The 115,343-nt window shown below is 59.8% G+C and carries 77 protein-coding genes (2 of these 77 cut by a window edge); 36 read left to right on the top strand and 41 right to left on the bottom strand.

Features of this window, described 5'->3' with window-relative positions:
• The 3 genes from ACYU7Z_RS11435 to ACYU7Z_RS11425 all read left to right on the top strand — a co-directional run.
• A protein-coding gene (locus ACYU7Z_RS11435) for a DsbA family protein (protein ID WP_460570536.1) crosses the window boundary here: on the top strand, window positions 1-575 show its 3' portion. The gene continues 67 nt to the left of window position 1, outside the view; the window shows 575 of its 642 coding nt (coding positions 68-642); its start codon lies off the left edge, out of view; the stop codon is at window positions 573-575.
• 93 nt (window positions 576-668) lie between these two features.
• Window positions 669-1,010, top strand: coding sequence for a phage holin family protein (locus ACYU7Z_RS11430; RefSeq protein WP_460570534.1), 342 nt, complete (start codon window positions 669-671; stop codon window positions 1,008-1,010).
• A 28-nt stretch (window positions 1,011-1,038) separates the two neighbouring features.
• Window positions 1,039-3,054, top strand: coding sequence for an alpha-ketoacid dehydrogenase subunit alpha/beta (locus ACYU7Z_RS11425; protein ID WP_460570532.1), 2,016 nt, complete (start codon window positions 1,039-1,041; stop codon window positions 3,052-3,054).
• A gap of 110 nt (window positions 3,055-3,164) precedes the next feature.
• On the opposite strand, the gene ACYU7Z_RS11420 is transcribed toward ACYU7Z_RS11425, so the two are convergent.
• The 3 genes from ACYU7Z_RS11420 to ACYU7Z_RS11410 all read right to left on the bottom strand — a co-directional run bounded on the left by ACYU7Z_RS11420 (window position 3,165) and on the right by ACYU7Z_RS11410 (window position 5,463).
• Window positions 3,165-3,713 (bottom strand): hypothetical protein, encoded by a 549-nt coding sequence (locus tag ACYU7Z_RS11420; protein ID WP_460570530.1) that lies wholly within the window; start codon window positions 3,711-3,713, stop codon window positions 3,165-3,167.
• A gap of 22 nt (window positions 3,714-3,735) precedes the next feature.
• A complete protein-coding gene (locus ACYU7Z_RS11415; RefSeq protein WP_460570528.1) occupies window positions 3,736-4,404 on the bottom strand; it encodes a TMEM175 family protein in 669 nt (222 codons plus the stop codon).
• Between the two features lie 303 nt (window positions 4,405-4,707).
• Window positions 4,708-5,463, bottom strand: a complete 756-nt coding sequence (locus ACYU7Z_RS11410) for a hypothetical protein (protein WP_460570526.1) — start codon at window positions 5,461-5,463, stop codon at window positions 4,708-4,710.
• Window positions 5,464-5,738: 275 nt separating this feature from the next.
• Between ACYU7Z_RS11410 and ACYU7Z_RS11405 the strand changes: the two genes are divergently transcribed.
• Window positions 5,739-6,521 (top strand): inositol monophosphatase family protein, encoded by a 783-nt coding sequence (locus ACYU7Z_RS11405; protein WP_460570524.1) that lies wholly within the window; start codon window positions 5,739-5,741, stop codon window positions 6,519-6,521.
• Window positions 6,522-6,535: 14 nt separating this feature from the next.
• On the opposite strand, the gene ACYU7Z_RS11400 is transcribed toward ACYU7Z_RS11405, so the two are convergent.
• The 3 genes from ACYU7Z_RS11400 to ACYU7Z_RS11390 are packed head-to-tail and all read right to left on the bottom strand — an operon-like array spanning window position 6,536 to window position 7,851.
• Window positions 6,536-7,087 (bottom strand): STM3941 family protein, encoded by a 552-nt coding sequence (locus ACYU7Z_RS11400; RefSeq protein ID WP_460570522.1) that lies wholly within the window; start codon window positions 7,085-7,087, stop codon window positions 6,536-6,538.
• Window positions 7,084-7,452 carry a VOC family protein gene (locus ACYU7Z_RS11395; protein ID WP_460570520.1) on the bottom strand — a complete coding sequence of 123 codons (369 nt, stop codon included), beginning with the start codon at window positions 7,450-7,452 and terminating at the stop codon, window positions 7,084-7,086. The genes ACYU7Z_RS11400 and ACYU7Z_RS11395 overlap by 4 nt, the downstream gene beginning before the upstream one ends.
• A 36-nt stretch (window positions 7,453-7,488) precedes the next feature.
• Complete coding sequence (locus ACYU7Z_RS11390; protein WP_460570518.1) at window positions 7,489-7,851, bottom strand: VOC family protein; 363 nt, start codon at window positions 7,849-7,851, stop codon at window positions 7,489-7,491.
• Window positions 7,852-8,008: 157 nt separating this feature from the next.
• Here ACYU7Z_RS11390 and thiL point away from each other — a divergent pair, with 157 nt between their 5' ends.
• The gene (gene thiL, locus ACYU7Z_RS11385) at window positions 8,009-9,043 is read left to right on the top strand and encodes a thiamine-phosphate kinase (RefSeq protein WP_460570516.1); all 1,035 of its coding nucleotides are present in this window, start codon (window positions 8,009-8,011) and stop codon (window positions 9,041-9,043) included.
• A gap of 65 nt (window positions 9,044-9,108) precedes the next feature.
• Window positions 9,109-10,590 (top strand): S41 family peptidase, encoded by a 1,482-nt coding sequence (locus tag ACYU7Z_RS11380; RefSeq protein WP_460570515.1) that lies wholly within the window; start codon window positions 9,109-9,111, stop codon window positions 10,588-10,590.
• 57 nt (window positions 10,591-10,647) lie between these two features.
• On the opposite strand, the gene ACYU7Z_RS11375 is transcribed toward ACYU7Z_RS11380, so the two are convergent.
• From ACYU7Z_RS11375 to ACYU7Z_RS11345, 7 genes are all read right to left on the bottom strand, one after another.
• Complete coding sequence (locus ACYU7Z_RS11375; RefSeq protein ID WP_460570513.1) at window positions 10,648-11,454, bottom strand: nitrilase family protein; 807 nt, start codon at window positions 11,452-11,454, stop codon at window positions 10,648-10,650.
• 51 nt (window positions 11,455-11,505) lie between these two features.
• Window positions 11,506-11,949 (bottom strand): SRPBCC family protein, encoded by a 444-nt coding sequence (locus ACYU7Z_RS11370; RefSeq protein ID WP_460570511.1) that lies wholly within the window; start codon window positions 11,947-11,949, stop codon window positions 11,506-11,508.
• 31 nt (window positions 11,950-11,980) lie between these two features.
• Window positions 11,981-12,451, bottom strand: coding sequence for a regulatory protein RecX (locus tag ACYU7Z_RS11365; protein WP_460570509.1), 471 nt, complete (start codon window positions 12,449-12,451; stop codon window positions 11,981-11,983).
• Between the two features lie 89 nt (window positions 12,452-12,540).
• Window positions 12,541-13,530, bottom strand: a complete 990-nt coding sequence (locus ACYU7Z_RS11360) for a PorP/SprF family type IX secretion system membrane protein (protein WP_460570507.1) — start codon at window positions 13,528-13,530, stop codon at window positions 12,541-12,543.
• On the bottom strand, window positions 13,530-16,235 hold the full coding sequence (locus ACYU7Z_RS11355) for a gliding motility-associated C-terminal domain-containing protein (protein WP_460570505.1): 2,706 nt from the start codon (window positions 16,233-16,235) through the stop codon (window positions 13,530-13,532). Before ACYU7Z_RS11355 ends, ACYU7Z_RS11360 begins: the two co-directional genes overlap by 1 nt.
• A 152-nt stretch (window positions 16,236-16,387) precedes the next feature.
• Window positions 16,388-17,491 carry a trypsin-like peptidase domain-containing protein gene (locus tag ACYU7Z_RS11350; RefSeq protein ID WP_460570503.1) on the bottom strand — a complete coding sequence of 368 codons (1,104 nt, stop codon included), beginning with the start codon at window positions 17,489-17,491 and terminating at the stop codon, window positions 16,388-16,390.
• A gap of 149 nt (window positions 17,492-17,640) precedes the next feature.
• The gene (locus ACYU7Z_RS11345) at window positions 17,641-18,984 is read right to left on the bottom strand and encodes a type III secretion system chaperone family protein (RefSeq protein ID WP_460570501.1); all 1,344 of its coding nucleotides are present in this window, start codon (window positions 18,982-18,984) and stop codon (window positions 17,641-17,643) included.
• A gap of 323 nt (window positions 18,985-19,307) precedes the next feature.
• Here ACYU7Z_RS11345 and dnaN point away from each other — a divergent pair, with 323 nt between their 5' ends.
• The 3 genes from dnaN to ACYU7Z_RS11330 all read left to right on the top strand — a co-directional run bounded on the left by dnaN (window position 19,308) and on the right by ACYU7Z_RS11330 (window position 21,799).
• Window positions 19,308-20,423: a DNA polymerase III subunit beta gene (gene dnaN / locus ACYU7Z_RS11340; protein WP_460570499.1), complete on the top strand. Its 1,116-nt coding sequence runs from the start codon at window positions 19,308-19,310 to the stop codon at window positions 20,421-20,423.
• Window positions 20,424-20,735: 312 nt separating this feature from the next.
• A complete protein-coding gene (locus ACYU7Z_RS11335; protein ID WP_460570497.1) occupies window positions 20,736-20,960 on the top strand; it encodes a putative signal transducing protein in 225 nt (74 codons plus the stop codon).
• Window positions 20,961-21,034: 74 nt separating this feature from the next.
• Complete coding sequence (locus ACYU7Z_RS11330; protein WP_460570495.1) at window positions 21,035-21,799, top strand: S1/P1 nuclease; 765 nt, start codon at window positions 21,035-21,037, stop codon at window positions 21,797-21,799.
• On the opposite strand, the gene ACYU7Z_RS11325 is transcribed toward ACYU7Z_RS11330, so the two are convergent.
• The 6 genes from ACYU7Z_RS11325 to mqnC form a co-directional block, all read right to left on the bottom strand.
• Complete coding sequence (locus ACYU7Z_RS11325; protein ID WP_460570493.1) at window positions 21,796-22,548, bottom strand: phosphatase PAP2 family protein; 753 nt, start codon at window positions 22,546-22,548, stop codon at window positions 21,796-21,798. The genes ACYU7Z_RS11330 and ACYU7Z_RS11325 overlap by 4 nt on opposite strands.
• 370 nt (window positions 22,549-22,918) lie before the next feature.
• Window positions 22,919-23,629, bottom strand: a complete 711-nt coding sequence (locus ACYU7Z_RS11320) for a response regulator (RefSeq protein ID WP_460570491.1) — start codon at window positions 23,627-23,629, stop codon at window positions 22,919-22,921.
• A 10-nt stretch (window positions 23,630-23,639) separates the two neighbouring features.
• The gene (locus ACYU7Z_RS11315) at window positions 23,640-24,392 is read right to left on the bottom strand and encodes a sensor histidine kinase (RefSeq protein ID WP_460570489.1); all 753 of its coding nucleotides are present in this window, start codon (window positions 24,390-24,392) and stop codon (window positions 23,640-23,642) included.
• Window positions 24,353-25,006, bottom strand: coding sequence for a hypothetical protein (locus tag ACYU7Z_RS11310; RefSeq protein WP_460570487.1), 654 nt, complete (start codon window positions 25,004-25,006; stop codon window positions 24,353-24,355). Before ACYU7Z_RS11310 ends, ACYU7Z_RS11315 begins: the two co-directional genes overlap by 40 nt.
• 2 nt (window positions 25,007-25,008) lie before the next feature.
• Window positions 25,009-25,341: a Hint domain-containing protein gene (locus tag ACYU7Z_RS11305; protein WP_460570485.1), complete on the bottom strand. Its 333-nt coding sequence runs from the start codon at window positions 25,339-25,341 to the stop codon at window positions 25,009-25,011.
• A 204-nt stretch (window positions 25,342-25,545) separates the two neighbouring features.
• Complete coding sequence (gene mqnC / locus ACYU7Z_RS11300) at window positions 25,546-26,670, bottom strand: cyclic dehypoxanthinyl futalosine synthase (protein WP_460570483.1); 1,125 nt, start codon at window positions 26,668-26,670, stop codon at window positions 25,546-25,548.
• Between the two features lie 576 nt (window positions 26,671-27,246).
• On the opposite strand from mqnC, the gene ACYU7Z_RS11295 reads away from it, so the two are divergent.
• The 4 genes from ACYU7Z_RS11295 to ACYU7Z_RS11280 all read left to right on the top strand — a co-directional run bounded on the left by ACYU7Z_RS11295 (window position 27,247) and on the right by ACYU7Z_RS11280 (window position 34,423).
• Complete coding sequence (locus ACYU7Z_RS11295; protein ID WP_460570481.1) at window positions 27,247-28,431, top strand: aspartyl protease family protein; 1,185 nt, start codon at window positions 27,247-27,249, stop codon at window positions 28,429-28,431.
• A 115-nt stretch (window positions 28,432-28,546) separates the two neighbouring features.
• Window positions 28,547-29,785: a M16 family metallopeptidase gene (locus ACYU7Z_RS11290; RefSeq protein WP_460570479.1), complete on the top strand. Its 1,239-nt coding sequence runs from the start codon at window positions 28,547-28,549 to the stop codon at window positions 29,783-29,785.
• 151 nt (window positions 29,786-29,936) lie between these two features.
• Window positions 29,937-31,211: a M16 family metallopeptidase gene (locus ACYU7Z_RS11285; RefSeq protein WP_460570477.1), complete on the top strand. Its 1,275-nt coding sequence runs from the start codon at window positions 29,937-29,939 to the stop codon at window positions 31,209-31,211.
• A gap of 338 nt (window positions 31,212-31,549) precedes the next feature.
• Complete coding sequence (locus ACYU7Z_RS11280; protein ID WP_460570475.1) at window positions 31,550-34,423, top strand: caspase family protein; 2,874 nt, start codon at window positions 31,550-31,552, stop codon at window positions 34,421-34,423.
• An 820-nt stretch (window positions 34,424-35,243) separates the two neighbouring features.
• Here the strand turns inward: ACYU7Z_RS11280 and ACYU7Z_RS11275 are convergent.
• Window positions 35,244-35,912, bottom strand: coding sequence for a hypothetical protein (locus ACYU7Z_RS11275; protein WP_460570473.1), 669 nt, complete (start codon window positions 35,910-35,912; stop codon window positions 35,244-35,246).
• Between the two features lie 1,536 nt (window positions 35,913-37,448).
• Here ACYU7Z_RS11275 and ACYU7Z_RS11270 point away from each other — a divergent pair.
• Window positions 37,449-43,361: a T9SS type A sorting domain-containing protein gene (locus tag ACYU7Z_RS11270; protein ID WP_460570471.1), complete on the top strand. Its 5,913-nt coding sequence runs from the start codon at window positions 37,449-37,451 to the stop codon at window positions 43,359-43,361.
• Between the two features lie 1,101 nt (window positions 43,362-44,462).
• The gene (locus ACYU7Z_RS11265; RefSeq protein WP_460570469.1) at window positions 44,463-47,654 is read left to right on the top strand and encodes a T9SS type A sorting domain-containing protein; all 3,192 of its coding nucleotides are present in this window, start codon (window positions 44,463-44,465) and stop codon (window positions 47,652-47,654) included.
• Window positions 47,655-48,954: 1,300 nt separating this feature from the next.
• Here ACYU7Z_RS11265 and ACYU7Z_RS11260 read toward each other — a convergent pair.
• A complete protein-coding gene (locus ACYU7Z_RS11260; RefSeq protein WP_460570467.1) occupies window positions 48,955-51,897 on the bottom strand; it encodes a peptidase associated domain and porin domain-containing protein in 2,943 nt (980 codons plus the stop codon).
• 220 nt (window positions 51,898-52,117) lie between these two features.
• On the opposite strand from ACYU7Z_RS11260, the gene ACYU7Z_RS11255 reads away from it, so the two are divergent.
• From ACYU7Z_RS11255 to ACYU7Z_RS11240, 4 genes are all read left to right on the top strand, one after another.
• Window positions 52,118-52,732 carry a DUF5606 family protein gene (locus ACYU7Z_RS11255; RefSeq protein WP_460570465.1) on the top strand — a complete coding sequence of 205 codons (615 nt, stop codon included), beginning with the start codon at window positions 52,118-52,120 and terminating at the stop codon, window positions 52,730-52,732.
• A gap of 432 nt (window positions 52,733-53,164) precedes the next feature.
• Window positions 53,165-54,919: a M3 family oligoendopeptidase gene (locus tag ACYU7Z_RS11250; RefSeq protein ID WP_460570463.1), complete on the top strand. Its 1,755-nt coding sequence runs from the start codon at window positions 53,165-53,167 to the stop codon at window positions 54,917-54,919.
• Between the two features lie 151 nt (window positions 54,920-55,070).
• Window positions 55,071-57,509, top strand: a complete 2,439-nt coding sequence (locus ACYU7Z_RS11245; protein WP_460570461.1) for an alpha/beta hydrolase family protein — start codon at window positions 55,071-55,073, stop codon at window positions 57,507-57,509.
• 425 nt (window positions 57,510-57,934) lie between these two features.
• The gene (locus ACYU7Z_RS11240) at window positions 57,935-58,501 is read left to right on the top strand and encodes a hypothetical protein (protein WP_460570459.1); all 567 of its coding nucleotides are present in this window, start codon (window positions 57,935-57,937) and stop codon (window positions 58,499-58,501) included.
• Between the two features lie 77 nt (window positions 58,502-58,578).
• Here the strand turns inward: ACYU7Z_RS11240 and ACYU7Z_RS11235 are convergent, their stop codons facing one another.
• Both ACYU7Z_RS11235 and ACYU7Z_RS11230 read right to left on the bottom strand, forming a co-directional pair.
• Window positions 58,579-59,019 carry a Fur family transcriptional regulator gene (locus ACYU7Z_RS11235; RefSeq protein ID WP_460570457.1) on the bottom strand — a complete coding sequence of 147 codons (441 nt, stop codon included), beginning with the start codon at window positions 59,017-59,019 and terminating at the stop codon, window positions 58,579-58,581.
• An 11-nt stretch (window positions 59,020-59,030) separates the two neighbouring features.
• Entirely contained in the window at window positions 59,031-59,639 is a 609-nt protein-coding gene (locus ACYU7Z_RS11230; RefSeq protein ID WP_460570455.1) for an SCO family protein, read from the bottom strand.
• Window positions 59,640-59,796: 157 nt separating this feature from the next.
• Between ACYU7Z_RS11230 and ACYU7Z_RS11225 the strand changes: the two genes are divergently transcribed.
• Together ACYU7Z_RS11225 and ACYU7Z_RS11220 are read left to right on the top strand one after the other, a co-directional pair.
• The gene (locus tag ACYU7Z_RS11225) at window positions 59,797-60,423 is read left to right on the top strand and encodes a hypothetical protein (RefSeq protein ID WP_460570453.1); all 627 of its coding nucleotides are present in this window, start codon (window positions 59,797-59,799) and stop codon (window positions 60,421-60,423) included.
• A 307-nt stretch (window positions 60,424-60,730) separates the two neighbouring features.
• Window positions 60,731-61,153, top strand: coding sequence for a YybH family protein (locus ACYU7Z_RS11220; protein ID WP_460570451.1), 423 nt, complete (start codon window positions 60,731-60,733; stop codon window positions 61,151-61,153).
• Between the two features lie 130 nt (window positions 61,154-61,283).
• Here ACYU7Z_RS11220 and ACYU7Z_RS11215 read toward each other — a convergent pair whose 3' ends face one another.
• On the bottom strand, window positions 61,284-61,517 hold the full coding sequence (locus tag ACYU7Z_RS11215; RefSeq protein ID WP_460570449.1) for a hypothetical protein: 234 nt from the start codon (window positions 61,515-61,517) through the stop codon (window positions 61,284-61,286).
• Window positions 61,518-61,520: 3 nt separating this feature from the next.
• A complete protein-coding gene (locus tag ACYU7Z_RS11210; protein WP_460570447.1) occupies window positions 61,521-62,303 on the bottom strand; it encodes a glycoside hydrolase family 25 protein in 783 nt (260 codons plus the stop codon).
• A gap of 131 nt (window positions 62,304-62,434) precedes the next feature.
• Here ACYU7Z_RS11210 and ACYU7Z_RS11205 point away from each other — a divergent pair, with 131 nt between their 5' ends.
• The 8 genes from ACYU7Z_RS11205 to ACYU7Z_RS11170 all read left to right on the top strand — a co-directional run bounded on the left by ACYU7Z_RS11205 (window position 62,435) and on the right by ACYU7Z_RS11170 (window position 72,562).
• Entirely contained in the window at window positions 62,435-63,115 is a 681-nt protein-coding gene (locus tag ACYU7Z_RS11205; protein ID WP_460570445.1) for a hypothetical protein, read from the top strand.
• A 168-nt stretch (window positions 63,116-63,283) separates the two neighbouring features.
• The gene (locus ACYU7Z_RS11200; protein ID WP_460570443.1) at window positions 63,284-64,312 is read left to right on the top strand and encodes a radical SAM/SPASM domain-containing protein; all 1,029 of its coding nucleotides are present in this window, start codon (window positions 63,284-63,286) and stop codon (window positions 64,310-64,312) included.
• 211 nt (window positions 64,313-64,523) lie between these two features.
• Window positions 64,524-64,973, top strand: coding sequence for a MarR family winged helix-turn-helix transcriptional regulator (locus ACYU7Z_RS11195; RefSeq protein ID WP_460570441.1), 450 nt, complete (start codon window positions 64,524-64,526; stop codon window positions 64,971-64,973).
• 154 nt (window positions 64,974-65,127) lie between these two features.
• The gene (locus ACYU7Z_RS11190; RefSeq protein ID WP_460570439.1) at window positions 65,128-66,420 is read left to right on the top strand and encodes a glycoside hydrolase family 10 protein; all 1,293 of its coding nucleotides are present in this window, start codon (window positions 65,128-65,130) and stop codon (window positions 66,418-66,420) included.
• Between the two features lie 445 nt (window positions 66,421-66,865).
• The gene (gene rpoN / locus ACYU7Z_RS11185; protein WP_460570437.1) at window positions 66,866-68,350 is read left to right on the top strand and encodes an RNA polymerase factor sigma-54; all 1,485 of its coding nucleotides are present in this window, start codon (window positions 66,866-66,868) and stop codon (window positions 68,348-68,350) included.
• A gap of 132 nt (window positions 68,351-68,482) precedes the next feature.
• A complete protein-coding gene (locus ACYU7Z_RS11180) occupies window positions 68,483-69,133 on the top strand; it encodes a hypothetical protein (protein WP_460570435.1) in 651 nt (216 codons plus the stop codon).
• 166 nt (window positions 69,134-69,299) lie between these two features.
• Entirely contained in the window at window positions 69,300-70,901 is a 1,602-nt protein-coding gene (lnt, locus tag ACYU7Z_RS11175) for an apolipoprotein N-acyltransferase (RefSeq protein ID WP_460570433.1), read from the top strand.
• Window positions 70,898-72,562, top strand: a complete 1,665-nt coding sequence (locus ACYU7Z_RS11170) for a hypothetical protein (RefSeq protein WP_460570431.1) — start codon at window positions 70,898-70,900, stop codon at window positions 72,560-72,562. The genes lnt and ACYU7Z_RS11170 overlap by 4 nt, the downstream gene beginning before the upstream one ends.
• Before the next feature lie 193 nt (window positions 72,563-72,755).
• On the opposite strand, the gene ACYU7Z_RS11165 is transcribed toward ACYU7Z_RS11170, so the two are convergent.
• From ACYU7Z_RS11165 to ACYU7Z_RS11155, 3 genes are all read right to left on the bottom strand, one after another.
• Window positions 72,756-73,496: a DNA-formamidopyrimidine glycosylase family protein gene (locus ACYU7Z_RS11165; RefSeq protein ID WP_460570429.1), complete on the bottom strand. Its 741-nt coding sequence runs from the start codon at window positions 73,494-73,496 to the stop codon at window positions 72,756-72,758.
• Between the two features lie 146 nt (window positions 73,497-73,642).
• Window positions 73,643-73,897 (bottom strand): KTSC domain-containing protein, encoded by a 255-nt coding sequence (locus tag ACYU7Z_RS11160; RefSeq protein WP_460570427.1) that lies wholly within the window; start codon window positions 73,895-73,897, stop codon window positions 73,643-73,645.
• Between the two features lie 98 nt (window positions 73,898-73,995).
• Window positions 73,996-74,889, bottom strand: a complete 894-nt coding sequence (locus tag ACYU7Z_RS11155) for an SDR family NAD(P)-dependent oxidoreductase (protein WP_460570425.1) — start codon at window positions 74,887-74,889, stop codon at window positions 73,996-73,998.
• 129 nt (window positions 74,890-75,018) lie between these two features.
• On the opposite strand from ACYU7Z_RS11155, the gene agmC reads away from it, so the two are divergent.
• Window positions 75,019-83,664, top strand: coding sequence for an adventurous gliding motility protein AgmC (gene agmC, locus ACYU7Z_RS11150; protein ID WP_460570423.1), 8,646 nt, complete (start codon window positions 75,019-75,021; stop codon window positions 83,662-83,664).
• Window positions 83,665-83,748: 84 nt separating this feature from the next.
• On the opposite strand, the gene ACYU7Z_RS11145 is transcribed toward agmC, so the two are convergent.
• The 9 genes from ACYU7Z_RS11145 to ACYU7Z_RS11105 all read right to left on the bottom strand — a co-directional run bounded on the left by ACYU7Z_RS11145 (window position 83,749) and on the right by ACYU7Z_RS11105 (window position 99,342).
• Entirely contained in the window at window positions 83,749-84,435 is a 687-nt protein-coding gene (locus ACYU7Z_RS11145; RefSeq protein ID WP_460570421.1) for a response regulator transcription factor, read from the bottom strand.
• An 827-nt stretch (window positions 84,436-85,262) separates the two neighbouring features.
• Window positions 85,263-85,889 (bottom strand): response regulator transcription factor, encoded by a 627-nt coding sequence (locus ACYU7Z_RS11140; RefSeq protein ID WP_460570419.1) that lies wholly within the window; start codon window positions 85,887-85,889, stop codon window positions 85,263-85,265.
• Window positions 85,886-88,702, bottom strand: coding sequence for a sensor histidine kinase (locus ACYU7Z_RS11135; RefSeq protein ID WP_460570417.1), 2,817 nt, complete (start codon window positions 88,700-88,702; stop codon window positions 85,886-85,888). The genes ACYU7Z_RS11140 and ACYU7Z_RS11135 overlap by 4 nt, the downstream gene beginning before the upstream one ends.
• An 11-nt stretch (window positions 88,703-88,713) precedes the next feature.
• Entirely contained in the window at window positions 88,714-91,542 is a 2,829-nt protein-coding gene (locus ACYU7Z_RS11130) for a sensor histidine kinase (RefSeq protein ID WP_460570415.1), read from the bottom strand.
• Window positions 91,543-92,086: 544 nt separating this feature from the next.
• Window positions 92,087-94,273 carry a sensor histidine kinase gene (locus tag ACYU7Z_RS11125; protein ID WP_460570413.1) on the bottom strand — a complete coding sequence of 729 codons (2,187 nt, stop codon included), beginning with the start codon at window positions 94,271-94,273 and terminating at the stop codon, window positions 92,087-92,089.
• A gap of 146 nt (window positions 94,274-94,419) precedes the next feature.
• On the bottom strand, window positions 94,420-96,489 hold the full coding sequence (locus tag ACYU7Z_RS11120) for a M16 family metallopeptidase (protein ID WP_460570411.1): 2,070 nt from the start codon (window positions 96,487-96,489) through the stop codon (window positions 94,420-94,422).
• Between the two features lie 117 nt (window positions 96,490-96,606).
• Window positions 96,607-97,953 carry a M16 family metallopeptidase gene (locus ACYU7Z_RS11115; protein ID WP_460570409.1) on the bottom strand — a complete coding sequence of 449 codons (1,347 nt, stop codon included), beginning with the start codon at window positions 97,951-97,953 and terminating at the stop codon, window positions 96,607-96,609.
• 125 nt (window positions 97,954-98,078) lie between these two features.
• A complete protein-coding gene (locus tag ACYU7Z_RS11110) occupies window positions 98,079-98,456 on the bottom strand; it encodes a four helix bundle protein (RefSeq protein WP_460570407.1) in 378 nt (125 codons plus the stop codon).
• Between the two features lie 304 nt (window positions 98,457-98,760).
• Window positions 98,761-99,342: an RNA polymerase sigma factor gene (locus ACYU7Z_RS11105; RefSeq protein WP_460570405.1), complete on the bottom strand. Its 582-nt coding sequence runs from the start codon at window positions 99,340-99,342 to the stop codon at window positions 98,761-98,763.
• 226 nt (window positions 99,343-99,568) lie between these two features.
• Here ACYU7Z_RS11105 and uvrA point away from each other — a divergent pair, with 226 nt between their 5' ends.
• Together uvrA and ACYU7Z_RS11095 are read left to right on the top strand one after the other, a co-directional pair.
• Window positions 99,569-102,448 carry an excinuclease ABC subunit UvrA gene (uvrA, locus tag ACYU7Z_RS11100; protein WP_460570403.1) on the top strand — a complete coding sequence of 960 codons (2,880 nt, stop codon included), beginning with the start codon at window positions 99,569-99,571 and terminating at the stop codon, window positions 102,446-102,448.
• A gap of 595 nt (window positions 102,449-103,043) precedes the next feature.
• Window positions 103,044-105,770 carry a T9SS type A sorting domain-containing protein gene (locus ACYU7Z_RS11095; protein WP_460570401.1) on the top strand — a complete coding sequence of 909 codons (2,727 nt, stop codon included), beginning with the start codon at window positions 103,044-103,046 and terminating at the stop codon, window positions 105,768-105,770.
• Window positions 105,771-106,585: 815 nt separating this feature from the next.
• Here the strand turns inward: ACYU7Z_RS11095 and ACYU7Z_RS11090 are convergent.
• Window positions 106,586-106,864, bottom strand: a complete 279-nt coding sequence (locus tag ACYU7Z_RS11090) for a hypothetical protein (protein WP_460570399.1) — start codon at window positions 106,862-106,864, stop codon at window positions 106,586-106,588.
• A 233-nt stretch (window positions 106,865-107,097) separates the two neighbouring features.
• Between ACYU7Z_RS11090 and ACYU7Z_RS11085 the strand changes: the two genes are divergently transcribed.
• The 3 genes from ACYU7Z_RS11085 (at window position 107,098) to ACYU7Z_RS11075 (ending at window position 112,111) form a co-directional block, all read left to right on the top strand.
• A complete protein-coding gene (locus ACYU7Z_RS11085; protein ID WP_460570397.1) occupies window positions 107,098-109,425 on the top strand; it encodes an ATP-dependent helicase in 2,328 nt (775 codons plus the stop codon).
• Window positions 109,426-109,882: 457 nt separating this feature from the next.
• A complete protein-coding gene (locus ACYU7Z_RS11080; protein ID WP_460570395.1) occupies window positions 109,883-110,995 on the top strand; it encodes a leucine-rich repeat domain-containing protein in 1,113 nt (370 codons plus the stop codon).
• Window positions 110,996-111,427: 432 nt separating this feature from the next.
• The gene (locus ACYU7Z_RS11075) at window positions 111,428-112,111 is read left to right on the top strand and encodes a hypothetical protein (RefSeq protein WP_460570394.1); all 684 of its coding nucleotides are present in this window, start codon (window positions 111,428-111,430) and stop codon (window positions 112,109-112,111) included.
• Between the two features lie 312 nt (window positions 112,112-112,423).
• Here the strand turns inward: ACYU7Z_RS11075 and ACYU7Z_RS11070 are convergent, their stop codons facing one another.
• Entirely contained in the window at window positions 112,424-112,972 is a 549-nt protein-coding gene (locus ACYU7Z_RS11070; protein ID WP_460570392.1) for a DUF1415 domain-containing protein, read from the bottom strand.
• A gap of 69 nt (window positions 112,973-113,041) precedes the next feature.
• The gene (tnpA, locus tag ACYU7Z_RS11065; RefSeq protein ID WP_460570391.1) at window positions 113,042-113,503 is read right to left on the bottom strand and encodes an IS200/IS605 family transposase; all 462 of its coding nucleotides are present in this window, start codon (window positions 113,501-113,503) and stop codon (window positions 113,042-113,044) included.
• Window positions 113,504-113,823: 320 nt separating this feature from the next.
• On the opposite strand from tnpA, the gene ACYU7Z_RS11060 reads away from it, so the two are divergent.
• Window positions 113,824-114,300 carry a hypothetical protein gene (locus ACYU7Z_RS11060; RefSeq protein WP_460570389.1) on the top strand — a complete coding sequence of 159 codons (477 nt, stop codon included), beginning with the start codon at window positions 113,824-113,826 and terminating at the stop codon, window positions 114,298-114,300.
• A 39-nt stretch (window positions 114,301-114,339) separates the two neighbouring features.
• Here the strand turns inward: ACYU7Z_RS11060 and ACYU7Z_RS11055 are convergent, their stop codons facing one another.
• On the bottom strand, window positions 114,340-115,343 hold the 3' portion of the coding sequence (locus ACYU7Z_RS11055) for a S41 family peptidase (protein ID WP_460570387.1). 433 nt of this gene lie beyond the right edge of the window; only the last 1,004 of its 1,437 coding nucleotides appear in the window; its start codon lies beyond the right edge, outside the window — the gene reads right to left on this strand; its stop codon occupies window positions 114,340-114,342.

Here is a 115,343-nt window from a genome sequence, read left to right as displayed (position 1 = left end):
GTATCGCAGAAGAATACAAGGGGAAGCTTGGGTTCGAGGTGCTTTCGGGCGGGATGATCCGGCCGGAGACGCCGCAGCCCTTCGGGCCCATTGCCCGCTACGTGCAGACGGCGTACAAGCGCGTGGAGGAACTCACCGGTATCAGGTTCGGCGAGGACTTTCTCTGGCATGTGTTTCACCCCGACGAAACCGACTGGTTCCCCGACTCGACGCTGCCGGCCATCGCGCTGTGCATTTTGAAGGAAGTGGCGCCCGACCGGCAGGTGGCCATCGCCGCCGATTTGCAGTACGCGCTCAACTTCGAAGGCCGCGACCTGACCGACCCCGAGGCGTACCGGCACCTGCTGCCGAAGTACGGGATCTCCGAAGAAGAGTTTTACCGGAAGCTGGCCTCCGAACAGTACAAGGACGAGGCGATCCACGAATTCGCGCTCGTACAGCAGCTGCAGGTGCGCGGCTTCCCCGCCGTATTACTACAGGTTGACGATCTGCGCTTTCACCTGCTTGCCAGCGGCTACACGAGCTACGACGATCTGAAGGCGCGGCTGGACAAGGCTTTGGCGAATAACGAATAACGAATATCGAATATCGAGGGAGTTGCCTTCGCCCACCGTTCCTTGTTCTCCATTCCTTGTTCCTTGTTCGATATTCTTTACCTTCCGCCCTCCATGAACTTCCTGCTTCGTTTCCTGCTTTGTTCGGCCCTTGGCTATTTCCTGTTCTGGTACCTCCCCGGCAGCGATCTGCGCGACCAGCCGGGTACGCTGCTTGCGGCCGTGGTGGTTGCGCTCATGGACAGCTTCATCAAGCCCGCGCGTGTCACGAAGCAATTTCCCGTAACCATCTACACCCTGGCCCTTGTGCTGACCCTGGCCAATATCGTGCTGATCAAGGTATGCGACCGCTACATTCCCGGCTTCGAGACCTCGGGCTGGGCCCTGATCATCGGCGTTGGGTTCGCCATGGCGGCGGTTTCGCTGCTCATCGACCGGATTGTGAAGTGGGAATGATACTTTTGGGCCCTTAAATTTTCGCTATATGGAGTTTCTCCGCCGCGGGCTCGATGCCGCGCAGCTGACCGATATCTACAAGAAGCTGCTCTGGCCGCGCCTCATCGAAGAAAAGATGCTGGTGCTCCTGCGCCAGGGCCGCATTTCGAAGTGGTTTAGCGGCATCGGCCAGGAGGCTATCGCCGTCGGCGCCACGATGGCCCTGGAGCCCGATGAGTGGGTGATGCCCCTGCACCGCAACCTCGGGGTGTTCACCAGCCGCGATATGCCGCTGCACCGACTTTTCAAGCAGTGGCAGGGCGCGCAGGACGGATACTCCCTCGGCCGCGAGCGCTCCTTTCACTTCGGCACCCGCGACCACCATATCTGCGGCATGATCTCCCACCTCGGCCCGCAGCTCGCCATCGCCGACGGCGTGGCACTTGCCCACAAGCTGCGCAAAGAGCAGAAGGTATCGCTGGCCTTCACCGGCGATGGCGGCACCTCCGAAGGCGACTTCCACGAGGCCCTCAACACGGCCGCCGTGTGGGAGCTTCCTGTCATCTTTATCATCGAAAACAACGGCTACGGCCTCAGCACGCCGAGCAACGAGCAGTTCCGCTGCGCCCAGCTTGCCGACCGCGCCCGCGGCTACGGCATGGAAAGCGTGGTGATCGACGGCAACAATATCCTTACCGTATACGATACGATCAAGGGCGTTCGCGACTATTGCATCCGCGAGCAAAAGCCTTTCCTGGTAGAGTGTATGACCTTCCGGATGCGCGGCCACGAAGAAGCGAGCGGCACCAAGTACGTGCCGAAGGAGCTCTTTGAGCAATGGGCGCAGAAAGATCCCATTAGCAATTACGAGCGCTGGCTGCACGAAGAGGGCGTTCTCCAATACAGCGAGATCGAAAACATCCGCAGCGAATTCAAACACAAGATCGAAAGCGAGCTGGCCATCGGCTTTGACTCGGCACCGATCGTGGTGGATACGAAGAAGGAAGTGCAGGATGTTTATGCTCCCCTCCCCCCGCAGACCTCACCCCCTACCCCTCTCCGTGGCGGAGAGGGGAGCTTTGTTTCCGCGCCCGGGGTGGGACGTGAGCTTCGTTTTATTGATGCGTTGAAAGAAGGCCTTCGCCAATCCATGGAGCAACACGCGAACCTGGTGCTGATGGGACAGGACATCGCCGAGTACGGCGGCGCCTTCAAGATCACCGAAGGATTTGTGGAGCAGTTTGGCAAGGAGCGCGTGCGCAACACACCGCTCTGCGAGAGCGCCATCGTGGGTGCGGCGCTCGGGCTTTCGCTCGAAGGCTTCAAGTCGATGATGGAAATGCAGTTTGCCGACTTTGCAACGGTGGGCTTCAACCAGATCGTGAACAACCTCGCCAAGATCCACTACCGCTGGGGGCAGAACGCCGATGTGCTGATCCGCATGCCCACGGGCGCCGGCGTCGGCGCGGGACCTTTCCATAGCCAGAGCAACGAAGCCTGGTTTGTGAAAACGCCGGGACTTAAGGTTGTGTATCCCTCATCGCCCGAAGATGCGAAGGGCCTGCTCATCGCGGCCATCAACGATCCCAACCCGGTATTGTATTTCGAGCACAAGGCGCTTTACCGCAGCGTAAGCGGCCCGGTGCCCGAAGGCTACTACGAAACGCCGATCGGTAAGGCCCGCACCGTGCGCACCGGCGACGATATCAGCATCATCACCTACGGCGCCGGCGTGCACTGGGCCGAAGATTACGCGGCCGCCCATCCCGAATACAGCATCGAGATCCTCGACCTCCGCTCGCTCCTCCCGCTCGACTATGAAGCTGTTCGCGCGGCTGTACGTAAAACGGGCAAGGTGCTCCTGCTTCACGAAGACACCCTGGTCGGCGGCATCGGTGGCGAGCTCGCGGCCTGGATCGCCGAGAACTGCTTTGAAAACCTCGATGGCCCGGTGCTGCGCTGCGCCTCGCTCGACACGCCCGTGCCCTTCAACATGGAGCTGGAGAAGAATTTCCTGGCGAAGGCAAGGCTGGGAGAATACGTGGAGCGGCTGCTGGCGTATTGAGGGAAGATTACATGAATAATTGAGTACATGATTACATGAGTTAGGAAATGGGGCCTTCCCCTCTTACCTCATGTACTCATGTATTCATGTAATCATTTGCTCTGCCTTCTTTATTCTTTCCCTTTCTCTCCCACAAACCAGTCGTCCCTTTCGCGGAACAGCACGTTGAACGTGGTGAGCGATCCGTAGATGCGCGTGATGTATTGCTGCAGGTTTACCTTGTCTTCGTCGGTCAGCACTTTGTGTGCGTTGATCTGTTGCTCGAGCACGCGCAGGCGGTCGCGGAGCATCACGATCTTATGAAAGAAATCCTCAACGGGAACTTCCTTCGGCTTTAGCGATTTATCGGCGGGTTGCAGCAGCATGGTGCCTTTCTGCCAGCGTTCGCCGAGGGGCACGGGCTCGGTGATGCCGCCCCAGAGGCGGAGGATCTTCAGCAGCGAGCGCTCCACGTCGCTGTGCGTCTGGATCTCGGCCGATACATTGTCGGCGATGATCTCGTCGAGCGAGGGATCGTTCTTGTCGATCTCCTTGGTGCCGTGGTAAATAAACGTAATGAGGTAGGTCGCGAAGCGTACAGCGGTGATGACGCCGGGGCCATACTGCGTGTGCTGCAGCCGCGTGCCGATTCCGAGGGTCAGTTGGTCGATCTGTTCCATGGGCGAAAAGTACGTTATTGAATTAATTCGCCTGGGCCACTTCGGCTTTCCGCCCTTTGCCAAAAAAGGGTCGCGCGATACGCAGCACGATCGGTATCGACATAGGTATCCAGAAAGCAGCGCGCGGCGCATTGGCATAAACGATGGCCATCACTACAAACATGAAGGGCGGCGTAAGCGCGCGGAAAATAAAGTATTTGCTTTCGACGGGATCGATGCCCTGCGCCAGGCCGCGCTTCGGGTTTTTGACGTACAGCCAGATGGCGAGGTTCATGCCGCCGAGGAGGAGGATATTGGCGCAATACACGATCACCGGCGTACGCACGCCGCTCAGGATATACTGGCTGTAAAAGCCCGAGCTGAACGGCATTAGCACCACGCCCAGGAGGAAGTACAGGTTCATCCAGAGCAGCCTGCGGTTGTAGTTGACCACGAACCCGAAAATGCGGTGGTGCACATTCCAGTAAACCCCGATGATGATGAACGAAACGAGGAAGCCGATGAACTCCGGGATCATTTCTCCGAGCTGCTGCAGCAGCTGCGCGTCGGTGACGGAGTGCCGGTCGAACTTCGGCACCTTGATCTCGATAGCCAGCAGCGTGATGGCAATGGCAAACACGGCGTCGCTGAACAGGATCATCCGCTCAAGCTGAAATTCCTTTTTGAGTTCTTGCTGAAGATGGTCGCTCATAAGGACCTAAGATAAAATTAATGTGGTAATGTGGGGATGTGGTAATGTGGTATTGGAGTAATGGAAAGAAAAAAGCACATAAGGTACCGGAAGACCATTCGTCGGTAAGGCCGCATCCCGCAGGGATGCGCGTTTATCAAGATGGACAATCGTTAGTACGTCCTCATCCCGCAGGGATGCTCGCTTGGTAGCAAGAGGGATAATCGTCGGTACGTCCGCATCCCGCAGGGATGCTCGTTTGGTAAAACGATAGGAACAAACGGGGTTTATGCATCCCGGAGGGATGCCGCCTGGTTCTTCAGCCTATTGGCCAAAATCATCGGGCACGGGCGATTTGCCCATCCAGGCATCGTAGCACAACTTGATGTAGCGCTGGAATTCATAGTCGGAAGCGCTCTGCGTGAATTCAACCGAGGGTCGGAAGCGCTCCTGGAAGGCGCCGAGGTCGTCGCCATCGAGACCGGTGAGGCGGTGGATCAGGGGCTTGCTGAACCGGTTGTCGATAAAGCGCTGCTCCTCTTCGGCCATCAGGCGCGCCTGGAAGTGCGCGGCGCTTCGGTTGCGGCGAAACTGGAACACGCGGATCAGCTCGTTGATGTCGATACCCGCGCCACCGGCGCCTACGGAGGTCATCGACTCGAGGTTCGGGCGGTGAAAATCGAAGGCGCGTGCGTATTCGGCGCGGTTGCGCGCCGAGTCGAGGCGGTAGTTGCGGCCGTACACCACTACTTCCTTCAGCACCTTGTAGCGGCTGCCGGTGGCAGGCACGCGGAGCGAGATGTCGAAGTGGTCGAGGTCGCGGATCGTTTTGACGGGATACTTGAGCGTCGACTTGCCCAGAAAGGTAAAGTACACAGAGTCGGCGTCGGAAACGGCAATGCTGTAGGTGCCTTCGTTGCCCGTGACCACACTGTGGCCCGAGGTCGTGGCAACGATAACGGAAGAAATGGCGTAGTTGCGCGAGGAGTCGTACACCGTGCCCTGCAGGGTATACTGGGCCGAGGCGCCGAGGGCGCCCAGCAGCGGGCAGCAAAGAAGAAGCAGTAGCCGGTAGTTCACAGGAAGGCAAGTTAGGCCCGGAAAACTAAAGGGAATGTTATTGGTGAGCGGGTGAGCGGTGAGCAAATGAGCGGGTGAGCGGTGAGCAAGTGAGCGGTGAGCGCCCACATAGAGCAGGCCGGTGCTGCGTCCGCTATCCTCCCTCGCAGTGAAGGATCGAAGCCCCCTTGAAAACCTTCCTCAAAAGCTTTCAGAACCTGTCAAAACCTTCAGAACTCCCAGAACCTCCAGAACCTTGCAAAACCTTCCTCCAAAACCGCCCGTATCTTCGCGCCATGTCCATGACCACACTCCGCGCGGCGATCGACGCAGGCGCCGCGGCTATCCGCAGTTTTTCCGACAAGGCCTTTGAAGTCAGCAATAAGGAAGGCATCAACAACCTCGTCACCGAGGTCGACCATGCTTCCGAGAAGGCCATTATGGATGTGATCCGTGCGGCCCACCCCGACCACGCCATCCTCAGCGAGGAGTCGGGCGCCAACGACCAGCGGTCGGAATGGAAATGGATCATCGATCCCATCGACGGCACCGTCAACTTCGCGCACCATATTCCCATCTGCGCCATCTCCATCGGCCTCGAGCACAACGGCAAGATGGTGCTCGGCGGTGTATACAACCCGTTCATGAACGAGCTCTACCTCGCCGAGCGCGGCCAGGGCGCCACGCTCAACGGCAAGCCGATCCACGTATCGAAAAAAGACCAGGTAATCAACGCCTGCATGGTGACTGGCTTCCCCTACACCTACCTCGACGAGCCCAATGGCCCGCTGCAGGTGTTCGAGCGCTTTATCCGCCGCGGTATTCCCGTGCGTCGCCTCGGGTCCGCCGCCATCGACCTGTGCTGGGTCGCGGCGGGCCGCTTCGACGGCTTTTACGAGCATAAGCTGCAGGCCTGGGACAGCGCCGCAGGCTGGATCATCGTGGAAGAAGCCGGCGGAAAAGTCAGCAACCTCCAGGGCGATCCTTACGATTGCTACAAGCCCGGGCTCATCGCCACCAACGGCATCATCCAGGATGAACTGGTGCAGTGGGTCAACGGCAACGTACCGGCTCTGTAAGCCGGGATCGGAAATCAAAAATCAGAAGCGGGTTGTGCGTGGGAGGCCGCCAGGTGCTCACGCAGTAATTTTTCCAGCTCGGCAAGGCTGCAGGTCAGCGTATTGGCCGAAACGGCAAAGGGCGACCCGTATTGTTTCAGGTTGAACGACATGCTCATTCTCTGGACGCGGCCAGTCGCCTGTTCCAGGTATCTCTCCGGGTCAAATACATGGATGATCAGGAATTCCTGGTTGTACACCGATGCCCGCGAAAAGCCGCTGATATCGGTCCAGGGCAACTGGCCGAAGGCCACGCCGCTCGTATTGTCCTGCACGCCCGCGGCATCGATCACGAAGCCGGGGCGCTTGTCGGATAGCTTGCGTACGAAAAAGAAGGCCGACCAGCCGAAGAACAGGATCGCCGCCACGGCGACGCTGTTTTTCACGACCGGGTTGCTGAGCAGGAAATTGCTCGTCTCGCCGCTGTACGCCAGCATCCAGGCGCCGCCGGCCACGAAGACGATCGCGAGGAGCAGGAGCCTCGCCATCTTTTTTTTGCTGAGGGGTATTTCGATTCGCTGTTTCATTTGTTGTGAAATTTTCCGATGTGCCACAGGATTCCCGACGGGTCGTGAATAAAGCATTCGGTGCCCCAGGGCTCCCGCCGGGGCGGGGATATGCGGGCTCCGGGAAAGCGCTCCGGCAGATTCAGTTGCGTAATGCGTTCCCAAAATGCCTGCACGTCGGCCACTTCGAGGAACACCTGGCTGTTGGCGATCCAGTCGGGCACGTCGGCGTCCTGCAGGTAAAAGGCGCAGCCCTCCATCTGGAACAGCGAAAAACCGGGTTCAAGTGGCGTTTCGGTGAACCCCAGCGCGGAGTAGAATGCGCGTGAGTGCTGGAAATCTTTTGCACCCAAAAACGGACGTACCGAAAGGACCTGGTTGCTCATGCTATAAACGTACAAACAATGCCGGATTGAAGCCTATTATTTGAAAGCGCCCACATGCCATAAGATCCCCGACGGGTCGATCAGCGCAAACGCATCGCCCCAGTCCTCGTGGCGGATGGCCTCGAGACGGGCGCCGGGAAAATGTTCCGGAAGGTTGAGTGCCGCCAGCCGCTCCCGCGTTGCCACGACGTCGTCGACCTCCAAAAACAGCATCGTATTGCCCACCCAGTCGGCCTGGTAGTAGCGCTGCAGGTAAAAGGCAAGGGCGCCGAGCGTGAATACCGACATATCGGGCAGCACCGGGTTCTCTTCGAATCCGATCGCCGTATAGAAGCGGCGGGCCGTATCGAAGTCTTTGGCGCCGATAAACGGGCGCAGGGATCGTGCGGAAGAAAGCATAGGCGAAATAAGGTTTTTCACCGCGAAAAAAGAGAAAAAGGTATACGCGGAGAATCGCACGTTTCAGGCTACGCACTGCCAGGCCCCTATTTCTTCGCGAAACAACTTATTTTCTTCTTTCTTGGCGGTTCCGAACCTTCTTTACCTTTGAAAACTTATGTCTGAACGCACTGAAGTAAGCTCCCTGGGCGAATTTGGCCTTATCGAGCACCTCACGAAGAACATCGAATTCCACAACGCCTCCACCCTGCTGGGCGTGGGCGACGACGCCGCCGTCATCGACCAGTTTGGCAAGCAGACCGTACTCAGCACCGACCTGCTCCTCGAAGGCGTCCACTTCGACCTTGGCTATACGCCCCTGCGGCACCTTGGCTACAAAAGCGTGGCCGTCAATGTGAGCGACATCTACGCGATGAACGCCACGCCAACGCAGATCCTCCTGAGCATCGGCTTCTCCAACCGCTTTTCGGTGGAGGCGCTCGACGAGTTTTACGAAGGCGTGTACGCCGCCTGTGACCGCTACAACGTCGACCTCGTTGGCGGCGACACAACCTCCTCGCAGAAAGGCTTTATCATCTCCTGCACCGCCATCGGCGAGGTAGCCCCCGACCAGTACGTGAAGCGTACGGGCGCGCAAAAGGGCGACCTCGTCTGCGTGTCGGGCGACCTCGGCGCGGCCTACCTTGGCCTGCTGCTGCTGGAGCGCGAGAAGCGCATCTGGATGGAAAACCCGCAGATCCAGCCCGACCTCGAGGGCGAGAAATACATCGTGGGCCGCCTGCTGAAGCCCGAGGCCCGCAAAGACATCATCGAGTTCTTCGCCGGCGCGGAAATCAAGCCGACGAGCATGATCGATATTTCGGACGGTCTATCCTCCGAGCTGCTCCACCTCTGCAAGGGCAGCGGCGTGGGTGCGATGATCTACGAAGACAAGCTGCCCATTCACGACGATACCCGCCAGGCGGCCTTCAAGTTCAACTCGGAGGCAACGGCCTGCGCCCTCAGCGGCGGCGAAGACTACGAGCTGCTCTTTACCATCCGCCAGGACGACTACGAGAAGCTGGGCAACATGAACGACATCTCCGTCATCGGCTACATCACCGACGCCGAGGCGGGTGTGCACATCCACAGCAAGGGCGGCAACAAATACCCCGTTACCGCGCAGGGATGGAATCATATGAATAACGGGTAAAGAATATCGAATATCAAATATCAAATATCAAATATCGAATATCGGATAACGAATATCGAAGGGATATGAGGAAGTGGCTGACGGGGATGTTATTCGTAGCGGTGCTGGCGGGATGCCGCTCGTCGAAAGAGTTTGTGGCGACGAAGAAGTACGCGCCCGAAGTGCTACGCGAAGACTACCGGCTGTTCCGCAACATCCTCGAAGACAGTCACCCGGGGCTATACTGGTACACGCCGAAAGACAGCATGGACCTGTATTTCGAGCGGGGAGCGGCGCTTATCCAGGACTCGATGACCGAGACGCGCTTCCGCGCCGTGCTGGGTTACGTGCTGGCGCAGCTGCACTGCGGACACACCTATCCGCGTCCGTCGAAAGCCTTTGTGCGCGCCGCCGGCGACGGCTTCTCCTACCCCGTGGCGCTCAAGCTCTGGCCCGATACCGCCATCGTCACGGCCAACTTCGACCGCCGCGACTCACAGCTCGCGCGCGGCTCGGTGATCACCTCCATCGACGGCCGGTCGATCCGTACAATTACGGATACGCTGTTTCACTACCTCTCCGGTGATGGCTACAACCGCACGCACCTGTTTCAAACACTGAGCAACCGCGGCGGCTTCGGCAATGCCTACCTGCCTGTGTATGGCTATAAGCCCAAGTACCGCGTTACCTGGATCGACACGCTGGGCGCGCCGCACAACGCGCTGGTGAACCTGTTCCTGCCCTCGCGCGACAGCAGCCGCCGGAGCGCACGCGCCAGCCGTCCCTCGCGCGCGGAGCGGAAGCGAATGATGCGCACGGCGCTCCGCGAGTTCCATATTGACAGCTCGGGGCAAACGGCGTTCATCAACCTGGCCACCTTCACCAAGGGCTACCAGCTTCGCGGATTTTTCCGCCGCTCCTTCCGCACACTCCGCGAGCTGGGCACGCCCAACCTCGTCATCGACCTGCGGGGCAACGGCGGTGGCTCCGTCACCAACTCAAACCTCCTCACGAAATACATTGCCGACAAGCCCTTCAAGATCGCCGACACGCTGTATGCCGTGCGCCGCAACAGCCCCTACCGCAGGTACCAGTCGGACGGCTTCTGGAACAACCTCTTCCTGCTCTTCATGACGCGCCGCGAAGCCGACGGAAACTACCACTTCCACTATTTCGAAGGACGTCATTTCAACCCCAAGAAGAAGAATCGCTACACCGGGCAGGTGTATGTGCTCACGGGCGGCAACACGTTTTCGGCGTCCACGCTTTTCGCCGGCGCCGTGCGCGGCCAGTCCAACGTGACGCTGCTGGGCGAGGAAACGGGCGGCGGCGCTTATGGCAATAATGCCTGGCTCATCCCCGATGTGACGCTGCCGCATACCGGTGTGCGCTTTCGCCTCCCGCTCTTCCGCCTCGTGATCGATAAGGATGCCGAGAAAGGCCGCGGCGTGCAGCCCGAAATATTCGTGGGGCCCAGCGTAGAGGCCATCCGCGCCAACCGGGATTACAAGATGGATAGCGTGATTCAGCTGATCCGAGCGCGCGAGAAAGAACGCGGATCGTTATGATTTTTAGGATGAGCGCGGATTTATTTCCGCGTCAAATGAAATCATAAACAATCCTGATCATCTGCGTTCTTTCTCTATGGGAAGCACGAACGCATCCGCATCCCTCCAGAACGGCAGCTTTTCGCGTACGGCCTCCAGGTGTTTTTTGTCGAGCGTGATCGAGAACACATCTTCGGCGTGCGGCTTCTGGTAAAGGATTTCGCCGAGCGGGTCTATCACGCTGCTGTCGCCGCTGTGGTAGATGCCGTTGCCGTCTTCGCCCACGCGGTTGACGCCCACGACATAGCATTGGTTTTCGATGGCGCGGGCCTGCAGCAACGTCTTCCAGGCGATGGCGCGGCGCTCGGGCCAGTTGGCTACATAGAGCAGCACGTCGTACTCGGCGCCGGCTTCGCTGTACTGCTGCCGGCTCCACACCGGGAAGCGGAGATCGTAACACACGAGGCAGTTGATGCGCCAGCCATTGACCGAGGCGATAAAGCGCTGCGTACCCGGCGTGTAGTGCTGGTCTTCGCCGGCATAGGCAAACAGGTGCCGCTTGTCGTAGTACCCGAGCTGGCCATTCGGCAGCACCCAGAGAAAGCGGTTGGTAAATCGGTCGCCGTCGCGCATCATCAGCGAGCCGCATAAGACGATCCGCTCCTCGCGGGCCAGGCGCTGCATCCAGCGCACAGCCTCGCCATCCATCGTTTCGGCCAGCGTTTCGGGCTTCATGCTGAAGCCGGTGCTGAACATCTCGGGCAGCACCACTACCTGCGAAGCGTCCTTTCGCCCGCGGATCTTTTCCTCAAGCATGGCGAGGTTGGCGGCGCGGTCTTCCCAATGGAGAGAGGTTTGAATGAGCGTGAATGTGAGTGAGGACATGGCGGATTGAATAACGAATATCGAATAACGGATATCGAATATCGAACTGGGTTAGGCGTTGGCGCTTTTTGCCAGGTATTCGGGAAGCGACTTCGTCACGATCTGCGTCCAGCCCTGCACGAAGTTTTCGCGGGCAAAGGCGGGGTGATGCGGCGAAAGCGTTTCGAGGCCTTCGTGGGTGAGCACGAGCCGGGTGCGGTTGTCGCCTTCGGGGTCGAGGCGGAAGGTAACGAGCGAGTCGCCGGGGTAACCCTCGTAGCGCCAGGTGTGGGCCAGCAGGTGCGGCGGAAGTCCTTCGGTGACGCGGCACACGTGCTCAAACTGCGGGCCTTCCTCGGGGCCACCGCTGAAGCGGAACTCGTAGCCCGGCTCGGCGCGGAAACCGGGGATGTCAAAATACCACTGCTTCATTTCATAAGGCTGCGTGAGCGCGGCCCATACACGGGCGGGCGCGGCGTCGAGAAGCTGTTCGATGTGTATCGGGTTGGCGGCCATGGTTTTTCTTTTAAAAGTACTGGAAAGCCGCTCAGCCTTCGCGAAGGCCCCGAACGATGGCGGTGACGAGCTCGTATTCGTAGCCCTTCTGAATAAGGTAGTCCTGTGTTTTCTTTTGCCGCACGAGGTATTGCTCTCCTTTGAGGCTTTCCCATTTCTTTTCGGCCACCTTGCGCAGGGTGTTCTGGTAGTCGTCTTCGGGTATCTCCTTCATCGCCTGGCGGATGCAGTAGTCGGAAACGCGCTTTTGCTTCAGCTCGTACAGGATCTTCTTGCGGCCCCAGTCTTTCATGCGAAACTTCCCGCCGGCAAAGGCCTTCGCAAAGCGCTCCTCGTTGAGGTAGTCTTCCTCGATGAGCGTGGAGAGCACTTCGTTGTGGTCGGCGCGGCGCACACCGAGGTCCCACAGCTTTTGCTGCACTTCGCTGTGGCTCCGCTCCTGGTACGCGCAGTATTGCCGGAGTTTCTGCAGGGCCTCCTCCTTGGATAGGATCTTCTTCATGAATATCGAGTAACGAATATCGAATAACGAATATCGAAGTTGGGGCCAGAACCTTCGCTATTCAGAATTCCTTGTTCCTTGTTCGTTATTCAAAACCTGGGGCAGGGGATCTCGTAGCCTTCGCTGTTGCGCAGGATCCAGGTAAGCGAGATCTCAAACGCGTTGGTATTGCCCGCGAGCTTGCTGAGGCCCGAGATGGTATGGTCGTAGCTCGCACCGAGCGTGACGGCGCCGTAGCGGAAGCCGGCGTAGGGGGCCACGGCGTCGCCGAAGCGGTAGCTGCTGCCCACGATCAGCTCCGCGTCTTCGCTGACGTCGAGGATGAGGCCCGCGCCGGCAACGCGCTCCTCGGATGTGCCCTGGCGCAGGTACAGCAGCTGCACCTGCAGCCGCGCGGCGTCGCCGAGCATATACCGGAAGCCGCCGTGTACCGCATAGCGCAGGGGCAGGTGGTAGTGCAGGCCTTTGTAAAAAGGGTCTTCCGGGCGCGTGAGGTGACCCACCGATACGCCGGCAAAGGGCTGCAGCGCGGCATCGCTGCGCGTGTCCATCCACGTGATACCGGCACCCACGTCGAAGGCGCCGCTGCTGCTCTCGTCGACAGGGTCGCCGGAAGGAAGGGCCGCGTTGTAGCCGCTGCCGGGCGCCCACTGGCTGCCGTAGCGGAGGCCGCTGGCGTCGAAGCTGCGCCCGAGGTAGCCGGCCTGCAGCCCGATAAAGACCTGCTGCGCCGCATCGGCACCGAAGCGAACGCCCGAGTAGCTCAGCGACAGGCCGGCGTTGCTGTAGCGATAGCCCGCGTCGCCCGCGGCCTGCTGCAGGAAGCTGACGCCGATGTTGAGGTTGCGGTCGGTGCGGAGGTCGGCCGAAACGCCGGTGCTGGTATACGGGCTCACATTGGCCCATTGGCTCCGGTAAATAGCGGTAGCGCGGAACTTTCCTTCGAAAGCACCGGTGAGCGCCGGGTTGAGCCAGAGCGGGTGCGCATAGAACTGCGAAAAATGCGGGTCCACCTGCGCGGCCGCATTGCGGTGCAGCGACAGGAGAAGCAGTAGAGTGGCGAGCAGCTTGTTTTTCATCAGCGCAGGAGGTTTACGGATCCTTTTTTCGAAACGATGGTTCCATCCACGAGCACCGCGCGGAGGGCATACACGTATACGCCCACCGGCGCGCGCTGCCCGCGGTAGGTTCCGTTCCAGCCTTTGTCCTTATCAGTGCTGTGGAACAGCTCGTTGCCCCACTGGTCGAATATGCGGAAGTCCATGGTTGCGATGGCCGTGCCGTACACGAGAAGATCGTCGTTACGCCCGTCGCCGTTGGGCGTGAAAACGTTCGGAACAAATACGTCGTTGCTGCTGATGATGGCCGTTGCCGCCCCGGCCGCGCTGTTGGCGCAGGGGTCGCCCGCGAGCACGCGCACCTGGAGCGTTGCGGCAACGCCGGGCAACAGGCCGCTGAGCACATGCGTGGTGCCGGTGGGGCCGGAGCTCGGCGCCGTCCAGGTGGCGCCGCCGTTGCCGGACACTTCATAGCCCACTGCGCCCGGAACGGCACTCCAGGTAAAGGTGGCGCTGCTGCCCGAAGCCACTGCGCTCACTACCGGTGCCGGGAGCTGCGGCAAAAAGTTGACGGTCACCGGCGGGCGTCCCATGATGCAGGTGCCGATCCGCGCTTCGAGGTAATAGGTTGTAACGACGCTCAGCACCGGCGTGGTAAATACGGGACCGGTAAAAAGCAATGTGCCGGCGTTGGGAGCGGTGTACCATTCGTACGTAACGGAGGACTGCGGGTTCTGGACACTGAGCACCGCCGGCGTGTTGATGCAGATCGTAGCATCTGCGGCTGCGGGCATTGCCGGGCCCGGGGTTACGGTCACCGGAACCGCCGTGCGTGCTGCCGATGCGCAATTGCCGCCGGTAACGGCTTCCACGTAGTAGGTCGTGTTGCTGGCCAGGGCCGGCGTGGTATAATTGCTGCTGCCCGAAAGTGGCGTGCCGCCGCTGGCAACCGCATACCAGCTGTATTGCAGCGATGGGTCGGGCGACAGTACCGCGAGCGTCGCGGCGTTGCCGGTGCAGACCGACGCCGGCGAAACGATCGGCGCCGCAGGACGCGGCGTGATGGTCACGGTGACAGTGCTGCGCGAGGAGCTCACACAGGAGCCGCTGGCGGCGTCGACATAATAGGTGGCAGTGCCATTGAGCACCGGCGTGCTGTAGCTGCTGCCGGTCGAGAGGAGCGTGCCGCCCGAAGCCGCATCGTACCAGTTGTAGGTCGTGCCCGGAACGGGGCCCGACACCTGGAGCGTGGCGCTTGTGCCCGCGCAAACCGACGTGCCATTGACTGCAGGCGCGGCGGGAACGGGCGTGACCGTTACCGGCACCGCCGTTCGGGTGGAGGAGGCGCAGGGCAGAACGGCCTCGACGTAATAAGTACTGCCGCTGCCCAGTGGGGGCGTCGTGTAGCTGAGACCGCTGGCGAGCGCGCTGCCGCCGCTTGCCGCGCTGTACCAGTTGTAGGTGTACAGAATATTCGGGTTTTGCACGGTAAGCGTTGCCGGCTGGCCCGCGCAGATCGTGGCGCCCGCAGCCTGTGGTGCCGGCGGCGGTAGATTGGGTGTCACGCTGAGGGTGACGCTTGCGCTGTAGGCGCAGCCGTTGCCGTCGGTACCGCTTACGGTATAGGGTGTAGTGGCATTCGGCGACACCGTTACCGCGGCACCGCTTAACGCGCCGGGATTCCAGGTGGCTGTAGCAATGCTTCCGCCGGTAGCCGTTGCCGTAAGCTGGCTGCTACTGCCGGCGCAGATGGCAGGGGGCGTCGCGCCGGCCGTAACTACAGCCGCGGGGATGCTGCCTACCCAGATGCTATAGTTCCTTTGGCAGCCAAAGCCGTCGGTTACCACAACGGTATAGTTGCCCGTTGCGAGTCCGCTAACGGCTGTGCCCGTTTGAGCCGGCGTCATACCCACCCAATTGTAGCTGTAAGGACCGGAATTTCCCGTAACGTCGATCGTGGCGCTGCCATTGGCCTGGCCGCAACGGGCGGCTTGGCTGCCGGTGACCGACGTCGGGCCGGTAATGCCCGAAACTGCCAGGATGGCCGTATTGGGAAATGGGTTGGCGCCCGTGGTCGACGCATTGCTTATCGTGATCCCGCTGAGCGATTTGCGGGCGTCGGTGCAATTGAGAACAAAATCGATATAGTAGAAACGCGGGTTCGAGGGCAGGCCATCAACCGTATACGGCGGCGCCGCAAGGCGCGCAATGCGGCCGAAGCCGGAAACCACCACGTTACTGCTGGCGAAGAACCAGTCGGAAAGGGAATAGTTGCTCAGGTAATTCGTACTGCTGCCATCGCTGAACTGCAGGCTGAGATTGATGCTGCTGGCTCCTTCGGCCGAAAAGGCCAGCACGCTCAGCTTCGAGTAGCTTGTTGATCCGCTTACCGTAAGCGTGCGGGTAACGTTGCGCATGAGGGTGAGCGCGTTGGGGCCGCTGTACGGGTTCAGCTGGTAGATATGCGTATTGCTGGCGTCCGCGATGATGCCATTATCCGGAAGGCCCGCGCTCAGCCCGTTGGCGGCGGCAAAAGCCTGGGTGTACATGATGTGGTTGGTGGCGTCGAGCACCGTGTCGGTCACAACGGTGGCGTCGCTACCGCTTTCCGCGAAAAGGTCGTGGTTAAAGCCGCCGACGGCGACTGGCGTGTAGGTTTGTGCATGCAGGCTGCCGGACGACGCGGCGACCAGTGCCGCTGCCAGCAACAGGAATAATTTTCTCATCGGGCGTAGGTTTGGTAGGGCGGGGAAACAGCAAGCAGCAACGGAAGTTACAGATTATTGACTATCGGATATCGAATAGCCAATATCGAACTCCAACCCCCCGTTCGTCCTTCCTTGTTCCTTGTTCTGCTGTTCTGTTGTTCTGCTGTTCCCTACGCTTCTTCCAGCAGCTCGCGGCAGGCAAATTCCTTTTCCAGCAGCTGGTCGTAGTAGTCGGCCTTTTGAAACAGGTCGCGGAACATCGCCACGCCGGCTTCCTTGGTCATGTCGAGGTCGTACATGATGCAGCTGAGCACGATGCTTTGCTTTACGGCGCTGAGCACGAGGCCGTCGAGCTGGTGGTTCTCTTCGAGGAGGAACTGGTACAGCGGCCGTATCGAGGTCGTTTGCGTGGGCAGCAGGCACAGGTAGGCGTCGCCGGCCACGAAGAAATTCTCGGGGTTGTAGTTGATCTTGATCTTGGCATTGCCGGTTTTGACCGTCCAGTTATTGTGGCCATCGCGGGCGAGCTTCACGTCCTTGCCCAGCTCTTTGAGAATGGCTTCGACGGTGGAGGCTACGCCCACGGGCTTCGCTTCCTTTTCGGGCAGCTGCGGCAGCTTCACCTCGGTGCCGCAGAAGGGGCAGTACTTGGTGGAGTCGATGTTGGAGGCGCTCACGAGCGTATCGCAGCTATGGCAGCGCGTGGAGGGCTCGCCGCGGTGCGGTGCATAGAGCTCTAGGGCTTCGCGGAGATAGCTTACGGGAAGGGCGAAGCCCAGGTTGTCGCCGCCGCGGATGATGAAAGAATTGACGCCGATGACCTCGCCGCTCTTGGCTACCAGCGGTCCTCCCGAGTTGCCGGGGTTGATGGCCGCGTCGATCTGGATGTACTTGATGCCGTCGCGCACGCGGTCGGCCTTGGAGATCACACCCTGCGTGGCGGTATAGTTGAGACCAAAGGGATGCCCGATGGCCACCACCACGGCACCATCGTGCACGTCTTCGTAGCGCCCCAGGCGGATCTCGGGTATCTGTATTTCCGAAGGCGGCTGCAGGAAGGCGAGGTCGTGCTTCTTATCGGTATACCACACCCGCGAGAGGCGCCGCTCGAAGTTGCGGCCGGCGATGGTCACCTCGGCATTCCGCCCCACCACGTGCTCGTTGGTTACGATAAGATCGAACTCCTGTACGTAGAAGCCCGTGCCCGTGCTCGTTTGCGTGGCGATCTGTATGATCGCCGGCCGGTACAACTCGATAATCTGTTGTGTATTCATGCACTCTGCTTTGCATTCGTCATTGCGAGAAGGCGAGCGGAGCGAGACGACGAAGCAATCGGCTTGTTACTTGGTGAAAGCCCGATCGGCACTTTCCCTTGCCCGAGGCCGATTGCTTCGCTGCGCTCGCAATGACGCCAGTAATGGTCTTATTTCGTATCCATATTTAAAAATTCAATCTCGCCCGTAAAGCTCTGGTTGAACGACAGCAGGCTATCGTACTTGATCTTGTCGGGGCGCATTTTCATATCGGGATATTTCATCTTCCAGGTGGCTTCGATGGCTTCCACGGCGCGCTGGATCTCCTCGCCGTTCAGCACCGTTCCCGATTCGTCGGTGAAGGGGATCGTGAAGCCCAGCTCGCGGAAGTAGTTGGGGTAATTCACCATCATGAACAGCTGGAAATACTCCGTCAGCGGGCGCGGAAGGCTGTAGGAATACTGGCAGTAGGCGAAGCCGTACTCCGAGATCTTGGCGGCGATGGCCGTGTGCTTGTTGTCGCGGTACCAGCCGATGTTCTGGTTGGCGTTGTAGATCGCGTCCGAGATCGTTTTGTGCGCCTGCGGAAGCACGATCGAGAAGGTGTATTTGCTGCGAAACAGGTAGGGGAATACGTCTTCCCGCGTGCGTGCCTGCAGCTTCTGGAATTCGTCGGCCATGTCCTGGTTCTTCTCGGTCACGGGCCGGTCGTCTTTTTTGAAGTAGATGTCCACGATCTTCTCCAGCGCCAGCAGCAGCTTGCCTTCGGGCACGATGCAGAAGTCGATGCGGTACGCGAGCGCCAGCAGCAGGTAGGCGATGCCGCCCGAATACTTGTCGGCGTCCACGGTTTCGATCAGGTCGAGCGTTTCCTTGATCCAGTGCAGCATCCAGCGGTACTTCACCTCTTTTTCGGTGTCGGGAATGACCTGGATATGCTCCGTGTCGACGGGCAGCAGCGAGGTGAAATCCTGCACCAGGAGGTCGTCCTGCTTGTCGGCTTTCGTGGCGAGTTCCTTGAGGCCGTAATAAAGTTTGCTGGGGTTGGTGGTGCCGATGTTGGAGTTGAAGAGCATTTCCAGCCGCCCGTCGTGGAAGGCGTAGCGGGTGTAATACAGGTTGAAGTTCATTTCCAGCAGGCGCCGCATCACGGGCACGCTGGGCTGGGGCATCGCGGCGAGGGGCACCACGGCGGAGAACCCGTTTTCGTTGTACGAGCCGCGGATGATCTTGGAGCCCTGGTAAAAATGGAAGGTTCCGGCCGTACCCCCGGCGCTGGCCTCGTGTACCACGTTGCCGGTGGCATCGTCGCGGAGGTAGTCGAAGAAGGCGGCGATGCTCTGGTGGATCTTCTGCTCCTTGAAAAGGGTCTCGGCCTCATTCCAGCGGTCCACCTTGGCGGGGGGCTTGTTGTTGTCGGAGTAGCGGCCAAAAGGAATGTTCGGTGCCGCCGGAACGGTACCGCTCTCTCCCTCTTCCTTCTTTTTCGACCAGCCAAAAATTTTCTCCAACATATAGCCATTCCTTTACACCGCCGGACACCGGTTACCGGGCCCGGTACCCTCTTCAAAATACGGGCCGCAGCCTCCCCGAAAGTACGGGTATGCCGGTGATTTTCAACGGAAGAGCAGAAGACCCGGAAGAGCCCTAAGTATTTTTACCACGAAGCAACGAAGAGAAAAAGGTGTTCGCGAAGAGCGCAGCCGATAGCACAAGCCGTGCAGCCCTTTTTCTTTGCGAATCCTTCTTTTCTTGTTTTCTTAGCGGTTCAAAACCCTTCTTTTCCTTTACCTGCCTTTTCCTTAGCTTCGCCCATCCCGATTAATCTGTAAGATCCATGAAGTTTATCGTTTCCTCCTCGCAGCTCCTGAAACAACTCCAGCAAATCTCCGGCGTCATCAACGCCAACACGGTACTCCCCATCCTGGAAGACTTTCTTTTCGAGGTGGAGAACGGCAAGCTTACGGTCGTGGCCACCGACCTGGAAACCGTGATGCGCATACAGCTCGACGTGGAAGCCCGCGAAACCGGCAAGGTGTGCATCCCGGCCAAGATCCTCATCGACTCGCTCAAGAATATCCCCGACCAGCCGCTGACCTTCACCATCGACAAGAACTTCGGTGTGGAGATCACTTCCGACAACGGCAAGTACAAGGTGATGGGCGAGAACCCCGACAACTTCCCCAAGGAGCCGGCCGCCGACGACACCACCTCCTTCACGCTGCCCGCCGAGGCCCTCGTGACGGCCATCAACAAGACCCTGTTTGCCGTGAGCAACGACGACCTGCGCCCCGCCATGACGGGTGTGTACTTCGAGCTCAGCAAAGACTATATCCAGTTCGTGGCCACCGACGCCCACCGCCTGGTTCGCTACAAGCGCACCGACGTAAGCTGCCCCAAGACCGACTCCTTTATCGTACCGCGCAAGCCGCTCAACCTGCTCAAGAGCGCCCTCCCCGACAACGAGGACGAGCTGACGGTTTCGTACAACAGCAACCACCTCTTTGTAAAGCACGGCACCACCCAAATGAGCTGCCGCCTCATCGACGCCCGCTTCCCCGACTATAAAGTGGTGATCCCTTCCGACAACCCCTACAAGATGGTCGTAAGCAAGCCGCTGTTCCAGAGCGCGCTCCGCCGTGTAAGCGTGTTCTCCAACAAGAGCACCAACCAGGTGGCCCTCGCCATCACCGGCTCCGAGCTGAGCCTCTCGGCCCAGGACATCGACTTCTCCTTCGAGGGCAACGAGCGCATGAAGTGCCAGTACGACGGTGAGGACCTCACCATCGCCTTCAACGCCCGCTTCCTCATCGAGATGCTCAATGCCTCCGAGGGCGACGAGGTGCGCGTGGAGCTGTCGACACCCACCAAGGCCGGCATCCTGCGCCCCACCGACTCCGACGAGCACGAAGACCTCCTGATGCTGGTGATGCCGCTGATGCTGAACCAGTAGGCCCCCTGTCCCCCGAAGGGGGCACTTAGGTCGAAGGCTCATTAATTCCTGAAACGATCCCAAAGTTGTTTGATACAAAAGCCCCGCTATCAGCGGGGCTTTTTCCGTCAAAATATTCAATATTCAATACTCAATATTCAATTTTCAATGCTCAAGGAATGAGATCGTGAAGCGGTACTCCGCTGTCCTTGAATATTGAACATTGCGTATTGAAAATTGAGCATTATCGGCCTAAAGACAGGCCAAAGTAAAAAAACACAGTCCCGATTTAAGTGCCCCCGTCGGGGGACAGGGGGCTGTATCTTTGCCCCCATGAACTTCAAGCTGCTCGCGACCTACGACAATTATATGGATGCGCACATCGTGCAGGGCCGGCTGGAGGAAGAAGGCATCCGCTGCTGGCTGAAAGACGAGCATACGCTTACGATCAATCCGCTCTGGAACAGCGCCATGGGGTATATGAAGCTGATGGTGCCCGAAGACCAGCTGGAGCGGGCGCGCGCCATCCTTTCGACGCCGGGCGGCGACCTGGAATAGCCATTGGCCGAAAGAGGAACCGCTTCCCGCCGGGCTTTCGTAACTTACCGCCCCACTCTTCAAAACAAACCGCGATGAAAAAATGGTTCCTCCTGCCGCTCCTCCTCCTGTCGATGTCTGCCCGAAGCTGGGCCTGGGGCAAGCAGGGCCACGAAATGGTGGCCGAGATCGCCTTTCACTTCCTGGCCCCCGACGTACAGCAAAAGGTGCTCAAGGCCCTCGGTGGCCTCAGCATCGAGGAAGCCGCGACCTGGATGGACGATGTGCGCGCCAACAACTCCTTCGACGCGATGAAGCCCTGGCATTATATCGACATCGAAAAGGGGAAGAACTATGAGCCTACGGCCGATAAGAACGCACTGACCATACTCAACGGGGTGATATCGCGGATGTCGCAGCATGCCAGCTTCACCGGCAACCAGCAGCGCGACCTGCTCCTCCTGTTTCACCTCGTGGGCGATATCCACCAGCCGCTGCACACCGGCTACCCCTCCGACAAGGGCGGCAACAGCGTCAACCTCGACTACGACGGTGGACAGGTGAACCTGCACAGCCTCTGGGATACACGCATGATCGTTGATGAGAAGATCACGGTAGCCGATTGCCTCAACCAATACGCAACGTGGACGCCCGAGAAGGCCGACTCGGTGCGCAACGCGGGGCTTATGAGCTGGATGAACGAATCGCGCACGCTCCTGCCGCAGGTATATGCCTTCAACGGCGAGCGGATCGACAAAACCTATTGCGAGCAGAACAAGGCGATCGTGGAGCAGCAGCTGCTCACTGCCGGACTGCGTCTTGCACGCGTGCTGGAGCGCGCCTTCGGGCCCTCTGCCTAAGCCCGTTGCCCGGGCCCGAGGTCGGCCTCCGGCGCGGCTGTTTCGAGTACGGGGTTGAGCTTTTTCTTGCTTTGCTTTTCAATGTAGCGGAGGCTTTTCAGCGCCAGCACGATCCAGAGCCAGCCCATAGCGAAGCCGGCCAGCACGTCGCTCGTGTAGTGCACGCGCAGGTAGATGCGGCTGAAGCCAATGGCCAGGATCCACAAGAACAGGAATACAATTACCGACCACTTGAGGCGCGGATCTTTGATGCTGTGCCAGCTGATATAGATCAGCATGCCGTAAAAGGTCATGCTCATGAGGGCGTGCCCGCTCGGGAACGAAAGCCCCGCGGCCGGCTCCAGCAGCGGGATAAGCGGCCGCTCCCGGCCGAAGAGGTGCTTGAGCCCGAACATCAGCACGAGGCTGCTCAGCGCAATGGCGGGTACCTTGATCGAGTACCAGCGATGGGGGCGGATAAAGAGGAAGTAGGCGATCAGCGCCAGGTTGGCCGGGATGAGAAACCGGTGCGTGCCGAAGAACGTGATAAACTGCATCACCCTGTTGTTCGTAGGCGTCACAAACTGGTCGAGGTAGTCGAAGGCCTGCTGGTCGAAGGCGTTGTTGCCCACCACGAATACGCGGCGCACGATCCAGGCAAAGCCGATAAGCGCCACGAAGAATACCGCCATCACAAACAGCATTTCCACCGACAGCAGCGCAATGCTCGCCCAGAAGCGGCGAACCCGTAAGGAGAGTTTCCGGAACATACCCGGAAGGCTGCAAACGCCGTGCAAATATGCCCCCTCCCGCCGGGCTCCGTATTTCTACGCTGAAAAATGCCGTATTTCCTCTCTTGTGCAAGAGGTTCAGACACCGGTACTTTGCAGCAGTAACTATCACAGTCTCTACTGCGTAGGTTTTTGTTTGGCTATCTGATCCGTATCACGCCCGGCTTTTTTAAGCTCGGGCTTTTTATTTGGCGCATCCGCCAAATAAAAAGCCCGAACAGCAGAACAACAGACCAAAGAACAACAGACCAAAGAACAACAGAGCAAGGAACGTTGAATAAAAAAGGAGCCTTTGGGGCTCCTGAAATTCTGTTGTTCATGTAATCCTTGTTCCTTGTTCTGCTGTTCCCTAGGGCTTGTAGATTCCATGCTTGATCGCATACACCACGAGCCCGGCGACGTTGCGGGCGCCGATCTTGGCCAGCACGCGGTCGCGGTAGCTTTCCACGGTGCGTACGCTGTTGTGAAGCTGCAGGGCGATCTCCTTGCTCGAAAACTCCTGGCACACGAGGCGGATGATCTCGAGCTCGCGCTCGTTGAGCTCCGTGGAGGGGCGGCGGCGGAAGGGGTTGTAGCTGCTTTTGGCGATGAGCTCGGCCAGGCGCGGCGATGTGGAGCTGCAGAAGTAGACCTCGCCGCGGTACACGGATTCAACAGCGGTAAAGATCTCTTCCTTCGAGGCGTTCTTGAGCAGGTAGCCACGGGCGCCGGCCTCGAGCATGTCAACGATAACCTGCTCTTCGTCATAGGTCGAAAGGCCGATGACGGGAAGGTCAGGGTGCTCGCGCTGCAGGGCGCGGGTGACGGCGATGCCGTCGAGGCCCGGCATCCGGATATCGGTGATCACCACGTCGGGGAGCAGGAGGCCGGCCATGCCGAGGAGGCTTTCGCCGTCGGCGGCTTCGCCCACGAGCTCGATCGCGGGGTTCTTGCGGATAAGCACCCGGAAGCCGTCGCGGAAGATCTCGTGATCATCGGCGATGAGCAGCCGGATCGGTTTGACGTTGACGGGAAGGGGAACGCTGGCGGCGTCCTCGCTCCATTCTTCTGCGAAGTTCATAGAGAGTCTGTTATATGGGTATTCTAAAGATATAAGATGTGCCTTTCCCTTTGCGGCTTTCGCAGAAGAAGGCACCGTTCATGATCTCCACGCGGCTGCGGAGGCTGCGGAGCCCGATGCCGCCGCTGCGCGAGGGGCCAAGCAGCGCTTCGTGGTCGAAGCCCTGGCCGTCGTCGGTGGTGGCCAGCACAAGCTCCTTTTTTTCCTGCTGCAGCGATACCACGAGGCGCCGCGCGCCGGCGTGCTTGATGGTGTTCTGCACCACCTCCTGGAGGATGCGGTACAGGTTGACGGCCCTGGCATCGTCGAGGGTGGCGCTGGTCGTGCACTCGAAGCGGATGTCGAGGCCGCCGCTGCGGCGCACGTAATCGAGAAACTCGCGGGCGGCGCTGGCAAAGCCATTGCGCTCCAGCGAGGAGGGCATCAGGTCGAAGGTGATCTCGCGGATCCGCTTCATCAGGTTGTCGATATGTTCGGAGGTTCGGTCGAGCTCGGCGACGTCGTCGGCATCGGTGAGCGCAAAGGAGTTGATGCGCATCTTGACGGCTGCCAGCACGGGCGCGAGCTCGTCGTGCAGGTCGCGGGCCATGCGCGCGCGCTCCTTCTCGAGCGTGGTGATCTCGGCCAGCATGTTCTGCCGGTGCAGCACCAGGTTGCGGCGTTGCTGGCGGATGATGGAGATGATGAAAAAGACGATGATCAGGCCCACCACGCCGCAGGCGATCAGGATAGCGTAATAAAGGCGGGTTTCCTGGGGATCCATAAAACGACAAGCGCGTAAGTAAGGTTGACGATCAGGTTGACGACAGGGACGATCACATATACCTTGGAGACAAAGTACGTGTTGTTTTCAAATCCGAAGAACCAGAAGATTTCCACGATGGCCGTAGCCGTGTAGAAAAGCACAAGGCAGATGCAGATGAGGAAATCCGGGTTCTTCAGCGTCAGGCGCTGCTCGGTAACAATAAGGTGGTTGATGTACTGCACGCTCATGAGCACGGTGATCAGGGCATAGAAAACGCTGAAGCGCGAATTGAAGCGGAACAGGCTGCCCCATATGAACGTATCGGCTATCCAGGCCAGCACAAAGGCGATACCCAGCAGGTAGAAATACCATCTTTTCGGAAACAGGCGCCATTCGTAAAACATCCACAGGATCAGCATCGAATCGAACAGCAAATAGATGTCCGTATTGGGCGCGTTGGTTCGCCAGATACGTCCCGTGATCTCACTTGCGATCTCGTTGGCGAGGCCAACCGCGAGGAAGCAAAAGAACGGTAAGTAACGCCGTGCCGCTACGCGCAGACGGAGCAGGCATAGCAGCACAGCGAAGACTATTGAAAAAGACGAAATGAAGCCGAAAAGATATCCGCTCATTATTATTGATTAAGCGCCGAGGCAGGTGGGCAGTTGAGGGGGCAGCGCATGCCATTGTCCATGATCTTTCCATCGAGCGGCTGGCCGGGGAACATGTCGTTACCCTTGTCGTCAACGCCAACGAAAATGGCATGTATGCTGTTGTCGCTGTTCATGCCATAATAAACGCGGATCTGGGTGGGGTTCTGGTCCAGCAGTGTCTGGAAAGCCGATACGTCGAAGGTTTCACTGAAGGGCATGGCGCCGCTGAAGTCGGCGGCCATCATCTTGTCGCGGTTCTGGCGGTACAGCGTCGTCATGTTCACCGCTGTCTGGAGGTCGATTTCGTGGTTCATACGAAGTGGCTAATTGTTTGAACCGCCAAAATCCGGACAATTTCCGATACTAACAACCGTATTTCTACCATGATTTTCGGGAAAAGGTTCAGGAGGGCCGCAAAAGTTCAGGGGTTTAGGAGGTCGGATTGGCCGGCTGAACGGCTTCGTGAACCTGCTAAACCCCTGAACTGGCTAAACCTTTCTAAACTTATCTGAACCTTCTCAGTAGTCGATTACCTGTTCCTCGACCTCGGCGGGCAGCTCGCGCCACTCGTATTGCTGGTTGCGGAGCTGCGGCTCGAAGCCGGCCTCGCGGATCGCCTCCTGGATGGAGCGGCTCGTGAATCGGTGCGGGGCACCGGCGGCGCTCACCACGTTTTCTTCGATCATGATGGAGCCGAAGTCGTTGGCGCCGGCATGCAGGCACAATTGCGCCGTTTGCTTGCCCACGGTCAGCCAGGAAGCCTGGATGTTCTTGACGTTGGGGAGCATGATGCGGCTCATGGCGATCATCCGGAGGTATTCTTCGGGCGTGGTGAGGTTGTGTACGCCGCGGATGCGCGTCAGCAGCGTGTCCACGTCCTGGAAGGTCCAAGGGATAAAGGCCAGGAAGCCCTTGGCCTCGGCCGGCTTCAGCGCCTGCACGTCGCGGATGCGCACGAGGTGCTCGAAGCGCTCGCGCACCGTTTCCACGTGGCCGAACATCATCGTGGCCGACGTGGTGATATTGAGTTTATGGGCCTCGTGCATGATGGCCAGCCATTCGTCGGCGCCGCACTTGCCCTTGGAGATCAGGCGGCGTACACGGTCCACGAGGATCTCTGCGCCGGCGCCGGGGAGCGAGTCCATACCGGCCTCCTTGAGCGCGAGGAGCACATCGCGGTGGCTCATTCCCTCGAGCTTGCAGATATGCGCCACCTCGGGCGGCCCGAGGGTGTGGAGGCGGATATCGGGAAATTCGGCCTTGATGGCGCGGAAGGTGTCCACGTAAAACTGAAGGCCGAGCCCGGGGTGGTGACCGCCCTGGAGCAGCAGCTGGTCGCCGCCGTATTTGATGGTCTCCCGGATCTTGCGCCGGTAGGTGTCCATGTCGGTGATATAGGCCTCGGGGTGGCCGGGTATGCGGTAGAAGTTGCAGAACTTGCAGTTAGCCACGCACACGTTGGTGGTGTTCACGTTGCGGTCGATCTGCCAGGTAACCTTGCCGTGCGGCACCTGCTGGCGGCGAAGCGTGTCGGCAATGTTCATGAGGTCGGTCAGCGGGGCCTCTTCAAACAGCTGTACGCCTTCTTCCACCGTGAGAAAGCCAAAGCCAAGGGCCTTGTCGTAAAGGGGGGATAGGTTCATCGCCCGCAAAGGTCTATGAATATCGAATAGCGAACAAGGAATATCGAATATCGAAGGGGCGGGCCGGAATTCGATCCTTCCCCCGCGTCGTCATTGCGCCGAGGCGACCCGTCCCGTGCGGCCGTCATTGCGCCGAGGCGACCCGTCCCACGCGCCGCCATTGCGCCGAGGCGACCCGTCCCGTGGGCGTCGTCATTGCGAGGAGGCGACCCGTCCCACGCGCGTCGTCATTGCGAGGAGGCGACCCGTCCCGTGGGCGTCGTCATTACGGGGAGGCGACCCGTCCCACGCGCGTCGTCATTGCGAGGAGGCGACCGGAGGGAGACGACGAAGCAATCTGCCGGATCGAGCCCGCTGCGGTAACCTGCTTCTGTGTTTGCTCCAACAGATTGCTTCGCTGCGCTCGCAATGACGCCTGGTCCGGGTCAATGACGCCTGGTCCGGGTCAATAACGCCTGTTCAGGGTCAATGACGTCTTGTTAGGGTCAATGACGCGCGATTGAGGCCTCCGCCCCCCCTTTACCGCCTGTAAAATCCCGCTTCCTACTTCCGACTTAAGAACTTAATTTACCGCTTATGCTCCGATTGCTGATCGTCCTGCTGTTTTGCTGCCCGATGCTCCCCGCAGCGGCGCAGGAGGAATTCATTGAGCCATCGCACTTTATCACGCGGGTGCGCTTCCACCAGTTCACCGGCGGTCTCATCGTATTCAATGCGCTTTTTTCCAACGCTCCCGACACGCTCAATTTCATCCTCGACAGCGGCTCCGGCGGCATCTCCCTCGACTCGAACCTCGCCGAGCGCCTCCAGCTGAAGCCGCAGCTCTCCAACCGCATCATCCGCGGCATCGGCGGCATCAAGAAGGTGTCGTTCGTGCACGGCCAGACGCTCCGCCTGCCCGGACTCAACATCGACAGCCTCAACTTCCACATCAACGACTACAGCCTGCTCACGAGCATCTATGGCGAGCGGATCGACGGCATCGTAGGCTACGCCGTGCTGAGCCGCTATATCATCAAGGTGAATTACGACTCCTCCTGGATCGAGTTCTGGTCGAAAGGCAACATCCGCTACCCCCGGGGCGGCTTTATGCTGCACCCGCAGATCAACACGCTCCCGGTGCAGACCCTGCGTGTGCGCGACGAGCGCCCCGTGCGCGGGCGCTTCCTGTACGATATGGGCGCCGGCCTCAACATGATGTTCTCCACCGACTTCCTCCGCGACAGCGGCCTGCTCAAGAAGAAGCGACGCCTTTATGCCAAGGAGGCCGAGGGCATGGGCGGCAAGGTCGACATGAGCATGACCGTCATCCGCGAGGTGCGCCTCGGGCCCTATAAGTTCCGCAACGTGCCGGTGTACGTGTTCGAAGACAGCTTCAACGTAACCTCTTACCCCACGCTGGGCGGGCTTGTCGGCTCCGACCTGCTGCGGCGCTTCAACGCCATCATCAACTACGACCGCAGCGAGTTTTACCTCGTGCCCAACAGCCATTTCCAGGACCCCTTTGAGTACGGCTACTGCGGCCTCGAGCTCTACCTCGTCAACGACGTTATTATCATCGGTGATGTGGCCAGGGGCTCGCCCGCCGAGCGCGCCGGCCTCCGCGAGGGCGACGTGGTGCTGAGCATCAACAAGAACTTCTCGCAGAACCTCAGCGCCTACAAAGCCCTGCTGGTGCAAACCAACGAGCCCGTGCACCTCGTGTTCCGACGCGGCACGGAGCTGCGGGAGGTAACGTTTATGGTGAAAAGCATACTCTGAAAATGTTTAATGCCTAATGAATAATGTATCATGATTAAGTGTACGGCGGTACATTTACCGGCTCATCATACATTAGTGATTCGTCATTAATCATTATTCATTTAATTGATTTCCCGTGGTTCGGTTTGAACGCTTTCAGTTAGCCAATGGCCTGCGTGTGCTGGTGCTGCCCGATACGGCTACCCCGATGGCGGTGGTCAACGTGCTGTACGACGTAGGTGCCCGCGATGAGGACGAGTCGCGCACCGGCTTCGCCCACCTCTTCGAGCACCTCATGTTCGGCGGCTCGGTCAATGTGCCCGAGTACGACGACCCGCTGCAGATGGCCGGCGGCGAGAACAACGCCTATACGACCAACGACCTCACCAACTACTATATACAGCTGCCCACCGAGAACCTCGAGACGGCCTTCTGGCTCGAGAGCGACCGCATGCTCTCGCTCGCCTTTTCCGAGAAAAGCCTCGACGTGCAGCGCAAGGTGGTGATGGAGGAATTCAAGGAGCACTACCTCAACAAGCCCTACGGCGATGTATGGCTCCGCCTCCGCGACCTCTCCTACAAAGTGCACCCCTACCGCTGGATGACCATCGGCAAGGAGCTCAGTCATATCGAGCATGCCTCGCTGCAGGATGTGAAGGATTTCTTCTTCAAGCACTACCGCCCCATCAATGCGATCCTCGTGGTGGCGGGCAACGTAACCACGCAGCGCGTGCGCGACCTGGCGGAGAAATGGTTCGGCCCCATCGAGCCCGGCACCCGCTACGAGCGCAACATCCCCGCCGAGCCGAAGCAAACGGCGCCGCGCCGCGCCGAGGTGCACGCCGACGTGCCGCTCGACGCCTTCTACAAATGCTGGCATATCTACAGCCGCCTCGACCCGCGCTACTACTCGGCCGACCTCATTACCGAGGTGCTCGGCGGCGGCGGCTCCTCGCGTCTCTACCAGGCGCTCGTGAAGGAGCAGAAGCTGTTCTCCAACATTGAGTGCTACCACTTCGGCACCGTGGAGCCGGGCCTGCTGTGCATCGAGGGCAAGCTGGTGAAAGGCGTGCGCCCCGAAGACGCCGAGGCCGCCGTGGAAGAACAACTTACGAAGCTCAAAGCCGACGGCATCACCGAGCAGGAGCTGCAGAAGGTGAAGAACAAGACCGAAAGCGTCATCGCCTTCGAAGACATGAGCCTGATGAACCGCGCCAACTCGCTGGCCTTCTACGAGCTCCTCGGCGACGCCGACCTGATGAACACCGAGCTCGAACGCTACAACCGCGTTACCGCCGCCGACATCAAGGCCGAAGCCAATATCATTTTTGACGAGAACAATAGTAACACGCTTTACTATAAAGCGAAGGTGTAACCAACACGCACCGTCATTGCGAGGAGGCCTGTCCCGAAGGGCAGGCGGACGAAGCAATCTTTTCCGGGTTTAGTCTGCAGTTCTGTCCGACCTCAGAGTTAGCCCGGGAGATTGCTTCGCTTCGCTCGCAATGACGTTTAAAAACGAACATATGCTTGACCGCAAAACCCCGCCCGCCATCGTCGACGCCGTGCACCTGAACCTGCAGCTGCGGCCCTACGAGAAATATACGCTCCGCAACGGCGCCGATGTATACGCCATCAACGCCGGCGTGGAAGAAGTGCTGCAGCTCGAGCTCGTGTACTGGGCCGGCAACTGGTTCGAAGGCCGCAACCTCATCGCGGCCTCCGTCAACTTCCTGCTCAAGAACGGCACGAAGAGCAAGACGGCTTTCCAGCTCAACGACCACTTCGAATACTACGGCGCCTACCTCAACCGGAGCTGCTACAACGAAACGGCCACCGTGTCGATCCATACGCTGAGCAAGCACCTGCCGGCGCTGCTGCCCGTGCTCAAGGAGATCCTCACCGAGTCGGAGTTCCCGGAGCAGGAGCTGGAGACCTACAAGCAGAACATGAAGCAGCGTCTCAACGTGAACCTGATGAAGAGCGACTTCGTGGCGGGACGCCTCATAGATACGTATTTATACGGGGAGGAGCACCCCTACGGCCGCTACAGCCGCTTCGAGGATTTCGACGCACTCACCCGCGACGAGCTGCTCGCCTTCTACGACCGCTGGTACCGCAAAGGCAAGTTTGCCGTGTTCGTGTCTGGCAAGCTGCCGGCCGATATCTTCCAACAGCTCGACGACGCCCTCGGTGACCTGCCCTGCAGCGCCGTCAGCCTGCAGCCGCAGCCCATACTACCCGCCGAAGACAGGAAATACCGCGTCGTCAACGACCCCTCGGGCGTACAGGGCGCCATCCGCATGGGCACGCCCTTCCCGAACCGGCATCACCCCGACTTCCTCAAGGCGCAGGTGCTCAACAACCTCTTCGGCGGCTTCTTCGGCTCGCGGCTCATGACCAACATCCGCGAAGACAAGGGTTATACCTACGGCATCTACAGCTACCTCGAAAACCACATGCAGCAAAGCGCCTGGGTGATCTCCACCGAGGCGGGCCGCGATGTGTGCGAGGCCGCGGTAACGGAGATCTACAAAGAGATGGAAGACCTCCGCAACGAGCCCGTCGACGACGAGGAGCTGTCGCTGGTGCGCAACTACATGATGGGCTCCATCCTCGGCGACCTCGACGGCCCCTTCCACATCATGAGCCGCTGGAAGAACATCATCCTCAACGGCCTCCCCGCCACCTGGTTCGAAGACCAGATGCGCACCATCCGCACCGTGTCGGCAGACGAACTGCAGGCGCTGGCCAACAAGTACCTGGTGGATGAGAATTTTTACGAGCTGGTCGTTGTGTAAAACAGTTTTGAAAGGTTTTGGGAGGTTTTGAAAAGGTTCTGGGGGTTCTTAAGGTTCTGGGAGGTTCTTAAGGTTCTGAGGGTTTTTAAGGTTCAAAATGTTTCTTAAGAGCCCCCGGAATATAAAAATGCCTCCTGCTCCGTTGGCAGCGCATCGCTCCGTCGGGAGCGGTAGGATGTCTGTAGCCACAAGCCCGCGGCATAAAATGGCCGGTAACAAATGCGCGAGGTTTGTAGACACCGAGCGACCCGGGTACTTGCCAGAGAAGCTACACGCTTAAGGGTATTGCATTACTGCGGATTTTAGCCGATATTTAAGCAACCGCTAAACTGCTCTTTATGCGAATCCTCCTGTCCCTGCTTTGCGCGCTGCTGTCGTGCGCGGCCTTTGCCCAGACCGAGCAGCCGATCCTGCGCCTCGAAACCGGCATGCACGCCGCCATGGGCAACCGCATTTCGACCGACGCCGCCGGCAAATACCTGCTTACCACCAGCGACGACAAGACCGCCCGCCTCTGGGACGCCGCCTCCGGCCACCAGCTCCACGTGTACCGCGTGCCGATCGAAGGCACCAACGAGGGCAAGCTCTATTGCGGCGCCCTCAGCCCCGACGGCCGCATCGCCGCCGTGGGCGGACGCACCGGCTACGAGTGGGAAGACGATCACTGCGTGTACCTCATCGAAACGCAAACGGGCCGCATCATGCGCCGCATCCCCAAGGTGCCCGGCGCGCCCCTCGACATCGAGTTCTCCCCCGACGGCCAGTGGCTCGCCATCGGCCTCAACAACAAGCAGGGCGTGGCCATCGTGCGCACCGACAACTGGACGATGCGCGTGCTCGGGAGCCACGACGGCGACGTTTACAACATCGCCTTCGACAGGAAGGGCCGCCTCGTTACCGTGTGCGAAGACGGCAAGATCCGCCTCTACTCCGCCGGCACCTTCAGCCTGCTGGCCACCGAGGGCAACGACCGCGGCGCCGAGCCCTTCAGCGTCGCCTTTAACCCCGCCGGAACGCTCGTGGCCGTGGGCTACAACAACAGCGCCGACGTGGAAGTGCGCAGCGGCAGCGACCTCAAGGTGCTGTACCGCCCCGATGTGGGCGAGGCCAACACCCGCAACACCCGCATCGGCAAGCTTTGCTTCTCGGCCGACGGCAGCCGCCTCTATGCCGGCTCCAACTACGGCTTCAAAGACATTACCGACGGCAAGTGGCGCTACGCCATCCGCTACTGGGCCGACGAGGGCCGCGGCGCCTACCACGACGTGCTGCTCGCCAACAACTCCATCATGGACCTGAAGCCCCTGCCCAACGGCGGCGTGGCCGCCATCAGCTCCCACCCCGACCTCGGCGTCATCACGCCCGCGCATACCGTTGCCTGGTACATCAACAGCAGCACCAACGACTTCGCCGGGACCAAGGACGACGCCTTCCGCGTGGGCCGCAACGGCTCCGAATTCGGCTTCCAGCCCTATATGGAGCCGGCCCTCAGCTTCGAGGTGATCGGGCGCCGCCTCCAGGAAAAGGAAAGCGAGCTCGCCTCGGCCGTCAGCGAGGCGGGGGGCATGAAGGTGGACAAGGGCGACGTGGACCGCCGCGTGCAGGTGAACGGGATCCAGGTGGATTTCATGGGCGCCTACGAGCGCTGCGCCGCCGTGGACGTTTCCTCCGACGGGCGCTACGCCATCATCGGCGGCAGCTGGAACCTCTATTGTGCCGATGCAAAGGCCCAGAAGGTGTGGCGCGTGCCGCTGCCCGCCAACTGCAAGGCCGTCAACATCGCCGGCAACGACAAGGTGGTGCTCGTGCAGCTCGACGACGGCACCATCCGCTGGTACAACATGACCGACGGCAAGGAGCTCCTCGCCTTCTTCCTCCACAACGACAAAACGCGCTGGGTGCTCTTTACGCCCAGCGGCTACTACGACGCCTCGGCCGGCGCCGAAGACCTCCTCGGCTGGCACCTCAATAAGGGCCGCGAGGGAACGCCCGCCTTCTTCCCCGTGTCGCGCTTCCGCGAGGCCTACTACCGCCCCGACATCATCGACGCCCTCCTCGAAACCTACAACGAGGCCGCGGCCGTTACCCTCGCCAACAGCCGCGACAACAACCGCGCGCGCAGCAGCACCGTGGGCACGATGCAGAACAAGCTTCCGCCAACCATCACCATCCTCTCGCCCGCCGGCGGCAGCACCGTACGCTCCGAAACGGTACGCGTAGACTACAGCCTCAGCACCCCCGACGACGCGCCGGTAAAAACCGTGAAAGTGCTCGTGAACGGGCGCCCCGTGGCCCTCGAGCGCGGCATCAAGGTTCAGCCCTCGAGCAAGTACAGCATCACGGTGGCCATCCCCACGGCCGGCGAAAGCACCATCACCCTGATGGCCGAGAACGACAACGGCCTCAGCCCCGAAGCCAACGTGTTTCTCCACTATGCCGCCGCCGAGCGCGCCGACGAATTCGTGCGGAAGCCCAAGCTCTACGTGCTGGCCATCGGCATCAGCCAGTACCAGAACCCCGACTACAAGCTCAATTACGCCGACGGCGACGCCCGGGCCTTCGTGAAGGGTGTGCAGGCCCAGAAGGGCAAGCTTTACAGCGACGTGGTGATCCGGCAGTTCCTCAACGGCGAGGCCACCCGCGAGAATATCCAGGACGGCCTCCAGTGGATCCAGGAGCAGACGGGCCAGGGCGATATGTCGATGATCTTTTACGCCGGCCACGGCATGAACGACAACAACGGCATCTTTTACATGCTCCCCGTGGGGGCCGACGCCGCCCGCCTCCGCAGCACCTGCCTCAACTTCGAGGAGCTGAAGCAGACCGTGAGCTCCATCGCCGGCAAGGTGCTGGTGTTCATCGACGCCTGCCACTCGGGCAACGTGATGGGCTCGTCGCAGCGCCGCGGCGGCGCCGACATCAACGCCATCGTGAACGAGCTGTCGAGCACGCAGAACGGCGCCATCACCTTCACCAGCAGCACCGGCAAGGAGTATTCGCTCGAAGACCCGAGCTGGCAGCACGGCGCCTTTACAATGGCGCTGCTCGAGGGGCTGTCGGGCAAGGCCGTCATCCCGGGCAAGAACAAGATCACGGTGAAGAGCCTCGACGCCTACGTGTCGGAGCGCGTGAAGGAGCTCACGAAGGGCCGCCAGCACCCCACCTCGGTAGTACCGCCGAATGTGCCGGATTTCCCGATTGGAATACAATAAGATCGCAGACCTCAGATGTAGGATCTCGGATCTCGGATCTCAGATCTCGGATGTAGGATCTCGGATCTGGGATGTCTGATGTGGTTGGAATGTGGGGAAAAGGGAGGCGAAACGCAGGCGGGACGCGGGAAATGGGTGCAGGGCGGCGGGATGCGGGTTTGTCGCGATGCCCATAGCATTTGTCGGTACCAGTATAGAATCAGTTCGGAACAGCACCATACGAGGCCCCCTGTCGAGGGGGCTTTTTTTTAACGCACTGGCGCGGAGGCCGGAGGCGGAGGGGGACACAAAGGCGCGGCCATGTTCGTATGTCTTCGTCGCGCCGCTGTGCCGTCGTGTTTTCGCGCTCCCAGCCGCTTGCGGCCACAACAGCCCGGATTGAAACCCGCCGCGATGCGGCGGTATCGGGCGCTCCGTTGCACAACGGCAGGACGACACGGAGACACGGAGACATCAGTATCATTTGTCTTCGTTGCGCCGCCGTGCCGTCGTGTTGTTGCGCCCCTGGCCGCCTGCGGCCGGAAAATTTGGCCGTTCGGCCCCCGAAAACAAAAGCCCCCGTACAAAACGGGGGACTTTTACTGGCTCACCGCCGGGGCGGGAACCCTGTATCCGACAGGCAGGTTATGGGCGAAGCGTTGAGGTGGGCAAGATACGCCGGCCGGCAGCTGCGAGTCAAGAGAGGAAATACGGCAATTTGGCTCCGTATTTCTACGCCGATGAGCTTTGGGCGGATCTGCTCCCGGCGCGCCCGGGTGCCCGGAAGGGCCGCTGAAACGAGCCGTGGACGCGGAAAGTGCGTGCAGCCCGGCTTTCGGACCTACGTCGTTTCCACCGGGGCCGGGCGGGTGGCGCGGCGGTCGGTGATGCGGCGGGCAACGAAGTAGCCTTCCACGAAAGCGGCGTCGTCCACGAGGGCGGGGATATCGTCGTCGAGGGCCTCGAGCTCGGTGCGGGCCGCCTCGATAAGGGCCGGGATGCGGGCGGTGGCGGTGCTCACGTGCACCTTGTCGTCGCCGGCCTTGGTACGGAGGGCGCCGGCGCGGCTGAGGGCATTGCGGAGGGCGTCGCGGTCGGCGGCGGTAACGCGGAAGGGAATGAGCTGCGCCGCGAACTCGTCGGCCCGGTCGAGGATGTCGTTCATGTAGCCGATGCGGCCTTCCTGGGCGCCATAGCGGAAGTCGGACTCGCTGAGGTCGGCGGCCTTGAGCAGCAGGGGATCCTGGGCGTGGCGGGCGAAGGAGCGGATGCGGGTGGCCATGAGGGCGCAGAGGCCGGAGGCGCGGTCGAGCTCCTCGTCTTTGATGCCCGAGATCCCGTTGCTGCGGCGCTGCTGGCCGGCCTGCCGGCTGAGCTCGCTGTCGATCTCGCGGAGGCGCTGCTCGCGGGCTTCGACCGGGGCCCGGCCGGTCCAGGCAACGGGGTGAAGCTCGAAATGGCCCAGTACGCGGCGGATCATTTCCTGGTAGTTGGATTCTTTTTGCTTCATAAGAAGTGTTTTGATGAACAGCCAAGATAGTACCGCGGCCGGGGGGCTGTCAAGAGAGGAAATACGGTATTTTGGCGCCGGTTTTTACGTACGTAGTTCTACTGCGACGGGCGGCATTTGCGGCCGGAAAGCCATACGGGGCGATGAAACCGGCTGCAGGAGAGCCCTCGATCTCGGATGTCGGATCTCGGATGTCGGATCTCTGATTTCGGTTCTTCAATTCCGGGTTTTTGATGGGGGAAGCAGCGTTGTAACGGGCGGGGCGGGGCATAGCGCCGGGATGCTTGCGTCCCGGGCATTGGCGAGGGGAGCTGTGCGGGCGATTGCCCCGGCCGGGTGGATGGGCAGCGACGCCGGGACGGCGGTCAGCGGCGCCGAGACGGCCGGCAGCGGGGCGGAGACGAGCGCCAGCGGCGCTGAGAGCACCGCCAGTGCCGCCGAGACGACCGGCAGCGGCGCCAGGATGATGGTCAGCGGCGCTGAGACGACCGCCAGTTGGACAAAGAGTCAGGTCAGCGGGGCCGGGAGCGCCGGCAGCGGAACAAAGAGTCAGGTCAGCGGCGCTGAGACGACCGCCACTGTCGCAAAGAACCCGGACAGGGCGCCGTGAGACGTGTCAGCGTCGCAAAGAACCCGGTCACCCGTTGTTTGCGACAGGCGAGGGGCGCCGCGGGAGGGCCCGAAAGCCCACCGCCAGAATGCAGCGGTTGGGCCGGCAAAGCCGGATTTTCACCCGTTGGCGATTGTTTTTCACCGAATTGAATGTTTTGCGTAATATCGCATCCCCTTTTTTACTTATTTGTTGCTGTAGATTTGTTGTAAGATCCACATCCTCCGAAAGACCAGCACAGCGTCGGGCCCCTACGGGCGTGACCTCCCTTTAATAGCCAAACTAAAAAACTAGCTGACTCCATGAGAAGCATTGTGATCGCGACCCCGTGCGTGAACGGAAACCGTGTACGTACCCTTACCAACCCCGGCCGTAAAGGCCTTCTCCGCTCCCTCCTGTTAGTGACCCTGCTGGCTTGTGCAGGGATGCAGGGCTGGGGGCAGAGCACGATTTACCTGCACAACTTCAACGATGTTACCAGTACACAGGCTAGCCCGTACACGACTAGCCCAACTGCAACTACAGGTACACCGACCGGAGTGCTAGCCGCCAATTTGAGTAATTCGTCTTGGGCATTGAGCACGGGAAGTTTTAGCAACTTTGCAGGCAATAGCGGCGTTTCTTTATCTGCAGTTTTTGCATCAGCTGCTACCACGCCAACATTAACGCTGACATTTACTGTTGGTGCTGGATATCAACTTTCGGTAACATCGTTCAATTTTTGGGCGCGTAAGACATCCACAGGCCCGAACATCAGCTCCATCAAGATTAATGGTACAACAATTACCAGCGGCACAATTACTCCGTCTGGAACCGGTGCATTTGTCGGTACAACGAACGTAGCCAATACTGTTTCAGGCCTTACTGGTACAATTACAGTGTTAATTAGCATGACAAGTACCACCGGGACAAGTCAAAACTTAAGATTGGATGAATTTACATTGACTGGTTCTGTTACAAGTACTGCAAGCGCTCCGACATTAACTACTCCGACAGCAACATCCATTTCCGCTACCGGTGCTACCCTCGGCGCCAACATCACGAACTACAATGGTTCTAACGCCACCCAATACGGTACGATCTACAGCACGACCGACCCGGGTGTAAGCGGTTTTTCGACTACCACCGGTAACAATCCTTCGACGCTCGGTGCCAATAGCACGACAGGCGCCTTTACCGATGCGCGTACCGGCCTGAGCGCACAAACGCTTTATTATTATGCCGGCTACGCTACCAATGGCACCGGCACCGGTTTCAGTCCCAAAGGATCTTTCTACACATTATCAGCTCCCGCCACTGCGGGCGCCGGCTCCTTCACGGCCACCGGTTCGTCTTCCTCGCAGATCGACCTGTCCTGGACTGCCGCCACCTTCCCCGTATCGGGCGCCTCGCAAACGGGCTACGTGATCCTGCGCGCCGCCGGCGCCACAGCTCCTTCCGCTTCGGTGCTCGTGAACGGTGCCGCACCAACGGGCGTGGCCAATTACCTCAACACCACAACCGGCTCCGCCACCTCGTATCCCAACGGCGGTCTCTCCTCGTCCACGCAATACAGCTATACGCTGGTTCCGTTTACCTGGGACAACGTGAACGCGGCCACCTATAATTATTATACGGCTGGCGCGGTAACGGCTACGGGCTCTTCGCTCGCCAACCTGACCCCCGCTATCAGCAGCAGCCCCACGAGCATCTCCTTTAGCTCTATCGTTACCGGCAGCACGGGCACCGCCACGGCGGTAACGCCCACGGCCAGCAACTTCAGCGGCAGCGGCACCGTTACCGTAACGGCTCCCAACAGCAACTTCCAGGTATCGAACGACAACAGCAGCTGGGGAAGCAGCACTACGCTCGCCTATAGCGCCAACACGCTGACGCCTTCGGGCTTCTGGGTGCGCTTCTCGCCCCAGGGCGCCGGCGCAAAGAGCGGCAACGTGACCGTTACCGCCGACAACGGCGCCACGGTAAACGTAGCGGTGAGCGGTACGGCCTATGCCGCAGCGCCCACGGCCCCCGCCTCCTGGAACCTGGCCGCCACGGCCTCCGCGGCCGGCAGCGTTACGCTCAACTGGAGCGCCGCCACCTTTGCCAATACCGGCGGCTACCTTGTTGTGTACAGCACGGGTACACCCGCCCTCACCGGCGCGCCCAACGGCATCGCCGCCGGCCAGTCGGTAGTGAGCACGGGCACCGCGGCTCCCCTCGTGGGCGCGGGCGCCACGTCGACCGTCATCAGCGGTCTCACGCCCGGCAGCACCTACAACTTCCTGCTGGTTGCCTACAACTGGGACGGCAGCAGCGCAACGACCTATAACTACCTCACGGGCAACACGGCGAGTACCTCGCTCCTGGTGATCGGCACGCCGTCGGTGACCACGACTACTGCCACGGTAACGGGGCCCACTACAGCCACCGCGGGCGGTTCGGGCGTCAACGCCAACTCGGGCAACATCGCGCAAAAGGGTGTCGTGTATGCCAAGGCGACCACGACGACCAATCCCACGCTGGCTCTCAACGACGGCTTTACGACCGAAGGGGCTGGCACTGCCGACTTCCCGGCGAGCAGCCTCAGCGGCCTCAGCGCACAAACGCAATACTATTACACGGCCTATGCTACCAACGAAGTTGCGACCGGCTATGGCTCGGTGGCTAACTTCCGCACGTACTCGGCCGAGCCGACGTCGGCAGCTACAGGCTTCAGCGCCATCGCAGCGGGCGCCACGCAGATCAACCTGACCTGGACGGCGGCCAGCTTCCCCGTATCGGGCGCAAGCAGCAACGGTTACATCATCGTGCGTCGCCTCGATAACGGCGCAGTAACCGGTGTAACGGATGGTACGGCTCCCGGGTCGCTTACGCTTAACAGCGGCAGCACGCTGGCGACGACGGTAACTTCCGGCAGCACGACATCGTACTCCGACGGCAGCGGCCTGAGCGGCAGTACTACTTATTATTATACGATCATCCCGTATACCTACGATGGTACGAACGGTGGCACCTATAATTATTACCTGACCGGCGCGCCTTCGGCGAATGCAACGACGACTGCTGCGACGAATGCGACCGATGCGTTCCGCTCGTTAGGCAGTGGTGCCTGGGGCACGGCCGGCACCTGGGAAAGCTTCACCAACGGCAGCTGGATGACCGCCAGCTCGGCACCGACGTCGTCGGCGGCATCGATCAGCATCCTGGCTGGCCATGCGATCACGTCGACGGGGACGGTCACAGGTAAAAACCTGAGCATCGCAGCTACAGGCTCGCTCAGCGTTTCAAGCGGAACACTGACACTTGCTTCCGCCTCTTCGCTGGCAGTAGATGGCACCCTGACTGTTGGCGGCACCCTGACCCTCAGCAGCGGCGCCAATACCGTTACCATTAACGGCACGGTGAACAACAACGGCACTATTAACCTCAATGGCACCACGACGATTTCCGGTAGCTGGTATAATGGCAACAGCAGTACCGGAGCCAACGGCATCCTGGCCATCGGCACCGGCAGCACGGTGAGCGTTGGCGGCACCTTTACCAGTTATGCCGATAATAACGCCAGCATCACGGTGGGAGGCGTAGCCCTTAGCAGCGCCAACACACCATTCACGTTTAGTGCTACCGGCACGTATAACCATGCTCCGGTAGTCAACAGCACTAACTACGTGCTTTATGCAAACTGGAGCATAGGTAGTATCTGCCAGATTCTTGCACCCGCGTCTACTATTCCCAACACAACCAGCCTGCGCCAAAGCTTCCACCACCTGGTATGGAATAACGATGTGCAAACATTCAGCATGCAGCTGGGTGGCAACCTTACTTCCATCGGCGGTGACCTCCGGGTGCTGAATACCGGCACTGGCAAGCTAAGCATCGCATCGAGTCAATCGCCGACGTTAACGATCGGAGGCAGCCTTACTGTAGGTGGATTGTCGGGTAAGACAGCTACTCTTCAAGGGGCAAGCACCACGGGAGCGGTAATAATGAACATCGCCGGCGCCGTAAATATCCTCACTGGCGGCACGTTCGATCCCTCGTCGTCGGGCAGCAACAGCGGTTACACCCAAATGAATATTTCTGGCGATTTCAACCTGAACGGAGGATCGCTTCTCGCCCAAGGCACAAGTGGCACGGGAGCCAGTGCCACACAGATGGATATTAATATGGTCGGAAGTGGCGCGACCCAACTATTAACCTGGAACGGCGCAGCCAACTCGATCAACAACCGAATGATCTTCCTCACCATTGGCAATGGTAGCAACAGCAGCAAAGTACAGCTTCAGTCCGGTGTGAATATGGCCAGCAGCGTTGGGGACATTGTCGTGAAAAACAAGGCCACGCTCGATGCCCAGGGTTATGTTATCTCCGGGTCCAATGCAACCCTAACGTTCTCGGTTAACAGTGGGGCGGCAATGATGACTGCTCACGACGGGGGGCTTAGCAGTACGGGTTCCACCGGCGCAGTGCAGGTAGTGGGAACACGCACCTACAACAGTGCGGCCAAGTACACGTTCTCTGGCGCCAGCACGGGCGCGCCTACCTTCTCTACCGTTAACAATGTTACGACCCTCGAGATCGCCGGCAACGTGGCCAGCGGCTTCGGCGCGACGCAGACAGTTACCAACCTCGTTCTGACCTCCGGCACGTTCAGCAGCGCGTCGGCCCGCACGTTCAGCATACCCGCTTCGGGCACTGTAACGATGGGTGGCGGCAACGTGGCGGTAAGCGCCTCGGGCATCACCGTTTCCTTCGCCGGCGCCGGCTCCTTCGTGGGCAACGCGGCCGGTACGCTCAACAACGTAACCATCAATGGTGGCGCCGTGAGCCTCACGTCGGGCACCGCGCCCACGATCGGCGGCACGCTGCTGATGGCCAGCAGCGCCGGCTCGCTCGGCTTCGCACCGTACTACGCCAGCGGATCCCTGCTGCAATACAACGCCAGCCTTACCCGCGGCAACGAGTGGAGCAGCAATGCCGCAACAGCGGGCACGCTCGGCAGCACGGCCGGCTATCCCAATAACGTGACCGTGAGCAGCAACAGCACCCTTACGATGCTCAGCGCCGGTGGTACCACCGACCGCGCCATCGCGGGCACGCTTACAGTCAACAGCGGTTCTACGTTCAACAACGGCGGCCGCAGCGGCGCCCTCAGCGTCGGTGCCCTGACCAACGCAGGCACCTTCAGCAACACGGCCAGCAGCGGCAAGATCATCGTGAACGGTAGCGTCAGCAACAGCGGTACGATCACGCTGTCGACCACGGCCGGCAACGACCTGGATGTATATGGCGACTGGACCCGCGTGGGCGCCGCCACATTTACCGACAACAACCGCACTGTGAGCTTCCTGGGCAGCAGCAATGCCGGCATCACGGCGGCTTCGTCGGTGCCTGTCTTCAACAACCTTGTCATTAACAAGACCGGTGGCGCCACGCTGACGCTCAACAACGCCGTCAGCGCGCCGGCCAATGTATACCTCACTGCCGGAACGGTGGCCTCTGCCGGCAACCTGCAGCTTTCGTCGGCCTCCGTCATCACCCGCAATACGGGCTCGCTGGATGCGGCGCCTTCCTTCGGGTCGGGTATCGACGTGGTGTATACCGGCGCGGTAACCACCGGCTTCGAGCTTCCCTCGACGAATATTGTCCGCAACGTGACGGTGAACAGTGCCGGCTCGGTAACGCTCAACAAAGCAGTTACGGTCAACGGTACGCTGACGCTTACCTCTGGTAAGATGGATGTGGATGCGTATGATCTTACGGTAGCAGCCGGCTCCGTTTCGGGCGGCTCGACTACGTCGTATGTAAAAACTTCGGGCGCGGGTGCGCTGCACATCAAGTCGGTGGGCGCCTCGGCGCAGGCCTTCCCCGTGGGCAACAGCACGTACAACCCGCTGGATCTTTCGTCCGGCACCATGCAGGGCTGGAAGGTGCGCGTGGAAGATGCGATCGCCAACGTAGGCGCTACCTATTCAGCCAACCTCGCGAAGGCCGTTTCCCGCCAGTGGGACCTCGTTCCCGATTCGGCCAACCCCGTGCCTTCGCCGGGTGTGACCGCTACCTTCTACTACAATGGCACGACAGACGTGGGTGCTTCCTTCTCGAACAGCACCGACGTACAACTGTGGCACTATGATGCCGTGGGCGGCTGGGCCAAGCGTGGCAGCGCCGTCACGCCGGCTACGGTCAATGGACTGAAGGCTGCGACTGTCAGCGGTCTTACGTACTTCTCGCCCTTTGCCCTTTCCAACATCGATGCACCGCTGCCGGTGTCGCTGCTCGCCTTCACGGGCAAGCGGACCAATAATGTCAACGAGCTGAAATGGATCACGGCCAGCGAGTCCAACAACCGTGGCTTCGCCATCGAACGCTCCGCAGATGGTTCGCGCTTTACCGAGGTTGGCTTTGTTGCCAGCCGCGCCCAGGGTGGCACGAGCACGAGCGATATCACCTATTCGTACACGGACGCTTCGGCAGGCTCAGCGGGACAGGGAGCTTCTTCGAAATGGTACTACCGCTTGAAGCAGCAGGACCTTGACGGGCAGTATAAGTACAGCGCTGTTGTTCTCCTCAAAGGCGACAAGAGCGGCATCCTGACCCTCGACGGCATCTACCCCAACCCCGTGAAGGGCACCGCCTCGATCCGCCTGCAGGCTTCGGCCCTGGGTGGCAGCGTGGTACTGCAGCTCACGGATATGCTGGGTAAGGTGGTGCGCACGCAACCGGTACTCACCGAGGCCGGCTCTTCGACGACGGTCCAGATGAACGTCAGTGGTCTTCCCGCCGGGCAGTATCACCTGAAGGCATTCGCGGCCAATGGCGATGCGAGCGAGACGGTGACGCTGATCAAGCAATAAGAACAAAGACCCATCCCCGCCCTTCCCTAAGGGAAGGGTGACCCATCCCCCAACCCCTTCCCCAGGGGAAGGGGAGCAGGAAGCCTCCCCACACGGGGAGGCTTTCTCTTTTAACGCCAAGGCGCCAAGGCTTCTTGGGACGCAAAGGAGGCGAAGAGAAGAAGAGACTTACGCTGTGGAACTCGTTGCAAGAAGAGTGGAGGAAGTCACGATGTGGCCGGGCGTAGACCAAGAGTTTGCGACGCAAACCGCAAAGGGAGCAGCCCGAATCTGCAGTGTTCTCTTTTGTAACTATTGAGTGGCCGGTTAAGGCTCTCAGGGGAGCACAAAGGCGCCCGGAGGGCGCCTTTGTCATGCCGGGGGGAGCGAGGCATCTGTGGGTACAAGCTGGAGCGCTGTGCGATAACAGTAGGTATAACGGCAAGAAAGGAAGGAAGCGGTTTTTACTGCGGCGCGATGCTTATAGAAGGGGGATTCTTACAGGTACTGCATTTGTCTAAAGCGGCACGCACAGACACTTCGCTTCGCTCAGTGTGACAAAGGCGGCGCGGGGCGCCGCCTTTGTGCTCTGCCCGCAGGGCGTCTCTCGATAACCGCATAGAGAACAGTCACAGCCATGAAAACGCTTCCCGTAGGTTTCGTTGGTAGCAAACCTGTCTCCGTGCGCTCTGCGAAACGCTCCGTGCCCTCTGCGAGAAACCTGCCCCGGGAAGAACCAGGGGGAGCGAGTCATCTGTGGGCTTAGCCGGGAGCGGCGTAGCGGGAAGGCGGAGGGGCCGTATTAGTACTGATAAGCGGGGCTCACTGGGGCGCAATGCTTATTGGTTGGAGATTACTACAGGTACCGCATTTGACTAAAGCGGCGCCCTCAGACACTTCGCTTCGCTCAGTGTGACAAAGGCGCCCCCGGCGGGGCGCCTTTGTGCTCCAGGGGAGCGGGCCGGGGCTTGTCGGCCAATTTGCGGCAACCGCCGAAAAATCGGGAAAAACCGCGTGATATGTGGTTTTCCTTAATATCTTTGGAAACTGTGTCTTTCGTACACAAACCCTCCCCGGTATCCGCCCCCGAAAAGCCGCCAAAACAAAACAACCTACTTGCTTATGAAGCGCTTGCTCCTTCTTGTGGCAATGGCCTATGCATCCATTCACGCCAACGCCCAGCCGACGGTTTTAGGAACCCAATTAGTTAACGGCAGCTATGCTACCTACAACCTTATCGACAAAGGTGCGGTGCGCAGTGTGCGCCTCCAGGCCAGCTCCGGCGCCTCTTCGGGCGCGCGCAACTGGGAGTTTGCCACCGGGACCGCTGCCTCCACCAATTACAGCACCAACTGGCGTCCGTATTCCGGCGGACAAACGCTGTCGGGGTACAACACAATGATCGACCCCGCTTCGGCTGCGGCCTCGGCGCGTTATAATACTTCCTTCGGGGGAAGCTCGGGCCTGCTGCCGGCCGTTACCAGCGGAAATTATTACACCGTCAACGTTGGCAAAAACAGCGGCGTCAACAACTATATGTCGGTGCTCGAAACCAGCTACAGCCCCGTATCGGTCAACAGCGTGAGCCAGTCGCCGGCGGGTAATCCGACCAACCAGCAAAGCGTTACCGTCAGCACTACGCTGAGTGGCTCCCTCAATACGGGCGAATATGTTTTCATCCGCTGGTGGACCGATGCCAGCAACTCCGGTTCGTCGAACGCAACGATCGCCGCCATGACCGGGTCGGGCACATCGTATTCGTACACGATCCCCGCAGTGCCCGCCAACCAGACCGTAAGCTATTACGTGTTCAGCACCAACAACGCGGCCCCGAGCAACAGCAACGCGGACTATTACACGCTCAACCTGAATAACAACAGCAACAGCAACTACACGTACACCGTCAGCGGCGTATCGGCCTACAATACCAAGTTCATCAACGGCACGTATACCGACTGGACCTCGTCCGACCTGATCTCCAACGATGGCTCGCGCAATGCGTACCTCACCTGGGACGACCAGTATTTCTACGTGCGTGTTTCCGGCGGCTTCGGTGATGCCGATAAAATCCAGGTGGGCTTCGATGCCAACCCCGGCAGCAACTTTACCAGCAGCACGAATGCATTCGCCGGTGCAGACTTTACCGGCGACCTGACGCCCGACTACCTGGTTCAAAGCTTTTCCACTACCTCGCTCAACCTCTATACGCGGAGCAGCAACAGCTGGGGCAGCGCTTCCGACATTTACGGCTCGGGTAGCAACCTTTTCCGCAGCGGCTCGGAAGCGGAATTCCGCATCGCGCGTTCGTCTGTCGGACTATCGTCTACGGCGCAGCCCTTCGGCATTTACATCTGGCTCGCCAACTCGTCCGACCAGATGTTCACGGCTTTCGGAACGGGCAACTATCCCGGCTCCTTCTCTACCAGCCTTCGGCGCATGCGCTCCGCATTCATGTTCAGCAGCGCAGCGACCAATATCACGCCGTCGACCGCCGTTGCGCAGGACTACAATGCTTCGGAGATCGGCCACACGATCCAGGGCAGCGGCTACCGCAACCTCTATGTAAGCGCCAACACGGCCAGCACCGCGACGGGCTCCGCCTCCAGCATCAGCGGCAACGTTGTACTGGAAAGCCTGGGAACGCTTTCACTCGGTAACAGCCTCACGGTTGCCGGCAACGTTACGTTGACGGGCTCGGGTGTGCTTGCGCTCAATGGCAAGGATCTCACGGCAGGCGGAACATTCTCGGGGAGCGGCCTCATCGCCGGCTCCGCTGCTTCTTCGCTGACGATTACCGGGACCGGCAACGGCGGAACGATCCAGTTTCAAACCGGCAGCCAGCAGCTTTCGGCGCTCACGCTGAACCGCACTTCGTCCGGCACGCTTGCCCTTGCGAGCAATCTTAGCGTGACCACGCTGAGCCTCACTGCGGGCACCTTGTCGAATACAAGTGGCGTACTTACCCTTGCCCCGGGCGGCTCGATCGTTCGCGGTACCGGTACGCTGGCCGCCGCCCCGACCTTCGCGGGCAGCAGCGTCGACGTTACCTACAATGGCGCGGGCAACATCACTGCCGGCTACGAGATCCCTTCGACCAACATCCTCCGCAACCTTACGCTCAACGGCAGCGCCACGGTTACACTCAACAAAGCCGTTACGGTCAACGGTACGCTCACGCTTACCTCGGGCAAGCTCGATGTGGATGCCTATGATCTTACGGTAGCAGCCGGCTCGGTTTCGGGCGGCTCGACCACGTCGTATGTAAAAACTTCGGGCGCGGGTGCGCTGCACATCAAGTCGGTAGGCCCTTCGGCGCAGGCCTTCCCGGTGGGCAACAGCACGTACAACCCGCTGGATCTTTCGTCCGGCACCATGCAGGGCTGGAAGGTGCGCGTGGAAGACGCGATCGCCAACGTGTCGGCCGGTTATACCGCCAACCTTGCCAAGGCAGTTTCCCGCCAGTGGGACCTCGTTCCCGATTCGGCCAACCCCGTGCCTTCGCCGGGTGTGACCGCTACCTTCTACTACAATGGCACGACAGACGTAGGTGCTTCTTTCTCTAACGCTACCGACGTGCAGCTGTGGCACTATGATGCCACCGGCGGCTGGGCCAAGCGGGGCAGCGCCGTTACGCCGGCTACGGCCAATGGACTGAAGGCAGCAACTGTCAGCGGTCTTACGTACTTCTCGCCCTTTGCACTTTCCAACATCGATGCACCGCTGCCGGTGTCGCTGCTGGCCTTTACGGGCAAGCGGACCAATAATGTCAACGAGCTGAAGTGGATCACCGCTACCGAATCCAACAACCGTGGCTTTGCCATCGAGCGCTCCGCAGACGGCGCGCGCTTCACGGAAGTTGGCTTTGTGGCAAGCCGCGCCCAGGGTGGCACGAGCACGAGCGATATCACCTATTCGTACACGGACGCTTCGGCAGGCTCAGCGGGACAGGGAACTTCTTCGAAGTGGTACTACCGCTTGAAGCAGCAGGACCTCGACGGGCAGTATAAGTACAGCGCGGTGGTTCTGCTCAAAGGCGACAAGAGCGGCATCCTGACCCTCGACGGCATCTACCCCAACCCGGTGAAAGGCACGGCCTCGATCCGCCTGCAGGCTTCGGCCCAGGGCGGCAGCGTGGTACTGCAGCTCACGGATATGCTGGGTAAGGTCGTGCGCACACAATCGGTGCTCACCGAGGCCGGCTCTTCGACGACGGTCCAGATGAATGTGGCTGGTCTTCCCGCCGGGCAGTATCACCTGAAGGCATTCACGGCCAATGGCGATGCGAGCGAGACGGTGACGCTGATCAAGCAATAATGATTCAGGGGCCAACCCCCAGCCCCTTCCCTAGGGGAAGGGGAGCAGAAAGCCTTCCCACACGGGGAGGCTTTCTCTTTTAACGCCAAGGCACGAAGACTTCTTTGGACGCGAAGGAGGCGAAGAAAAGAAGGGACTTACGGTGTGGAACTCGTTGCAAGAAGAGTGGAGGAAGTCACGATGTGGCCGGGCGTAGGCCAAGAGTTTGCGACGCAAACCGCAAAGGGTATTGCCCGAATCCGAAGTGTTCCAGTTCAAACCAGTGTGTTGCCCGCTACTGCCCGTAGGACCCATCCCTCAACCCCTTCCCAGTTGGAAGGGGAGCAGAAAGCCTCCCCACACGGGGAGGCTTTCTCTTTTTAACGCCAAGGCGCGAAGGCTTCTTGGGACGCAAAGGAGGCGAAGAAAAGAAGGGACTTACGGTGTGGGACTCGTTGCAAGAAGACTGGAGGAGTCACGATGTTGCAGGGCGTAGGCCAAGAGTTTGCGACGCAAACCGCAAAGGGAGTAGCCCGTATCTGCAGTGTTCCAGTTGAAACCAGTGTGTTGCCCGCTACTGCCCGTAGGACCCATCCCTCAACCCCTTCCCAGTTGGAAGGGGAGCAGAAAGCCTCCCCACACGGGGAGGCTTTCTCTTTTAACTCCAAGGCGCGAAGGCTTCTTGGGACGCAAAGGAGGCGAAGAAAAGAAGGGGCTCACGCTGTGGAACTCGTTGCAAGAAGAATGGAGGAAGTCACGATGTGGCCGGGCGTAGGCCAAGAGTTTGCGACGCAAACCGCAAAGGGAGTTGCCCGAATCCGAAGTGTTCTCTTTTGTAACTATTGAGTGGCCCGTTACGGCCCGCAGGACCCATCCCCCGACCCCTTCCCTAAGGGAAGGGGAGCCGGAAGCCCCGGACAGAGGGGAGCACAAAGGCGCCGTCCGGGCTCCTTTGTCATGCCGGTCGGAGTGAGGCATCTGTGGATCCAAGCAGGAGCGCTGTGCGATAACAGCTAGGTATATCGGATCAGTGCTTACAGAAGGGAGATTCCTACAGGTAGTGTATTTGCCTAAAGCGGCCCGCACAGACACTTCGCTTCGCTCAGTGTGACAAAGGCGCCCCGAGGGGGCGCCTTTGTGCTCTGCCCGCAGGGCGTCTCTCGTTAACCGCATAGAGAACAGTCACAGCCATGAAAACGCCTCCCGTAGGTTTCGTTGGTAGCAAACCTGTCTCCGTGCGCTCTGCGAAACGCTCCGTGCCCTCTGCGAGAGATCTCTCCGGGGGAAGACTCCAGTGTCGCCTGAAACAGCCGCTGCTTAATTACCGATCACCCGCAGCGCGACCCGATGCGCGGTTGGCCGCCCGGGTAGCTGCCGTGCCGAACGTGCGGAGGTTGTACGTAAACGTGAGCATGTAGTAGCGCTGCAGCACCTGCGTGGTCTGCGTTTCGAGGTAGGTCTCCGTTACGTTGCGCGCGATGCTCTGGTTCTGGCCCAGAAGGTCGAATACCGACAGGCGGATGTCGGCCTTGCGGGCCTTCCCGAGCTTCTTGCCGACCGCTACATTCCAGAGCGTGTAGTTCTGTGCCGGCGTACCCGAATAGCCTGTGAAGTATTGGTTCGTGGCGTCGGTCTGCAGCAGCCAGCCGTTCTTCGACAGCAGGTTCAGCTGCACCGAGGCCACGTGCTGGAAGTAGTTGAAGCCCGAAGAGGAATCTTTCGCCTGCGCCCTGCTCGTAACATCATTGAAGTTGGCCGTGTACGAAACGGTGAAGTCCACGTACTGGCTGATGTTGCTGGCGAACACGGTGCCGAGGCTGTACACCGTATTGTCCGTCTGCGTCAGCTCGTTGTTGACGATGCCCGGCAGTCGGTTCCATTGCACGCCGCTATTGAGATTAAGGTTGGTCTTGATGGCTTTGATCGGGAACGCGTAGTTGACGAGCCCGCGGAGGCTGCGGTAGCCATCGAGGTTCACGGGCTTGTTGATCTGCGACAGCTTCGGAATGATAAAGCCGGCCACGAGCGAGTCGGCCGTGCGCGGCTGGAAGGAAGCCGTGGAGATGTAGTTGTTGGCAGCCTGCCCGAAGATGTTGAACACAAGCAGCTGTCCCTTCGCCGTGTTGGTGAAGGTATACTGGCCGCTGAGCGTGTGCGTGTACTGCGGGTCGAGGTCGGGGTTGCCCACGGTATAGATCGGCGCGTTGGTGAAGTCCACCACGCCTTGCAGCTGCGTCACCGACGGCGTGTTGACGGCCGCGCGGTAGTTGAACCGCAGCGAGCTGCGGGTACTGAGCTTCCAGCGAAGCATCGCGTTGGGCAGCAGGTTGTCGAAGGTGTTGTCTACGTTGAGCAGCCGCGGGAAGGTCTGGTCGGAGCGGAGCCGCGTGTGCTGGTAGTTGGCGCCGAACGACAGCATCCGGTCGCGGTCGCCGAAGCGGTAGGAGAGGCCCGCGTTCTGTGCGTCGGTCTTGTTGTTGAAGCGGTTCGACAGCGAGTCGAGGAAGGTGCTGTACTTGCTTTCCGACGCGTTGTATCCATACGCAAGCTGGTTGGCGTTGGAGCGGGAAACAACGGGGTTGTAGTTAGCCTGCAGCTGTCCTTTCTTACCAAGCGGCTCGGTGTAAATGAAGTTTGTCGAAAGCTGCCAGCCGTCGCTTTCCTGGTCGGTGTAGCGCTGCGAGCTCGTGTCGGTGCCGGGCACCGTTCCGAAGAACTGCCGGTCGGAGGTGGTCACGTACACATCGCCGTTGCGGCGGTTCGACGACGAGTTGAGGTTGACGGAAAACGTGCGCCCGCGCTTCGCAAAGGAGTGGCGGAACAGCAGGGATCCATTGAGGTTATTTCCGGTGCGGCTGCTGTTGCTGCGGTTGGAGGTAAAGCGATCCGTAAGCCCGCTGGGGTTGCTGCTGTAGCCGAAGAAGCGGTTGGTAAGACGGTCGGTTTCGTTGATCTGGAACGACAGGTTGGGCGCGAAAATGAGCTGGTTGCTCGAATCGATGCGCCACTCGACGCGCCCGTTGATGCGGTGGTTGGTATTGTTGCCCGTGGAGGTCGTGGTATCGGTGGTGCGGTTGAACGCGTTCTTGCCCGAGCTGAAGTAATCGGTGACGGCCTCCTCATACGTATTATTACGGCCGTTGTTGAAGAAGTACGAGCCGGTGACCGTTACGTTTTTCTTTTTCCCCCACAGGTCGCTGTAGTTGACGCCGAGAGCCGTAGTGCGGTTGATGCCCTGCTGCTGCCCTACGAGGAAGTTGGCGTTGGAGCCGAAGCCGCCGCTGTTGCCACCGGTGCGGCCGCCGCTGCTGTTGGGTCGTGCGCCGCCGCCACCTTGCCTGCCACCGCCTCCATTGCCGCGGGTAGACGTGGACGTAACGCCGAGGAGATCCTGCTGCGCAAAATTTTGCTGGTTGATGTTGTTGAAGTTGCCCACCAGCGATATGCGTCGGTTATTCTTCAGGATAGTCGTGTTGCCGCCGGCGCTGTAGCGGAGCGCGGAGGCATTGTCGTCGGTACCGGCGCCCGCGTAGATGCGCCCGAACTGGCCGTTGCGCATATTGGCCTTTGTTACGATGTTGATGCCGCGCTGCGTGTTGCCGTCGTCGAAGCCGGTGAGCTGCGCCTGGTCGGAAAGGCGGTCGAACACCTGGATCTTGTCGATGACCTCGGCGGGGAGATTGCGGAGGGCGGCGGTGGCATCATCGCCGAAAAGCTCGCGGCCGTCGATGGTGACCTTTTGTACGGCCTCGCCGTTCGATTTCACCTGGCCGTTCTCGATGGTGATGCCGGGAAGCTTCCGTACGAGGTCTTCGGACGTCGCGTCGGGATTCACTTTATAGGAAGACGCGTTGAACTGCACGGTGTCGTTCTTCTGCACCGCGGGTGGCGTTGTGCCCTGGATCACGACGCCGGTGAGCTCCCTGGTAGCGCGGGGCAGCAGGATGTCGTCGAGGTCCACGCTGGCGCCGCTATCGAGGCGGAAGGTCTGCTCGAGCTGCGCATAGCCCACGTAAGAGAAGCGGACGCGGAAGGAGTCGGCGCGGAGGCCGCCGATGCGGAAGCGCCCGAGGGAGTCGGTATTGGCCGTAACGAAGTAGGAGGAGTCGCGGATGGAGCGCACGCCGACGGTGGCGCCCCGCAGGTTGATCAACGTCTCTGGATCGCGTACCCGCCCGCTCACGGTGCCGGATCCGTCCTGTGCGTTGGCGATACAAACAGACAGCAATGCCAAAGAAGTCAGAAAGCCTTTCCACAGGTTCATGTACGGGGAGATTTGGGTCAAAATTGAGCCAAAACCATTCCGGAGGAGGGAAGGGGAGGTTAATTAAGGTGAAAGATGGCAGGAAGGTTCTGGAGGTTCTGGAGGTTCTGAGAGTTCTCCAGGTTGTTGTCGATGGTGGACCAGGAGCCGCCACAACCTTAAAAACCCGGAGAACCTTAAGAACCTTTGGTTATATTGCAGCCCCTAAAATTCCTAATTCATGGAGTACAACAGAATTGTTGCCGTGACCGGCTTACCCGGACTGTACGAGATCCTGAGCAGCAAGAACGATGGAGCGCTGGTACGTTCGGTAGACGATCAAACCACGAAGTTCATTTCGTCCCGCATACACAACCTTTCGCACCTCGAGAGCATCGAGATCTACACCACCGGTGAGAACGTCAACCTGGCCGAAGTTTTCGTGGCCATGAAAGACAGCGCCGACAAGCTGCCCGACGCCAAAGACGCCAAGGCGGTGAAGGCGTACTTCGGAAAGGTGTTCCCGAGCATGGACTTCGAGCGCGTGTACAACAGCGATATGAAGAAGATGGTGAAGTGGTTCGAGGCCCTCAACGCCCACGGCATCGACTTCAAGGCGCCCGCTTCGGCCGATGGCGAAGAAGCAGAAGTAGAAACAGCTGATACCGGCGCCGAAGAGAAGCCCAAAAAGGCTTCGAAGGCTGCCGCCGCCGCAACGGCCGACAGCACGGAAGAAAAGCCGAAGAAGAAGGCAGCGCCCAAGGCCGCAGCCGCTTCTGACGCCGCCGCCGACAGCGAGGAGAAGCCCAAGAAAAAGGCAGCTCCGAAGAAGAAGAAAGACGATACGGCCGAATAAGCCGGTACCGAAGAATAGCGTGAAGCCTGCCCCTGTGGCGGGCTTCGTCGTTGCGGTTGTGTCGTAAGGGCCCAATGAAGCAGCGCCCCCCTGAAACGTCATTGCGAGCGCAGCGAAGCAATCCCATGGGGCTGACACCGCGGTCGCATCGGGCTTCAGCGTAACCCCCAAGGGCTTGCTTCGGGTACCGCGCCCTTCGGTGCGCGTCCCCTCGCAATGACGGTGTTGAAGGGTGGGCCTCCGGTGCGCGTCCCCTCGCAATGACGGTGTTGAAGGGTGGGCCTCCGGTGCGCGTCCCCTCGCAATGACAGGCTTTGCCTGTCGAACCCTGCTATCGGGCCCGATTTTTTATCCGTCCCTTTCCTACATTCACCATTCACAAAGACCCCTGCCGCCCACGCTTTGGCGGACAGGCATTCAACTACAACGATTATGAACTACAGCGCGGATATCCAGAAGCTCCTCCGGCACTTTCTTCCCGAAGATTTCAAAGTGACCGACTGGGCGGGCCTGCAGCCCTTTTTCGACGATCTTGTTTCCCGTAATATCGACAGCCGCGAAGCCCTCGAGCAGTGGCTCCGCGACCTCTCCGAGCTCGAAGCCGTCGTAGGCGAGGATGCCGCCTGGCGCCAGATCCGCATGACCTGCGACACCGAGAACAAAGCGCTCGAAGACGCCTTTACCTACTTCGTAACGCAGATCCAGCCGCCGATGCAGCCCTATGCCGACCGGCTCAACCGCAAGCTGGTGGAGTCGCCGCTGAGCAAGGACCTCGACCCGGCGCAATACGCCACCTACCTCCGCTCCGTGCGCAAAAGCATCGAGCTGTTCCGCGAGGCCAACATCCCCCTGCAATCCGAAACGGCGGTGCTCGCGCAGCAGTATGCAGTTATCACGGGCAAGATGTCCGTCGAGATCGACGGCAAAGAATACACGCTGCAGCAGGCCGCCAAGTTCCTGGAAAACCCCGACCGCGACCTCCGCGAGCGCGTGTACTTCAAGATCCAGGAGCGGCGGATGCAGGACAAGGACCAGCTCAACGAGCTCTACACGAAGCTCGTGGAGAAGCGAACCCAGATCGCGAAGAACGCCGGCTTCGAAAACTACCGCGACTATAAGTTCGAGGACCTCGGCCGCTTCGATTATACCAAGGAAGACTGCTTCCAGTTTCACGAGGCCGTGAAGACGCATGTGCTCCCGCTTGTGGATTTCATCTACGACCGCAAGCGCCAGAAGCTTGGCCTGCCGAACCTGCGCCCCTGGGATACCGAGGCCGAGCCCGCGGGCATCAAGCCGCTGACGCCCTTCCAGACCGGCGACGAGCTCGTGGACAAGACCGTCAGCTGCTTCCGCAAGCTCGATCCCTTCTTCGCCGACTGCCTCGTGAAGATGCGGGAGATGAACCGCTTCGACCTCGACTCGCGCAAGGGCAAGGCGCCGGGCGGCTACAACTGCCCGCTCGAGGAAACGGGCGCGCCCTTCATCTTCATGAACGCCGCCGGCCAGATGAGCGACGTCACCACGATGGTGCACGAAGGCGGCCATGCCATCCATTCCTTCCTGTCGCACAAGCTCCCGCTGACGGCCTTCAAGCAATACCCGATGGAGATCGCCGAAGTGGCCTCGATGGCGATGGAGCTGATGAGCATGGAGTACTGGGACGAGTTTTTCGACAACGCCGACGACCTGCGCCGCGCCAAGGAGCACCAGCTCGAGCGCGTCATCACCATCTTCCCCTGGATCGCCACCATCGACAAATTCCAGCACTGGGTGTACGAAAACCCCAATCACACGCTCGAGGAGCGGGCCGAGAACTGGCGCCGCATCATGAACGACTATACGTCCATCTCGATCGATGTGAGCGGGCTTGAGGAATACCGCAAGTATTCGTGGCAGCGCCAGCTGCACCTGTACGAGGTGCCTTTCTATTATATCGAGTACGGCATCGCGCAGCTCGGCGCCATCGGGCTCTGGAAGCAGTTCCGCGAAAACAAGGAAGCCGCCATCCGTAATTATACGGCCGCGCTTTCGCTCGGCGGCACCAAAACGCTCCCCGAGCTTTACGAAGCCGCTGGCCTCAAGTTCTCCCTGAGCCCGGATCATATCGCCGACCTCATGCTGTTCGTGAACGAGGAGCTGAAGAACGTGACACACCCGGTTCAGTCTGCGGGGCAGTCTGCTAATTAGATAGTCTGCTGGTCTGCTAATAGGCGAACGCCGCTCCGGGGGAGCGGCGTTCGTGTTTTCCGGTTCGCTGCATCAGCAGATTGCCCCATTAGCAGACCAACAGACTGCCCCATCGGCAGATTTATTATATTGCTCTTCACAACCCTTGCACATGAAGAAACTGCTCCTGCTCCTGTTTCTGGGTGGCGCCCTGTTGGTGCGTGCCCAGGATGGCCTCAGCTACCAGCTGCCGCCCAAAGCCATTGCCGACCTGCTCCTCGCGAAGCCGACACCCGGCGTTTCGGTGGATGATAAAGCGCAGTGGATGCTTCTTTCGGAGCGCAACTCCTACCCTTCGGTGGAGGAGCTCGGGCAGCCCGAGCTGCGGATCGCCGGCCTCCGCCTCAACCCCAACAACTTCTCGCCCACACGGCAGACCTATACCAACGGCTTCCGGCTCAAGCATATTCCTTCGGGTAAGGAGTACGCCGTGAGCGGCCTCCCCGCAGGGCTCAGCGCCGGCCCCGCGCAGTGGAACCCCTCGCAGAGCAAGCTGGCCTTCCTGGCCATCGGCGCCTCCCGCGTGGACCTCTATATCATCGATGTGGCCACGCAAAAGGCTGTGAAGATCAACAGGCAGCCTGTCAACAACACGCTCGGCACGGCCTTCACCTGGGCCGACGACAACACGATCCTGTACAAGGCCGCCGTTGCACCCGTATCGGCCGCACCGAAGAAGAACATCACGCCCCGCGGCCCGGCCGTGCAGCAAAACCTCGGCAAAGCCGCGCCCAGCGCCACCTTCCAGGACCTGATCAAAACGCCGTACGACGAGGACGCCTTCCAGTTTTACAGCACGGCGCAGCTGGTGCAGTGGAAGGGCGGTGTTGAAACGAAGGTCGGCGCACCCGCGATGTACCTCGGCTTCAGCCTCTCGCCCGACAGGCAATACCTGATGATGCGCACGATCCGCAAGCCCTTTTCGTACCTCGTAACGGCGGGCGGCTTTCCCTCGACTGTATCCATAACCGACCGCAGCGGCAAGCTGCTGAAGGTGCTCGCGGAGCTGCCTTCGAGCGAGGGTACGCCGAGCGGCTACGACAACACGCAGAACGTGCCTCGCGCCTTCGACTGGCGCGACGACGAGCCGGCGACCATCACCTGGGCGATGCCGCTCGACAGCGGCCTTATCCGCAAGGCGGTGCCGCATCATGATGTTGTATACGCGCTTGCGGCGCCCTTTACCGGAACGCCCAAAGAGCTGTTCAAAACGGAGATGCGCTACCGCAGCGCCACCTGGGGCAACAACACAGTAGCCCTTGTGGAAGAAGGACTCCGCTCGAAGCAGCTGAGCCGCATCGACGTATATGATGGCAGCCAGGGCTCGCTCAGCAAGCTCTACGACCTGAGCCAGACCGACGCATACAACAACCCCGGCGCCGCCGTAACGCACCGCAACCAGTGGGGCCGCCCCGTGCTGCTGCTCACCGCCAACAACTCAAAGCTCCTCTTCAACAACCCCGTCGGCTCCTCGCCCGCCGGCGACCTTCCCTTTCTTGCCACACTCGACCTGAAGAGCGGCAAGCGCGAAACGATCTGGCGCTGCCCCGAAGGCCAGTATGAATACGTGGCCGATGTGATCGATGCCGACAAAGGCCTCGTGCTGACGCGCCGCGAAAGCCAGCAGCTTCCGCCCAACTACTACCTCCGCGACCTCCGCGCCAACAGCGAGAAGGCGCTCACGGCCTTCGCCAACCCCTACCCGGGTCTGCAGGGCGTTACGAAAACGAAGATCAAGTACCAGCGCGCCGACAGCGTGGACCTTACCGGCGACCTGTACCTGCCCGCGGGCTACAACAAAGACAAGGACGGACCGCTGCCCGTGATCCTGTGGGCTTACCCGCGCGAGTACCAGTCGGCCGCCGACGCGGCGCAGGTGCGCGGCTCGCAGTACCGCTTTACCACGATCTCCTGGGCCTCGCCCATCTTCTGGGTGACGCAGGGCTACGCCGTGCTCGACAATGCCGAGATGCCCATCGTGGCGAAGCAGGGCGCACGTCCCAACGACAACTTCCGCCAGCAGCTTGTCTGGAATGCCGAGGCGGCCATCAACAAGCTCGCCGAGCTCGGCGTCGGCGACCGCACCCGCGTGGCCGTTGGCGGCCATAGCTACGGTGCCTTCATGACGGCCAACCTGCTCGCGCATACCAACCTCTTCCGCGCCGGCATCGCCCGTAGCGGTGCCTACAACCGCACGCTGACACCCTTCGGGTTCCAGAACGAAGAGCGCACCTACTGGCAGGCCCGCGAGCTGTATACCGAAATGAGCCCCTTCACGTATGCCGACAAGATCAAGACGCCGCTGCTGCTCATCCACGGCGATACGGATGATAACCCCGGCACCTTCCCCATCAACTCCGAGCGCCTGTACAACGCCATCAAGGGCCACGGCGGAACGGTACGCTACGTGTCGCTGCCCTACGAGGCGCACAGCTACCGCGGCCGCGAGAACCTGCTGCATATGCTCTGGGAGCAGAACCAGTGGCTGGAGCGGTATGTGAAAAGCCCCCTGTCCCCCGAAGGGGGCACTAAGGGCAAACAGACTTTCTAGGTTGAGGCAACCGTTAGTTCGCCACTTTTCCAAGGGCTGGATCGATAGTCCTATAATGTCCCATTTTCACAGCTCAATTGCAATACCCGACGAGCGCATGAAGGCTGGAGCATTGAAATTTTTCTGACGTAGAAAGCCACGCCAGCAGCGGGGCTTTCGCATGAGCCAACATCCAGCGTGTTTCAATAAGCCGGGACTTTTCGACCGTCGTGCCCCCTTCGGGGGACAGTGGGCTTTTAACGAACAATTAGCCCCGCTGCGTCGGGGCTTTTTTCGATCTTTGCAGTCTTCCGATCTCCCTCCAATTTCCCTCCATGAAACCTGTGCGCCGCCTGCTTTCCCGACCTGTTCTGCTACCCGGAATTGCCGGGATCTTTCTTGCCTCCTGCAATGGGGAGCCAAAGGCCCCGTTGGGTCAATGGCCCATGAAAGCTCCGCGTGCCGTGCAGCAGGCCGCCTATGTATCGGGAACGCTGCGTACGGGCCGCCTGCGCGTGGCGCTCAACGGTGATGCCTGGGAAGGCTCGCTGCGCTACAAGGGCGCGGAGCTGGATACGATGCGCACGGTTCGCTGCAACAACCCGTCGCTGGGCCGCGTGCTCGAAAGCGAGGCGGGCGATTGCTTCGCGCTGCCGCTGTTTGCGGAGTCCGACACCGCTATCGATCTTACGGAGCGCTGGGTAAGTCCCGACTTCGAGGAAGGCGGCCGCGTCATTACCGAAGACGTCAACTTCGACGGGCATGCCGACCTGGTGCTCCTCAACGCGGTGGAAAGCAGCCTCAGCCAGCGCAGCTACCATATCTGGCTCTACGACGCCGGCCGCAAGGATTATTATTACTGGGATCTACCGGCCCGCACGGGTGGCGAGCTCCTCGCCCGCGACCGACAACACCGCGAGCTCCTCGTGGGCACTGCCGACAGCGAAACAAAATCATTCAAAGTAACGGGCGACACCACGCTGCAGCGCGTAGCCAGCAGCCGGGAACTGTAAGGCTTATCCAGGCGGTGCCTAAAAGAAGATCCGCCTGCACGCTGTCAGCCCGAGCGCCGTCGAAGGCGATTTCGTTATTACGTATTGCACTCGCGGCAGACGCCGTTGATCAGCACCTGCACCGTTTCGGCCTGGTAGCCGTCGGGGAGCCCGATCTGCGGCGACACAACGTCGTCGAGGCAGTAGGTTTTGTGGCAGACGCGGCAGATGAAATGCACGTGGTCGTCGTGGTGATGGCCTTCCCCGCAATCCTTGCACAGCGCGTAGAGCACCGAATTGTCGGAGGTGGGAATGGTGTGGAGGATGCCCTTGTCGACGAAGGTCTGGAGGGTGCGGTATACAGTGACGCGGTCGAACTTTTCACCGGCCTTCTTTTCGATATCGCCATGGGCAAGCGCGTCGGGGTGTGCCAGGAAGATGGAGAGGATCTTCTTCCGGCTGTCGGTGATGCTGAGGCTTTTGCGCCGCAGGATTTCGGCTATGCGGACTTCAGTCGTTTTGTGCGTGTGTGCACCCATGGGCAGCTGCGTTATTTCTTCAGCAATTTACGGATCTCTGTCTCCATTTCCGCCAGCTCGCCGGGCTTCAGCCCGTCGTAAATTTTCACCACGTTTCCTTCCTTGTTTACGAGCGCCACAAACTGCGTGTGCAGGAAGTCGTCGTCGATATTGGCGACGCTGTTGTTGGGGTCGTCGATCTTGTAGCTGAGGCGGGCGGCGCGGTACAGGCTGTCTTTGCGGCCGGTGAGGAAGATCCATTGCTTCGTGTTCACGCCCAGCGAATCGGCATAGTGCTTCAGTACGGCGGCGGAGTCGCGCTCGGGGTCGGAGGTATGCGAGAGGAGGAGAAAATCCTTTTCGCCGCGGAAGGCTTCGTATACCGGCTTCAGGTTGTTGTTCATCTTCGGGCAAACGCTCTTGCAGGTGGTGAAGAAGAAGTTGACCGCGACCACTTTTCCCTCGATGTTCTTCTCGGTAAAGGGCCGGCCGTCCTGGTCGGTGAAGGTAAACGGCTGCACTACCGAGATGGGCGGAATGCGGTTGTGGAAAAATTCGGGAACTGCCACGGCGAGGGCGCCCACGAAACCTAAAAACAGCAGGGTAAAAAAGACCAGGTAATACAGGCGTTTGCGCGACATGCCGCAAAGGTACGCCCGTGGGAAAAAAACCATTTTTTTCTGTGTTTTTTCCCATGGAAACGCCCTGCCGGAGGGGGTACCTTGGTTGCTCCAATGGCCATGGAGCGGAGGAACCCGAAAATCCGGATTCAAAGAGTAGGGGCCTAAATAAACACCGATGAAAAAGACCTTATTTATGCTGATCGCGCTGGCCGGCACGCTGCTGGGCCGGGCGCAGGAAACCCTTTCGGAAGAAGAAAGCCAGAAGATCGTACAGTCTGCGGAATATGGGAACGCCCTTCAGGCAAGAATGGCCCTGGTGGAAACAGTATATGCGGCGATCGAGCGTGGACACAGCGCAGACGAATTACAGCAAGCTTTCAATGCCGGCGTTGACAAGAGCGATTATGGCCTTTTTTACGCCCTGCTCTTCGGCGGTCCGGAAGAGGGCAACAGCTTTGTACGCCGATTCAGCGACGCGCAGGCTGCATTTTTCAAGGCGTTTCCGGTGCTGCAGAAGTACCAGGACGCGGCTACTTGCAAGAGTTGCCCAATCGACCCGAAAGAACAGTTTGCATACCTGTTGAAGAACATCAAGGCTTTCCACGAATTGCAGAATCTCTCGAACGCACAGGCAAGGAACATCGCGGGCGGGCCAACATGTGGATCCTATTGGAAGCAGTTGCTGGTGCTTGGCTGTGGCGCCGCTTGTAGCGTCACAGGGCCTGCCGCCTTGTTTTGCGGCTATAAGTGCTGGTGTGAATTCTGTCACGACAATTCTGTTCTGGCCAACCTTATCTGCTAATTAAATCCACACATATGGAAGTAGTTCTCATCGTTGTCTTCGGCGCCATTCTCATAGGCGTGAGTATTTGGGCAAGCAGGCTGAAGCGCCCGGCACGTTCCTATTACCGGATCACGTGCGGCGTCCTCCTTTTTCTTTTGGGATGGTTTGCCACCGGGCACGATGCACGGGGGAGTATTTCGCTGATGCTGCTCGGGGCGGGAGCTGTCCTGTGGGAAGTGGCGTCCCTATTCAGGGAGAGGCGGGGTGAGGCATAAGCAGATAGCCCGGGCGTCTTTACGCCCGGGCCTTTTGCTATCTTCCGTTCATGAAACGACTGTTGCTTGCCTGTATGTTGCTGGCCGCGCTTTCGGGTGCCGCCCAATCACGTGATGAGGCCGCCGTGCGCGCCGTGCTGGACCGCCAGGTGGCGGCCTGGAACCGGGGCGACATTCCCGGCTTCATGGAAGGCTACTGGAAAAGCGACTCGCTGATGTTCATCGGCAAAAGCGGCATCCAGTGGGGCTGGCAGAAAACGCTCGCCAACTACCAGAAAGGCTACCCAGATACCGCAACGATGGGGCAGCTATCCTTCGAGTTGCTGCAGCTGCGGCGGCTTTCGAAGGAATATTATTTCGTGGTGGGCAAGTGGCACCTCGCCCGCAGCAAGGGCGACGTAGGCGGGCATTACGACCTGCTCTTCCGCAAGGTGAAGGGGCGCTGGGTGATCGTGTCGGATCATACTTCGTGAGGAGGGAAAGAACGCAGATCTTTTATGATTGTTAAGATTGACGCGGATTTTCTTTGGCGTGCGCCAGCAAATCATAACCAATCTTAATAGACCTGCGTATCCGCCAGCTGGCGGATCAGCGTTCTTGCTCTCATCTCCAGGTGCGCCAGAAAAACCGGATAAGTGCCGCCAGCGATAGCGCGAACAGGCAATAGAAGGCGATGTTGAAGCCGTCGACGCGGCCGCCGAAAGGAATGCCCCAGCCGAGGTACAATCCGAAGAGCACCACGAACAGCAGCCAGAAGATCCCGACGAAGATCGTGTTCAATACCTTCTTGAGGTAGCGCCGTGCCTCTGGGTCAAAGTCCCGGTCGTATTCATCCATGCTTCAAGGTACTAAGAGCGCGCGAAAGGAGAGCGAGTCGCCGCTGAACACGTCGAAGTCGACGCGGGAGCGGATGCCGTCCACATGCCCCTGCTCCGAGTGCTGCCAGAAGGCCCAGGGCCGCTCGATCCGCGGCCCCTCGGGCTGGAGGTAGTGCGCCACCCACAGCGGGTAGTCGTCGAAATAGCCCTGCAGGTAATGCTCATAAAAATTCAGGTAGGTGTAGATCACCGGCCGTACACCGTAGTGCTGCTCGGTGCTGTCGAGCCAGATCTTCAGCTCCTTGCGGATCGCTTCCGGCTTTGCGCGGCCCGCGCTCTCGATGTCAACCACCGGCGGCAGGTCTCCGGGCTCGAGCGGCACGGTGCGGATAAACTGCTCCGCCTGCGCCCGCCCGCTCTTTCCCGCAAGGAAAAAATGGTAGGCCCCGCGGGTGATACCCGCTTTCCGGGCGCCCGTCCAGTTGCGGCGGAATTTCGGGTCGACGCTCGACAGGCCTTCGGTAGCCTTGATAAAGACAAAGCCGATACGGATGCCTTCAATGTCCATCTCCTGCACCGCGTCCCAGCTGATGTTCTCCTGGTAGCGGCTTACATCGATGCCGTGGATGCTGTAGCGGGTGGGGATAGGGATGCCGAACTCGGGGTAGCGGATCATCGCCGGCCGGCGCTCGTCCCACCAGATCCACGTCATCCAGGCCAGGCAGGCGACCACCAGCAGCAGCGCGACCAGCACGAAGCGGAGCACGTATTTGCGGGTTTGCTTGTAGCGGCGGGAACGGGCCATGGGGCGAAGCTAGGGAACAACAGAACAACAGAACAGCAGAACAGGAGAACAGCAGAACAAGGAACAGCAGAACAAGGAATGAAGAAGGGAAGAAAATTGTATTTTCGAAAGACACCTATAAACCCGCTGCCATGTACCGATCGATCCATGCCTTTTTTATTTCGCTGGCGCTTTTTACGGCCGGCAATGCCAGTGCCCAGGGAGAAACCGTGTCCGGCGGCACCAGAATGACGATGGAGCAGATCCAGGCCCGTGCCGACTCCCTACGTGCCCGCAATTACCCGCCGGCTACGGCCGAAGGCCTCCCGGCCGCCGAATTTGCCGAATACGAGGCGATCATCGAGCGGCATAAGCCCACACCCGATGCGCCCTTCGCCAGCTATGCCGGCCTGATCACCGCTGCCGAGCAGGAGCGCCTGCTGGCCCTGTTCCGGCGTATGAGCCGCGCGCAGCAGCTGGCGCAAAAGGTCGTGTTCATCCGCCCCGACGAGCCCAGGCCGCAGCGCGCCCTTTCCGAAAACGAATTCGAATCGTTTAAAGATTCCACGCAGTACCGCGTGTTCATTGACTTCAAGCCGGTTGACGGGGCGACGCTGGCGACGTATACCGCGCTGGATATCTGGTGGTACCAGGTCAACGCATCGATGGTCAAACAGGCCGGTTCCGCGTTCTTTACCCGCGACGTGCGCCTGCAAACACGTGCCGCCCACGACCGCGACGCGGCGCGCTACGCCCAATACAAAGACACCTACCAGATGGTGCTCGTCAGCACAAAACTTCGCAGCGAGCGCGTTGGGCGACCGGCGAACTGAGGCGCGGAGCGAAAGAACACAACATGGTTATGATTTTTAAGATTGACGCAGCTAACTATTGGCGTGCGTCAGCGAATCGGAACCAATCTTAATAAATCCGCGTATCCGCCACTGGCGGGTCTGCGTTCTTTCTCAATTGCCGATTCCCGATTCCCGATCTTTGCCGCCATGCCCTTCAATTTCACCGATAGCCGCAACTTCCTTTCCAAGCTGACGCTGCGCCGCGTTTGGAATATGACGAAGGTGTACAGCTCGTACTACCTGAGCCGCTGGACGGGCCGTACCATTCATTGGGGCATGCCCATCTCGATCTCCTTCGAGCCCACCACCAGCTGCAACCTGCGCTGCCCCGAATGCCCGTCGGGCCTGCGTGCGTTCACGCGCCCCACGGGGATGCTGAAAAAGGATTTCTTCAGCGAGACGATCGACTCCCTCGCGCCCGATCTCAGCTACCTCGTATTCTACTTCCAGGGCGAGCCCTTTCTCAACCCCGATTTCCTCGAGATGGTGCGCTATGCATCGGAGAAGAAGATCTATACCGCCACCTCCACGAACGCGCACTACCTCAAAGACGACGTGGCCCGCCGCACCGTGGAGAGCGGCCTCGACCGCCTCATCATCTCCATCGACGGCACCACGCAGGAAACCTACCAGCAGTACCGCGTCGGCGGCCGTCTCGACAAAGTGCTCGAGGGCGCGCGCAACATCGTGAAGTGGAAGAAGGAGCTCAAAAGCAAAACGCCGTTTCTCATTTTCCAGTTTCTCGTGGTGCGTCACAACGAGCACGAGGTGGAGGATGTGAAGCAACTAGCCAAAGAGATCGGCGTGGACGATGTGTGGCTCAAGACCGCGCAGGTGTACGATTACGAAAATGATCCCAACGGGTTGATTCCGCAGAACGGCAAATACAGCCGCTACCGTAGAAATACGGATGGAAAGATGGAGTTCAAGGGCAACAACGCCAACCACTGCTGGCGCCTCTGGCACGACCCCGTTATTACCTGGGACGGCGCCGTGGTGCCCTGCTGCTTCGACAAGGACGCGCAGCACCGCCTCGGTCATCTCCGCCAGCAGCCCTTCGCCGCTATCTGGCGCAGCGGCGAGTACCAGCGCTTCCGCAGCGAGGTGCTCAAGAGCCGGCAGAATATCGACATCTGCGCGAATTGCTCCGAAGGCGTGAAGGTCTGGGAGAAGTAAAGTATGCAGGTCGGAAGCAGGGAAGTCGGAAGCGATTGATCCCCGATTGCTTCCTTCGCCACCGGCGGAGCCGCAGACGGCCCTGACCCGCTCACTGCTCACCCGATGGCGGCTCACCCGCTCACCCGCTCACCGCTCACGTACTTCCGACTTCATCACTTCCGACTTTATCACTTCCTTGTTTGGCCCCAACTTACCTTTATTTCAGACTATGGGCATCGAGCAAGACATTCAGCAGACGCGCTTCGTCAACGCCCGCCAGAAGGCGATGATCAATCTCCTGTATACATACGGGTGGGTGATGGAGCAGATCAAGAATTTCCTGGCGGCGGAAGACATCACGCACCAGCAGTTCAACATCCTGCGCATCCTCCGCGGCGCCATGCCGCAGCCGCTTTCCACGCTGCAGATCCGCGAGCGCATGCTCGACAAGATGAGCGACACAAGCCGCATCGTGGACCGGCTGCTGGCCAAAGAGCTCGTGCAGAAAAGCACCTGTCCCAAAGACAAGCGCCTCGTCGATGTCACCATCAGTCCGAAGGGCCTCGCGCTACTTCAGAAGCTCGACAAGCGCACCGACCCGGTGCAGCACATCATGCGCAACCTCAGCGATGACGAAGCCGAGCAGCTCAACGAAATGCTCGACCGCATGCGCACTTAACGACGCAAAATGTTAATTGACCTAATCCGTTGCGGCCCGGATTGCGGGCCGGCGTAATTTCCGCTTTTAACGGAGCTCTGCTAAACGCGCGTCGTTTTTTACCTTCACAACCCTTAGAACCACCCCGAACGTTTACGAATCTTTCCTTCCGTCCATGAAAAACATATTCTTTTCCCTCTTCTTCGCATCCTTCTTTTCCGGCTTTACCCACATTCCCGGGAGCGCTCCAGTAAAGCACTCCTTCCGCGACAGCCTGCCTTCGAAGGACAGCCTGGCCACGGGCGCGCCCTACCGGGAGTTTCGCGGCGTCTGGATCGCCTCAGTGGATAATATCGACTGGCCCCCGCGCGGGCAGTACAACGTCGACTCGCAGCAGGCCGACTTCCGGCGCCAGCTCGACCTCCACAAGGCCAACGGCATGAACGCCGCCATTGTGCAGATCCGCCCCGCCGCCGACGCCTTTTACCCCTCGCCCTACGAGCCCTGGAGCCAGTGGCTTACCGGCCAGCAGGGCCGCGCGCCGCTCCCGCTTTGGGATCCCGTTGCCTTTGGTGTGGAAGAAGCCCACAAGCGCGGGATGGAATACCACGCCTGGCTCAACCCCTACCGCGCTACCTTCTCGATCGCCAAATCCTCGATCGCACCGGGCCATATCACGCGGCAGCACCCCGAATGGTTTCTCGATTATGGCGGCACCCGCTACTTCGACCCCGGCAACCCCGAAGCCCAGCAGTGGGTGGTCGACGTGGTGAAGGACATCGTGGGCCGCTACGACATCGACGCCATTCATATGGACGATTATTTCTACCCCTACCGCATTGCCGGGAAGGAATTTCCCGATAGCGTCTCGTACCGGAAGTATGGAAACGGGATGGAAAAGGGCGCCTGGCGCCGGAGCAATACCGATTCGATCATCACGCGGATCGGACGCGCCATCAAGGAAGCCAAGCCCTGGGTGAAATTCGGGATCTCGCCCTTCGGCGTCTGGCGCAATGCGAGCCAGGATCCCGACGGCTCGGCCACGCAGGCGGGCCAAACGAACTACGACGACCTCTACGCCGACATCCTGTTGTGGCTGCGCAAGGGCTGGATCGACTATGTAACGCCGCAATTGTACTGGGAGATCGGCTTCGGAAAGGCCGACTATACCACGCTGGTCGACTGGTGGGCGAAGCACAGCTACGGCCGCCACGTGTACATCGGCCACGGCATCTACCGCTATTACGAGAACAATCCCTCCTGGAAGCAGAAGGACCAGCTGCCTCGGCAGATCGAGCTGCTGCGCAAGTACCCCACGATCCAGGGATCGCTTTACTTCAGCTCCAAGAGCTTTGAGCGCAACCCCAACGGCTGGAACGACACCCTGCGGCTCAACTACTACCGCGAGCCCGCGCAGGTGCCGGAGATGCCCTGGCTGCCGGGCCGGCCGATGCCGTTGGATAAGTAGGGAAGTCGGAAGTCGGAAGTGTTTGGGGTTTGCCGTTTGGAGTTTGAAGTTGCGCGATGCGCGGCAACGCAATGACGCGGCTCAGCGAGCAGGTCCTGATTCCGGCTTCCGCCTTCAAAACCTTCTCGCTCCGGGTTTCTGTTCCAAATAATCTACATATTCCTTGCTGCCCAGGCGGAGGAAAAGCGGCCGCCCCGTTGCCTTTTGCAGGATGATTTCCGTGCGGCAGAAAAAGGAGAGCCGGCGGGTATAATAATCAGGTGGCACCGTTTTTATAGATATGGGAGCAACCGAGTCGGGGCGCTGCTTTCCCAGCTGCGCCCGGCTTACCTGACAAAAAAACAACAACAAACCTAAGCCGGTCCACCGCTTCGTCATCCCGGATGATTTGGTGTAAATTTACGGCGTGATTATGTGACGCGGCACACCGCAGAAACCGAGGATTATGAGCCTGAATCAGAGTTTACAACAAAAGCTGTTACAAAAGCTGTCGCCCCAGCAGATTCAATTAATGAAACTGCTGCAGGTGCCCACCGCCATCCTGGACGATCGCATCAAGGAGGAGCTCGAAGAGAACCCCGCCCTGGAGCTCGCCGACGAAGGATTCGAGGGCGACGAGACGCCCGACGAATTCGCCTCCGGCGAAGACGACTACAGCGATGAGGGCGACTCGGCCGACGACCCCTACGAGAATATCGACATCTCCGACTACGTGAGCGAAGGCGACGACGACATCGCCGACTATAAAATGCGCGACGACAACTACGGCGAGCAGGAAGAGAAGACCACCCTGCCCTACCGCGTCGAAACGTCTTTTTACGAGCAGCTCGAAGCGCAGCTCGGTATGCTCAACCTCGATGACCGCCAGTACAAGATCGCCGAGCAGATCATCGGCTCCATCGACGAAGACGGTTACCTGCGCCGCGAAACGTCGGCCATCGTGGACGACCTCGCCTTCCGCCAGAACGTAATGACCTCCGACGAGGAAGTCGAAGGCCTCATCAAGCGGATCCAGAACTTCGACCCGCCCGGAGTGGCCGCACGCACGCTGCAGGAATGCCTTATCCTCCAATTGAACCGCCAGAAGGTCGAAGGCAAGGAGGTGGAGATCGCCATCCAGGCCCTCACCCGCTACTTCGACGAGTTTACGAAGAAGCACTACGAAAAGATCCAGCGCGGGCTCAATCTCAGCGACGAAGGTCTCAAGGAGGTGATGACACAGATCACCAAGCTGAACCCGAAGCCCGGTGGCAACGTGGGCGAGGTGAACAAGGCCGAGAGCTACGTGGTGCCCGACTTCTTTATCTACAACAACGCCGGAAAGCTGGAGCTCACGCTCAACTCCAAGAACGCCCCCGAGCTGCGCATCTCCGAAGGCTACCGCGACATGCTCAAGGAGTACGACCGCGGCACCAAGAAAGACCGCCGCCAGAAGGAAGCGGTGCTCTTCATCAAGCAAAAGATCGACGCCGCCAAGTGGTTCATTGACGCCATCAAGCAGCGCCAGCATACGCTCCTCAGCACGATGACCGCCATCATGAACCACCAGCAGGAATTCTTCATGACCGGCGACGAAACAACGCTGCGCCCGATGATCCTGAAAGACATCGCCGAAAAAACGGGCCTCGATATTTCCACCGTCAGCCGCGTGGCCAACTCCAAGTTCGTTCAGACCGAATTCGGTACCTACCGCCTCAAGTTCTTCTTCTCGGAGTCGCTCATGACCGACTCGGGCGAGGAAGTGTCGACACGCGAGGTGAAAAAGATCCTCAGCGACCTTATCGAAGGCGAGAGCAAGAAAAAGCCGCTCTCCGATGAGCGCCTCACCGAGCTGCTGCAGGAAAAAGGATACAACATCGCCCGCCGCACGGTAGCCAAATACCGCGAGCAACTCAACATCCCGGTCGCAAGGCTTCGGAAGGAGTTGTGAGAAGGGGGGACAATGAATACATGAATACATGAGTACGGGAGGGGAGAAATAATCCCTCCCCCTCAACATTCATGTAATCATGTATTCAAGTATTCAGGTAATCTTCCCTCCTTCGCTACCTTTGCCTCCTTCATGACCCCCGTCAACACACCTGCTACCCAGTTTCATCCTGCGCTCCGTGCGGCTGCCGAATTCATCTCCGTGGTGCTGCATCCGCTGTTCATCCCGGTATACATCCTGCTGTTCACGCTGTGGGAAAGCCCGATGACCATTGCCATCGACCCGGTGATCAAAACGCGCATCTCGTTTTCCTTCGGGCTCATGTACATTCTCTTCCCGCTGGTGACGGTGCTGCTGGCCAAGGGGCTCGGCTTCGTGGATTCGATCCGCCTCAAGTCGCAGAAAGACCGCATCATCCCCTACGTGGGCTGCGGCATTTATTATTTCTGGATGTGGTATGTGCTGCACAAGCAGGGCTCCTTCCCGGCGCCGCTGGCGGCTTTCGCGCTGGGTGTGTTCCTCGCTTCGAGCGGCGGCCTTATTCTCAACGCCTGGCTCAAGATCTCGATGCACGCCCTCGCGGCGGGCACGGGGCTTACCTTCCTCTTCGTGCTGGCGCTCGGCTCTCCCTTTGCCTGGGGCTTCTACCTGTCGGTAGGACTGCTGCTGACGGGACTTATCTGCACGGCGCGCCTCTTGTCGGGCGAGCACAACGCGGCGGAAGTGTACAGCGGCCTTTTTGTAGGCGCCCTGTCGATGATGATCGCCGCCTGGTTTTCCTGACTAGCATCGTAGTTCTACGGAATCTTTACAGCGCTATTCAAAATGGCGCAGGGACAATTATATTTGTTGCGGTTAAGCATTTACCCCGAATTCCCTTTACCAATTGTCCCGTATTACCAAAACACAAAGCCCCCTTACGCGGCCTCGGCCGCGGCGTACCCTGCTTATGGCACCGGCCCCAGGTTCCCAGCAAAATGAGCGTCCCGCATCCAACAGCGCGTGGACGGGAATCCGCTTCCTGCGCCGGTTCTGGCTGCCACTGCTTGGGGCTGTATTGTGCAACGTTGTGGCCGTAGCGCGCGTTCAGTATGTGCCGGCCCTTTTTTCCGTCGCTTGCGTGGCCTACCTGGTTCTGCAGGCTACAAACCTGCGCCAGGTATTGTGGACGGGGATCGGTTACATGACCGGCGTGGCGATGCTGCTGAATTACTGGATGCTGCCTGCGCTGCTGCAATACACCGGCGGCAACTGGCTGATGGCGATCGGGTGCTACGTGGCCTCATGGACACTGATGGCGCCCTTCTTCGCACTGCAGTTCGTGCTCTTTGCCTTGCTGCGCAACCGCGGGCAGGGCACGGCAATCCATTGGCGCAACGGGGCGCTTTTCGCGGCCGTCTGGGTGCTTTTTGAATGGGGACGCGCCTGGCTGTTCAGCGCCGTGCCGTTCCTGGCCTACTCCTGGGGCTCCGCGCTCGGGCAAAACATCCTTCTCGTACAACCCGCTGCTACCGGCGGCGTGTTTGCGCTTACCTTCTTACTCGTCTTTCCCGCCTACCTCCTCGCCGTTGCCTGGTACACGCGCCGCTGGCGCTCGATGGTCGCGGCGCCGGCAATCCTGCTGCTGCAACTCGCGGCCGGCTGGTGGATGCTCCGCGGCGCCGAAGACAAAGCCGCAGGCCGGCCGCTGGTGGATGTTGCCCTGGTACAGCCCGCGCTTTCCACCGACCTCAGCTGGGACCCGCAAAACGGCAACCGCCTGGTGCAGCACCTGCTTGCCCTCAACCGGCAGGCAGCGGCGCTCCATCCCGACCTTGCCGCCTGGACCGAAACCACCGTGCCCTGGAGCTACCGCCCGGACGACGACTTTATCGGCGAGCTAACCAAAGCCATGCGGGCCGGCGGCGCGGCGCGCAGCTATACGCTCCTCGGCATGTCCTCGGACGGAAGCGCCTCCGACACGCTACCCGGCAACTCGCTATACCTGCTGGCTCCGTCGGGAAGCCTGCTGGGGCGCTACGACAAGCAGGAGCTCCTGGCCGGCGCCGAGCGGCCCTTTATCGGCGGTTTCGTGCTGCCCTTTCAAACGGGCTCGGGCACACGCTTTCGGGCGGGAGCCGGCCGGCCCGTGGCCTCGCCCTGGGGTAAGGCCGGCCTGCTGCTGTGCAACGAAGCCGCGATACCCGCACCCGCCCGCGACCGCGCCGCCGATAGCGCCGCCTGGATGGCGGTACTGGGCAACGATGCGTGGTTTGCCGACAGCTACGTTCCGTACGGGCACTTCAATCAATGCCGCATCCGCGCCGTCGAAAACCGTAAGGACGTCCTCGTGAACATCAACATGGGCGACGGCGGCATCATCCGCGCCTCGGGCGACATCGCCGCCCGCTTCGACGGACGCGCCCCCGCCGTGCACGCCGCCACGCTGCAACCGAATACCGATGCGCCGCCAAGCCACCGCTACTTCGCCGTCTTTATCGGCATCCTCCTCCTGACCTGTAACCGTATTTTACTATTTCGTAAACCAAACCCCCAAAACAAACACTCATGAGAAAAATTGCACTTATCCTTTTGTGTGCGCTGAGCGCCTCCTCGGCATTCGCCTTAGGCACGTTGGTGTCGGGCAATTCCTACCGCTGGCGTAAAGACGATGGCAACGAGACCACCGCCAGCTGGTTCGCCAATGAAAACACGCCTGCCAGCATCACTGCCGCGCCCGGGCAGAACATGCGTCTCCGGTTCAATTTCTCCGTCCAGAACAGCGATCCCGGAAGCACCGGGACGCCGCAGTCCATGACGTTGCCTACGGATCTCCAGTATTTGGATCCCCGGAACGGTACGTGGACGTCCGTTTCCAGCAATGCTTCAAATGATTTCGTGTTGACGACCAGCCCGAATGTGGCCAGCAACACGGCCACGACCATCCAGCTTTCGTCGGCCGGATTGCCGAACGCGGGCCGTATCGTCGATGCCGGCGGCCCTGCCATGTTTACGTTCCAGACGGTAGGTGGCCAAATCAACGCCTACGAGCTGGAATGGATTCTTCGACCGACCGCGAGTGCCCAGAGCGCGACTTATTCGTTCCGGATGTCGAGCGCATTTCCTGTGGGACCCGTTCCGGAAGCGACGCTGAACCTTACCATTGTCAGCTTCAACTACGCCGGGTCGCCGTTTTGCGGCACCTCGGGCAGCGGCACTCCGACAAACAGTTACCCTGCCGGCGGCACCTACAGCGGCGACGGCGGCCTCGTGATCGATGCCACGACCGGCGCGGTTGACGTTGCCGCTTCCAGCACGGGCATCCATACCGCAACCTATACGTACGGAGGCGGCCTCACGGCAACGGCCCAGGTGGCCATCCGCCCGCAGGTAGCTTCCTCGACCGGAATCACCAGCGTCGGTAACCAAACGGCCTGCGCGGGCGCAGCTACCGCGGCGATCAATTTCAGCAGCCCCATCGAAGGCCTCTCTTATTCCTGGAACAACCTGAACCCGGCCGTTGGCCTGGCAGCTTCGGGCAGTGGCAACATCCCTTCGTTCACGGCAATCAACAACGGCAACAGCACCGCGCTCGCGCAGGTGAATGTAAAAGCCGCCGGCGGCACGGGCTGCGATTTCCACCTGATGGCCTTCCGCTATACGATCTACCCCATACCGGCAGTTAACGCTGTAGCCGACCAGTTCTATTGCCGCGGCGTCGTTACCAACCCGGTAACCTTCAGCGGTCCTGTATCGGGCACGAGCTACATCTGGAGCACGAGCAGCGCGCTTTCCGGTATGCCGATGCGCAAAGGCACGAATCTGATTCCTGCGTTTACCACCGGCAGCACCGTGGGCAGCACGACGGTCACCGTTACCCCGAGCTACAACAAGTGCCTTGGTGCTTCCACGAGCTTCGTGATCGGCATCAACAACTGTACGGCGCAGGCCGGCGGCTATGGCAGCGTTGACGCCCGCAGCGCGCTCGACCTGTCGCTCGTAGCCGGTCCGAACCCCACGACCGGTACGCTCCGCGTTCAGTACTCGGGCACGGCCCGCCAGCTCGATGTGCTGGTGCGCGACCAGTATGGAACGATCCTGCTGCCGGCACGCCGCTACAGCAGCGAAAACATCAGCGTAGACATGAGCAGCCTGCGTCCCGGCACTTATGCCGTGCAGTTTGCCGACCCGGTGAGCGGTGTCTCTATCGTTCGAACGATCGTGAAACTGTAAAAGACGTTTCTCCCTTTTGTTCTGGCAAGGCCGTTCCGCAAGGAACGGCCTTTTTTGTGCTGCCTGTTTTTTTAGCCAGGAGTAGAGGATGGATTCGGGTACATGGCCCACCGCGATTCGAGAGAGGCCAACTGCCAACCCAAACCGAAAACCCAAAACCCAAAACCGAAAACACCAAACGCCAAACCCCCAACTAACTGTACATCTTCTGGCAGTGCTCGCAAAAGAAGCTGCGGCGCGGCGTACGGCCTGTATGCCTTTTCGTGAGCGGACCCCCACAGGACGGGCAGGTCTTTTTCGTATGCGCTTCCCAGTGACGCTTCAGCGCCCCTTCTTTTTTCCAGCGAAGGAAGTCGAAGGCGTAGACGCGGGCCTCGGCAACGAGCTCTTTGAGCTTTTTGGCGGGAAGCGCACCCACGCGGCTTTCGGGATGAATGCGCGTGCGGTACAGGATCTCGTTTTTCATGATGTTGCCCAGCCCGGAGAAGAGCTGCTGGTCGAGCAGGGCATCGCACACGAGCAGGTCGGGATGGGCCTTGAGGCGCTTCAGCGTAAGGGCCGGGTTCCAGGTGTCGCTCATCAGGTCGCGGCTGAAGTCGTAAGCCGCATCGACGTCGGTGCCTTCGAGGATCTTGACGGCGCAGTTGTAGTTGTTCCATTCGCCGTTGCGGAACTGCAGCGAGAGCTTGGCGACCTTTTCGGGGTTGTAATGCTGGCTGTCGATATAGTAGTTGCCGAACATCAGGTAGTGGATCCGGATGTAGCAGTCGTCAAATACCATCAGGAAGTGCTTGCCCCAAGCCTCGAGGCGCCGCAGCTTCTGGCCTGTAATGCGGTCGAAGTCGATACGCGCCGCCCCCGTGGCCGACAGCACCGGCTTGCCCACGAACTTCCGGGCCTGCTCTTTCAATATCACGAGGCTGGGACCTTCCATGAGTATGAATGGGGTAATGGGCTGATGTGGTAATGTGGTGATGTGGTAATGGAGAGATGCCTGGCAGGCGGCAACTCACCCTGTCCGGCTGCCTTGAGAACTTGAAAAACCATCAGAACCACCAGCACCTAAAAAACCTTCGGGTATTATTCCGGCTCTTCCCCCGAGCCTGTTTTTACGCGCTCGCTGGTAAACTGGTTCTTCACATACTCGTTGAAGAAGGAGCCTGCGGACCCCTCGCATTCGATATAGAGCTGGAACACTTTCCACATGCGGGGCGGCACGTTGTAGTACCGGTACACATTGCCGCTGCGGAACTCGATCTCCATCGTTTTCTCCGACTCGTTGTAGTCCACCTTGTGTATCGTAGACGACTTGCTGGTAAATAACGGCTTCGACATGCGAAAAGGTTTTGAGAGGTTTTGGAAGGTTTTGAAGGGTTTTGGAAGGTTGCGGGAACCGATGGCTCCGACTTTCCACGTCCGGCTTCCGACTTTTTCTACGGTGCCTGCTGGCCCACTTCGGGTGTGCGGCCGCGGAGCATATTCGTGGCGCCGTCCATGCTGTGGTGCAGCTCGATCTCGCCCTTCGGCACTTCTTCCGCCATGTCTTTGGCGTCGAGCCCAACGGGTCCTTTGCCGATGGTGATGCCACCGTCGACGGAGAAGAGGGCACCCGTAACGTAGGAGGCTTCATCGGAAGCCAGGAACAGGTAGGCGTTGGCGATCTCCTCGGGCGTGCCGCGGCGGCCCATCGGCGTACCGCTGATGATCATCTGCTCGTGCTTCGCTTTCATCGGGCCGGTCTCCTTATGGGTCCAGGCCGTATCGATACCACCCGGGCACACGCAGTTGGCGCGCACGCCGTGCTGGGCCTGCTCTACGGCCACGCCGCGGGTGAAGGCATGGATAAATCCTTTGGTGCCGCCGTACACCGCGTTCTCGCCGAGGCCGAGGAACCCCGCCTCGGAGCCGGCCGACACGATGCAGCCTTTCGTTTTGCGAAGCTCCGGAACGGCATAGCGCGTCATGAGGTAGGCCGTGCGGATGTTGTTCTTTATGAGGTAGTCGAAGGCTTCGAGCGGGTAATTCTCCACGAGCTCCATCACCGGGAATACACCGGCGTTGTTAATGAGGATATCGAGCTTGCCGTAGGTGCTCACGGCATACTGCACGCAGGCCATGGCCACGCCTTCCTGCGACACGTCGCCGATAAAAGCGGAGGCGACGCCGCTTTCCTGGAGGATGTCGCGGACCACGTCGTTCACCGGGTCTTCGGGGTAGCCGTTGACGATGACGGTAGCACCCTCGCGGGCGAATTTGCGGGAGATGGCTTCGCCGATACCGGTGGCGCCGCCGGTGACGATGGCTACTTTGCCTGCTAAGCGGTTCATGGTGCTGGTCGTTTAGCCAGATGAGGTAAAACAATCGTGCCCTACTGTGCCGTTCAAGGCAAGCCATCCGGAAATCAGTAAATGCTTTATTTTGTAGCGGGCCCTTGTGCCCCAACCAAAACACTTCTTATGCGGACCTTCCTGATCGGCCTGTGTGCCTTCCTGTGCCTGAACGCTCAAGCCGGCATTGATATTTATGGTGTCGGCACGGGGCGCGACGGCGCCCTTACCGTCAGCAGCACGGGCCTCGTGGTCAACGTGTACACGGCAGTTACTGCCGATATCAGCGCTGGCTCCACGTCGGTGTCGGTGAATTCCACGACCGGCTTCGCCGCGGGCGACCTGGTAATGATCTGGCAGGCGACCGGGTATACCGGTGCCGTTGTTGGCTCGGCCAGCAGCATCGACCTTACGGCCAGCCCGGTCGGGCGCTGGGAGCTTTCGCGCGTTACGGCCGTGGCGGCCAACAGCCTCAGTCTCGCCTCTTCTTTTTCCAACAGCTACACGGCTTCGGTAACGCAGGTTATCCGTGTGCCGGAGTATACCAATGTTACGATCAACGCAGGACGCTCCATTTCGGCAATAGCCTGGAATGGCAGCACCGGCGGCATCGTGGCTTTCCTGGTAAACGGCACGCTCACAAACAACGGCTCCGTCGACGTGCGCGGTCGTGGCTTCCGCGCCGGGCAGGGCGTAGACGATCCGACGTTCAGCATGGGCTGTGGCTCGCTCAGCGAGGCCGGTCCCATGGGCGCGCAGCGGGGCGAAGGCATTGCGAATTTATTTTATGGCGTATCCTCTACGGGCCGCGGCAATTATGCTAACGGTGCCGGTGGCGGCGTTTGCTATCTGTCTGGCGGAGCCGGTGGTGGTAACCGCGGCGCCGGTGGCCAGGGTGGCAACAGCGACCTCGGAACCGACGGCAGCCGACCGGTGGGCGGCCTCGGTGGCGCATCGATATCCGCCAGCGACTACAACCACCTTTTTCTGGGCGGTGGCGGCGCAGCTGGCCATAGTGCCGATGTCGCCGGCGGCGCCGGAGGCGGCGTTTTGTTTGTGCGGGCCAGCGCTCTTTCGGGCGCAGGTACGTACCTGGCCAGCGGCTCGGCCGCGTCGACATCGAATTTCGGGGGAAGTGGCGGCGGTGCCGGGGGGACGATCTACCTGCGCGTCGTAGGCGCCGCCACTGCAGGAAACATACAGGCTATTGGCGGTGTTGGCGGCTCGACCAACAACTTTGACGTGGGCCCTGGCGGCGGCGGCGGTGGCGGCTGGATTCTTTTCCAGAAAGGAAGCGGTACGGCCGCACCTACCGCGACTTCTACCGTGGCCGGGAGCAGCGGCAGCCAGCCCGATCCGGCCGCACCGGGCGGCAGCCCCTACGGTGCTACCGCCGGAAGCTCCGGCCTCTCTACAACGCTGTCGGGCGCCATGCCGCTTCTGGCAGCACCTGCTATACTGACCCCGGCCAACGGAAGCAGCACGACGAACGTGCGCCCGCTTGTGACGGGCACGGCCGCGGCCAATACGTCGGTGGATATTTATATCGACGGCGCGCTCGCCGGCTCCGTCAGCGTCGACGCCGCCGGGAACTTCAGCTTCACGCCAACTTCCGACTTCTCCATCGGGAGCCATACCGTGAATGGCTACGCCAACAGCCAGGGACTATACAGCACCGTATCCACTACCAATACATTTACCATCAGCAGCCCTGCGACTATCAGCACCGGCAGCCTGCCGGCATCCTCGTTCTGCAGCGGCAGCGCGGTGTCGGTGCCTTTTACCGTTAGCGGAACCTATACCGCCGGCAACGTTTTCACCGCGCAGCTCAGTGATGCCGCCGGCTCCTTTGCGAGCCCCGTTAGCATCGGGACGCTATCGGGCAGCACGGGCGGCACGATCACGGCTACCTTGCCGGCGGCAACGGCAAGCGGCTCGGGCTACCGCGTGCGCGTCGTGGCCAGCACACCGGCCACGACCGGAACCGACAACGGCAGCAACATCAGCATTACAACCGCGCCCGCAGCCAGCATCAGCTACGGCGCTGCCTCGTACTGCCTCAGTGGTGCCGCTCCCGTCACCTTCAGCGGCACGACCGGCGGTACCTTTTCATCGGGTGCCGGGCTCACGATCGACGCCACATCCGGTTTGGTGATCCTCGCTGCCAGCAGCGCAGGCTCCTACGTCGTCACCTACACGGTCCCGGCTACCGGTGCCTGCCCGGCCTACAGCACTACGGCCGCCATCGTGCTCAACGGGGCCGCCAGCGTCAACCAGCCGCTCGATGCCACGGCCTGCGCCGGCGCCACGACCACGCTGGCCACCTTTACCGGCACCGGCGGCTCGTATACCTGGACGAACAACAACACCGGCACCGGCCTCGCGGCCAGCGGCAGCGGCAACATCGCCTCCTTTACCGCGACCAATGGCACGACGGCTCCGATCTCCTCCACCGTCACCGTTACCCCCGTAGGCGCGGGGCTGCAAGGCTTCGCTTATGTGCCGAACAACGGCGCCAACTCCGTGTCGGTGATCAACATCGCCACCAGCACTACGGTGGCCACGATTCCCACCGCCGGCGAGCCCTACGCGGTGGCCGTGCTCCCCGACCGCAGCAAGGTGTTTGTATCGACCGTCACGGGCAACCGGGTCGAAGTGATCACGACGGCGACGAACTCGATCAACCAGAACTCACCCTTTGATGCGCCGCACGGCCTCGTGGCCTCCCCCGACGGAAGCCGCGTGTACGTGAACGGCTGGACGGGCAGCGCCGTTTCCTACATCCCCACGGCTACACCCACCACGTCGACCTTCATGACCAACGTAACCAACCCCGAAGGCATGGCGGTGTCGCCCGATGGCAGCAAGCTCTACGTGGCTTCGTCGACAAGCCCGGGCAAGCTGGCGATGATCAACACGGCTACCAATGCGAAGACGGAGCTGACGCTCGGCAACAATACCTATGGCGTTGCCGTGTCGCCCGACGGCCGCTATGTGTATGCCAGCAACATCAACTCCAACACGGTTTCGGTGATAGATGCGGCGACCTTTACGCTTGTGACCAACATCAGCGTGGGTGCGAACCCGCTCGGTGTAGCGCTGTCGTCCAACGGCAGCAAGATCTATGTCGCCAACTCCGGCAGCAACACGGTCAGCGTCATCAGCGCCGCTACCAACACGGTTACGGCGACGATCCCGGTCGGCAGCTATCCGCTTGGCTTATCGGTATCACCCGACGGCTCCCGCCTGTTTGTGACCAACCAGAATTCCAACAGCGTTTCCGTGATCAACACGGCAACGAATGCCGTGCTGACGACGTACCCAGCCGGCACCAAGCCTACGGGTCTTGGCAACTTCCTGTCGGCCACGTATACCTGCGACGGCACGCCGAAGACCTTCACCTTCACCGTGAACCCGAAGCCCTCCTGGAACAACGCCGGCTTCTCGACTTCGATCTGCAACGACCAGGGCATCGGCCTGTCGATCTCCAACGGTGGAAACGTGCCCGGCGCCGACTACAGCTGGACCAACAGCAACCCCGCCATCGGAACGCCCGCAACGGGCTCGGGCAGCGGCCTGAGCTTTACCGGCACCAACAGCGGCACGACCAATATCTCGGGCCTGTTTACGGTGACGCCCTCCTATACCAACAACGGCTTCACGTGCGTGGGCAACTCCAATACATTTACTATTACCGTGAAGCCATCGCCCACCGTCAACACGCCGGGCAACCAGGCGCTTTGCGCCGGCGGCTCCACGGCTGCCGTGGTATTCAGTGGCGCCGTGGCAGGAACCACCTATAGCTGGACCAACAACAACAGCTCGATCGGGCTTGCTGCGAGCGGCACGGGCGATATCGCTTCGTTTACCGGCGTGAACGCAGGCAGCACGGCACAGACGGCTAGCATCAGCGTCTCGCCGACGGCCAACAGCTGCCCGGGCACTGCGCGCAGCTTCAGCATCACGGTGAACCCGCAGCCTTCGGCGACCATTTCGTACAGCGGATCGCCTTTCTGCGCCACCGGAACGGCAACGCCGACACTTACGGGCACGGCCGGCGGTACGTACAGTTCTACACCGGGTCTCAGCATCAACAGCACAACCGGCGTGATCAACCTCGCTGCTTCAACGGCGGGCACGTATACAATTACCTACACGATCCCGCCCGGCAATGGTTGTGGGTTGGTCAGTACCACGGCATCGGTGACCATCCAGTCCGCGGCCAGCATCACGCAGCCCGGAAGCCAAACGGTTTGCGGCGGCAGCAATACATCGGCCGTCACCTTCAGCGGCACGAATGGCTCGGGATTTACCTGGACCAACAACAGCCCGGGTATCGGCCTGGCAGCCAGCGGCACCGGCAACATCCCCGCCTTCACCGCCACGAATAACAGCGCGGCGAACGTCACGGCTACGATCACCGTGAACATGGGCGCCAATGCCGGCTTCTGTCCTGCGCAACCCAAAACTTTTACCATCACGGTCAGTCCGCAACCGACGGCTTCTTTCTCCTACAGCGGCTCGCCCTATTGCAGCGGACCCGGAACGGCGACGCCGACCTTCTCGGGTACATCGGGTGGCACGTACTCGTCAACAACGGGCCTGTCAATCAATGCGACAACGGGTGCCGTCGACATCGCGGCCTCGACGCCCGGCACCTATACGATTACCTATACGATTTCCGCATCCGGCGTTTGCCCACAGGTGACTTCAACTGCGACTGTCACGATCAACCCGCCGGTGACGGCAACGATCACGGCCTCGGGGCCCACGACAATTTGCACTGGCGGCAGCGTGACGCTTTCCGCCCCGGCAACGCCCGGCGCCAGCTACCTGTGGTCGAATGGCGCCACGACGAGCAGCATCACTGTATCGGCGGCCGGCACGTTTACGGTAGCGGTGACCTCAAACGGATGCGTTGCCAACGGAGGACCTGTAACGGTAAGCGTCAACCCCGCGCCGACGGTCAACGCGATCGCCAGCCAGAACCTGTGCAACGGCGCGCCGACAACGGCCGTAACCTTCAGCGGCGCCGTGCCCGGCACGGTGTACGGCTGGACCAACAACACGACGTCTATCGGTCTTGCGGCCAGCGGCTCGGGCGATATCGCCTCCTTCCCGGCCGTGAATAACGGGACGGCGCCGGTAACGGCACTCATCATCGTAACGCCGACGTATACCAATGGCGGCAGCAGCTGCCCCGGCACGCCGGCTTCGTTCAGCATCACCGTCAATCCCACACCCACGGTCAACAACGTAGCGAGCCAGGTGCTGTGCAACGGCGCAACATCCGCCAACGTGTCCTTCAGCGGCGCGGTGGCCAACACGGCGTACAGCTGGGTCAACAACAATACCTCGATCGGCCTGGCGGCGGCCGGCACCGGCGACATCGCGCCCTTTGCCGCCGTCAACAACGGCAGCGCGCCCGTAACCGCCACCATTACGGTAACACCGCAGGCGACACTCAGCGGCCGCGCCTATGTACCGAACAACAGCTCCGGAACCGTGAGCATGATCGACCTGGCAACGGGTGCCGTTGTTGGCAGTCCCATCACGGTGGGCGCAAACCCCTTTGGCGTAGCCGTGCTTCCTGATCGCAGTAAAGTATATGTGTCGAACACCGGCGGCAACTCCGTGTCGGTGATCAGTACCACCACGAATACCGTCACCGGTACTTCGCCCTACAATGCGCCGCACGGACTCGTGGCCTCGCCCGACGGCACGCGCGTGTATGTGAATGGATGGACCGACAATGCCGTCTCGTGGATCAATGCGGCCAGCAACGTGTCGACGTTTATGACCAACGTAACACAGCCCGAAGGCATGGCTGTGTCGGCCGATGGCGCGCGTTTGTACGTAGCCTCGTCTACAAGCCCCGGCAAGCTCGTTGTGATCAATACCGCGAGCAACGCTGTCGTGAGCAACATCAGCGTGGGCAACTTCCCGCAGGGTGTAACGCTCAGCGCTGACGGCTCGAAAGTGTATGTCGTCAACAACGGATCGGCCTCGGTGTCGGTGATCAGCAGCGCCTCCAACAGCGTCGTCGCCACGATTCCCGTAGGCGCCAACCCCCTAGGCGTTGCCGTGTCGCCCGACGGCTCGAAACTTTATGTCAGCAACAGCGGCAACAACAATGTGTCGGTGATCAATACCACGACGAATGCGCTGACGGCTTCCATCACGGTGGGAAGCTTCCCCTATGGCGTGGCGGTATCGCCCGACGGCAGCACCGTGTATGTCGCCAACCGCAACAGCAATAACGTGTCGGTCATCAATGCGGCAACCAACGCGGTGAGCAGCGTCGCCGTGGGAACGGCGCCGATCGCGCTGGGCCAGTTCACGACCGCTTCGCTGCAATGCGCCGGCACGCAGAAGACCTTCAGCTTTACCGTCAATCCCACGGCAACGGTAAATCCCGTAGCCAGCCAGGCGGTTTGTAACGGGGCCGCAACGACCGCCGTCAACTTCAGCGGCGCGGTGCCCGGAAGCACCTTTGCCTGGACCAACAGCAACACGGCCATTGGTCTTGCGGCATCGGGCAGCGGCAATATTCCTTCGTTCACCGCAACCAATACAACGAGCGCGCCCATCAGCGCAACGATCACGGTGACGCCCACCTATACCAACGGTGGACAAAGTTGCGCCGGCACGCCGGTGACCTTTACGATCACGGTCAACCCGAGCCCGTCGGTGAACGCGGTTGCCAACCAGGTGCTGTGTACCGGCTCGCCGACGGCAGCCGTCAACTTCAGCGGACCGGTAAGCGGCAGCACCTATAGCTGGACGAACTCCAACAGCTCGATCGGCCTCGCCGCGACCGGCAGCGGCAACATTGCCTCCTTCACCGCGGTGAACAGTAGTTCTACGGTGCAAACCGCCACGGTTACCGTAACACCTTCGGCAAATGGCTGTGCCGGCATCCCGGCGACCTTTACCATCAACGTCAACCCGACGCCGACGGCGGATGCTATTGGAAATCGCACGGCCTGCGCCGGCACTACGGTAGCAGCGATCGACTTCAGCGGCCCGGTAACGGGCACGGTGTTCACTTGGACGAACAGCAATCCTTCGATCGGGGTTCCTGCCGGCGGCACCGGAAGCATCGGCGCCTTCACCGCCACGAACAGTACTTCTACGGTACAGACGGCGACGATCACGGTAACGCCTTCCTTTACGAATGCTGGACAAACCTGCACCGGCAACCCGGTGACCTTTACAATAATCGTCCAGCCCACTCCTACTATCAGCGCTATTCCGAATCAGACCGTGTGCAACGGTGCGAGCACGACGGCGGTTGCCTTCACGGGTCCCGTATCGGGCCTGTCGTTCACCTGGACCAACAACACGCCGTCCATCGGTCTCGCGGCTTCGGGAACGGGCACTATTCCTTCGTTTGTTGCGACCAACAGCACCGCGTCACCGGTAACTGCTACCATCACGGTCAACCCGGTGGCGAACGCCTGCCCGGGTACGCCGCAGACCTATACGATCACGGTTAACCCGACCCCGGCGGCGGCTGCCGTTACAAGCCAGTCGCTGTGCGCAGGTGCTTCGACCAGCGCGGTTGCTTTCAGCAGCGCGGTTGCCGGCGCTACGTTTGCGTGGACCAACAACACGCCCTCCATTGGTCTTGCTGCTACAGGCAGCGGCAACATCGGCGCCTTTACCGCGGTCAACGCCGGCACAGCGCCGGTAATAGCAACGGTTACGGTAACGCCATCCGCGAATGGATGCAGTGGCAGCCCGCAGATCTTTACCTATACCGTAAATCCGCTGCCGACGGGCACAATCACGGCGCCCAACGGTACGCTGATCTGCCAGGGTTCGACACTCCCGCTGCAGGTAAGCGGCGGCACATCGTACCAATGGCTGCTGGGCGGAACGCCGATCGCGGGCGCAACGGGTGCCAGCTACAACGCCACGCAACCGGGCACCTATACCGTCAATATCACAAATGCACAAGGCTGTACCCGCGCTGCAAGCAACAGCATCAGCATCACGCTTGTACAGAAGCCGACGGCCGGCTTCAGCTTCAACAGCTATTGCCTCAACGCGCCTGTGACCTTCAGCAACAGTACCGGCACTGCCGGCGCCGGCACGGTGAACTACCAGTGGAATTTCGGTAACGGCAGCACGAGCACGCAGGCATCCCCGACCGCGATCTATAACAACGTCGGAACCTACACGGTACAACTGATTGCAACGCCGAATGGCTGTCCTTCGCTCAACGACACGATCCGCAAAACGATCGCTATCGAAGCACCGCTCCCGGGCCAGCGTCTCGCTACGATCGACGTTGTGGCCAACCGCCCCACGGAGATCCATGCCCGCAACCTGCCCAATGCGCACTACAGCTGGACGCCCACGACCGGCCTGAGCAACCCCGCTCTCTGGTACCCGGTGGCCACCCTGGGCCAGGAGCAGGAGTACCGCATCCAGATGTCGTTCAACTCGGGTTGCATTACAGTGGATACCCTGCTGGTACGCGTGCAGAAGGGCGATGACATCTTCGTTCCCACGGCCTTCTCGCCCGATGGCGATGGCGTGAACGATGTGCTGCGCCCGATCACCGTTGGCCTCAGCACCTTCCGCAGCTTCCACATCTACGACCGCATGGGCCGCGAGCTGTTTGCCAGCAACCAGATCAACCAGGGCTGGAATGGCACGCTCCGCGGAACAGCGCTGCCGGCAGAGACCTACACCTGGGTCGTGGAAGGACGCGACAGCAACGGACAGATCATCCGCAAAACAGGCCAGGTAGTACTGGTACGCTAAGCGCGCAGAATGGAACAAGCAAAAGCCCGCGACGTCAAGGTCGCGGGCTTTTTTATGGACGGTTCAGGTTCGTTGGGCAATGCTTTATACCAGGTCGAATGCGCGGGCGTAGCGCAGTAGGTCGTTGCTGTTTTGTGCCTGCAATTTGCGGCGTACATTTTTGCGGTGCGTTTCGGCGGTAAGCACCGAGATGTGCAGTTTGTCGGCGATATCGGCACTGGAAGCTCCCTCGGCCATGAGGCGCAGCACCTCGCGCTCGCGGCCACTGAGCCGTTCAAACACGTGCGCATGAAGGTGTATGAAGTCAAGCTCCTCAAGCAACCGGTCGGCCTTGCGTGTGAAGTGGCGCTCGGGGTTGAGGTGCTGGCTGATGCAAAGCAGTGCCGCGGGCTGTCCGTATTCGTCCTGCTCGAAGATGCGCAACGCGCTGAGGTGCCATTGCCAGCCGGGATGCGCCGCAAAACGGACCTGCTGGAAAAAGGTAAAGGTTTCGTTGGGATCGTTGCGCCGCAGCAGCTCCAGGATCAGGGGCACGTATTCGGATGATTGCTCCGGGTTGAAGAAGCGCTCGTGGTAGGCAGGGCCCATTGCGGAAAGCTCCAGCAGCGTTGTGCCGAGAAGGTTAAGGCCTTTTTGCGACATATAGATCACCGAGCCATCGCGAAGATCATTCACGATCGCGACGCCGGGAATGAGTTCCAGCGTTGTCCGTGCCTCGGCGATGCGGGCATGAATCTTTTGCTGCAGGTTATCGGGCATTGGCTGGGCCATAATTGCGGTATTGGTTGGCTGTCCGTGCCGTCGAAAGTAAAGGTACGCCCGTGCCCGCACACCCGTAAAATTACGGGTCCAAACTCCGTAAAAATACCCGGAACCGGGTATTGCCTTTGGTATTGCTTTGGGATAGCTTTGCAAAAGCTTATTCCGCGCAAAGCGGCTACCAGACTGGCTCCTATTGAAACAGGTCTTTTAAAACCCATAGACTTTTGTCGTTGAAAATCGACAAGAGTCTTTCGAAAAGACAAGAAGAGGTTGATGACCGTTTTCAAGTTGTGCCCCTGTTGCCCTGATTGACAAGAGTAAGATGGCGCAACACGATTGCCCCGCTTTGGATCCATATTTCGGAAGTCCACAGAAACAAACAGCAACCACGCTTATGAAGAAACTTATTTGTGCTGCTGCACTGAGTTGCAGTATGCTTTGCGTCAGCGCCCAGCGTATCCCCCGCAGAATTGCGCCGCCTGCATGCACGCTGATCCAAAACTGATTTTTCCCTGCATCCCATCACCTTTCAATACCTGCTTAGGCGTTCGTTATCATGCCTGTTGTTCCTGGCCCTTGTAGCCGGTGCAAACTGCGCACGAGTAAGTCGCCTTCCGTAGAAATACGGGACGAGCGCGGCATCCCCCTGATCAAAGGCCTCGGGCTATCCCAGGCATCCACAACAATCGCCGTGGGCCTGCTGCGACCGGGAGCGTATTATGTCGTGGTAAGCGATCCGCAGAGCGGTGCGCAGGCAAGCCTGCCTTTCATCAAGCTTTGACCAGTAACCATAAAAAAAGCCCCCGTTGCAACGGGGGCTTTTTTTATGCCGGCAATCAGCTCTCGCCCTTGCGCCATTTGTTCACGGCTTCCATCTTGTTCTGCACGTGCAGCTTGGAGTAAATGTTCCGCAGGTGCGTTTTGACTGTTTCGACGCTGAGGAAAAGGTTATCGGCGATCTGTTTGTATTGCAGCCCCGCGGCAAGCAGGTTGAGCACTTCCTGCTCGCGGATGGTGAGCACGGCAGCCGGTGGCAGCTCGGCCGGCTTGCGGAAGAAGGAGATGACGCGCCGGGCAATGTACGGCGACATCGGAGCACCACCCTGCAGCAATTCCTCGAGCGCCGTGCGGATCTGCGTGGCGGAGCTGTCTTTCAGAATATAGCCTTCGGCGCCGCTCTCGAGCGCCTGCATGATCTTGTCGTCGTCGTCGTGGATGCTGCACACCAGGAAGCGCATCGGCACCCCCTGCCGGCGTACGCTGCGGATCAACTCGATGCCGCTCTGGCCGGGAAGCTGTATATCTACGATCACCACATCGGGTCGGTCTTGGAGGAGGGCTGCCGCGTCTTCGGCCGAGCCATAGATCTTGCCAAGCTGAAAGCTGCCGCTCTCCGATACGACGCGCGATAGCGCCTCCTGGAATGTCTTGCTGTCTTCTACAATCGATACTACTGGTTTCATGCGTTTTGGGATAGGGGAATGATAAATTCGATGCGGGTGCCCTGCTTCGGGTTGGAGTGGATGCGAAGCTGCCCGCCGGTATAGGCCATGCGCTGCTGCATGCTGCGCATCCCGCTGGAAAAGGCGCTGCTGCTGCGCTGCGCCGGCAGGCCCGCGCCGTCGTCGTGCACCTCGATGCGGAGGCCTTCGGGCCCGTAGGTCATGGAGAGGCGGCACAGCGTGGCACCGGAGTGCTTGAGGCAGTTGTGGAGGGCTTCCCGCACCGCCAGGTACACCTGCCGGCGCACGTCGCCGCTGACGCGCACCGGCGGCACCTCCACGGGCAGCTGCACCTGCAGGCGGGTGGGGGCGCCCTCGAAAAGGGCCTGGGCCTGCTTCTGCAGGTACAACAGGAGGCTCTCCAGGGAGTCCTGCTCGGTATTGAGGGTCCAGATCACCTCGCGGGTTTTTTCGGTGAGCGAAGAGATGGACTGGTGGATTTTTTCCAGGTCGACCTGCAGGGGTCCGGGGGGCATTTTCTCGCGGGCCAGCTCGGTAAGGAGGCGTACCCCGGAGAGTGTGGCGCCGAGGTCGTCGTGGATCTCGGCGGAGATGCGCTGGCGCTCGTGCTCCACGGCCAGGAGGCGCTCGTAGCGGGTTCGCTGGCGGCGGCTGCGGCGGCGCTGCAGGTAGAGGCCCAGCAAAAAGAAGATGCTCATCAGCGCCAGCACCTCCAGGGTACGGGCCCACCAGGTGGCCCACCAGGGCGGGTCGATCACGAAGCTGTAGGACAGCTCCGGTGCCAGCGGGGCCCCGATGCCGTTGACGGCCACGGCGGAAAAGGTATAGCTGCCGGGGGCCAGGTTGACAAACGTAAAGGAGTTCTGTCCCTCGCCGGAGAGCAACCAGCTGCAGCCTCCATCGGTGCAGAGGCGGTAGCGGTAGCGGAGGTGGGAGGAGCCGCCGAACCAGGGCGTGGACAAGTTGAGGGACACATTGTTGTGGCGGTGCGAAAAGTGGCCGCCCTCGGCCGGCCCCGGCAGGCTGTCGTTGACCCGCACCGCATCGATCAGCGTATGGGTGGCGGGCATAGGAACAGGGGTCCGGGGAACATGAAACAACCCCTGCGCCGTTGCCACCAGCAGGCCGCTGTCTTCCTCGATCAGCGCCGAAACCTCCGAGCCGCGAAAGGGCAGATCGCCAAGCTCGCGCGCCACGAGCTGTGGGCCGAGTTGCTGGATCACATCGTCGTAAAGCACCCAGGCCGTATTGCCCGATACCCGCAGATCGGGAGCGGCATTCGGCTGCCGGGCCAGCGACAGCGGCAACGGTCGCAGAACGCCGCCGGCGTCGCGGACGAAGACACCGCGGTTGAAGGTGCTGACAAGAATGTCGCCGGCGAAGTTGCGCAGCCGCGTGGCATACAGCGGGGCTCCCTGGTAGCTGAGCGCGCTGCTGTCGCCGTCCGACCATCGGAAGAAGCCTTTGTTGAGGGCCACGTATAAGGCGCCTTCAGGGCCGACACACACGGAGCGGCAGCGCCGCAGGTTGCTCCCCGTAGGTATAAGGAAGCGCATGTTGGTCGCATCCCGCAGTACGGTTGTTTCGGTGTTGAGCACGCCGTAAGTTGTCGCGAGGGCAACGCGCTTTCCTACGATCGCCGCATCCTTGACCACCACGTTATTGTCGATCAGCTCCAGGCGCTGCTTCCGGAGGTCGAGGCGAAAAACGCCGTTGTTGGCGCAAACAAGGTACAGGTCGTCTTCGAGCTTCCAGATATGCTCGATCGGGCCGTTGCGCGGGTTGATCGAAAACCTGCTCCGAACGCGTCCTTGCTGCATCCAATAGAGCTTTCCCTGCTGGGTGCCCAGCAGGTAGCCGGCGGGCGGAAGCGGCAGCACGGATTTTACAAAATCGCCTTCGTCCAGGAAGGGGAGCGGCACGCGCACGGCTTCGGTACGGCGGCCGGCAAGCAACCCGAACTTGAGGCTGCTCCAAAAGCTATGGCCCTGCACGTTGGAAAGTACGTTGGTCAGAAAGCGGCCTTCCACGCGGCGGCCCCGGGCGCTGAAGCTTACCGCATTGCAGTGAACCCACCAGTCGTTGCCATCGACGGTAACTGCATTCACGTAGCCCGGTGCCTTCAGCGAATCAACCACCAGGAGGCTGTCGTCCCGGAGCACGAAGCGGTAGATCAGGCCCGATGGATTTACAAGCATGTTGGCCGTGTCGCCCGACGATTCGGGCTGGAGCACGTGGTCTTCCCGCTCGCGTACGAACAGCTTTGTTTTGAGCTTGCGGATGCGTCCTTGCCGGTAGTAAAAGAAACCGTACCCGGGCGACAGCATCAGCACACCCTGCGGGAGCACGGTGAGCGAGGTGGTTTCGCTCATGGGGTAGTAGCGAGGGCGGAGGCTGCGCGTGTTGCAGGTGAAAAAGCCGCGTACCGATGTTGCCACGAGCTCATCGCCGAAGACCCCGATGCGCGGGAAAAAACGCTCCTGCCGGAAATCGTAGCCGGCGAGCAGCTGCAGGCGCTGCCCCGCAACGTAGTAGATCTGTCCTTCGAAGTTGTGGCACCACACGCGCCCCTGGCGGTCTTCGCAAAGGTCGGTCACGGCGCGGCCGTTCTGCAGCGGGTTGCCGTAATCCACGAAGCTGCGCCCGTCGTAGCGGCTCAGGCCGCTGTTGTGCGCCACCCAGATGTGGCCATTGTGATCGCGCAGCAGGTCGTATACCTCCGTGGAAGGCGATTCGCGCACTTCCGCCAATTCCTGCGCCGGCGCTTCCAGGCGCAGGCTGAGAAAGAGGAGGAGATACAGGACGCGGGTCATGGTATAGGAAGTTAACCGTTTTGGGATAGGGGAATGATAAATTCGATGCGGGTGCCCTGCTTCGGGTTGGAGTGGATGCGAAGCTGCCCGCCGGTATAGGCCATGCGCTGCTGCATGCTGCGCATTCCGCTGGAAAAGGCGCTGCTGCTGCGCTGCGCCGGCAGCCCCGCGCCGTCGTCGTGCACCTCGATGCGGAGGCCTTCGGGCCCATAGGTCATGGAGAGGCGGCACAGCGAGGCACCGGAGTGCTTGAGGCAGTTGTGGAGGGCTTCACGCACCGCCAGGTACACCTGCCGGCGCACGTCGCCGCTGACGCGCACCGGCGGCACTTCCACGGGCAGCTGCACCTGCAGGCGGGTGGGAGCGCCCTCGAAAAGGGCCTGAGCCTGCTTCTGCAGGTACAACAGGAGGCTCTCCAGGGAGTCCTGCTCGGTATTGAGGGTCCAGATCACCTCGCGGGTTTTTTCGGTGAGCGAGGAGATGGACTGGTGGATCTTTTCCAGGTCGACCTGCAGGGGTCCGGGGGGCATTTTCTCGCGGGCCAGCTCGGTAAGGAGGCGTACCCCGGAGAGGGTGGCGCCGAGGTCGTCGTGGATCTCGGCGGAGATGCGCTGGCGCTCGTGCTCCACGGCCAGGAGGCGCTCGTAGCGGGTTCGCTGGCGGCGGCTGCGGCGGCGCTGCAGGTAAAGGCCCAGCAAAAAGAAGATGCTCATCAGCGCCAGCACCTCCAGGGTACGGGCCCACCAGGTGGCCCACCAGGGCGGGTCGATCACGAAGCTATAGGACAGCTCCGGTGCCAGCGGGGCCCCGATGCCGTTGACGGCCACGGCGGAAAAGGTATAGCTGCCGGGGGCCAGGTTGACAAACGTAAAGGAGTTCTGTCCCTCGCCGGAGAGCAACCAGCTGCAGCCTCCATCGGTGCAGAGGCGGTAGCGGTAGCGGAGGTGGGAGGAGCCGCCGAACCAGGGCGTGGACAGGGTGAGGGACACATTGTTGTGGCGGTGCGAAAAGTGGCCGCCCTCGGCCGGCCCGGGCAGGCTGTCGTTGACCCGTACCGCATCGATCAGCGTATGGGTGGCGGGCATAGGAACAGGGGTCCGGGGAACATGAAACAACCCCTGCGCCGTTGCCACCAGCAGGCCGCTGTCTTCTTCTGAGATGTCGAATACCTCGCTCCCGGTAAAGGGCATTCCATTGACCGCCCGGATATGGAAATGCGGGTCAACTTCCTGCACCTGGTCCTCGTAGATAGCCCAGGCGCTGTGTCCCGATACTTTCAGGTCGACCACGGAATAATCGGCTCCATCGGGGCCGCCGTTAAGCTGTACTATCTTGCCCTTGTCGTACAGGAGCAATCCCTGGTTGAACGATGCGATCAGCAGCTTACCCTCGAAATTGCGTACCCGTGTACTGTAAACCCGCTCTCCGGCGAAGGTGACCAGGCTGCTATCGTGGTCGCGCCAGCAGAACAAGCCCTCATTGTACGAAGAAAAAAGGGCGCCTTCTGGAGTGAAGCATACTGTTCGGGCCCGGCGCCAGTTGCGGTTGAAGGGCACCAGCGACCATAGGTTGGAGGAGGTCATCACGGCGCTCCGCGTAATCGGCAGTACACCTATGGTCGTTGCCAGCACCAGGCGGTCGTTTTGCAGGGCCAGGTCTTTTACTACCAGCTGGCTGTCGATAAGCCGCAGCCGCCCCTCTTTCAGATCCAGCGCGTGTAGCCCGAGGCTGGACGCTACCAGGAACTGGCTGTCGCCGAGGGCGAACAGTCGCTCCACGGCACGGTACCGGGCTGCGGTTTTGAAGTGCCCCCGGAGCACACCGTTTTCGAGATAGTAGATATGTCCGAGCTGCGTTCCGAAAAGCTCGCCCCTGGGCCCTGTGCGCTGCAGCGAGCGCACGTAATCATCCTTTCCGAGAAAGGATGGCTTGGCAGGAACGGCGTGGTTGTCGAAGGGCTTGAGGAGGCCGCGCCGGAGGCTGCTGTAAAACGTATGTCCCTGCACGTTACTAAGGGCATTCGTCAGAAACTGGTTGCGCACTGTTTTCCCGCTTGTGCTCCAGCTGGCCGAGCCCGTATGCACCCAGGCCTCGTCGCCATCAACGGTAATGGCATTGATGAATTCATTGCAGTGTACTGCCGGCGTTGCATACAACGAGTCTCCGGTTACCCAGAGCTTGTAATAAATCCCCTTCGGGTTGGATACCAGGAAAGCCGTGTCGCGAAACGTTTCGGGCTGCAGGGCGGCATCCTGCCTGAAGTCGAGGCGGAACCGCGTCTTTAAGCGGCGGATACCCTTTCCGGCCTGGTACCACCAGAAGCTCTGGTCTTCCCCGGGCATCCAGGCAAGGACACCGTTGGATAAAACGGAAAGGGAAGTTGTCGCGTAGCGCAGCGGGTAATAGCGTGCGCTCAGGTCGCGGGTGTTGCAGGTAAAAAAGCCCTTGCTCGAACACGAAACGAGCTCTTCGCCAAAGATGGCGATGCGTGGGTAAAAGGCCTCCTCCCAAAAACGGAATGCGGAAAGAACATGGAGCTTGTTCTGCGCAACGTACAGGATCTGCCCTTCAAAGTTATGGCACCAGATGCGGCCCTGGCGGTCCTCGCAGAGGTCCGTAACGGATAGTCCATTCTGCTGCCGGTTGCTGAAGGACAGGAAGCGCTGACCGTCGTAGCGGCTGATGCCGCCGTTATGGCCAAGCCATACAAAGCCGTTGCGGTCGCGGAGCAGGTCGTAGATCTCCTTCGATGGGGTGCCGGGTACCTGCAGCAGAGAGTCGGCCTGGGCGGCCGTCACGAAGGGGAGAAAGAAAAGCAGGGAAAACAGCACACGGCCCACAGGGAGAAGCAGTTAACAGTTCCGTTAAAGGTAGTATTTCCGCTGCTGCCGGCGCAGTTTGCGGACTGACTTTACAGGGGGTATGGGTCAAAATACCGAGTTTTCGGTAGACGCTGATCGGGGGTATATCGGTAATTTCGTTGTTACAAACGCAGGGCTTCCTGCCCGCGGCCGTCCCATCTAGCAATCGCTGGCTGGCGGCCCGACCAGAGGTCGGCACCTAAACCAATTGTTTCGTTCCCAGTAATTTGCTGCAGTGTATCCGCACTGGTCTTCAACGACCGGACGGGTGCCCTGCAGTTTCTAAAACTGCAGCTTCATGTTACCGGCGCTCCCTTTTGGGAACGCCTTTTTTTTTACCGGCAATTGCCGGCATTCCGCCGGGCGCCCGCGGCAACTGGCCGTTAATTGTTTTTACTTAGCGCCGGCTGCCCAAAATTTGGGGCTCTGACTGCTTTATGAAAAAACGACGCTTTACCCTCAGCGATGGGCAGGGATGCCTCCTCATCGCCGCCATTTGCGGAATGATCCTCTTTCTTGGCTATTATTTTCTCAGGGGCTGAACGATGCAAGGCATGCGGAGCATCAGCGTACAGCCTTCCCCCGGTGCCGTATCGATCTGAAGAAATCCATGCACGCTTTCGGCGCGCGTCATCATGTTGGTGATGCCGATGCCGTTGCGCTTCCGCCGCGGGTCGAAGCCCTGGCCGTTGTCCTGGATCTGCAGCTCGAGCTGGGCGCCTTTGACGGAAAACCGTATTTCTACGGTCGTCGCTCCGGCGTGCTTCAGCACGTTGGTCAGCTGCTCCTGCAGGATGCGGTAGATGGCGAGGTGCACATCCTGCTCCACCTCCACGCCTTCGTCGAGCGGCGTGGTGTCGAGCGTTACCTGCAGCTTGTTGGTGGCGGCCACCGCGTTGGTGAGCTCGTGCACCGAATCGCGCAGCCGGATCTCGCCCAGCGAAGGTGCCGACAGCCGCTTCGACAGGCTCCGGATCTCGGTGATGGAGCGCTGCAGCAGCTGCACCGATTTATTCATCAGTTCCTTTTGATCGCCGATGCCGTCGCGGCACAGCTCCGTGTATAATTTAACGGTGGTGAGCACCTGGTTCACGTTGTCGTGCAGCTCCTGGCTTACGAGCGCGCGCTCGCTTTCCTGCGCCTTGATGGCAGCCGCCGTGATCATTTGCTGGCGCTGGCGCATTTCCTCATCGAGCTGCTCCTGCAGGCGCTTGCGCTCGGTGATATCGTTCGCGATCGAGAAGAAGTGCTGCAGCTCGCCGTTCTCGTTGAAGACGGGCTGGCAGGAAATATCGGCCCAGTACAGCTCTCCGTTCTTCTTGTAGTTCAGGGCCTCCACGCGGAAGGCCTTGCGGCCGTTGCGGCAGTTGCGCACGAATTCCACTACTTCGGGGTCGGTGAGCGGGCCGTCGAAGACCTCGCTGTTGTGCCGGCCGATGGCTTCTTCGGCGGTATACCCGGTGATACGCGTAAAGGCTTCGTTGACCCAGATGATCCGCTGCTCCAGGTCGGAGAGCGCCACGATGTTGCTGGTTTTTTTGGCCACCAGCGAAAGCTGGTCGAGCGTGCGCTCGTTGGCGCGGCGCCGCGTTACATCGCGGAAGAAGATGGAGATGCCTTTTTGCGAGGTGTAGGCGTTGAGCTCAAACCAGCGCCCGGTGCGGGGTCCGAAGAACTCGCTGTGGATCGGTGCCGGGTTGGAAAGGATCTGCTGAAACACATCCCACACCTCCGTCTCGCGGATATGCGGAATCAGCTCGAAAAGATTCTGCCCGAGGGTATCCTTGCGGTTGCGTCCCAGCAGGGTCTCGGCCTGCGCGTTCCAGTACAGGATCTTTCCTTCCTTGCTTATGGTAACGAAGGCGTCCTGCATCTGCTCGAGCACAGCGGTCATGATGTCGCTCTGCTCGCGCAGCTTCCGCTCGTAGTTGCGCTGCTTTTCTTCGGCCACGCGCCGGCTGTGGATGTCTTTCAGGAAGACCGCCAGGCCTTCGTCGGAAGGGTGCACCTTGATCAGGAGCCAGCGATGCGTCATCGGGCAGAGAAACTCCTCGACCACGGTTTCGTTCTGTTCGAGCGCCCGCTCGTAAAACGCACGGTATTCGTAACAGCTTTCCTCCGGAAAATTGCTGAAAATGTTCTTGTACAGGATGTCGGCCGCGGGCACGCCCGTAACCAGCTCCATCTCCTTGTTCCAGTAGCTGACGCGCAGCTCGCGGTCGAGGAAGAAAAAACCCTCGTGCATCCGCTCCAGCACGCCGGCGAGCAACTGGTGCTGCTCGCGTATGGTGCTTTCGAAAAGATTTTTCTGCTCGTCCACCCGGCGCTGCTCCGTGATGTCGCGGAAAAAGACCGAAAGCCCCGACTCCGAGGGATAGGCGTTGACGGAAAACCAACCCCCGAAGGGCTCAAACCAGTCTTCCACCTTTACGGGCTGACCGGTTTCGAAGGCCGCGCGGTAGGCTTTGGCAAACACCGAATCGGCCATTCCCGGAAAGCATTCCTGGAAGCTGCGGCCGAGGTAGTCCTCGCGGCGGATATGCAGGATCTCCTCGGTACGGCGGTTCGAATAGATAAAACGCCAGTCGCGGTCCAGGGCAAAAAAGCCATCGGTAATCCGGTCGAGCAATTCCGGGAAAACCGTTCCCGGGGCGAACGTCTGTCCGTCCTGGAAAAGCTGTTCAGGGAGGGGGGCAGAAAGTGCGTGCATGGTTTTCAAGAAGGATTTGGGGTCAACGGCGGAAAGATACTCGAATAAGGCAAAAGGCTAATATGGATTAAGGCGTCAGGGCCTATTCTGACGATGAAAAAGCCCCGCGGTAAGGCGGGGCTTTCAGTAATTCATCGGAATTATCCTTATTGAATATCCGAATCCTTGAGGCCGGTATTGACCTTCACGCTCGTCCGGTCGAGCTCGATCTTGAGCTGGCCCTGGTCGATGAGCACGTGCGTGGGCACCTGCACCCCGTTGAAGGTCTTGAATTCGGAGAAGTACGTCTGCACGAGCATTTTGACACCGCCGGGACCTTCGCGCTCCGTGCTGGTCTTCACACGCAGGCCGCTGGCGAGGTCGTAGTAGTTGGTGCTGACCTTCCCGGAGGGAGCCTTCACCTGTACGGCTACGGCGTCTTTGCCGTCCACTTTCTCGATATCGCCGAGCGTGAAGCTGTAGCCGCTGGCCTTCAGCAGGTAGGCGTCTTCAAAGAAGGCGGCCTTCGCGTCGAGGTTCTCCTTGAAGGAAGCCTCCGTGGGGCGCTCCTGGCCCTGCTGGATGTTGACGTATTTGCCGCCTTTCAGCTGCTGGCGCTGGAAAAGCTGTCCCTGTACGCTCACGTCCATGGAGTAGGCGGAGGGAACGATCACTTTCTCGTTTACGTCGAGGGCCTGGCCCATTACGGCGAGCGTGCCGTCGATCACGACGTCCTTGACGCTGGTCATCACGTCGGGCTTCGCCACGGCGTCGGCCGCTTTCTGCAGCACCGACTGGGCGGTCATCGAGGCATCGGCCTTGCGGGCGGCTGCGGGCGCGGCCACCGGGTTGCCGAATACATCGAAGTAGCGTACCTCGCCGTATTTCTCGAGGCCCGGTGCGATCTGCTTGGCATTGCCCACGATCACCACGATCAGGTTGCCCGGCTGCACGTACTTGTTGGCCATGGATACCACTACGTCGGGCGTAACACCCGAGAGGCGCTGCAGGTAGGTCTGGTAATAATCGGAAGGCAGGTTATTGCGCGCGATGTTGAGCGCAAACTGCGCGATGGTGCCGGGGTTTTCGAGCGAGCGGGCAAAGGATCCCGAGAGGTAGTTCTTCATCCGGAGCACCTCGGTGTCGCCGGCCGCTTCGTTGCGGATGCGGTTGAACTCGTAGATGAAGGCGCCGAGGGCCGAGTCGGTCTTTTCGTTGCGCACAGAGGCGGAGGCGGTGAAGTTGCCCACGAGGCGGTTGGGCGCAATGCTCGAATAGGCGCCGTAGGTAAAGCCGTACTTCTCGCGCAGCGATGCGAAGAGACGGCCGGAGAAGCCACCGCCGAGGATGTTGCTCATCACGGATACCGGTATGGCGTCAGGCGCGCCGGGCCGTAGTTCTACGGGTGCGATGAACTGGATCTGGCTCTGCACCGAGGCCGGGCGATCGACGAGGGCGATGAAGGTTTTGGAGGGCGGCTTCGGCAGGGCGTATTCCTGCTTCGGCACGCTGCCTTTTTTCCAGGCGCCGAAATATTTGTCGGTGAGGGCTTTTGCTTCGGCGGCCGTGATGTCACCCACAAATACGAGGAACGCGTTGTTGGGCTTCCAGTACGTGCTTACGAAGTTGCGGACGTCCTGCACGGTGATGCTTTTCAGCGAAGCTTCGGTTTCGATGTCACCATAGGGATGATTCTTGCCGTAGGCGAGGCGGTTCGATACGTTGGTGGCGATGGCACCGGGGTTGTCTTTCTGCTGCTGCAGTGCCGACAGCGACTGGGTGCGGGCCTTCTCCAGCTCAGCGGCCGGGAAGGAGGGGCGCAGGACTATGTCGCTCATGAGGGCGAACACCTTCGGGAAGTTGTTCTTGAGCGAGGAGGCCGAGGCGCTCATGCCGCCGGTGTTGACGGTGGCTCCGAGGAAGTCGATGGCCTCGTCGAGCTGGGCCTTCGTCATGGTGGCGGTGCCGCGGCGCATCACTTCGCCGGCAAGCGACGATACGCCGGCCTTGTCGCCCTCAACGATGCCGTCCATATCGAGGGTGAGGGTGGCGTTCACCTGCGGGATTTTCTTGTTGGTGACCACGAACACGCGCAGGCCGTTGGCCAGGGTGTAGGTAGCCGGCTGCGCGATCTTGATGGCCGGTGCCGGCGCGGGCGCGGGGGCATGCGTACGGTCAACCTGCGCAAAAGCGAGCGAGGGTGCGAACGCGAGAATATAGAGCAATGATTTTTTCATGTGGGGAATTTAAAATTTGAGCGTCATTGCGAGGGCTGGAGCGGAGCGGAGGCCCGAAGCAATCTGTTTCACGTGTGGCAGATTGCTTCGCTGCGCTCGCAATGACGGTTGGCTCCGCTAGAACGTCTTACCCGGCATTTCTTCCTTGCTGTCCTTCGGCAGGTAATACAGCACGACGCGGTTTTCGGGAACGAGGTACTTTTTGGCAACGTTGAGGAGGTCCTGGCGGGTCACCTTGTTGTACTTCTCGATCTCGGTGTTCACCAGGTTGGCGTCGCCGAAGTACACCTCGTAGTTGGCAAGGCTTTCCGCGATACCGGCCATGGTGGCGTTGGACGTCACGAAGTCGGTGAGGATCTGGTTCTTCACCTTCTGGAATTCTTTCTCCGAAACGAGCGTGTTGCGGGCTACGGACATCAGCGAGTCCATCACCTTTTCGGCGGCCGCGGGCTTCACACCCATGTTGTTGATGGAGTAGGTGATGAAGAGGCCGGCGTCTTCGTTGAAGAAGGGCAGGGCGCCGGTGGCCACCGACAGCTCGCGGTCGTCGACCATCGTCTTGTTCATGCGGCTGGACGGTCCGCCGGAGAGCAGCGTCGACAGCATGTTGAAGGCGTAGTATTCGGGAGTACCCTGTGCCGGGGCGCGGTAGGCCTGGATGACGGCGGGGAGCTGGATGTTGTCCTTCACCACGTCGCGCACTTCGCCGCCGAGGGGCTTCTCCTTGATGGTCGGGCGCGGGATGGGCTTCGTACCGCGGGGAATGGGCCCGAAGTATTCGGCAATCTGCTTCTTCATATCGGCGATGTTGAAGTCGCCGGCGATGGAGAGCACGCAGTTGTTGGGCACGTAGAAGGTCTTGTAGAAGTCGATAAACTCCTCGAGCTTGGCGTTATTGAGGTGATCCATCGAGCCGATGGGCGCCCAGCGGTAGGGGTGCTCGCGGAAGGCGCGGCGGAGGATCTCGGGGAAGATGGTGCCGTAGGGCTGGTTGTCGTAGCGCTGGCGCTTTTCTTCCTTCACCACCTCGCGCTGCGTGTTGACGCCGACCTGCTCGATCTTGGCGTGCATCATGCGCTCGCTTTCGAGCCACAGGCCCAGCTTCGCCTGGTTGGAGGGAAGGAGCTCGTAGTAGAAGGTGCGGTCCTGCGAGGTGTTGGCATTGAGGGCGCCGCCGGCGTTGGTGACGTACTTGTCGAACTCGCCGCGCTTGATGTTGTCGGAGCCTTCAAAGAGCAGGTGCTCGAAGAAGTGGGCGAAGCCGGTGCGGGCCGTGTCTTCGTTCTTGGAGCCAACGTGGTAGAGGGCGGTCACGGCTACTACCGGCGCGGTCGTATCGCGGTGCAGGATCACCTTGAGGCCGTTGGGCAAGGTGTACTTCTCGAATTGCACCTTGGGCGCCTGGGCCCCCGCCGACGCTGCCAGCAGCAGTCCTGCCGACCACAGGAGGAATTGTTTTTTCATATTCAGTTTTTGTTATTCGGAACGGCAACGAATGTAAGCGGTTCGGCGCAAATGGCGCGCCCCGCAGGGCTTGCCATTTGCGCCGATTGAATAATAATTAATATTTAATAACTAATGATTAGCGGCTATCCGCGTTTGGCTGCAAGTCCATTCTTCTGGGCTGTTTGAATGCTGCGCACGAAAATCGATATCAGTTGCCTGGTTTCGTCAAGCATCGGGAGCAAATCTTCTTCCCTGAGCCAGGCCAATAGCTGGATCATTCTGAGGTTGACAAAGGTTTCTTTCAGCTCTTTCAGGCCAACCTTCATTTTATGCGTAAAATCAGCCCTGCTTTCTGCGGCCTGTGCTTCGCCGTATTGGAATACAGGAGAGGTACCGCTTCTGGTAAGCTGGCCGGCAAAATGGTTGCTGGCGTAGGTTTTGGGTAATTTGCCCGCAAGTCGGACAATTGCTACGCCATAATGAATCAGACGTTCTTCCAGGTCAAAGCGACGGGTTTCCATTTTTTCTCAAAACTGGCTCTTTAGGAAGCAATGGCCATGGTGTTTTCTCCAGAATCCGGCGGTATTTTCCCCAGCTTCGAACGGCCTTATTCATTAAAAATTATCCATTAAATATTATTCAATGAAAAAGCCCCGCAAGGGGCTTTTCAGCTAGGCGCCATTCCCAAACAACTTTCCGCGGGGCAAGCATCTGAAAGAGGACGGTCAGAGCCCGGGAATGGCAAGAAGGTAAGTGCGTGCCTTCGACTACGCTCAGGCTGACAATCATCCTTGGAACTCCTGTCAGGCTGAGGGCTGCCGAAGCCTATAGGGCAATCTGTTTTTGGGCCATCATCTTGCGCAAGTTAATGAGTCCATAACGCATTCTTCCCAGCGCGGTGTTAATACTGCAACCGGTCAGGGCGGCAATTTCCTTGAAGCTCATGTCGGCATAGTGACGCAGGATGATCACCTCGCGCTGGTCTTCGGGGAGCTGGTCGAGCATAACGCGGACGCGGTGGTGGCTCTGGCTGCGGATCATGTTGTCTTCGGCACTGGGCTCGGTGAAGTTGAGCACCTCGAAGATGTCCTGGTCGTCGCCGGTCTTGATGACGGGCGTGCGCTTCACCTTGCGGAAGTGGTCCACACAGAGGTTGTGCGCGATCCGCATGGCCCAGGGGAGGAACTTGCCCTCGTCGGTATAGCGGCCGCTGCGCACGGTGTCGATGATCCGGATAAACACATCCTGGAAGATGTCTTCGGCGAGGTACTTATCCTTCACCAAAAAGTGAATGGAAGTGTAAAGCTTGTCCTTGTGACGCAATACAAGCGTCTCAAGAGCGTTTACATTGCCGGTAATAAACAGGTTGATCAGTTCCTGATCGGACAGTTTGGATTGCGTCGACATACACTTCTACGGTAGGTTATAAATAGGGACGTTACAGAGTAGAAGTTGGTACGATAGGCCGACGATTTGGAGTTAGACGATTTGGCTACTAAAATAGAAGGATTTCCGGGAAAAACAATAGCAGGGCTTGACTTCCCGACCCTGTTTTTGCAAAGAAAGTGTTAATCATTCTTTTGCTAAAGGGATTAGTAACGAGCGGCAATGGCTTACCTTTGCGGCACCTCTTATGAAACAGGCAAGCGCACGTAAACCGAAAACAGCAACGCCGCCGGCAGCCGCCGCCGGCGACATTTATATCAAGGGCGCCCGGGTGCACAACCTCAAGAACGTGGATGTGTCGTTTCCGCGCAACAAGCTTATCGTCGTTACCGGCGTGTCGGGCTCGGGCAAATCATCGCTCACCATCGACACCCTGTATGCCGAAGGGCAGCGTCGCTACGCCGAAAGCCTGTCGGCTTACGTACGCCAGTTTCTCAACCGGATGGACAAGCCCGATGTGGACTACATCCACGGCCTGGCACCTGCCATCGCCATCGAGCAGAAAGTGATCACGCGGACGCCGCGCTCCACCGTCGGCTCCATGACCGAGATCTACGATTACCTGCGCCTGCTGTTTGCGCGCGTGGGCCGCACCATATCGCCCGTGTCGGGCCGCGAGGTACGCAAGGACGACGTCGGCGACGTACTCGAGGCAATGCGCGCGCAGAAGGAAGGGAACAAGCTGTTTCTCCTCACCGCCTTTCGCCTGCACCGCAACCGCGCCGAACGCGAGGAGCTCAATATCCTGATGCAAAAAGGCTTCACGCGCCTCTATGTATCCGAGTTGTCGCATACACAGAAGGAAAACCCGGTAACCAGCAGCGCCACCTATCACATCGAAGACCTGCTGCAGGATCCCGAAGTCTTTACCAACGCCTTCCGTTACCCCGAGAACGTATTTGTACTGATCGACCGCTTCGTGGCGCGCCCCCTCGACGAGGACGACGAGCACCGCCTCGGCGACTCGATCGGTACCGCATTCTATGAAGGCGAGGGCGATGTATACCTCGAGGTGGATCCGGCCGATGACAAGGGCCCGAAGCGCCTCCTCAACTTCAACAACCGCTTCGAGCTCGACGGGCTCCAGTTCGAGGAGCCGCAGCCGAACCTGTTTTCGTTCAACAACCCGCTCGGCGCCTGTCCCGTGTGCGAAGGCTTCGCCGCGGTGCTGGGTATCGATGAAGACCTCGTGATCCCCAACAAATTGCTGTCGGTGTATGAAGGCGCCGTGGCTCCCTGGAAGGGCGAGAAGCTTGGCCTGTGGCGCGAGAACTTTGTGCGCGCCGCGCGGAAGAACGGCTTCCCGGTACACAGCCCCATCGCAGATCTTACAAAAGCACAATACGACCTGCTCTGGAAGGGCAATGCCTTCACCGAGGGCATCGAAGACTTCTTCAAAGAGGTGGAACAGAATCTGTACAAGGTGCAATACCGTGTGCTCCTGAGCCGCTACCGGGGTCGCACCAAGTGCCCCGAGTGCGAGGGCTACCGCCTGCGCAAGGAAGCACTCTACGTAAAAATACAGGGCAGGCATATCGGCGAGCTGAGTGAGCTGCCGGTGCGCAACCTGAAGGCCTGGCTCGACGACGCGTTGCCGCGCTTTTCGGAGTTTGATAAAACCGTCGCGAAGCGGATCCTCATCGAGATCACGCACCGTGTAGATACGCTGCTCAAAGTCGGCCTCGGCTACCTCACACTCAACCGCCTGGCCAATACGCTTTCGGGTGGTGAATCACAGCGCATACAGCTGACGCGCTCGCTGGGTTCCAACCTCACCAACTCGCTGTACATTCTCGACGAGCCTTCGATCGGCCTGCACCCGCGCGATACCGCCAACCTCATTCAGGTGCTCAAGGAGCTTCGCGACCTCGGCAACACGGTGGTGGTGGTGGAGCACGACGAAATGATGATGCGCGAGGCCGATCACATCATCGACATGGGACCGCTTGCCTCGCACCTTGGTGGCGAAGTGGTGGCCGCCGGCGACTACGATGCGATCGTGAAGAACCCGGAAAGCCTCACGGGCAAATACCTCAGTGGCGTGCTCAGCATCGATGCGCCGAAGCAGGTGCGGAAGTGGAAATATTCGGTAACGGTGGAAGGTGCGCGGCAACACAACCTCAAGACCGTAACGGCCGAATTCCCGCTGGGGGTGCTTTGCGTTGTGAGCGGTGTGAGCGGCTCGGGTAAGACGACGCTCGTCAAGCATATTCTTTACCCCGCGCTGCAGAAGCTGAAGGGCGAGCCCGGCGAAAAGGTGGGCCTGCACAAAGGCGTCAGCGGCGACATCGAGCGGATCACGGCCGTGGAGCTCGTGGACCAGAACCCGATCGGCAAGTCGTCGCGCTCCAACCCGGTTACCTATATCCAGGCCTGGAACGGGATCCGTGATCTCTTCGCCAGCCAGGGACTTTCGAAGATCCGCGGCTTCGCGGCGAAGCATTTCTCCTTCAACGTCGACGGCGGCCGCTGCGATGCGTGCAAGGGCGAGGGTGAAAAGATCGTGGAGATGCAGTTTCTCGCCGACGTGCACCTCACCTGCGAAGTGTGCAAGGGGCATAAGTTCAAGGAGGAAGTGCTCGAGGTGCAATACAAGGGCAAGAATGTGTACGACGTGCTCGAGATGAGCGTCGACGAAGCCATAGAATTTTTCAAAGACGAGAAGTCGATCGTCAACGCCATCAAGCCGCTCAGCGATGTGGGCTTAGGCTATGTGAAGCTGGGGCAGTCGTCAGATACGCTGTCGGGTGGCGAGGCGCAGCGCGTCAAGCTTGCGTCCTTCCTCGGCAAGGGCCGCGCGGCGGGCCAGATCCTGTTCATCTTCGACGAGCCCACAACGGGTCTTCACTTCCATGATATCAAGAAGCTGCTGGCTTCTTTCAACGCACTCATCGACCAGGGCCACAGCATCCTCGTGATCGAGCACAACACCGACGTGATCCGTTGCGCCGACTGGGTGCTCGACCTGGGTCCCGAGGCCGGCGATGCGGGCGGCAACCTCGTATACGCGGGCAAGCCCGAGGGGCTGCGCAAAGTGGCGGAGTCGCATACGGGGAAGTTTATTTAAGAAGATAGTTTAGGAGTTTCAGGTGGTTTAAAAGGTTTAGACGGTTGATGCCTTCGGCATTGCTGCCAGACCTTCCTTGGGGCCGTCATTGCGAGGCGCCGGTGCCGAAGGCAACGGCAACGAAGCAATCGGGTCTTCCATGTGGAGGAAGCCTAAGCCCGGTGCTTTCCGGCTGTCACCACATAGAGCAGCCGATTGCTTCGTCGGGCTTCACTGCGTTCGGCCCTTCTCGCAATGACGAACCAATTGGCAGTACCACCTCCACACGCCCTTTCGCGCTTCTTGCCTGTTTTTCTCATCAAAATACCGCGGGAAAAATCCCAGTAAATTCTGTGCATTTCCTATTGGATAAGCCCTTCCGGCGGCTGCATCTTTGAGCTGTTGGTTTGGTTCCCTTATGGGAGGTTCATTACAGTTATGGTTTGTTTTCGTTTTTATGAAGAGGTACGGGGGCTGTTTCCACGGCCCCTTTTTTACCCTTCCGCCGTGCGGCCGAACGCCTTCACCGAAGCATACCCGTTACACGTGCGGAATGAAGTAGTTTGAATCCCCTCCGATCTCCTGTGACGCTGCCGAACCGTTCAAAACATCGTTTATGCGTCTTTTCTCTTTCAGAATATGTTGCCTGCTGGTCGGCCTTCTGCCCTGCTTCCTGCCCGATGCAGGCGCGCGGCCGGTAGCACCTTCGCCGGCTTCCGCGGTCACACTTACTGCGCGCAGCTCGGGCAGCATCAGCCTTTCGTGGACGGCCGGCACCGGCAGCCGTCGTATCGTGGTGGCCCGCCTCAGTGCCACCGCCAATGTAACGCCCGCGGCGGGCACCGAATACACCGCCGTCAGCAATAGCTTTTCCGATGCGGCCAACCCGGTTACCGGCAGCGGGAATATCGTCATATATAACGGCACGGGTACAGCGACTACAATCACCGGGCTTGCGGCGCTCACGACCTATTCGTTTTTTGTGTACGAGTATAACGGCTCCGGGGCAAGCACCGAATATAGCACCGCGGCAAGCCTTACCAGCCAGTCGACACTCGCGGCCGCACCGTCGGCGCAGGTAAGCAGCAGCGCCTTCACCTTCGGCGGCATTCAGTCGACCAACGTGGTGAAGCTGGATTTCCCCGCGGCGACTACCGTGGGCGGGTCGGGCTACCTCATTATGTATAAAGAAGGGTCGGGTCAAAGTCTTGCCGGTGGCGATCTCCCGGTGGATGGTACAACTTATGCGGCTGCCGGAGTCATCGGCTCCGCAACTATCGCGTCGGTGATCACGAGCAGCGCGCAAACGACGTCGAACATATCGGGCCTGACCGGGAGCAAGCACTTTACCTTTTTCCTGGTTCCCTATGCCGGCTCGAATGCGTCGGCGACCAACTCCTTCAACACGGCCGGCACGATCGGCAGCCGCTACGTTCCGAGCTTCGCGGGGAGCGCTGCCAGCAACGGCGGCGAAACGGCCACGCTGTCGTCGCTCGTGAACACCACTACGATCAGCAACAATACGCAAGGCTTCCAGGTGTGGCAGTTCACGCTGTCGGAAACCGACGACGATGCGCTGCCCACGATCCTGAAAAGTCTCACGATATCGGCTTCGGCCAACAACCAGCTAAGCTTTTCAACCGCCATCCAGTCAGCGGCCCTCTTCAGTGGCAGCACGTTGCTGGGCAATGCCGTGATCAGCGGCAACCAGCTGCAGTTCACGGGGCTCGCGCTAACTATTCCCGACAACGGCAGCAGCATGCTATCGCTCCGGGTGTCATTGAAAAGCAACGTCAACAGCGGGGCCAGCACGGGCGGCAATAAAGACGGTGACCGCTTTGCTTTCCAGTTGAGCAATGCCAATGTAAGTGCCGATGTGGCGGCCAACTCTTCGCAGTTCGCTTCCTTTACGTCGATCAGCAGCGCGGCATCGGGCAGCAACCTGTATGCGGTGGTAGCTACGGCGATCCAGTTTGCGCAGGGTCCGCCGGTATCGGTGGATCCGTATGTTACGGTAAGCCCCACACTCAGCGTGGAGGGCGTAGATGCCGGTGGCAACCGCGATATCGATTATGCAACTTCGGTGACGCTGAGTGCGGGCTCGGGCCTCAGTGGTACCCTGACGCGAACAGCATCGGCGGGAATCGCCACGTTCACGGGACTTTATTTTACGAGTGCCGGCAGTACGCAGGTGGGCGCGACGAGCGCGGCCCTATCGGCCAGCAGCAGTACGGTTACGGTGAACAGTGTGCAGAACGCCGGCGTCTTTGCTTTCAATGGCACGTCCTGCAACGCGGGTACGCTGACGGTAACGGGAGCGGTGACGGGTTTTACGTTTGGGAGCGTGAGCTACAGCGGGCTTACCTGCAACAGCAACGGCAACAGCGGTGGCGTGCAGGCGCTGAGCGTGAGCAGCAGCTGGCCGGCCTCTTTCGACAACACGAAGTATGTGGAGTTCTCGGTGGCGCCGGGATCGGGCTGGCGGATCAACCCCACGGCCATCGCCTTTGAGATCTATCGATCCACGAATGGCGCCACGAGCTATGCGCTGCGCTCGAGTATCGATGGCTATGGCGCCGACCTGGCTACGGGAACGACGCTGACGACGGCGACGGCCACAACGATATCGCTGGGATCCGTTTTCCTGGGCCGCACGGGGGCTACGACCTTCCGGATCTATGGCTGGGGTGGCACGTCGGGCGACCTGCGCATCGACAACCTGATGCTGCGGGGGTATGCCGGCACACCGCTGCCGGTGTCGCTGCTGGCCTTTACGGGCAAGCGGACCAATAATGTCAACGAGCTGAAGTGGATCACCGCTACCGAATCCAACAACCGTGGCTTTGCCATCGAGCGCTCCGCAGACGGCTCCCGCTTTACGGAAGTTGGCTTTGTTGCCAGCCGCGCCCAGGGTGGCACGAGCACGAGCGACATCAGCTATTCCTACACCGACGCTTCGGCAGGCTCAGCGGGACAGGGAGCTTCTTCGAAATGGTACTACCGCTTAAAGCAGCAGGACCTCGACGGGCAGTATAAGTACAGCGCGGTGGTTCTCCTGAAAGGCGACAAGAGCGGTAGTCTCACCCTTGATGGAATCTACCCCAACCCCGTAAAAGGCACGGCCTCGATCCGCCTGCAGGCTTCGGCCCAGGGTGGCAGCGTGGTGCTGCAACTCACGGATATGCTGGGTAAGGTGGTGCGCACGCAACCGGTGCTCACCGAGGCCGGCTCTTCGACGACGGTCCAGATGAACGTCAGTGGTCTTCCGGCCGGGCAGTATCACCTGAAGGCGTTTACGGCCAATGGCGATGCGAGCGAGACCGTGACGCTGATCAAGCAGTAATAACAAGGGCCCATCCCCCACAGCGCTACGCGCGCATCCTTCGCCTTCGGCTCGGATGTCCCTAGGGGAAGGGGAGCAGGAAGCCTCCCCACACGGGAGGCTTTCTCTTTTAACGCCAAGGCGCGAAGGCTTCTTGGGACGCAAAGGAGGCGAAGAAAAGAAGGGACTTACGCTGTGGAACTCGTTGCAAGAAGACTGGAGGAAGTCACGATGTGGCAGGGCGTAGGCCAAGAGTTTGCGACGCAAACCGCAAAGGGTGTTGCCCGAATCCGCAGTGTTTTCTTTGGGACTATTGGGAGCGCTGTGTGAAAACAGTAGGAATAAATGGCACGAAAGGAAGGAAGCGGTTTTTACAGCGGCGCGATGCTTATAGAAGGGAGATTCCTACAGGTACTGCATTTGTCTAAAGCAGCGCCCTCAGACACTTCGCTTCGCTCCCTGTGACAAAGGCGCTCTCCGGGCGCCTTTGTGCTCTGCCCGCAGGGCGTCTCTCGTTAACCGCACAGAGAACAGTCACAGCCATGAAAACGCTTCCCCTAGGTTTCGTTGGTAGGAAACCTGTCTCCGTGCGCTCTGCGAAACGCACCGTGCCCTCTGCGAGAGACTTGCCCCGGGGAGAGCCGAAGGCAACAGGTAATACCAACACGCAACAGTTTTCACTGCGATGGGATGCTTATGGGTTGAAGACTCCTACGGGTACCATCGTTGCCTGAAGCGACACCTCAGACACTTCGCTTCGCTCCCTGTGAAAAGGCAGCGCGGAGCGCCGCCTTTGTGCTCCAATGTAGCCTTGCAGCCTGAGCAGAGTCGAAGTGCTACCCGAAAGCCATTACGCAGAGCGCCCAGGTAAACAGGGCCGTGGGTACGAAGGCGCAGAAAAACATCCACCGGAGGAGCCGCTGGCCGCGCGGTACCGTGTCGTGGAGCAGCGCGAGGAACAGCACGGCGAGGCTGTAGGCTGTTCCGTAAAGGAAAAAGGCGATCGAGTACCAGAGGTAGGTATCGATATCGTACAAAATGCCTGATACGCCGAAGACGGCAAACAGGATCAGGCAAAAAACGATCATGACGAGGGTGACGTTGCGGAGCCACATGACAGCAAGATAAAAAGCCCGTCCGGAGACGCCATGGGAAAAACACCAGCGATTCCTGTTTTTTTCCCCGCCCCGCCATTTTAACGGCTACATTCTTTAGCAAACCCCTCCCGAAGCCGTAAATTTGCAAACCCCCAATTTCTAATCTCGGATGTCTGGTGTCGGATGTCTGCTGTGATTTCCAGATCAGCCAACATCCGACATCCGCGATCCGACATCATACACCATTTTTTATGCACGATTACCTGAAGGGCTTGAATGAGCGGCAGCGCGAAGCCGTAGTGACGACAGAAGGACCACTGATGATCGTGGCCGGCGCCGGCAGCGGCAAGACGAAGGTGCTCACGACCCGCATTGCCCACCTCATGGCCAAGGGCGTCGACTCGTTCAACATCCTCGCCCTCACCTTTACCAACAAGGCCGCCGCCGAAATGAAGGAGCGCGTGGAGCATATCCTCGCCAGCCGCGAGGCCCGCAACCTCTACATCGGCACCTTCCACTCCGTTTTCGCTCGCATCCTCCGCGCGGAGGCCCACCGCATCGGCTACCCCAACTCCTTCACCATCTACGATACCGACGACGCCAAGAGCGTGGTGAAGGCCGTCACCGGCGAACTCAACCTCGACGTGCAGCACTACAAGCCCAACGCCGTGTACAACCGCATCTCCGGCGCCAAGAACGGCCTCGTGAGCCCAAAGGAATACATGACCGACTACCACATCCAGCAGGAAGACATGCGCGCCAACCGCCCCATGATCGGCCATATCTACGACGCCTACGCGAAGCGCTGCTTCAAGAACGGCGCCATGGACTTCGACGACCTGCTGTACAAATTCTATGAGCTGCTCAAGAACTTCCCCGAGGTGCTGCACAAGTACCAGCACAAGTTCAAGTACATCATGATCGATGAGTACCAGGATACCAACCCCGCGCAGTACGAGATCATCAAGCTGCTCGGAGCGGCCCACGAGAACGTGTGCGTGGTAGGCGATGACGCCCAGTCGATCTACTCCTTCCGCGGCGCCACGATCGAGAACATCCTGCAGTTCCAGAAAGACTACGACGACGCCAAGGTGATCAAGCTGGAGCAGAACTACCGCTGCACGCAGAACATCCTGGCCATCGCCAACGAGGTGATCAAGCAGAACAAGGGGCAGATCCCGAAGACGCTGTTTACCGAGAACGAAACGGGCGAGAAGATCCGCCTCGTGCGCACCATGACCGATAACGACGAGGGCAAGTTCATCGCCGACGCCATCCAGGAGCTGCGCCTGCGCAATCACTACGTCAACAAGGACTTTGCGATTCTCTACCGCACCAACGCGCAGAGCCGCTCCTTCGAGGAAAGCCTGCGCCGCCACAATATTCCGTACACCATCTACGGCGGCATTTCCTTCTACCAGCGCAAGGAGATCAAGGACTACATCGCGTACCTGCGCCTCATCGTCAACCCCAAAGACGAAGAGGCCCTGAAGCGCATCATCAACTACCCCGTCCGCGGCATCGGCAAAACCTCCGTCGACCGTGCCGTGATGCACGCCAACGAGCAGGGCATCTCGATGTGGGAAGTGCTCGAGAGCGCAGGCATGTTCGGCTTCAAGGCCGGCACGCTGGCGGCCATCGAGGAGTTCGTGCTGATGATCCGCTCGTTCAAGAGCATGCTCGAAACGAAGAACGCGTACGACATCGCCTTCCATGTTGGCAAGCAAACGAGCTTCGTGAAGGAGCTGTTCAACGACAAGAGCACCGAGGGCGTGCAGCGCTACGAGAACGTGCAGGAGCTTCTCAACTCGATCAAGGAATTCGTGGAGACGCCGATGAGCGAGGAAAGCGGCGAGGTGGGCGACAAGAGTCTTTCGTCGTACCTGCAGCAGATCGTGCTGCTGACCGACTCCGACCAGAAAGATCCCGACGCCGACACCGTGAAGCTGATGACGATCCACGCGGCCAAGGGCCTCGAGTACCCGGTGGTGTTCGTGGGCGGCCTGGAAGAAGGCCTCTTTCCAAACCAGATGTCGCTCAACACGCGCGAGGAGCTGGAAGAGGAGCGCCGCCTGTTTTATGTAGCCGTAACCCGCGCCAAGGGACGCCTGCACCTGACCTACGCCAATACGCGCTACCGCTTCGGGCAGCTGGTGCAAAGCGACGCCAGCCGCTTTATCAGCGAGATCCCCGAGCAGTATATCGACCATAGCTTCGCCGGCGGCGGCGTGAAGAACCAGAGCTCCTCCAAGTGGGGCCAGGGCTCGGCCTTCGAGCGGATGCAACGCGGCTTCCCCAGCGCTTCTGCACCGCGCGAGCCGGAGAAGACCGCCGTGACCTCGCTGCTGCAGAATACGCGTCCGAAGGAAGTGACCCACACGCCCTCCGCGAACTTTGTTCCCAGCGACCCCGCCACCCTCGCCGAAGGCATGAAGGTGGAGCACCAGAAGTTCGGTTTCGGCACCGTGCTGAAGCTCGAAGGCTCCGCGCACAACCCCGTGGCTACGATCCAGTTTGAGCACAACGGCGAGAAGAAGATCATGCTGAATTATGCGAAGCTGATGATCGTGACGGGGTGAATGGGCAATGGTGAATGGGCAATGGTGAATGAGTGATGAGTAATCAGTAATGAGTAATGAGTATAGCCAAAGGCGTCGCAAAGGGTGCCTTTGTTTTTCGTCCTGACGCGTAGTGGCAATCGGTGCCAATCAAGAAATTCAATCACGGTCAATGACGTTTACGGTGCTGCGTAGCACTATGTGTTAGGCCGGGGTTTCGACCCCGGGTATGGATATGCCATGCACGTGCATCGTGGCGCGTAGCGCCACCGCGCCGGCGCCCGCTCTATAGAGCTTTGTAAAGAGGCAAAACGGATCGCGCCTTGGTCTCATTCAGAAGGCACGACAAAAACGGCAATCTTTCCAAGAAAAATTAAGGCTGCAGCTTTGGGGTTTCGTGACCCGAAACAAGAATTTTTGATTTATATTTCAAATCCTAACAGCTGCGATGCTTTTCTCACAAATGATTTGAAATGAGATGTCTTTTCATCCTTCTGGTCTTTACATCAGTTTCTTGCTTTGCGCAACACGCCCCCGACATTTATCATTCGCTCCAGGATGCCCTTACAGTACCCCGAAAAAGGTTCTAGATCTTTCAGGGACCAACCTTAAGACGCTTCCCGAGAAAGCTAGCTCATTCGTAAACCTCGAAACGCTAGATCTCAGTTCGAATTCATCAATAGATTTAACGCAATGCTTTGATGTTTTACGCAAGCTTCCCTCACTGAAAACACTGGAACTGGCGGAAAACAAGTTGAAATCAATACCGAGTACGATCGTCCACTTGAGGCAACTAGTGGAGTTGAATCTTTTCGAGAATGAATTAACCCAGTTTCCGAAGGAGATTGCAAAGCTTAGGAAACTTAGAGTGCTCAGTCTTTTCGGTAATCAAATTGACCGTCTTGAGTTGAACAAAGGCGATCTCCCTGCCTTGCATACCATTGACCTTTGTTATAATCAATTCGAGGAATTTCCGGTTGATTTATGCACTCTTCCAAACCTGAAGTGCGTCCGGATTTGGTATAACCGGATTCGGTCCCTCCCGCCGGCAATCAAATTTTTAAAACATTTAGAGGCGTTAAACCTTGAGGCAAATCAGCTTTCCCATTTACCCAATGAGCTAGGCGAACTCAAAATGTTGCGGACACTTTCACTAAGGGGAAATGAATTAGACAGCGCCCAGATCGCTCCGGTATTTCGGCTAACAGGCCTGACAGACCTTGACCTTGATGACAACAAGCTCGAGGCCCTTTCTGCGGAAATTCGAAAGCTGCAAAATTTGCATCGCCTTTCGGTTAGCCGTAATCCATTAGCGAACCTTCCGCAAGAGCTGACAGCGTTGCCCAATCTGGAACAATTAGGCTTAGGAGACTTACAGTCTCTTAATTGGTTAGAAAGTTTTGCCATCCTGCAAAGGATGCATAGCCTTAGAAGAGTGGGCATGTTTGAAATGAGACTTCGAAAAATGCCAGATGGTTTCGGGAAGCTTCAGCAAATAGATACTTTCTGGCTAACCTTCAACTTGTTTGACAAGCAGGAGCGGCAAAGAATCACTACTATGGTTCCCAATGCGAAAGTTGTTTTTGATTAAATGCTGCCAGAACTATTTTACAGTCTTCTTGCATTTGAAAAGAAACACTATTTTTAAGTCAGCCTGGGAAAAGACCAAATACCAACTGCTCACCCCTGAACCAACACCGCCAGCTCTTTCCGAAATCCTTTTAGTGGTCGAAGTACCCTCCGCAGCGCCTGCGCATATCCCTTCGAGTGTTCGAAGTACCGTCTGCAGCACGTGGAGATAGTCCTTCGAGTGGTCGAAGCATTGCCTGTAGCACCTGCAGGTAGTCATTCGAGTGGTCGAAATGCCCGTGGCATACGCTGCAGGTACCCTTTCGGGTGGTCGAAGTGCCCTGTGCAGGACCTGCGGGTGCCCATTCGGGTGGTCGAAGGCCTGTTTTCAGTGAAAAGGAAAGCCGGGAAGACGTTTCAACACGTTCATTTTTTAACCCATAAACAGTGAACCATGATTGGAATCTTTAAAGTCGCCGACAACCCTTTCGACAGCGTGCTCATCTCCAACGACCGCCTGAACGATTTTGCGGTGGACGCCGTTCCCAAGCTCCGCGCGCGCTACCCCGACCTGGCCGCCGCGATCGATGCGGAGCAGCGGAAATTCAGCAACCTGCTGGGCAGCGTGTCCGTCAACAAAGCCTCCGTCGAAACGGGTACCGACGGCACTGACGTGTTCCTCGCCGAGCTCGCCCGATATATGAGCGACCAGGAGCCGCAGGTGGCCGTATCGCTCAAGCGGGGCAGCGCCGCGTACAACGCCATTTATCCCAACAACCTGCAGACCTATACGCGCCTGCTCAAGTCGGAGGCACCCGCCCGCCTCGATGCGTTAAAAAAGGTAGTGGAGGAGCAGGGGAGCGCATTGCCCGTGGATGTACAAACGCGCATGAAAGGCTTCCGCGCCGCCTGGGACGATGCCCGTGCTGCCCAGAATGCAGCGGAGGGTAACCTGTCCGATGCCCGTACCGGGCGTGTCGCCGCCCGAACGCGGCTGGAGGCCGCCCTGTTTGATGCGCTGCTGGTGCTGGCCCGCGAATACAAGGAACCCGCACGCCTCAAAGACTTTTTCGACCACACGCTGCTTGGCGCAGCACGGCACACTTCGCTCGAAAGACCGGCGGCGCCGACTGCCTGAGTCTTTCGACCCTTTAAGCAAAGGTTTTGGTGACGCCCCGGCGGTTTCAGCCCCGGGGCTTTTTCATGGAAGCAAGGGGCCAATAATCGTGGTGAATGGTCAATGGTAGATGAGTAATCAGTAATGAGTAATGAGTAGAGCCAAAGGCGTTGCGAAAGCGACGCCTTTGGCGTCATTTGGAGGCACGAACCGTATTCCGCGTTTCGCGTGCTGCCGCTGATTGTAAGCGTGTCTCTTTGGGATCCCTCCCTCCAAAACCCTTCAAACCCTTCAAAACCTTCCAGAACCCTCAGGAACCTTCAGAACCTTTTCTCAAACTTCCTTGCACGCCGCCCACAACCGCTGCATGTAATCCAATCCCTTCTCCCGGGCGAAGGCCATATTGCGTTCGGGAATGCGTTCGGGGTTGGGGTAGGAATCGACGGCGCGGCTGACGCTTTCCTCGCGCAGCAGGTGGAGCATCGGGTACGGCGAACGGTTGGTGTAGTTGGCGGCATCGTCGGGGCGGCTGCCGGCAAAGAGGTAGCCGGGGTGAAAGGATGCGACCTGGTACACGCCTTCGTAGCCCGCCTTTCGGAGCAGCGCTTCCGCGGCGTCCACGAGTTTCAGGTAATCGGTAAACCGGTTGAAATGCGCCGGGAGGATGAGGAACATCGTTTCGATGCCGCGGTTGGCATCCATTTCTTTCAGCGCTTCCGTCAGCGCGGAAAGCACCGCTGGCTTGTTGCCTTCGACGACCTGGAACCGGATGCTGTCGCGCTTCACCTCACGGAGCGCGAAGGGGCAGAAGTTGCAGCCGACAACAACGTCGACGATCCATTTTTTGGTCTGGGCGATGATATGTTCGGCACTCGCTGGCAAGCCATAAAGGTAACACAGGTTGACGGGACGCTGCATTGCTGCGTAGCGGCATTACGTGCCAATGTCGTTTTACAGCGGCTCATGAAACAGGTAGGGCGGATCGAACGCAACGTCGTTTTCGCGGAGCAAACCGGAATATTCCATCAGGAAGGATGAGGACCGGTGATGCTCGGGCTGATGCCGGATGTAATCCGCAACGGCATCAACCCCGCGTGCACTCACGTGAAACCATCCGTAGCCACGTTGCCATTCGAATTTGTCCTGCAGAAAGCCCTGCTCCCCGATCCATTTCGACGATTCCGCCTTCAGCACCTGCATGATCTGGCAGGGAGCCATCTTCATCGAAATAGCCATCAGCATGTGTACAGGGTCGGGCATCGCGTAGATGGCCATAAGCTGATGGTCCATACAATTGACGAGTCCGGTCATGTACCGCTGCAGCGGCTCCCGAAACGTTGGAAGGATAAGCCCATTGCGGTACTTGGGTGAAAAGACCGTGTGGACGGCCGACTTTGAATAGGCGTTCGCCATAGAGATCCTTTCCCCGAAGCTATTCCCGAGCCCTGGGGTAGCCATGAGCGAAACAACAGGACGTACCTGTTTTTTCCGGCTGCGATGCCGGTGTTTTTATCAGCAGTCGGCTTGTATTTCTACGGACATGATGGATGATGTGGAGTGGCACATGGTGGCGCTACGCGCCACGCCGCCGCCGCCCGCCACCGGGCTAAGACATGCTGCCGCTATGCGGCAAATAGCATGACGGCGTCTCGAGACTGCGGGTTCAGGTATTATCGCAAGGGTGCCTTTTGCGAACCGGCTTTTTAGCGCGCGCTGCGTACCTTGTTGCCACTATGCATTATCGCTCCCTGTTGTTCGTGCTGCTGCTCCTCGCCGGCTCCGCAAGCGCGCAGCGGCCGCCGGCTTCGGCCTACCGCTTTTCCTATGCCATCGATACCGCATCGAATAACCCGAAATATATCCGGGTGCACTTCCGCCTGATCAACAACAGCGACTCGACCCTTTACTTCCTGCGGCAAAGCTGCAGCCCGGCCAACGGGCTGCGCTGGAAAGAGCGGCAGTGGCAACATACTCCACGTGTCGTGTGCCGGGCTTCGTTTCCGCTAGTCGATACCGTTGTTGCGCATGGCTACTTCGAATGGACTACCTTCTTTACCGCATCGAAAAAAGCGCCTGTGCCGGAGTTTACCTACACGTTGGCGCGCCTGCGGCAACAGCAGAAGCCCGGCACCCTGCATGGCAATGAGCAGCGGCCCGACATCGATACGATCGCGCTGCGGGTGCGGGTACCGGAAGCGGCGCGGCAATAGTCGGGCAGTGCTTTGTACGGCTTTTCCCAGAAACGGTAATCAGCGCGCGTCCTGTTGCGCCAGCCAGCGGAGCGCAGCCTGCAATACGGCGTCTTCCTGCCGGCCGGGAAAGGTCTTTACCGCGATATCCGGGATCACCGGGCGATTGTCGCTGCGATTGCCATTGGGACGAACGAACAGCTTTGTGCAGGATCCGAAACTTACCCGCGCGTTCGGTGTATCGAAATAAAGCACCTCGCCATAGTCATTCGCCGGCTCGCCAGTGGGTTCGCCGATCAACGTGGCCAGCTTATAGTCGCTGATGGTCGCCGCGGTCATGTTGGCGCTTGAGAACGTATGCGGCCCGATCAGCACACCTACGGGGCCGCCGAAGCGCAGCGAATTGCTGCCGGGGCGCTCGGGAGCGCCGGCGGGCAGCACGATCAGCTCGCCATCCTTATGCGCGAGGTAGCCCGCCCATTTTACCGTGTCCATCGCGCGGCGCCGCGCCGTATCCAGGCCCCCGTACCAGGCGCGCACCTGCGGGCTCATTTTCCAATACACGTCACCCGACATGCGAAACGGTTTGTCGGTCAGGAACTGGAGCAGGTACCAGCCAAGCAGCGAGTTGCCGCCGCCGTTCCTGCGCAGGTCAATGAGCAGGCCTTTTACCGGTTGCTGCTGCAGGCTGCGGAACGTTTCTTCCAGGAAATTCCAGAATGCCCCGGGATCGCCTTCCATGCCATTGAAATGCAGCAGCCCCACGTTGCCTTCGACCCGTTCAAACGAATAATCGGGCTCCCGGGGCGGTGCCTGCACGCCCCGGCGGTACGCGTCACGCCGGCTTTTATAGATAGAATACCCAAGGCCATCGAGCGCAGCGTCGTGCGATTTACCATCGCGTACATACCGCACCCGATAGGGCGGGCGTACGCCATTGACGTGGAGCATCAGCAGGAGGTCGTTTTGTACCCGCGAGCGGCGCCAGGCAGGCAGTCCGCCGTAGTAGCCGAGGAAGCGCGGAAAGAGGCGCGCCGTGCTTTGCCCGTTGATCGACACGATGC

The sequence above is a fragment of the Flaviaestuariibacter terrae genome (assembly GCF_054777635.1).
This window is presented reverse-complemented; position numbering and strand designations above follow the sequence as displayed.

Coding starts and splice junctions, on each gene's coding strand:
- ACYU7Z_RS11415 (WP_460570528.1), bottom strand. CDS start 4,404: ATGAGCGACCATCTTCAGCAAGAACTCAAAAAGGAATTTCAGCTTGAG.
- tnpA (WP_460570391.1), bottom strand. CDS start 113,503: ATGGCGAACGCCTATTCAAAGTCGGCCGTCCACACGGTCTTTTCACCC.
- ACYU7Z_RS11275 (WP_460570473.1), bottom strand. CDS start 35,912: ATGAAGCAAAAAGAATCCAACTACCAGGAAATGATCCGCCGCGTACTG.
- ACYU7Z_RS11215 (WP_460570449.1), bottom strand. CDS start 61,517: ATGGATGAATACGACCGGGACTTTGACCCAGAGGCACGGCGCTACCTC.
- ACYU7Z_RS11370 (WP_460570511.1), bottom strand. CDS start 11,949: ATGGCCGCCAACCCGATACACATCGAACAGCTTCTCGACGCCGCGCCC.
- ACYU7Z_RS11135 (WP_460570417.1), bottom strand. CDS start 88,702: ATGACCCGCGTCCTGTATCTCCTCCTCTTTCTCAGCCTGCGCCTGGAA.
- ACYU7Z_RS11315 (WP_460570489.1), bottom strand. CDS start 24,392: ATGGATCCCCAGGAAACCCGCCTTTATTACGCTATCCTGATCGCCTGC.
- ACYU7Z_RS11145 (WP_460570421.1), bottom strand. CDS start 84,435: ATGGCCCAGCCAATGCCCGATAACCTGCAGCAAAAGATTCATGCCCGC.
- ACYU7Z_RS11390 (WP_460570518.1), bottom strand. CDS start 7,851: ATGCTTTCTTCCGCACGATCCCTGCGCCCGTTTATCGGCGCCAAAGAC.
- ACYU7Z_RS11360 (WP_460570507.1), bottom strand. CDS start 13,530: ATGAAAAACAAGCTGCTCGCCACTCTACTGCTTCTCCTGTCGCTGCAC.
- ACYU7Z_RS11095 (WP_460570401.1), top strand. CDS start 103,044: ATGCGTCTTTTCTCTTTCAGAATATGTTGCCTGCTGGTCGGCCTTCTG.
- ACYU7Z_RS11425 (WP_460570532.1), top strand. CDS start 1,039: ATGGAGTTTCTCCGCCGCGGGCTCGATGCCGCGCAGCTGACCGATATC.
- ACYU7Z_RS11225 (WP_460570453.1), top strand. CDS start 59,797: ATGAAAAAGACCTTATTTATGCTGATCGCGCTGGCCGGCACGCTGCTG.
- ACYU7Z_RS11075 (WP_460570394.1), top strand. CDS start 111,428: ATGATTGGAATCTTTAAAGTCGCCGACAACCCTTTCGACAGCGTGCTC.
- ACYU7Z_RS11260 (WP_460570467.1), bottom strand. CDS start 51,897: ATGAACCTGTGGAAAGGCTTTCTGACTTCTTTGGCATTGCTGTCTGTT.
- ACYU7Z_RS11405 (WP_460570524.1), top strand. CDS start 5,739: ATGTCCATGACCACACTCCGCGCGGCGATCGACGCAGGCGCCGCGGCT.
- ACYU7Z_RS11255 (WP_460570465.1), top strand. CDS start 52,118: ATGGAGTACAACAGAATTGTTGCCGTGACCGGCTTACCCGGACTGTAC.
- ACYU7Z_RS11305 (WP_460570485.1), bottom strand. CDS start 25,341: ATGAACCACGAAATCGACCTCCAGACAGCGGTGAACATGACGACGCTG.
- ACYU7Z_RS11345 (WP_460570501.1), bottom strand. CDS start 18,984: ATGTTGGAGAAAATTTTTGGCTGGTCGAAAAAGAAGGAAGAGGGAGAG.
- ACYU7Z_RS11335 (WP_460570497.1), top strand. CDS start 20,736: ATGAACTTCAAGCTGCTCGCGACCTACGACAATTATATGGATGCGCAC.
- ACYU7Z_RS11355 (WP_460570505.1), bottom strand. CDS start 16,235: ATGAGAAAATTATTCCTGTTGCTGGCAGCGGCACTGGTCGCCGCGTCG.
- ACYU7Z_RS11400 (WP_460570522.1), bottom strand. CDS start 7,087: ATGAAACAGCGAATCGAAATACCCCTCAGCAAAAAAAAGATGGCGAGG.
- ACYU7Z_RS11165 (WP_460570429.1), bottom strand. CDS start 73,496: ATGGAAGGTCCCAGCCTCGTGATATTGAAAGAGCAGGCCCGGAAGTTC.
- ACYU7Z_RS11310 (WP_460570487.1), bottom strand. CDS start 25,006: ATGAGCGGATATCTTTTCGGCTTCATTTCGTCTTTTTCAATAGTCTTC.
- ACYU7Z_RS11240 (WP_460570459.1), top strand. CDS start 57,935: ATGAAAGCTCCGCGTGCCGTGCAGCAGGCCGCCTATGTATCGGGAACG.
- agmC (WP_460570423.1), top strand. CDS start 75,019: ATGCGGACCTTCCTGATCGGCCTGTGTGCCTTCCTGTGCCTGAACGCT.
- ACYU7Z_RS11210 (WP_460570447.1), bottom strand. CDS start 62,303: ATGGCCCGTTCCCGCCGCTACAAGCAAACCCGCAAATACGTGCTCCGC.
- rpoN (WP_460570437.1), top strand. CDS start 66,866: ATGAGCCTGAATCAGAGTTTACAACAAAAGCTGTTACAAAAGCTGTCG.
- ACYU7Z_RS11120 (WP_460570411.1), bottom strand. CDS start 96,489: ATGAAAAAATCATTGCTCTATATTCTCGCGTTCGCACCCTCGCTCGCT.
- thiL (WP_460570516.1), top strand. CDS start 8,009: ATGTCTGAACGCACTGAAGTAAGCTCCCTGGGCGAATTTGGCCTTATC.
- ACYU7Z_RS11235 (WP_460570457.1), bottom strand. CDS start 59,019: ATGGGTGCACACACGCACAAAACGACTGAAGTCCGCATAGCCGAAATC.
- ACYU7Z_RS11125 (WP_460570413.1), bottom strand. CDS start 94,273: ATGCACGCACTTTCTGCCCCCCTCCCTGAACAGCTTTTCCAGGACGGA.
- ACYU7Z_RS11180 (WP_460570435.1), top strand. CDS start 68,483: ATGACCCCCGTCAACACACCTGCTACCCAGTTTCATCCTGCGCTCCGT.
- ACYU7Z_RS11250 (WP_460570463.1), top strand. CDS start 53,165: ATGAACTACAGCGCGGATATCCAGAAGCTCCTCCGGCACTTTCTTCCC.
- ACYU7Z_RS11085 (WP_460570397.1), top strand. CDS start 107,098: ATGCACGATTACCTGAAGGGCTTGAATGAGCGGCAGCGCGAAGCCGTA.
- ACYU7Z_RS11430 (WP_460570534.1), top strand. CDS start 669: ATGAACTTCCTGCTTCGTTTCCTGCTTTGTTCGGCCCTTGGCTATTTC.
- ACYU7Z_RS11320 (WP_460570491.1), bottom strand. CDS start 23,629: ATGAACTTCGCAGAAGAATGGAGCGAGGACGCCGCCAGCGTTCCCCTT.
- ACYU7Z_RS11080 (WP_460570395.1), top strand. CDS start 109,883: ATGTCTTTTCATCCTTCTGGTCTTTACATCAGTTTCTTGCTTTGCGCA.
- dnaN (WP_460570499.1), top strand. CDS start 19,308: ATGAAGTTTATCGTTTCCTCCTCGCAGCTCCTGAAACAACTCCAGCAA.
- ACYU7Z_RS11160 (WP_460570427.1), bottom strand. CDS start 73,897: ATGTCGAAGCCGTTATTTACCAGCAAGTCGTCTACGATACACAAGGTG.
- ACYU7Z_RS11060 (WP_460570389.1), top strand. CDS start 113,824: ATGCATTATCGCTCCCTGTTGTTCGTGCTGCTGCTCCTCGCCGGCTCC.
- ACYU7Z_RS11285 (WP_460570477.1), top strand. CDS start 29,937: ATGCTTGACCGCAAAACCCCGCCCGCCATCGTCGACGCCGTGCACCTG.
- ACYU7Z_RS11325 (WP_460570493.1), bottom strand. CDS start 22,548: ATGTTCCGGAAACTCTCCTTACGGGTTCGCCGCTTCTGGGCGAGCATT.
- ACYU7Z_RS11110 (WP_460570407.1), bottom strand. CDS start 98,456: ATGGAAACCCGTCGCTTTGACCTGGAAGAACGTCTGATTCATTATGGC.
- ACYU7Z_RS11380 (WP_460570515.1), top strand. CDS start 9,109: ATGAGGAAGTGGCTGACGGGGATGTTATTCGTAGCGGTGCTGGCGGGA.
- ACYU7Z_RS11195 (WP_460570441.1), top strand. CDS start 64,524: ATGGGCATCGAGCAAGACATTCAGCAGACGCGCTTCGTCAACGCCCGC.
- mqnC (WP_460570483.1), bottom strand. CDS start 26,670: ATGAACCTATCCCCCCTTTACGACAAGGCCCTTGGCTTTGGCTTTCTC.
- ACYU7Z_RS11140 (WP_460570419.1), bottom strand. CDS start 85,889: ATGAAACCAGTAGTATCGATTGTAGAAGACAGCAAGACATTCCAGGAG.
- ACYU7Z_RS11295 (WP_460570481.1), top strand. CDS start 27,247: ATGCTCCGATTGCTGATCGTCCTGCTGTTTTGCTGCCCGATGCTCCCC.
- ACYU7Z_RS11220 (WP_460570451.1), top strand. CDS start 60,731: ATGAAACGACTGTTGCTTGCCTGTATGTTGCTGGCCGCGCTTTCGGGT.
- ACYU7Z_RS11105 (WP_460570405.1), bottom strand. CDS start 99,342: ATGTCGACGCAATCCAAACTGTCCGATCAGGAACTGATCAACCTGTTT.
- ACYU7Z_RS11090 (WP_460570399.1), bottom strand. CDS start 106,864: ATGTGGCTCCGCAACGTCACCCTCGTCATGATCGTTTTTTGCCTGATC.
- ACYU7Z_RS11205 (WP_460570445.1), top strand. CDS start 62,435: ATGTACCGATCGATCCATGCCTTTTTTATTTCGCTGGCGCTTTTTACG.
- ACYU7Z_RS11200 (WP_460570443.1), top strand. CDS start 63,284: ATGCCCTTCAATTTCACCGATAGCCGCAACTTCCTTTCCAAGCTGACG.
- ACYU7Z_RS11395 (WP_460570520.1), bottom strand. CDS start 7,452: ATGAGCAACCAGGTCCTTTCGGTACGTCCGTTTTTGGGTGCAAAAGAT.
- ACYU7Z_RS11330 (WP_460570495.1), top strand. CDS start 21,035: ATGAAAAAATGGTTCCTCCTGCCGCTCCTCCTCCTGTCGATGTCTGCC.
- ACYU7Z_RS11420 (WP_460570530.1), bottom strand. CDS start 3,713: ATGGAACAGATCGACCAACTGACCCTCGGAATCGGCACGCGGCTGCAG.
- ACYU7Z_RS11115 (WP_460570409.1), bottom strand. CDS start 97,953: ATGAAAAAACAATTCCTCCTGTGGTCGGCAGGACTGCTGCTGGCAGCG.
- ACYU7Z_RS11155 (WP_460570425.1), bottom strand. CDS start 74,889: ATGAACCGCTTAGCAGGCAAAGTAGCCATCGTCACCGGCGGCGCCACC.
- ACYU7Z_RS11280 (WP_460570475.1), top strand. CDS start 31,550: ATGCGAATCCTCCTGTCCCTGCTTTGCGCGCTGCTGTCGTGCGCGGCC.
- ACYU7Z_RS11245 (WP_460570461.1), top strand. CDS start 55,071: ATGAAGAAACTGCTCCTGCTCCTGTTTCTGGGTGGCGCCCTGTTGGTG.
- uvrA (WP_460570403.1), top strand. CDS start 99,569: ATGAAACAGGCAAGCGCACGTAAACCGAAAACAGCAACGCCGCCGGCA.
- lnt (WP_460570433.1), top strand. CDS start 69,300: ATGGCACCGGCCCCAGGTTCCCAGCAAAATGAGCGTCCCGCATCCAAC.
- ACYU7Z_RS11230 (WP_460570455.1), bottom strand. CDS start 59,639: ATGTCGCGCAAACGCCTGTATTACCTGGTCTTTTTTACCCTGCTGTTT.
- ACYU7Z_RS11375 (WP_460570513.1), bottom strand. CDS start 11,454: ATGTCCTCACTCACATTCACGCTCATTCAAACCTCTCTCCATTGGGAA.
- ACYU7Z_RS11170 (WP_460570431.1), top strand. CDS start 70,898: ATGAGAAAAATTGCACTTATCCTTTTGTGTGCGCTGAGCGCCTCCTCG.
- ACYU7Z_RS11265 (WP_460570469.1), top strand. CDS start 44,463: ATGAAGCGCTTGCTCCTTCTTGTGGCAATGGCCTATGCATCCATTCAC.
- ACYU7Z_RS11365 (WP_460570509.1), bottom strand. CDS start 12,451: ATGAAGAAGATCCTATCCAAGGAGGAGGCCCTGCAGAAACTCCGGCAA.
- ACYU7Z_RS11190 (WP_460570439.1), top strand. CDS start 65,128: ATGAAAAACATATTCTTTTCCCTCTTCTTCGCATCCTTCTTTTCCGGC.
- ACYU7Z_RS11350 (WP_460570503.1), bottom strand. CDS start 17,491: ATGAATACACAACAGATTATCGAGTTGTACCGGCCGGCGATCATACAG.